Below are 94018 nucleotides of genomic sequence, written 5' to 3' on the forward strand. Positions count from 1 at the left end.
CACCCTCCCCTGACAAATGGAATGTTCAGTCATTATGGGATACAGGTCACTAGCAATCGGTGCCTTCGCATTGCTTGCGTTTCAGGTTTGCTTAGCAAAGCAGCCCTCGCTGAACCTTGTTACGTTTGAGGCGCCGCCCTATCAGATAGCTACCGTGGCTGGCAACGGGAGCACGGGCATACGTGGAGAGACTGTACACACTGTAACCTGCGCTGCAAAAGCCGCAGGCTGGACCACAAATATAACGATGGTGCCCCAAAAGCGCGCCATCTATTCACTGAAACGGAGTATGGCAGACGGCTATTTTGCAGCAGACCCATCGGCAGAGCTGGAGGCCATGGCCAGCCGAAGCTACCCAGTTGCGCTGGAGAAGTGGTACTTCTTCACTTTGGATGCCTCACCCAAACCTCGCAAAGACCGGATAGGTGTTGTTGATGGTAGTAACGAAGAAGCCTGGCTGAAAGCAAACGGTTACAACGTTTATGTGAGCGTCACCTCACCCAAGCAGTTGCTAGCACTACTCGAACGAGGAAGAATCAACGCGGCACTCATGGATGAGCGGTTAATGCAGGACCTGAACACCGACTCCGGAACACCCGCCATAGACAACCTACACTCCCATTTTCTTCGCTATGCGCCATTGCACCTGTACCTTGGTGACGTATTTCAGGTGACCTACCCGAACTTTCTATCCGCGTTCAATGAGGCACTTCCAACCTGCATGGGGAAAAACCTGCAGCTGTCCGAGCGAGAGTTAACGCATATTGAGGTGTTAACAAGGCGACTGCTAGCTGAACTGCGTGGGCTACTAAACCTACAGCAAGCTCTAAAAGCGGGCCCGCAATCCAGCACTCTAGCGGAAGTGCTGTCAATCGATAGCAAATGGCAAGCGTTGGCCCCAAAGGCCCAACTGCCTCTGGCATCGCATATTCAGAACCTACCCGCTTCGCAAACACTCGAAAACTGGCAACGATCTTATCAAGGCCTGATTACAGAGGTGATGCTAGTCAACAGCATGGGCACCATTGCTGCAATGAGCCAGCTCACTTCTGATTATTGGCAAGGTGACGAATCTAAGTTTCTGGAGGTCACTGGCAGCGAATTAACGACCGAGCCGCGAGATCTAAATTTTCTCTTTGTCTCTCCTATTCGATACGATCAATCTACAGCCCGATTCCAGATTTCTGTTAGTGCCCCCCTCTATTCTGGCGATAGCAAAACGCCTAACGGGGTCATCGTATTGGGTCTTGATATTGAAGAAGCTATGGGCATTTAAGGCGGCCCGATTTCGCACGCCAGCACCAGCGCCCAAAATTCGGAAAAATCATTGACCACCACATCGGGTTTATCCGGGTGCTTGTGCGTGCCGGGAAAGATTTGGTTTAGCCAAGGTAAATCCCACTGGGCGCCGTTGAAGAAAACAGAGGTCATGCCCGCACGTTTAGCTGCAATCACATCGGTGGTGCTGTCACCCACATACCAAACACTGGGATCGGGCGGATAGTCGAGTTTCTGCACTGCTAGCAAGAGTTGATCTGGGTGCGGTTTGCGCAATGGCGTGTCATCACCACAAACATCTACATCAAAAAGCTCCACCCAACCGGTATCTTCAACAGCAGCCAGTTCGTGCTCGAAAAACTCACGATCACGGTTAGTGATGACACCCACCTGAATATTCAGGCGCCGCAGCCCTTCCAGCACAGCACGAACCTTGGCCTCAAAGGCTTTTACCGTGCCGTAGTGATTTCGGTAATGATGGTTGAATGCTTTGTGGGCTATTTGTTTTGCGTCTTGATCATCGCCGAAAAGCACTTCAAAGATATCCGTACGTGAGATTTTTCGATCGGCCTTTACCTTCGGATGAAGCTTGGCAAACTCACGAACATAGGCCACCAGTTTTGCGTCTTCCGGCGTTTTGCTGTCTTCTGGTGCGACCATCCGCTGCATTAACCCGAGCTTATGAAAATCCGGGAACATGTCATCCACTGCGTGATACATGGCATCTAGCGTATCCACAAGCGTTGCGTGCCAATCAAACAATATGACCTCGGGCCGAATCAGCTTTACTACGGCCGGGTGCCAATCCGGCTCTATGCGAGGTTCCGGGCGAGCGGGCGGAGGAAAAGCAGTAGGGCGAACATCTGCCGGAGAGTTGAGGAAGTTCTTGGGATCTGCGCGTTCTATCAGCGCAAGTAAATCCATCAACTCTTCAAAGCTATCCACCACGGCCATTGGTTCGTCCCGACGGGTAAACCAACTGCGTATCCGATCGGCTTCCCATTGGGCAGCGTTATAGAAAACACCAGACACCCCCGCACGGTTGGCGGTCATCATATCGATATAGCTATCGCCGATGTACCAAGCCCTTGCGTCGGCCGAGAGGCTGAACTCGTCCAGAACCCGGTGGATTACCTGCGGGTCCGGCTTGTATTCCGTCACATCATCAGCGCACACAGTTGCCTCGAACAAATGTTGCCAACGCCCCTCATCGACGGTTTCCAATTCCGTATCGAAAAACTCCCGATTTCTATTAGTGGCCACAGCCAAACGAATGCCCATGGCTTTTAACGCTGACAAATACTCATAAGCGCCGGGCTGAAACGGTCGCACCTGCCCGAAATATCGGCGATACGCTTGGTTGTAAGCCTCATGGGCTGTCAACTTAGCCGCGGTATTATCACCAAATATCGCATTGAATATGTCGGTTCTTGATACCCTCCGCTCCGCCAGAATGCGCGGGTGCAAACGCCGGAAAATACGGATGTAGCGAACCAGCCTCGCATCGTCTTCCGTGCGGCATTCTTCTTCCGGAAGCAGTTGGTCGACCAATCCCAACTCTTCCAGTTGCGGCAGCATGTCTTCCATGGCGCTGAACATGGCGTCGTGGGTATCCACCAAGGTTCCATGCCAGTCGAATATCATCACAGACGGCGTAGCCAGAGACTCACTCAAGCAATCCATAAACAATCCTTTGGCGTTTCAGGGGCGTATAGGCAAATGTTATCCATCAGTTAAAACCATCTTGGACCAATGCACAAAAAACCGTACCTACCAGAGAAAACCTGCCCCATTTGCCAGCGCCCTTTCCTTTGGCGTAAAAAATGGGCAAAAGACTGGGACAGTGTTCGCTACTGCAGCGAGCGTTGTCGGCGCCAACGGAGTGTTGCACGTTGAGCACTTTGGTTTGGTTCAAGCGCGATCTTCGGGTTCGAGATCACGGCCCGCTACACCATGCAGTGGCGCTGGGTGAGCCCATCATTCCCCTGTACGTTATAGAGCCCGAATACTGGCAACTGCCCGATACATCGGAGCGACAGTGGTTGTTCATAGAAGAATCGCTGGCAGAGCTTGGCCGTGAGCTATCAAAACGGGGCAGCCGCCTACTAATCTGGCACGGCAAGGTTACCGATGCTCTATCAGTCCTGAGCAGGCGCTTTGGAGTGAAGCGGGTCGTATGCCATGAGGAAACGGGTGGTGAGTGGACATACAAGCGGGATTTGACCACGATCGATTGGTGCCAAAAACACGATATTGAATTCTGTGAATGGCAGCAGTTTGGTGTTGTCAGGCGATTGAAAGACCGGGACCTCTGGGACCACGCCTGGAATCAGATTATCAAAACGGGTCCGCTACCAGCTCCGGAGTTTGTGTCCCCTCCAGAGGGTTTTTCAGACTATCAACCTGCGCAGGCAAATTATGGTGTTGCAAGCTTCAGAGACAACCGGCCCTGCCCGGACCGACAAGCTGGTGGCAGCCAACGGGGTGAAAAACTTCTAGCGTCGTTTCTGGAGCGGCGATGCATTGGTTACCAATACAATATCTCAAGCCCGAATACAGCTCCCAGAGGCTGCTCCCGGCTGAGCCCCCACATTGCTTACGGCACCCTGAGCTTGCGAGAAATCTATCATCAGGCGAAGGCCGCAGGACAGCACGGCAGTAGCCTGCCCCGAAAACAGAAAAGCCTGACCAGCTTCCGCTCTCGCCTGCACTGGCATTGTCATTTTATCCAGAAACTCGAGGACGAGCCGGAACTGGAGTTCCGAGCCATGCACCGGGAAATGGAAGGGCTGAAATCTGGCCCCAACAACACCGAAAGATTGCAACGCTGGCAGGAAGGCCAGACCGGCTGGCCCTTGGTGGACGCGAGCATGCGCGCCTTGCACCACACTGGCTGGATCAACTTTCGTATGCGCGCCATGCTCATGGCGGTTGCCAGCTATCAGCTATGGCTGCACTGGCGCGATCCGGCTCTGCATCTTGCGAGGCTGTTTACCGATTTTGAGCCGGGCATTCATTACCCTCAAGTTCAGATGCAGTCTGGACTCACCGGCATAAACGCCTTACGGATTTACAACCCGGAACTCCAGAGCCGCAAGCTGGATCCCGAAGGCGAGTTTATCCGCCACTGGATTCCGGAACTGGCGGGCCTCCCCGCAGAATGGGTTCACACACCCTGGCTAATGACTCAGACCCAGCAGGACCGATTTGGCGGGAGCACTTATATAACGCCGGTTTGCGACCATGAGCAGGCCGCCAGATTGGCACGAAAGGCTGTGGGTGACTTCCGAAAATCCCACGTAAGCCGGGCGGAAACCAGCCGGGTTCTAGACAAGCATGGCAGCCGCAAAGGCCCGGTTCAGCGCCGACCGGGTTCCGGTATAGGCAAAAATGCACCGAATGAAAACCAGTTATCACTTTTTGACGACTAGTACGAAGTGTGACTAGTCAGTGGGAACACGCAAGGGCAGTCTAAGTCTCGCCTTCAGGTTCTTCCGGCGCTTTGACCAAGGAAGGCAAGATAAGCACTGCGCAACAGGCGTTAACTGCCACATACTCAACCGTAGCCCGGCGCATTGGCCAGCGGCTACTGGCGCCCTTTGATACCAGCACAAGCAAGTCTGCCTCAATATTTGCGGCCAATGCCAACAGCTTTTCACCCGGTGTGCCTGCCACTACGTGTAGGCTAGCACTGTGCTTCATGGGTAGGTACTTGCGGGCCAACAGGCTGAGGCTTTCCCTCACTTCATTTTCGCGGTCTTCCGGGGCGTCTGTAGTTACGTGGGGAAAGAAACCAGCCCCAACCGGATTGAATACAGTGGCCAGATGCAGCTCGCTGTCCTCGCCCATCAACCTAACGCCTTCTTCCAGCGCCCTTTTGCCCTCACCATCATCTTCGTAATCTATGGCTAACAGTATTTTACGGTACATTCTGACCCTCCTCTTTCCGCACAGTAGCGCCTTCCACTTCCGGGAAAACACGTCCCTGCACAAGTTCGCTCACGGAATACCCTCGATGGTCGGCCTTCAAAGCCCGGAACAGCGACACCGCCATAAAAACGAGCAGCACACAGAACGGCAACCCCAGAGAGGTGATTACGTTCTGCAATGCATCTAACCCGCCAGCCAGCAGCAGGGTTGCGGCAATTATTCCCTGAGCGGCTGCCCAAAAAATTCGTTGGCGCACCAACGATGACTGATCCTCTCGGCGCGTGAGCATATCAATCACCAGAGACGCAGAGTCCGATGAGGTTGTGAAGAAGATAACGATGATGATAATGCTCAATAACGATGCGATTTCCGCCAGCGGGAAGGCTTCGAGAAAGGCGAAGATAGCCACCGAAGGGTCCTGCTGAACTTGTTCATACAAGGCCATCTGCCCATTCATTTCAACATTAATGGCAGAGAGCCCAAACACGCCAAACCACACCAGAGTGAACACCGTTGGCGCAAACAACACGCCAGCAACAAACTCACGAATAGTGCGCCCCCTAGAGATTCGAGCTATAAAAATACCCACATAAGGCGCCCAGGTAATCGTCCAGGCCCAATAGAACAAAGTCCACTGCCGCTGCCAGCCCGATTCAGCATAGGTTTGAGTCCAGAACGCCAGCCAGGGCAAAGCGTCGAAATAGTCACCAATACTCTGAACCATTCCCTCAGCTATGAACACCGTAGGCCCTACCACCAGCACAAACAGGATAAGTAGCAGCGCCAACACAATGTTGATTTGAGATAAACGGCGCACGCCTTTGTCCAACCCCAGCGCCACCGAGGTGGCTGCAATACTGGTAATCACCGTTATCAGCAGCACTTGAACCCATCCCGTAGAAGGGATTCCAAACAGATAAGTGAGGCCACTGTTCAACTGCAAGGTGCCCAACCCCAAAGAGGTCGCCACGCCAAACAAGGTTCCTAACACCGCAATGACATCCACCGTCCAGCCTAATGGCCCGTATATGCGATCACCAAGCAACGGATAAAACAAACTGCTGATGCGCATGGGCAGGTTGTGCCGGTAGGCGAAGTACGCAATCGCCAAGCCGGGCATGGCGAATATGGTCCAAGTGTGTAGGCCAAAGTGATATAGGGCGACGGTCATGGCATCGCTGGCTGCGCGCTCGCTACCGGCAATAACGCCCTCAAACGGTGGTTTGGCAAAATGGGAAACCGGCTCGGCGACGCCCCAGAACATCAAAATAGTACCAATACCCGCCGCAAACAGCATGGTGAACCAGGTGAGATTGGAATAGTCCGGCCGAGAATCATCCGCCCCCAAGCGGATGCTGCCATAGCGGCTAAGAGCCAGCCCTAATAGAAACAGCAATAACGAGGTAACGGAGAGGATGTAAAACCAGCCAAGATTTTGCGCAACCCAGCCGGTGAGCACTCCGAAGATAGTCGCAACAGCCTGATCAAAAGGTATGGCAAGCGCGACAAACAGCGCTGCCACCCCTGCGGATGTAAAAAACACTCCCGGTATTGTCTGCAGTCCAAGCAAGCGTTGCAGGCGCTCCAGCAAGGTAAGCCTCCCTGTGAAAGTTCACAACTGATAGGGTTATCCCCTACCATAACCAATACAACTCAACCGCGACACCGGCCAGATCAATAATAAACAGGATGCGCAGATACAATGAAAATCGGTGAAATCTCGAAGCATTCGTCCGTGGCCGTGGAAACCATCCGCTACTACGAAAAGATCGGCTTGCTACCAAAGCCAGATCGTGACGCCAGCGGCTACCGCGCCTACCGTAACGCCCATCTGGAGCGCCTTTTGTTCATCAAACGTTGCCGAAACCTTGATATGGCTCAGGACGAGATACGCGAGCTCATTCGGCTTTCCGAAAACCCAGAAGCAGACTGTCATCAAGTGGATACCCTTCTCGACAACCACCTGAACCATGTCCGGAACCGCTTAAAGGAGCTATTAAACCTCGAAAAAACGCTGCAACAACTGCAAAAAGCCTGCTCAGATGCGGGCAGAGTTCAAGACTGCGGTATTTTAGGAGGGCTTAGCTCCGAGCTACGCGTTCCGCACCCGGAACACAGCGACCATCGGGATGATCACGAAAACCACGTGCCGGGAACCCACGGGCCGGGCAAACACTAAAACAGCATAAAACACGGAAGTAAGGGTTGACCCTGTAGCAACTACAGGGCTTTTACTACACGCTTAACTATTAAGGAGGTGTGTATGGCATGCAGTTGCTCTGGCCCAGAACCCCAATCCCCTGCTCCGGGCTTTCGTCGCGCACTCTGGATTGCTCTGTGGGTGAATCTGGCTATGTTTTTCGTGGAAGGCGTTGCCAGCTTACAGTCTGGCTCCGTTTCTTTAATGGCAGATGCGATCGACTTCTTTGGTGACAGTGCCAACTACATTCTGTCGCTTTCGGTTCTCTCTATGGGCATGCTTTGGCGCGGCCGCGCAGCTTTGGTCAAAGGCATTACCATGACAATTTTTGGCATGATTGTGTGGGTACGTGCGCTCTGGGTAATGCAGCAAGGCACAACCCCAGAACCCTTAACCATGGGAACCATAGGCCTGCTGGCGTTGGTTGCCAACGTATGCGTGGCTCTTATCCTTTTCCGGTATCGAGACGGAGATTCGGATATGCGCTCGGTGTGGCTGTGCAGCCGCAATGACGCTATCAGCAATCTGGCGGTTATGGCCGCTGCGTTAGGTGTGTTTGGTACCGCAAGCGCTTGGCCGGATCTTGTAGTCGCGGCCATTATGGGTACTCTGGCAATAACCGCAGGCGTCAGTATAGTGCGTCACGCTCGAACGGATATCGCGCAGGCCAACGAACGCGCTAAAACGCCAGCGAAATCATTACCGGGATAAACACCAGCGCAAACAGTGTCGATAACATCACGGTACCGGCCGTCTGCCGCGGAGACGTATCCAGCAAGGTTGCGATAACCACGGTATTGGCGGCTATTGGGGTAATAGAGATCAGGAATATGGCCTTGTGTACGGCTGGCTCATAAACGCCCAACACCTGAGAATCCAGCCACCAGAATGCCGTTGCCAACAGGGGCCAAGCCACAAACTTGCCGAAAAATGCCAAGGCGGTAAACCGCATATTGCCCGCCAAACCCCGAAAACTGCTGATGCTCATACCTATGATCATCATGCCCAAAATGCTGTAGGCGCCGCGCAGGTTATCAAACAGCGGCACAAACACCTCAGGAATACCGATACCTGAAAGATTGAACGTTACGGCCGCCAGAAAGGCGTATACAGAGGGCAGTTTTGCAACGCGCAAAAGCGAGTCTTTCAGGTCATGTCGCCCTCGCGCTGCAAGGTAGTAACCCACCGAACTTTCGTAGAGGGTGACACCCAACATACACACGATATAAATCGCCAGCCCCGCTTCCCCGAACAACAATAGAGCGACCGGCACACCGAAATAACCCGTATTCCCCGACCCCACACACAGGGGAATCATGCTGGCACTGCCATCGGTTAACACCCGCCGTGCCAGTTTGAGATGGGCAATCGCAAGCAATGTGGCAAATCCAAACACTAAAAATGGAAGGAAGATGACCTCTGGCGACAGTGGCGCGGCCATAACACCGGAGAACACCACTGAAGGTGTAACGATGTAGAGCATGATGCCTGCAATGTGCTTACCACTGGCCTCCAGATAGCGACCAGCCACCCAGCCCAGCGCTACCGTGACATAAAGCGGGATCAGCTTGATAAACAACGCCAAGGCTGCAGCCATTATTACTCCAGGCATTCGGGTTCATAGAAAAGGCTGCAAAGTCTACCACCTACCCCTGCAGAGGTAACTCCCCGGCGCAATAGTGAGATCTTCAACTATGCTTGATAATCGTCAACAGCATTGCGAATACATCTTTATATCCTAGTAGGGCAGTCAGGTATTTCACAACGACCAAGGAGAGAGACCAATGGCCGAACGCTTTACCAAAAGCATGGCCAGAAACATATATTTGGGAGGGAGTACATTCTTCATCCTGCTGTTTCTGGTCCTGACTTTTGATACTCAATCGCGGGCTATGCCCGAAAGAGATAACAGAGACCAACTTACCGAGGAGGTAGTCCGAGGCAAACACGTCTGGGAAAACAACAACTGCGTTGGCTGCCACTCCTTAATGGGTGAAGGTGCATACTTTGCACCAGAACTTGCCAACGTATTCGACCGCCGTGGCGGGGCTGACAGCGAAGTATTCAAGGCGTACATGAACGCCTGGATGAATGCCATGCCCACCAACGTGCCCGGGCGCCGGCAAATGCCGCAATTCAACCTGACCGACCAGGAAATCGACGATCTGTCCTCGTTCCTTGAGTGGACATCCAAGATCGACGATAACGGCTGGCCACCCAATATCGAAGGCTAAGGGAGAAAACATGAAATACGAGTCTCAACGGGTCGCCATGCCCTACTTCATCTTTGCCTTGGTGCTCTTCGCTGGCCAAATCGTATTCGGCCTCGTGCTGGGTATGCAGTATGTAGTGGGTGATTTTCTATTCCCGGAAATACCCTTCAACGTTGCGCGGATGGTTCACACCAACCTTCTGATTGTATGGCTGCTGTTCGGCTTTATGGGCGCAACCTACTATCTGGTACCTGAAGAAGCACAAACCGAGCTATACAGCCCGCTGCTTGCCTGGATTCTGTTCTGGGTTTTTGCCGTTGCTGGCACACTAACCATTCTTGGCTATTTGTTTGTGGATTACGCCACTTTGGCGGATGTCACCATGAACAAACTCTTGCCCACCATGGGCCGAGAGTTTCTTGAGCAGCCCACGATTACCAAAATAGGCATAGCCTTAGTGGTGGTTGGCTTCCTGTTCAACATCATGATGACTGCTCTCAAGGGCCGCAAAACCGTCGTCAACATTGTGCTGATCACCGGCCTAATCGGCTTGGCGGTGCTCTGGCTGTTCTCCTTCTACAACCCGAGCAACCTCACCACAGACAAGTACTTCTGGTGGTTTGTGGTGCACCTATGGGTTGAAGGTGTGTGGGAATTGATCATGGCCGCCATTCTGGCCTATGTACTGATCAAACTTACCGGGGTGGACCGGGAAGTTATCGAGAAGTGGCTGTACGTGATCATTGCCATGGCGCTGATTACCGGCATCATCGGCACAGGTCACCACTTCTTCTGGATTGGGCCACCTGAGTACTGGTTGTGGCTGGGCTCCGTGTTCTCCGCTCTGGAACCGTTGCCGTTCTTCATGATGGTGCTGTTTGCCTTCACCATGATTAACCGGCGCAAGCGTAATCACCCAAATAAAGCTGCCATTCTCTGGGCCATGGGTACTGCGGTAATGGCGTTCCTCGGCGCAGGCGTGTGGGGCTTTCTGCACACACTGGCACCGATCAACTATTACACCCACGGCACTCAGCTCACAGCGGCCCACGGCCATATGGCCTTCTACGGCGCCTATGTGATGATTGTGCTTACCATCATTTCCTACGCTGTGCCTATCATGCGCGGCAGGCCATACGGCAACAGCAATACTGCTCAGGTTGTGGAAATGTGGGGCTTCTGGCTGATGACCATCTCCATGGTGTTCATCACGCTGTTCCTGACCGGCGCAGGCATCCTGCAAATCTGGCTGCAGCGTATTCCGGACAGCGGTGAAGCACTATCGTTCATGGCAACCCAAGATAACATCGCGTTGTTCTACTGGGCACGTATGATTGCTGGCTGCTTCTTTATGGCCGGACTTGTAGTGTACTTCGGCAGTTTCTTTATCAAGGGACAAGCATCTTTTGACGAGGAAGCTCGAGGCGCTGCTGTTCAGGACGCGTAAATCAGCGTCCTTCTAACCCTCAGGGCCGGAGCTTGTTTCCGGCCCTGTCTACTCTGGAACTAAACTGTGACCGTGCAGCAAGCAAACCCCAAAGACACACTACAGAACAAGCGCCTGATTACTCGCGCTGCGTTTTTTGGGTTGTTCCTGCTAGCACCGGTTCTAAACATTTTTCGTTATGATTTAACAGAAGCCCGATTTGTGCTGTTCGGCTTTCCGCTTTCGTTTAATCTGAATCTTGACTGGGTGGTGCAAAGTTCCCCTGCGGACGTCGCCAGTCAGGTTCTGCTGTGGTTCATCCTTCCCATTCTTGTACTGGTTCCCCTTGTGCTTTGGGTTGCCTGGAAATGGGGCCGCATTTACTGCGGTTGGCTGTGCCCGCATTTTTCAGTTGTGGAAACCATCAACGACTTGATGACACGCATTACCGGCCGCCCGACACTCTGGGAAGCCCTAAAAAAAGGCCGTCGTGGCAAAGTTATACATTGGGCTGGCCTAACGCTGGTGTGTAGCCTGATTGGCTTCTCTTGGGCTTTGGCAATGCTTTCTTACCTGCTGCCACCCATTCCACTCTATACAGACTTGATCACTGGCAACCTAAGCTTCTACCCAGCAATTTTTCTGGTGATAGCAACCTTGGTGTTCACACTGGATTTTCTGTTTGCGCGCCATCTCTTTTGCAAATACGGTTGCGCCTTTGGTGTGGTGCAGAGCATTGCTTGGATGACCCACGGCCGCGGTCAGTTGGTAACATTTGACACCACACGCGCTGCGGCCTGTCGCGACTGTACCAAGGCCTGCGACGAAGCTTGCCCCATGCGGCTGCCCACCCGCAGCCACAAGCGCGCAAAATTCTCCTGCACGCAATGCCTGCAATGCGTGAGCGCTTGCCGCGAGGTGCAAAAAAACAACCCGGAAGGCAGCCTGCTGCAATGGCAGCCAGGCGAACCCAGCCGGCAAACAATTCTGATTCCTGTTCGCCAATTAACCACCGGTCCCCAGCATGACAGCAAGCCTGTCAACTCGCGGGCCTAAAAGGAACTCGAAATGGAAGAATGGGTCGGCTACAAATGGCATGAGTACATCACTCGCCAGGCTCTGGGCGAATTCCCCGAGCACGCCGTTTACTTGAAAGACGAAGCCCGCAGTTTGGGCATTGTTTTCCGCGCCTTTGGAGGCGACCCTGCGTTAAGTTTGGTGACCGCAGAGCCCCGGCACTTTCGCCTGCGCCGTAAATTTTTGCACAAGCTTGCAGGAACACACCGTAAATTTGAACTGGCATGGCGGGACGACCAAAACCTCCGCCTGCCTGAAAAAGTTGCCCGTTTCCCATCGAAGCAGTTGAACCGTGATCTATACATCTGGCTGGCTGCACTTGCGGCCACCCCGGCGCCGGTAGACAGTGATTGGTTTACCGGGAACCAGACTCTGGTACAGGATGTTCTCTCACGCTGGCCAGGGCTGGAGAATGTATATCAGCGTCTGGTCAAGCATGTTCTGTACTGGCGCCCTGACCCTGACAGCCTGACCGACCCGGAGGCGGTCCGCGAACAGGCCATCTGCCAAGCTCTGATTCATCCCGGCAGCGTTCCTGCCCTGCCATCTGCCGACACAGACCCATGGCCCGTTATCCTGTGGCTGTACCCGGCTCTGGAGCAAGGGAAAGCCAGCGGACAGGTAACCGGCGATGAAGACACCCAATCAAGCCCGGGCGGCCTTACCAAAAAGAACAAGCGCAAGCAGGCAGAGCGGGTAGAAGCTTTTGACCGCGACCAGGGTCTGATGATTTTCCGGCTGGAAAGCTTGTTCTCTTGGACTGAGTTTATTCCGGTTGACCGGGCGGGCGACGATACCGACGAAGAGGATGCCGAAGCCGTTGCCAATGATATGGACATGATTTCCGTATCCAACGACCGTAAAGAAGCGTCATCGGCGATCAAGTTTGATCTGGACTTACCCTCAGAAGAACATGACGATTTACACCTTGGCCCTGGCATTCACCTACCGGAGTGGGATTGGCGTAGCCAAAGTTATCGTGAAGCCTTCTGTTGCCTCCAACCCCTACTAGCCAAGGAAGCCGTACCTGCGGAACTTCCCGAAGCTTTGCGCCGACCTGCAAAGCGCCTACAGCGCCAGTTCAGCGCACTGAAGCCCCTCAAGCAATGGCAAAAACGGCAACTGGACGGCGATGAACTGGATCTTGACGCTTGCCTCGAGCGGGAAGTGCAACACCGTCGCGGCCAGGGCATTATCGATCAGAAGCTGTTCCGCCGCTGCCAACAAAGCCAGCGTGACCTTGCCTGTCTGGTACTGGCGGATATATCACTATCAACCGAAACCTACATTAACAACCATCAGCGCGTTATCGACGTTGCCCGTGACGGCCTACAACTGCTCAGTGAAGCACTGCAGGCCAGTCGTGATCCCTTTGCCCTGTTCGCATTTTCATCACGGCGCCGAGACCACGTTCGATTTCACCACCTGAAAAGCTTCGATGAACCCTACACCAGTACCATTCGGGGCCGAATACAGGCGCTGGAACCGGGCTTCTATACCCGAATGGGTGCTGCCATTCGTCAGGCAACCAAACTGCTGGAAACCCGCCATGAACATCAGAAAATTCTTCTATTGCTAACTGATGGCAAACCGAATGACTTGGACATCTACGAGGGTCGATATGGCGTGGAAGACACCCGCATGGCTGTACTGGAAGCCCAAAAAGCCGGTTTAACACCGTTTTGTGTCACCATCGATGACGAGGCCAGCGAATACCTGCCCTATGTATTCGGCAGCAGCAACTTCGTGGTCATCCGCGACCCGGCACAGTTGCCATTGCAGCTTCCTAAACTCTATCTGAATCTGACACAGTGATATGGGTGATATGAGCAACATGACGAATCAGAACCTTTCTCCAGACCCCAATACTCGCCAGCTGCCCGGCGATATAGCGGTATGGATATTCATTTTCGCCGAACTGGCAGTATTCGGCATCATGTTCATAGGCTTTGCCGTCGCCCGCAGCATGGACCCGGCCACTTTTCATGCGGGCCGCGAAGCTCTGCACCCGCTAATCGGCCTGCTTAATACCGCTGCACTGATCACTGCCAGCTATTTCGTTGCAACGGCTGTTCACCAGCTCCGCCACAGGCACTCAGGTGTACAATGGCGGCTGTGGCTGGCTGTTGCGGTTTCCTGCATTTACACCGTTGGCAAAATGTACGAGTACGTGAACCTTTACAGCCAAGGCTACAATCTGGGTACAGATACTTTCTTCATGTTTTACTTTTTTCTGACGTTTTTTCACTTCATGCACGTGATTCTTGGGCAGGTCATTTTGATCGTTCTGGCGGTAAAAGTTGGCAATGGTGACTACGACGGCTCGGATATGAATGGCATGGAATCCGGTGCTTCATACTGGCACATGGTGGACCTGGTGTGGCTGGTGTTGTTTCCGATGATTTACGTGCTGGCCTAGGGAGGGTTTGAGATGCTGACTGTCTATTTTGCACTGATGATTTGCACGGCCTTGCCGGTGGTCGCTCTAAAGGCTGGGATAGGCCCGGAGTTTCTGGCGTGGTTGGTGTTCGGAATGGTGATTGTAAAAGCTATGTTACTGGTAGACCACTTCATGGAGATGAAACACGCCCCGCGAGGGTGGAGGCTGATAGCACAGTCCTGGGCACCGGTGGTTATTGTTGCTGTTGCGGGGTTTCATACGATTACGTGATGGGAGTCAGTCTTCCTGACTGTACTCAAACATTGTGCAAGGCGTCAGGGAGGATAGCTTTCCAAAACACGCTGTGAATACGTCCTTGTACGCTTGGCTCCGCCATCCATGGCTCCGCACAGTTTTGGAAAGCTATCCTCCCTGACGCAGTCTAACACTGAGTTAGAGCCACTTAGCCGGAAATACTGGCGGCTTATCAGACATTGCTTGGGCGAGCGAAATCATTCCCCACAACACAAACCCTGTGTGCAATGCGATTGCCCAAACCAAAGCAAAGGTGCCGAAGTGGCCAACATCGCCGAAAAACATCCAGCTGATGAGAACACCTGAACTGATTAAGACAAATCCAATCAATGACATGAACAGAGCCGCACGGGTATGGGCTCGGCGCAGCTCGTTGGTTTCAGCGCTTTTAATAAACAGCCAAAGCAAAATCACAAAACCTATAACCGGCGTTGCCAACAAGTTCAGCAAGTACCAAACAACTGGCACAATCGCTCCGCTAGCGGGTTTCTTCCGGGCGCCCGAATACTGCATATACCACCTCCATCAATGAAATAACTGTTGCTTCGTCATCTGACAATGGCTCGATCATGCCTGCGCGGCAGGCTATTTCTGCAGGCAAGCCAGCGCGGATCAATAGAGCCGTGTGTATTAGCAGCCGGGTTGACGCGGCCTCTTCAAGGTCGTGATCTTTAAGATTGCGCAGCGCTGTCGCGAGGTTCACGAGCTGTTTGGCAAGATCGCGGTCGCATCCGGACTCTTCCGCTACGATGGTTTGCTCTGCCTCTTCTGCAGGGTAATCAAACCGCAAGGATACAAATCTCTGGCGCGTGCTAGGTTTCATGCCTTTGAGTAGGCTCTGGTAACCCGGGTTGTAAGAGACCACTAACATGAAGCCGGGTGCAGCCGTGAGCAGCTCTCCTGTGCGCTCTATGGGCAATTCCCGGCGGTCGTCCGCCAGCGGGTGTAGCACTACCGTTGTGTCTTTACGGGCTTCAACCACTTCATCCAAGTAGCAAATGCCACCTTCGCGAACCGCTCGGGTCAATGGGCCATCCTGCCAATAGGTGCCTTCCGGGCCGATGAGGTGGCGCCCAACCAGATCAGCGGCAGTCAGGTCGTCGTGGCAGGCTACGGTATAAACCGGCCGGTTCAGCTTCTCAGCCATGTAGCGAACAAACCGTGTTTTACCGCAACCTGTAGGTCCTTTGATCAAAACCGGTAGGCCGTTATCGGCTGCGGCTTGGAACAGTTCTATTTCATTACCAACTGGCTGGTAAAACGTCATGTGTCACAATCCTCTGTTACTGACTGTCGGTTCTGGCAAAGCCGTGAACCCATTCAGGAAAAACTGCAAACGCCTGCTTGTCATCCGTTCTGCTCAAGTGGCTGAGAGCTTCTTCGCAGGCCAGTGCCTGTTCGCTCCACCCGTCGCCTCTGTACCAACCGATTGTGTTTACCTTCGACCCAGCCCAGGTGATCACCAAATCCCGGCTTGCAAGAAATTGACCGGCAAACCCCGCCTCTGAAACCGCAGCATGGGTGTTGTTGTGCAACAACAGAGCAAGCGCCGAGCTGTAATCTCCAGATTCGTAGATTCTCCCAGTTGCAGGATGTATTCCGGCAGCCCCTAGCGCAGCGATAGGCAGTGCTGAAGCCAGAGGATCTCTACCCGCAACGGTGGCCAGATCTCGATCGTTTAGCTCGGAGATAGAGCGGACTCCTGCGGTTCTACGGGTTACCCATACAGCGCGAGGCAAGTCACCATCACGGTTTATTGCACTCAGCACCGCAACTTTTTGCTCTTTTTGCGCGGAAAAACTGAACATCAATGCCACCGACCGTGGTTCGCTGGTGAAACCTACATCCGCCAAACACCCTTGCCTTGCAAGCTGCTGGGTTAGGCGGTAGCGCGCAACGTTTGTTACTTGAGTTACCGAATCAATAGTCAATACAACCGGGCTTAGTTCTTCGGCTGCTATCGCCGCAGGCATCAAGAACGGGACTGCTGAAAAAAGTGCCGCCGGGGCCTGCTGTATCCAGCTCTGCAATCGGTTCAAAGTACAAATAAGATCTTTTCTCTCTTGGCTCTGCAGCGGGTATTAAACATAGTGATGCCGCCCTTTAAACGCATCTTTGATATTGGTTAAAAACGCGTCCTTTCACAACAACTCTTTGGTTATACCCATGGGTGGGTACCCACTGGTCAAATGACATAGATCTGACTTAAATCAATGTTCATCAGAGCAAAGAAGAGAAACCTAACGATACTCTTAATTCAAAGGAGAAAGCCTGATGAGAGCAACCAACCCTTTTCTGAAACCACTGGCGCTCGCCGTGGCTGTCGCGTCTTTCGGCGTGATGGGCGCAAGCGCTGAATCAAAACACGCCGACCCGACGTCCGCAGCTTATGAAGGGACCGCCAGCCCCATTGATGCAAGCACTGCGAAGATCGTCCGCTCACCCGGCGCTCCGGATCTTTCCGACGCAGAATTTGAACAAGCCAAGCAGATTTACTTCGAGCGCTGCGCAGGCTGCCACGGCGTTCTGCGTAAAGGCGCAACCGGCAAACCGCTGACTCCGGACATTACTCAGGAGCGCGGCATTGATTACCTGAAAGCCTTTATCAGCTATGGCTCCCCTGCCGGTATGCCAAACTGGCTGACCTCAGGTGACTTCGACGAAGAAACCGTGGAACTGATGGCCAAATACATCATGCACGAACCACCCATGCCACCAGAATTCAGTTTGGCTGACATGAAGAATACCTGGGAGGTGATCGTTGCACCGGAAGATCGCCCCAAGAAGCAGATGAACGATCTGGATCTGGAGAACATCTTCAGCGTTACTTTGCGCGATGCGGGTAAAATTGCCCTGATCGACGGCGACTCCAAAGAAGTCGTGAAAATCATCAATACCGGTTACGCGGTACACATCTCCCGGATGTCTGCATCTGGCCGCTACGTGATGGTTATTGGTCGTGACGCTCTGATCAACATGGTCGATCTGTGGATGGAAGAGCCACAAACCGTCGCTAAGATTAAAGTGGGTATGGAAGCGCGCTCGGTTGAAACATCCAAGTACAAAGGCTGGGAAGACAAGTATGCCATTGCTGGCACCTACTGGCCGCCCCAGTTTGTAATCATGGATGGCGACACTCTAGAGCCCAAGAAGATTGTAAGCACTCGTGGCATGACCGTTAGCAATCAGGAATACCATCCTGAGCCTCGTGTTGCCGCGATTGTTTCTTCCCATGAGCACCCTGAGTTCATCATCAACGTGAAAGAGACTGGCAAAATTCTGCTGGCTAATTACGAAGATCTGAGCAACATGAATATTGCTTCCATCGATGCGGCCGAATTCCTGCATGATGGCGGCTGGGATGGCAGCATGCGCTACTTCATGTCTGCAGCCAACAACTCCAATAAAATTGCAGTTGTTGATGCCAAAGACCGTAACCTTGAGGCGCTGATTGATGTGGGCAAGATCCCTCACCCGGGTCGTGGTGCCAACTTTGTAGATCCCGAGCATGGCCCTGTCTGGGCTACTTCTCACCTAGGCGACCCGACCATTCAGATGATCGGTACCGACCCAGAAGGCCACCCAGACAAAGCATGGAAAGTGGTTCGCACGGTTAACGGTCAAGGCGGTGGTTCGTTGTTCGTAAAAACCCACCCCAAGTCTACCAACCTCTGGGTGGACACGGCTCTGAACCCAGCTGAATCCGTAAGCCAAAGCGTAGCAGTATTCGACATCAACAACTTTGATGCGGGCTATAAAGTGCTGCCGATTGCGGAGTGGGCTGAGCTAGGTGAAGGCCCCAAGCGTGTGGTTCAGCCTGAGTACAACAAGGCGGGCGACGAAGTCTGGTTCTCTGTTTGGAACACTCAGGACAAGAACTCGGCGATTGTTGTAGTTGATGACAAAACACGAGAGCTGAAGAAGGTTATCAAGGGCGACTATATGGTCACCCCAACCGGTAAGTTTAACACTTACAACACTCAGCACGACGTGTACTAAAAAGCGTTAAGCAGGCGCAAGCCTGCTAGTTGCCGTGGCGGCTCCAGAATAGCAAAGAAATCTGGCAGCCGCCCGCAACAACCATGCTCCGGCCGTAAGTACCGATAATGTCGAGCGCGTTTTGAACCTGGCATCAGGAATAGCAAGTTGAGCTTTATGACCACTTCTTTCGTTCCGAGTAAGTCTGTGAACCCAGTAACCAAAAATCGTCTGAAATTCTTGTGCATTGCTGCGACTCTGCTGCCAGCCTCCGTTTTGTGGGCACAAGAGACCACCAAACCTCTACCGGCAGATACCGTTAAATTAGATACCATCTCAGTAACGGCCACGCTGTCACCCGTTGACACGCGGCTGGCGCCTGCTTCCGGCTCGGTTGTTTCGCGTGAAGAATTGGAAACGCGCAATGCGGATTCGCTGCGGTCAGCCGTCGCCGGTGAGCCCGGGGTCGCCTTTTCGCAGGGTGGTGGTATCGGGCGCAAGACAATTACTTTACGCGGCATGGACAGCAAACACGTGCTAACACTAACAGACGGGCGACGCATTCCGGCCAGTGACGACGTATTCGGCCACGCTGACTACCAATACGGTTGGGTCCCCATGTCTGCAGTAGAGCGCATCGAGATCATCCGCGGCCCTATGTCCACACTCTATGGCTCCGATGCACTGGGTGGCGTTATCAATACGATTACACGCAAGCCTGGCGAAGAATGGGAAACCAACCTGTTGCTGCGTGGTTCAACGTTGGCAAACAGTGAAGGCAACAAAGACAGTGTGAACGGCGGACAGGCCTCAATATACACCTCCGGCTTAGTTACAGAGCGTCTAGGACTGCGCTTTACAGGCGAAACGTCACGTCAAGATAGAACACAGAACCCGGCTGACAACCGCCAGAGTGAACTCGAAGGCAGCGAAGCCAATCGCGGCAGCGTTGCAGCTTTTATCGAGCTTACGCCCGAGCAGTCACTGGAACTGCAATTTTCGAGAAGTAACGAAGAACGCGAGTTTGATGCAAAAACAACAAGGGGCTCGACTTATTATGAGAGCCGCTATGATCTGGATCGAACCGGGTTCGGTTTAACTTGGAATAGTGAGTTTACCAACTGGGTCAATCAGGTACGGGCTTACCGCAGCAAAGTTGAGGTCAGCAATGAGCGCAGTGCTGGCTCTACAGCTACAGACCCACAAGCGCTTACCGACGAGATTATCGATGCCCATACTAGCCGCGCCTTCGGAAACCACTGGCTGACGGTGGGTGGTGAAATACGGCGTGAAACCCTTGAAAATACCGGGCTTGAAGGTGGCGAACGCGACGCTGACCATGCAGCTGTTTTCTTACAGGATGAAGTCGCTCTGACTGAGCAACTGCTGCTAACGGCAGGGCTGCGTTATGACCATCAAGACGACTATGGCAGCGAGGCTAGCCCGCGAGTTTATCTAGTGTGGGAAGCTGCACCACGGCTTATCGTGAAGGGTGGCTATGGTCGCGGATTCCGGTCGCCGACGCTGAAACAAAGCTCACCCACGTATGTGGGGGTGCCCGTGGCCCCCTTCCAGTTTTTCGGAAATGGCGATCTTGAGCCGGAAAAAATCGATTCGTACGAATTATCCGTTAATTGGCAGGGTGAAGCAGTGGGCCTGAACGCCACTGTGTTTCATAGCGAAGCGAGCGACCTAATTACCAATCGGCCAATAGACCCCACTAACCAGTTTGTTCAGCAATTCGTTAACGTTGACGAAGCTCGTCTGACTGGTATTGAAACCGGGTTTTCCTGGAAACTCCACCCTGCTGTTACCTGGCAGAACAATTTTGGATGGCTGAAAACCAAAGACCGGGGTACCGGAGATGAACTGGAATACCGGCCACGCAGAACCTTTAACTCGTTTTTGGATTGGCAGGCAACCGCCGGCCTATCGGCCCGCTTGAACGCAGAGTACACAGGCAGCCAATACCGTGCCGACACCGACGACCTGCCCGCCTACACACTATGGAATGCCAGTGTGGCCAAGGATTTCGGCGAGAATGTCACCATGCGCGCTGGTGTTGATAACATTGGGGATGAGCACCTAGCAGACGAGTCGCCAAACTTTCGCCATGTTGAAAGGGGCCGGACAGTGTACTTGAGTACTCAACTAAACTTCTGATTACCGTAGTTTGAATTCAACTGGAATGGTCATACGAACCTCCTGCCCCGGTAAATCCCCGGGAAACCGGGGCAGAGGTTCGGCTCGTTCAAGCATCTCCTCGACAGCACGGTTCAGTGCACGGTGCTCTGATGGCCCGACTATTTCAGACGCCTTGATACTGCCGTCACGAGTAACAACAAAACTCAGAGTGACCACAGCTTCTTGACGCATGCGCCGGGCGCGCATGGGATAGTATTTATGGCGTGCAAGGTGCGCTGCCACTTCTGAGTACCATAATTTGCGCGCATTAGCGGCTGCGACCCCAGCCTTCGCAGCATTACCTCCTGCGCCGCCACCTCCAAACCTCGTACTCTCGTGTCCCGAGATCCCGCCTGCTTCAGCACCGGAGTTTGCGGGGCTGGCCTCGGTATCTATCGTCTTGTCTGAAACCTCAGTTGAGGTTTGCACAGGCTTTGGCTTTGGCTTTGGCTTTGGCTCACGCAGGGGCTTTGGCTCTGATTTAACCTGTACTTCAGCTTTCTGCACTACGACTGGCTCTGGCTCTGGTTCTGGTTCTGGTTCTGGTTCTGGTTCTGGTTCTGGTTCTGGTTCTGGTACGGATTCTGGCTCGACTTCGGAGACCTCCTCAGCCGGTGGTGCCACAACCGTTTGCGGCTCGCTAACTTCTCCACTGGCCTGAGTTCCACCACCCAACTCCCCCAATAGGCCAAGCTCTACCTCAACGCCGTGCTGGCCAGACAACTCCGCGCCTTCGCCGAGCTCCTGAGCTAACATCGAAAACACCAATGCGTGCAACGCCACAGCGGTCACTGAGGCCGCAGCCCAATGTCTGCGACGAATCATGGCTCTAAACTTTCTTGGGTCAATAGCGATACCTTGAGCACTCCCGCACTGCGGACACGGCTCAAAACTGTCTTTAACTCTTCAACCGGCAGAAGAGCATCCACCTTGATTTGAATCCGAAATCGATTCGGATCATTAGCCTGCACCAGCCGCTCCTGCAGTAACGTGACAAGTGCATCATGATCAATCTGTTCCGAGCCCACGTAGACATCCCCTACTACACTGACCAGTAGGACCACATCAGCTTCTGTTTGAGGAGTTTGAGCTGCAGATCGCAGTGCTTCCAAGGGCACCACATCACTCACGGCAATACGCCCTGCGATCATAAAAAATATAAGCAGAAGAAAGATAATATTGATCAGCGGCACCAGATTGTCATTAACACTGAAGCCACGCCGTGCTGTCGGCGGAGAAATTCTCATATCTTATTTCCAGTGTGCTCAGTTCAACGCGCAATGCCCGCCAGGGATACCCGCTCGGCGCCCGCTTGTTTCAACCGGTCGGCAAGAGTAATCATTGCTTGCGCGGTTAGGCCGTCACGAGCGTCGATAGCAAATACTGTGTTTGGATTTTCCGCAACCAACTGTTGCAGGTTCAAAGCATCAGCAGCATAAAGCTGGCCTGCAACACGAATGTCGCCTAGGGAGCTGACAAGTTGAATTTCAAGTAAATCCTGTTGTTCAACATCGTCGGCTTGCCCTGACACTGTCACATTCAACTCCCGCCATTGCGCAAACGTAGATGACAGCAAAAAAAACAACAACAGTATGAAAACAACATCGATCAGCGGCGTAAGATTTACCTGACCCGACTTGCGGCGCTTACCAGCGTCAAGCTGCATTGCGGTCTCCCGCATCGGCCGCGGTTTTAGACCAACTTCCGCTTGCCGGCATCGGACTGGTAAAAACTCGCGTTACCGAATCACTCATCAGGGCGGCAACCCGCTCTGTTTTACGCTCCAGCCAGGCATGCGCCGCAACCACAGGGATAGCAACCGCCATACCAACCGCAGTAGTCAGCAGCGCCTGCCAAATACCGCCAGACAACACACTGGGATCAACCTGACTGCCTGCCGCTTCCATTTGCTGGAACGCAACGATCATGCCCATTACCGTACCCAACAGACCTAGCAGTGGGCTCAACGCGCCAATCAACTCCAGAGGGCGGAAAAAGCTGCGCAGATCATTCAGTCGCGCACTGGCAATGCGCTCTACTTCCTCACGTAAAAGTAGATCATTCACTTTATCCATCCGCCCTAACATCGCGCACTTAACGACAGCGGCTACCGGATGAGCATCGTCCAACTGATCCACAGCATCGCGACCCTTGCCAGCGCGCCATTGTTCCAGCGCACCACTTACCACCTTGGAGGACTCCGCACGAAGCGCCACCAATTGCCATACTTTTACCAGCACGATGGTCAAGGCGATCAGAGAAAACAAACACAGAATCCAGACCACCGGACCACCCGTTATCAACAGACCCTGAATGTCGGCCATTACGCCAGCTTCCTCAGCAACGATGTCGGGATTCATTGTAAATTCTTCCCTACCGGTTAAATTTCAATAAATTATGATTGTTCAAATTACGTATAACAACTGCGGGCACTTCAAGAGTGCTGATCGAAACCGCCTAGTTAGAGCTCGCCATTCGTAACTTCTATATCGAGTGAATGAAAAAGCCTTAATGATTTAAGTCATTTCCTGTAGTCTCTCTCTGTTAGGATAATTGACACATATTCCAATGGCGACTACGCAATGACCCGCACCTTCAAAACCGACGTGGCTTCATCTCCCTGCATGCTCGGAGAGAACAACCCGGACATCATCCCCCATGAGTCGGCACCACAATCGGTAGCCCTTCTCAATGGCCTCAGCCGTGTATTCGGAATAAGACTCACCGAAAAACAGGACACGCCTGACACCCGGTTTTTAAGCGACCTAACACGGCTGTTTCACCAGCGCCGGGTCGACGCAGAAGCACAGATGGAAAAACATGACACCCCTTGGGCCAACGTATACCTGATTCAATACGGTATTATGCGCCTGTTCCGGGAAGCGCCCAGCGGCAAAGTAGCTGTGCACCATTTCTTTACCGAAGGCGATATGGTGTGGCCGGTATTTGGTCGTAGTCGTACAGTTCGCAACACACTCTGCCTGACAACCGTAACCCCCGCCACAGTCTGGGTTGCAGACTTTGCCGCTTTCCGGGCCGCTATTCACGCTCATGGCGAAGGTCTCTGGCCACAGTTTGCCATGGCCCTGACGGAGGAACTGGCAGAACTGACCAGCATGCGGGAGTTTCGTAAGCACACCATGTCGGCTAAAGAGCGCTATCAGTTGCTGTTGGAAGAATACCCGGAGCTAGTAAAGCGCGTGCCGGACAACCAGCTTGCCTCATGGCTCGGCGTTGTGCCTGCAACATTCTCCAGGCTCAAAACAGGTGCGATAAAGTACTGACGATTAGATCACGAAATCGTCGCTCTAATTTATTGCGTACACCTGTACGCTGAAGTACCGTGTTGCCATCGCAAATACGGACTCTTTACCAATGATCACATCGCAATCTCTTTCAACCCCAACTCACCAGCGCATAGAAGAATGGCTGAATAGCGCCACCCATGGCATTGGCGCATTACTCAGCGTAATCGGCACCATCATATTGATTGCTGGCGCCACCCAGCTGCACGATACTTGGAAAATCATCAGTTTCAGCATATTCGGCGCCTCCCTGATTTTGCTATACATGGCCTCTGCCCTGTATCACGGCGCTCGCCGCCCCGAGCTGAAAAAATCCTTTAAAACTCTGGACCACTGCGCGATTTTTCTGCTAATTGCAGGCACCTATACGCCATTTCTTCTGGTAAACATGCGTGGAGCTGTAGGCTGGACGCTGTTCGCCATAATCTGGTCGTTAGCCATTACCGGGGTAGTGCTGAAAATCACCTTCGCCAACCGATTCAAGCTTGCACGTGTAGGCATCTATGTAGCCATGGGCTGGCTTATTACCTTTGCATCCACAGATCTGGTGGCAAGCCTGAACGAAACTGCGCTAACCCTCACGATTGCTGGCGGCATTGTTTACACCGCGGGTGTTGCCTTTTATCTGGCCGATCGCATTCCCTATATGCATGCGGTTTGGCACCTGTTCGTGATCGGCGGCAGCGCCTGTCATTTCAGTGCTATTTATTTTGGTGTACTTCCTTACGCGACATGATGGCAGCGATTAATAAGCGTGCTACTCTTCTGATACATTGAATCCACTTTCATTTTTAGGGAGGCACTAGCATGGACACTCCTGCCGTACGCATTGAAGAACAAGGTCATATTTGCACCATTATTCTGGACCGCCCTGACAAGAGAAATGCCGTAGACGGCCCCACCGCAGATGCTCTTTTAGCAGCTTTCAAGCACTTCGAGGCTGCTCAAAATCTGCGTGTTGCCGTACTTTGGGGTGCGAACGGTACCTTCTGTTCCGGCGCCGACCTGACAGCGATACACGACCCCAAAACCCGCAATAAAATTGACTCCGAAGGCGAGAGTGATGGGCCTATGGGCCCGACCCGCATGGCATTAAGCAAACCTGTGATCGCGGCTGTGTCTGGCTATGCCGTGGCTGGGGGCCTAGAGCTTTCGCTATTTTGTGACTTGCGGGTAGTGGAGGAGTCGGCTGTGTTCGGCGTGTTCTGCCGGCGCTGGGGCGTGCCACTAATTGATGGCGGAACAGTGCGCCTGCCCCGCGTAGTCGGCCAGTCTCGCGCTCTGGATTTGATCCTGACGGGCCGTCCGGTGAAAGCAGATGAAGCCTTGCAGATGGGGCTTGCGAATCGCGTTGTTCCCCATGGAGAGAGCCGCGATGCAGCCGAAGCGCTGGCTCGGCAAATCGCAGAATTCCCTCAGCAGTGCATGCTGGCAGACCGCGCTTCTGCGTATCGCCAGTGGGAATTACCTCTGGCAGACGCTCTGCGCAACGAAGGCAAGAAGGGTTACCCCGTGGTGTTCGAAGAGGCCATTGCAGGCGCCGAACGGTTTGTCAAAGGCGCAGGCCGACACGGCGAATTCAATAATTAAAATAGAAAATAAAAGAGGGTAATACTATGACAACAACCTACCTCGATCTGATTAACCGCGGTGCAAAAGCTTACCCAAACCGCACAGCTATTATCTACCGGGATCAATCCTTTACGTTCCGTGAAGTAGACGAACTGAGCAGCCGTCTGGCAAATGCCATGAGCGCGTCTGGGATACAACAGGGGAACTGCATCGCCTTGCTGCTCAACAATGGCCCCTACAGCGTTCCAGTGGACTTTGCCTGCGTAAAAAAAGGCATTAACCGCGTTCCTTTGAATAGCCGACTCTCTGTTCGCGAACATGCAAAAATGTTGCAAGAAACCGGCGCCCAAATGCTGATATTCGGAGCGGATCTGGCCGATCATGCCGCGGCCCTGAAAGCCGAGCTGCCGGAGCTGGAATGCCTGGGGCTGGACAGCAAGCTGGAAGGTGGCGTTGACCTTGCCGAGGCAGCTAGCGCCCAATCGGCAAAAGCGCCAGAGATTACCGTGCAAGGCGACGATGTAGTGGCCACCCTGTTTACTTCGGGTACCACCGGCACGCTCAAAGCGGCGCAACACACTCAGGCCTCCTATGCCGCAATCTGCAAAAACGTTTTAATGAACGTGATCAGCCCAAAGCACGATGATGCCATGCTGCATGCCGCATCATTGATCCATGCAAGCGGCGTGTTCGTGCTGCCATTCTGGTTGCGCGGCGCCAGAACCGTGATTATGGATTCCTTTGATCCCACTCTTTACCTGGAACTGATCGCCAAAGAAAAGATTACCGCCATCAATCTGGTTCCTACCATGCTGCAGATGCTGCTGGGCCACCCACAGGTGGAATCAACCGATGCGTCCAGCCTCAAGCACATCATCTATGGTGCCTCCCCCATGCCGCGGCCAGTCATCGAAAAAGCCATGGAAATCTGGGGGCAGGAGCGCTTCTGGCAATACTACGGTCAAACCGAGTGCCCGCTGGGCATGACTGTGTTGCGCCCTGAAGATCATCACGGCGACCTGCTCGGCTCCTGCGGCCGCCCCTGCGTGGATGTGGAACTTCGGCTGGTAGATGAAGCCGGAAACGATGTACCTGAAGGCCAGCCCGGCGAAATTCTGGTGCGGACACCCATCACAATGAAAGGCTATTACAACGCCCCGGAACTGAATGCTGCAACCTTTACCGAAGACGGTTGGTTGAGAACCCGTGACGTCGCCGTTTTTGATGAGCGCGGCTTTCTGCACATGAAAGACCGCACATCCGACATGATTATCACCGGTGGATACAACGTCTACCCACGGGAAGTTGAAGACGTTCTCATGGGACACCCTGCAGTTGCAGAGTGCTCGGTGGTAGGCACCAAAGACGAAAAATGGGTTGAAGCAGTCACCGCAGCCATCGCGGTAAAGCCTGATGCCCAGGTAACTGAGGCGGAGCTGCTTGAATTCATCGGGGACCAGCTCGCATCCTACAAAAAGCCGCGAAAGTTCATCTTTATCGACACCATACCGAAAACGGCCGTAGGTAAACTGAACCGCAAGGCCTTGCGGGATATGCTAGCAAAATAATTCTGAATCGCTGATTCTACAAGTAAAACCGGCAGTTAAAACAGGTAGTTAAAACAAAAAGGTACGTGAGTGAAATTCAATAAGCTACTAATCGCCAACCGCGGTGAAATCGCTATTCGGATTGCCAGAGCAGCCGGAGACATGGGGCTGAAATCTGTTGCAGTCTACTCTGAAGACGATAGTGCATCCCTGCATATCCAGCACACGAATCAGGCCATCAAACTGCCTGGCAAAGGTGCCCGAGCCTATCTGGATATTGATGCAATTATAGCGGCGGCAATTGAGACAGGTGCCGGTGCCCTACACCCCGGATACGGCTTCCTGAGCGAGAACCCGGAACTGGCTCGCCGCTGTGCGCAACAAGGCATCACGTTTATCGGCCCCGATGCCAGCACTCTGGAACAGCTAGGGGATAAGGCTGCAGCGCGACTGCTTGCGCAGAAATGTGGCGTGCCCATTACGCCCGGCACCCAAGGCCGCACCTCTCTCGACGAGGTGAAAGCATTTATTGCCAACCAGAGCGGCGATGCCTCAGCCGTGATCAAAGCCATATCCGGCGGCGGTGGCCGGGGCATGCGCATTGTTCAGCCTGGCGATGACATTGAAGCCAATTTCCACGCCTGCGCCCGTGAAGCCAAAGCCGCTTTCGGCGACGACGATCTATACGTTGAACAACTTATCGAGCGCGCCCGCCATATCGAAGTACAGGTGTTGGGCGATGGCCTTGGAAACGCCGTACACCTGTGGGAGCGCGAGTGCAGCCTGCAGCGGCGCAACCAGAAACTGATTGAAATTGCCCCCAGCCCCACGCTTTCCGAAGCCACCCGGAACCTACTGCTGGAAGCGGCTTTACGCCTGGCACAAGAAGTAAACTACGCAGGTCTGGGCACCTTTGAGTTTCTGGTGGACGCAAACGGCTCTGACTTTTACTTTATGGAGGCCAACCCTCGGCTTCAGGTAGAACACACAATAACCGAAGAAGTCACCGGGATTGATCTGGTTCAGGCGCAGATTGCTGTGCTTGGTGGTGCCAGTCTTCAAAGCCTTCAGCTACAACAAGCTGATATCCCTGCACCAAGCGGCTATGCCATTCAATGCCGTATCAATATGGAGTCTCTCGACGCCAGCGGAGCTACCCACCCAAGTGGCGGCACCCTGTGCGTATTCGAGCCTCCCGGTGGCCCGGGTGTGCGGGTCGACACCTACGGCTACAACGGGTACACCACCAACCCTAATTTCGACTCCTTGCTAGCCAAGGTTATCGTGCATAGCCGTTCACAGGATTACGCCCAATCGGTAAGAAAAGCCTACCGGGCTCTTTGCCAATTCCGGGTTGAAGGGGTTAGAACCAATATCAGCTTTTTGCAGGCTTTGTTGTCGCAATCCGACGTTGCGGATAACAGTGTGTATACCCGTTATGTGGACGACCAGATGGCGGCACTAGTTGCAGAGTGCGAGCAGGAACACCCTCGCCTGTATTCCACCACAGAGCCAGCCCAAAAATCCGACAACACCAAGCCCTCGGCAGAGGCTCCGGAAGGCACAGAGGCTGCCTTGGCTCCCATGCAGGGGCAATTGATCAAGGCTCTGGTGGCGGTAGGGGAAAGCGTCCACAAGGGCCAGACCCTCGCCATTATTGAAGCCATGAAAATGGAGCATGAGATACAAGCCTCCGTTGCAGGCAGCGTTCACAGCCTTCCACTTGAACATGGCGACTACGTGAGCGAAGGCCAGGCAATTGCCTTTATCGAGCCTGGCGAGGGAACCCAAAACATAGAGACAACCGAGAAGACGGTCGACCTGAACCATATCCGCCCGGATCTGGCAGAGTCCTTCGAGCGTCACCGATTAACTCAAGATGAAGCTCGCCCTGAAGTTATGGCTAAGCGCCACAAGCGGGGCATGCTGTCGGCACGGGAAAATGTTGCCAACATCTGCGACCCGGGCAGCTTCATGGAATACGGCGCCCTCACCTTCGCAGCCCAGCGTAAGCGCCGATCCGCAGAAGAGTTGATGCAATCCACACCGGCCGATGGTTTAGTAACAGGGGTGGGCGCTGTAAATGGTGACAGCTTCGGTGAAGAACAGGCTCGTTGCGCCGTGCTGGCCTACGATTACACCGTACTGGCCGGCACCCAAGGCACAATGAACCACCGCAAGACCGACCGGATTCTGCATGTGGCGGAAGAGCAACACTTGCCGGTGATCTTCTTCACCGAAGGTGGCGGTGGCCGACCCGGCGATACCGATGATGCAACTCTGATCGCGGGCCTGCACACGCCCAGCTTTTTGCAATACGCCAGGTTAAGCGCACTTGCACCACGCATTGCCATAGTGTCTGGGCGCTGTTTTGCCGGCAACGCAGTGTTCGCCGGCTCCAGTGACTTACTTATCGCCACACGCAACTCCAGCTTGGGTATGGCAGGCCCGGCAATGATTGAGGGTGGCGGCTTGGGCATATTCGCGCCAGAAGATGTTGGCCCTATGTCTGTTCAGGTAGCTAACGGCGTAGTGGATTGCTTGGTAGAAAACGAACAAGAGGCCGCTCAAGTAGCCCGCAAGCTCATGTCCTATTTTCAGGGGCCCACCGCTGACTGGCAGTGCGACGACCAACGCCTGTTACGTTCAAGCATTCCGGAAAACCGTCTGCGCTCCTATGACATTCGTGCATTGATTCAAACGTTGGCCGACAGTGAAAGCTATACCGAGCTTCGGCCAAACTTCGCACCCGGCATGGTCACTGCTTTCGCCCGCATAGAAGGCCGCCCCGTTGGAATCATTGCCAACGATCCGAGACACCTTGGCGGTGCCATTGATGCTAATGGTTCAGACAAAGCCGCACGGTTCATGCAGTTGTGCGACGCGTTTGATGTGCCACTGGTAAGCCTGTGCGACACCCCGGGCTTCATGGTTGGGCCAGAGGCCGAGAAATCCGGATTGGTCCGACACACCAGCCGCCTGTTTGTGACGGCAGCCAGCCTGCAGATTCCCGTGTTCACCGTTGTGCTGCGCAAAGGTTATGGGCTGGGTGCCATGGGCATGGCCGCTGGCTCCTTCCACAACCCTTTCTTCACCGTAGCATGGCCTACTGGCGAGTTTGGTGGCATGGGGCTGGAAGGCGCTGTTCGCTTGGGATACAAGAATGAACTGGCGAAGGCAGGTGACGAAGCCGCACAAAAAGCGCTGTTTGAAAAACTAGTTGCCAAGCACTACGAACAAGGCAAAGCCTTGAACATGGCAGTATCACTGGAGATTGATGCAGTTATCGACCCATTCGAAACCAGAAGCTGGATTATTAGGGGCCTCAAGTCCGTTAAAAAAGCAGGGCCAACGCAAGCCCGCCGCCGACCAATGATCGATACTTGGTAGACAGGTCCTTTTGACGAATAAGGAAAGCAGACATGACACAGACACCTGAAATGCCAAAACAAGAGCCAGCTGCTGCCAAGCCATTTCGGTATTTTATGAAGGTTCGATATAGCGAATGCGATGCGCAACTCGTCGTTTTTAACGCCCGTTACGGGGACTATATCGAGTTGGCAGCGACAGAGTTTCTTTACCTATTGGGTGCCGGGTTACCAAACCTTGAGGCTACTTTTGACTATCAGGTAGTGAAGCTGACCATTGAGTGGAAGGCGCCGGCTCGTTATCGCGACATACTGGAAATTGGCGTTCGGGCTACCCATTTGGGCAATACATCTTTCGAGTTGACGACCGAGTTTCGAAATGCAGAAACCGGTCAGTTTCTGGCCACCGGCGAGCTGATTGGAGTAGCTGTACATCCGGAAACCGTCGAAAAGATTACTATTCCTGAAGCCATGAAGCACGCCATGAAGAGCGGCGCGCAAGGCAAATTTATTGACCATGCGGGGCTATATACAGCCCCACAAGACCACTGAAAGGAAGCATCAAGATCAATACGCCCAAACCAACGCCATTAACACACCCCACGCCAGCAGTGAGGCCGCCATCACCGTGTAGGTAACAGACATAGTAAGCACATCGTCTGGGCTGCGGTGGCATAGCGATCTCAAGCCTTGATACACGAGGGTGCAGGAAAGCGCCATCGCCGCGAAAACCGCCAACACGTTGAGAGCCAATACCGGCACAAGCAATGTCAGCGAAGATAACCAAAGCGGAATGGGCGCTATTGCGGCAAGTAAATAGGCATCGTTGTAGCTGACCTTTAACTTATGGCTTTCTACAACGCCGTGTATTAGCCAGCCCATTACAAAGAAGGTCAACAATTCTGCGAGAAAGAGAATGGTCGTTATAAAGCGCCACTCTTTTCCGCCGAAGCCGGTAATAAAGTCATCACCATAATGGGTGCCCGCGTAATAGAGCATCACAGGTGGCAAGAGCGACAGGGGCACTACAACAAACCATGCAAGCATAGGAATAGAGAACTGCCTACGCTGGAGTTCGGCCCAGCCCCCATTGCTGGAAAACGGAAGCTTAAGCATGCTTGAAACGTTCATTGTGAACCTCCTTGCTCTCGGGTGAGTGCATTTGCCTCACGGGACAGCTTTTGCAATATTATGATGGCTTTTACTTATTCTTTTTAGGCGCCTTTCGCCAAACCGTCAATAAACCGGAATGACCTTGAACAACTCAAGCAACAAGCGTACGCAAAAACCCCAAGCCTTTTGGCTGTTTTTTCCCGCCGCAAGCCTGCTGGCTGCGCTGGCTGTACCACTCTCTGTTTGGGCAGTCTGGTCGGGCACGGGATGGCCAGCGGGATTGCTTGGTGCCGGGCATGGCCATGAACTGATTTTCGGATTTGCGCTGGCCCTGATCGCTGGCTATACGCTTGGCCCGCAACCCCATACTGTGCTCTACCCTCTTTTTGGCCTATGGCTAGCAGCACGGCTAAGTTGGACTCTGTTCCCACACAGCCTTCTAGCCCAGCTTCTAGGCCCTTCTTTTGCACTGCTACTAGCTTGGCACGTAGTGCCTCGCTTCAATGCCGCAAAGAAGTGGCGCAATAAAATGGTGGGGCCGCTCATTCTATTGATTTGTTTACTCGCGGTCGTTTTCTGGCTTTCAACAACACTGGCAGTAGCGCGTACATTTTGGCTGCCAGGCCCTTTCGCCCTGATGCATTCCGCCATCGTTGGGTTGTTGCTATTAATGACCTTCATGGGCGGGCGGCTCATTGCCCCGGCGGTAGCGGGCACTCTGGAGAAAAAAGGCATTCCTCTGGAAGCTCGGGTTCAGCCTCGAATCGAGGGCCTGTTAATCCTTGCGCTAGGAAGTTCCATTTTTTTCATGGTATTTCCAGCGGCGAATCCTCTAACCGGAACTTTATTGATATGTGCTTCAGGGTTAATTGCCTTACGCACACTGCGCTGGAAGCTATGGCTCTGCCCGGAGCGCCCTGATTTACTGGTCTTGGCGCTGGGGTATATTTGGCTTGCCGTTGGTGCTTTTGCTACAGGCTTGATGCTGCTGCACGGGCAATCGATGGCCCCTGCCCTCCATTTGATTACCATCGGAGCGCTGGGAACCTTATCTTCCAGCGTAATGCTTCGCCTGGCTTGGCAAAGAAGCCATCGCAGGCCACCGCCTGCGGGAGAAGTTCTACCCATTGCAACCCTTTTAGCTATCGCTGCGATTAGCCGGTTTATCGCGGGTGCCTCGCCCTTTAGCTCGCCCATATTGTTATGGCTCTCTGCAAGTGCCTGGGCGCTGGCTTACCTATGGGTAACTGTTAGGCTGCTTATTCTCGCTAAACATGCAAAAAGCCGCCGGAAATGAGTGGCTACCTCTCCTGAGCCAAGCGCACTAATGATTACCCACTTGGTAATATCACCAAGGCATCCTATTGAATTATATATAGTTATAGCCCCTAATTCCGGCACGAACAAAACCCACTTAAACCACTCGCCTTTCAACTAAACTTTCCTTGATAAATATCATGAATGGACAAGCGCTTCGCTTTGCACAATGGTATCAAGAAGCCCGAAAACCGCGCCCAATGCGGTACAGGGCAGGTTAACCAAGGGAGTATTGTTATGGCTAAAACCAACGCCGACATCGAGCACTGGGATGTCGAAAACGAAGAATTCTGGGAGAAAGAAGGCAAGCGAATTGCCTCCCGCAACCTTTGGATATCCATCCCTAGCCTGCTCTTGGGGTTTGCGGTATGGCTAATGTGGGGAATGATCACTACCCAGATGAAAAACTTGGGTTTTGATTTCAGCATCGAGCAGCTTTTCACTCTCTCGGCGATTGCTGGTTTGTCTGGTGCCACCTTGCGGATACCGGCGTCATTCATGATCAAAATTGCCGGCGGCCGGAACACGATTTTCCTGACCACAGCCTTGCTGATGATCCCTGCGGCAGGCACCGGCTTTGCTTTGATGAACCCGGATACACCCTTCATCGTATTCCAGGCACTGGCGTTGTTGTCCGGTATTGGTGGCGGTAACTTCGCCTGCTCCATGAGCAACATCAGTTCCTTCTACCCCAAGAGCAAACAAGGTTATGGCCTTGGTATGAATGCCGGTCTAGGCAACTTCGGCGTTACTACTATGCAGATCCTAATTCCGCTGGTAATGACTGTTGGTATGTTCGGGTTTCTAGCGGGCGGCCCCATGGAACTGCAAAGCCCAAGCGGCACGCTGATCGGCCGGATTGAAGCCGGCACAGATACCTGGATCCAGAACGCCGGGTTCATTTGGTTGGTTTTCCTAATCCCTCTGGCCTTTGCCGGTTGGTTCGGCATGAATAACCTAAAAGTTGTTACCCCCAACCCTGGCAACCCTGCCTCGGCTTTCGGCAAGATCCTCGGTCTTTACGGCGTGGGTATTCTGACCTCTATTGCAGGTGTGTGGGCGCTTAGCATCATGAATATGTGGTTGGCACTGCCACTGACCATTATTCTAACTGTGGTTCTGCTGCGCCTGATTCCCGGTGACATCAAGCCCAACATCAAAAACCAGTTTGCCATTTTTAGCAATAAACACACTTGGTCTATGACCGTACTGTACATCCTGACCTTCGGCTCGTTCATTGGCTTCTCAGCAGCACTACCACTGTCTATCGGCGTTATCTTTGGCAATATGATGGAAGTAGCGGCAGACGGCACCGTTACCCGCGTGGTTAACCCGGATGCACCCAGCGCACTGACCTGGGCGTGGATGGGGCCATTCGTAGGTGCGCTGATTCGCCCAGTAGGCGGCTGGATCTCCGATAAGATGGGCGGCTCTATTGTTACTCAGATCATTTCTGTGGTGATGGTTGCGGCCTCTGTGGCAACCGGCTATGTGATGATGCTGGCCTACAACTCCACCGATCCCAACAGCTACTTTGCGCTGTTCCTGATCCTGTTCATTGTAATGTTTGCTGCTAGCGGCATCGGCAACGGCTCTACTTTCCGCAGCATCGGCTTTATTTTCAACCAGCAGCAGAAGGGCCCGGTACTTGGCTGGACCAGTGCCATCGCGGCCTACGGAGCCTTCATAGCGCCCAAACTACTGGGCCAGCAGATTCAGGCAGGCACTCCGGAAGTCGCCATGTACGGTTTTGCGGTGTTCTACGCCCTCTGCCTCGTGGTGAACTGGTGGTTCTACCTGCGCAAAGGGGCTTACATCAAGAACCCTTAAGCCCTAAATGTAAAACACACAAGTAAATAGAAAGCCCGCCGGAGGATAAAACTCCGGCGGGCTTTTTGCTGTTGCCTGAAAAGTTTTCCGCAAACACTGATTCACATCAAACTATTCATTTGGCGCAGACCATCAATGCACCGCCAATGCCTTACACTGAAGCATATACCTTTAATCTTGCCCAAGGAGAGGATGGAGCCATGTTGAAACACGTTTCCGCTCCGGATCATGGCACGCCGCCAAACACATCAATCCGCTTCATACAAACCAACAAAGACAATGTGCTCGCCTTTGAAATAGACGGTGTGATGTCGTCAGAAGAAATGCCTGGCGTGATCAGAAAAATGGAAGACTTTCTTGCGGGCCAAAATAAGGTGCGACTGCTTAATCGGATAAAACATTTCGGCGGCTTCGATCCGGCGATTTTCAACCCACTGTTTCCTGATATCGACATGCGCACTTTCACTGTGGCCATGGAAGAGGATGCATGGGCATGGCTTGAAGCCGAACCGGCCGAGGTGTACACCTTGATCAACAACAAAGCCCCGCCGGGATTGCTCCAGGCGGGGCTTAGGTACTAGCTTTATTACGTCAGCACATCAAGCCTTGCCAAGTGCGGCTTTACGCTGGCGCTCCTCTTCCTCAATCTGCAGGTCGACAGAAGACACTTCATACTCTTCCGCAAAGCCGGACTCAGGCTCTTTCAGCCACATCAGGCAAAGTACCCAGCTTATGAAGGCTCCGCCAGCAATGATGAAGAAGAACTGACTAGGGGTAACGAAGGTGAAGATAGTCAGGTAGACCACTGCTCCCACGTTGCCATAAGCACCCGCCATACCTGATATTTGCCCGGTTAGGCGGCGCTTGATCGACGGGATAATACCGAAGGTTGCACCTTCTGCCCCCTGTACAAAGAAGGAAGTGAATACTGTAATGCCCACGGCGATGATCAGCGGCCAACTGGAGTTAAGCAAACCCATCAGCGCAAAGCCCACACAAATACCGAACATGTAGCTGAGCATCACGAAGCGGCGGTTACCCATACGGTCGGAAACCATACCACCCATGGGGCGGGCCACTAGGTTAACGAAAGCAAAGGAAGCTGCAACCATACCAGCAGCTGCCGCACTCAGGCTCCAGGTTTCCTCGAAGAACATCGGCAACATAGATACCACCGCCAGTTCTGCGCCAAAGTTTGCAAAGTAGGTGCTGTTCAGAGCGGCAACGCTGTTGAACGGGTACTTGTCGTCCTCGGGAACACCTTTCTTCAGGATTGGCAGGTTCACTCGCAAAATCTGTACAACCTGATATAGCACAATGGCCACAATCACACCGTAAGCGATGATCGCACCAGTAACACTCAGGTAGCCCATGTTCTGGATGCGCCAAACAAGGATTGCCAGAACACCAATCAAAGGTATGGTCCAAAGAATCAATTTAACCATGTCACCCCAGGTGCTGACTTCCAGCGCACTGGCTTTGCGAGGCTTACGGTGTACGGTTCCCGCAGGGCCGTCGGTAACAGCAAACCAGTAATACACGCCATAAAGCGCCATCACGATAGCACTCTGGGCAATAGCCCAGCGCCAGCCGTCGTCGCCGCCGTACATTTGCAGCGCAATAGTAGGCAAAGTAATTGCGGCAGCAGCAGAACCAAAATTTCCCCAACCTGCGTAAAAACCCTCGGCGAAGCCAATATCGCGGGGTTTGAACCACATGGCTGTCATATGTATACCTACCACAAAGCTCGCGCCAATGGAGCTGAGTACCAAACGGCTAACCAATAACTGGGTCATGGTGTCGCCAAAGGCGAAGGTGAGTGCCGGAATCGACATCAGAATCATCAGAATTGAGAACACCCGGCGAGGGCCGAAGCGGTCAAGAGCCATGCCCACGATAATGCGGGCCGGAATCGTCAAAGCCACGTTACAAATGGCGAAGAGGCGAAGGTCATCCGGGGTCAGCCAGTCAACGCTCTTAAGCATACTCGACGCCAACGGCGCCATGTTGAACCACACATAGAATGTGATAAAAAACGCAATCCAGGTCAGGTGCAGTGCCTTGATCTCTGGATTTTTAAAACGGAATACGTCTGCAACTCTCATTTCAGCCTCCGGGGGCTTTCAGCTCTATCTGTATTCTTCAGCTTTTCTAATTAGTGACTTGGCAGAATCAGGAGTGGGCACTGCACCCGCCGAGCCAAAAATGAACTCACTTTGCCGAATGTCATGTAATCCAGTTCGTCCACAAAATAAGTGAGTGAGCGAGCAATTAAGCCACCATCAACTTCGTCACTGTGACGGGCAATAACCAACATGCCGGGCTTCACCTTTTCATCCGCTGCATAGAGCAACATCTTTCGGGCATCACCCTCCAGAAGTAGTGTTTCCGATGCAATTCCCTCTTTCTCGCATACCTCTCTGGCTTCAAGAAGGTGTCGCTTGAGCTCGTTCAGCTCTTCCTGAAACAGGTCTTCATTGCTGGATGTGATGTCCCGGGGGTTTTCTGCCACAGCCACCAGAGTGATCTGCGGTTTCAGCTCGCGAAACATCGTAATCGTCTGAACCAGCGCCAGCTTTGCGTTTCTGGAGCCATCGTAGGCAATCATGATTTTCATAGCAGTCTCCGAAGGTGGCCACACCTAACTTGCGCGCGCCGCCAATTGATATTGGTCAGCATTAGCCCACACTCCATAGCGGCCTATAATTGACTTAAATCAAAAACATCGCCAGCTACCCCACCAGAGCAATTAGATCACTACCTCCTTCCGGGTAAACCTGCCATAGGGCTACCACCAGTCCGCCCTGCAGGAGGTACCCCTAATGCCCCGACACCAAAAACACAGTTTTTGATACCTTTAACGAAGCAATAAACCAAGGCCTAAAAACGCAGAAAGGATGGCCATAGCGATGAACATGCCAACCCGCACCCAACAACATCGAGCACTCGGCCTTTCTACGCTGGCCTTCACCCTTTGCTTTGCGGTATGGACCATTTTTTCCATTATCGGTATCCGTATTGCGGAAGATCTGGGTCTATCTGACACCCAGCTTGGCCTGCTTATGGCCACTCCCATTTTGACGGGCTCCATCAGTCGACTATTTCTTGGCATCTGGACGGATCGCTACGGCGGGCGCTGGGTGCTTGGCATACTCATGCTAACCACGGCTGCCTGCGTTTACTTGCTCACCTATGCCAATACTTACCTTCTGCTCCTGGTTGGCGCTCTTGGAGTGGGCCTTGCCGGTGGTGCATTCATTGTGGGCGTGGCTTACACGGCCGCCTGGTTTGAGCCCGCTCGGCAAGGAACTGCGTTGGGCATTTTTGGTGCAGGCAATGTGGGCTCTGCAGTCACCAACTTCGGCGCGCCTTTTTTGTTGGTGGCTTTTGGTTGGGAAACGACCGCCCAGATATACGCTTCTGTGCTCGCCGTTATGGGTATCGTCTTCATGCTTCTGGCGAAAGAGGATCCCATTTCAGCTGACCGTAAAAAAGGCGAGCAACAGCGTTCGTTTATGGAGCAGATGGAGCCCCTGCGGGATCTGCGCGTCTGGCGTTTTGCGCTTTACTACTTCTTCGTGTTCGGGGCCTTTGTGGCACTGGCACTTTGGTTACCGCATTACTTAATCGGCGTTTACGGCCTAGACATAACCACTGCAGGCATGATTGCAGCTCTGTACACGATTCCGGCATCCTTATTCCGCATTCTGGGCGGCTGGATGTCTGACCGCTTCGGCGCACGGCGTGTAATGTACTGGACGTTTATCGCATCGGTGATCTGCACTTTCCTACTGAGCTACCCACCCACGGATTACGTTGTGCACGGCATTGATGACGACATTCGCTTCACTCTCGAGATGAGCCTGCCCGTATTTATTGTTCTCATTTTCACGTTGGGCTTTTTCATGTCGCTCGGCAAAGCAGCCGTTTACAAGCACATCCCTGTGTACTACCCCCTGCATGTGGGTGCTGTTGGGGGTGTTGTAGGCATGATTGGCGGGCTAGGAGGGTTTATTCTACCGCTGACCTTCGGTGTTCTGAATGATGTTACGGGCATTTGGCAGAGCTGCTTTATGCTGATGTTTATTATTGCTGCTGCCGCATTGATTTGGATGCACTACGCCATCCGCTCAGCCGAGCGCGTGGAGTGGGCTGCGAACAAGGAGCAAACCGACCTGCCAGAACTGGCGTCACCGCAGCTGTTCTACCCATTGAACCGTCAAAGCGATCCGTTAAAAGACACAAAATCGCCCTTACGCTAAGGCGAAAAATGGGCGTTTTTTGAATTCTCTGTAAGAAGACTGTTCCAGCACTGAACGGGCGATTAGAATCCGCACACCCGATGTCATCTGGAGCAGTAAAACCCATGTCCCCGGAAATGTCCCCTGTCGCTGGCTTTAACCAGTTACGCCGAATCGAGTCCAGCACGCTCTTTCAGGGCGTGGTTATCGCCATCATCATTCTTTCGGCTCTTACCATAGGCGCAAAAACCTACGACTTGCCGCCTTTGGTGGAGCAATCCCTCAGTGTGATGGATACAGCTATTACGCTGTTTTTTCTAATCGAAATACTCTTTCGCTTTGCCGCCAGCCCGGTAAAACGGCGCTTCTTTATGGACGGCTGGAACGTGTTCGACACGCTAGTGGTGATTGGCAGCCTAATCCCTCTGGATAACTCGGAGGCTGTCTTGCTTGGCAGGTTGTTGCGGGTCTTCCGGGTACTGCGTCTGGTATCCGTGGTGCCTGAGCTGCGCTTTTTGATCAACTCCCTACTCAAAGCTATTCCCCGCATGGGTTACATAGCGCTGCTGATGTTTATAATTTTCTACATCTATGCGGCCATGGGCTCAATGTTCTTTGCCAACGTAGATGAGGAGCTCTGGGGTGATGTCGCGATATCCATGCTCACGCTGTTTCGCGTGGCCACGTTCGAAGATTGGACCGACGTGATGTACGCCACCATGGAGCAGTACCCACTTAGCTGGATCTTCTATCTAACCTTTATTTTCCTCACGGCCTTCGTATTCCTGAACATGATGATCGGGGCGATTCTGGAAGTAATGAGCGAGGAACAGAATGCGGAAGAAAATCAACGAGCGCATGACGAGCGGGATGAGATTGTAAGGCAGCTCCGCATAGTGCAGAGCAAGCTGGACAAGCTGACAGAAAAGCTAGAGCCGTGATACGGGCACGAACGTGCCCGACTTATGCCTTTCTGGCCACAAACTGCACAACCGCACCTTCACCATCGTGCAGCGGACCCTCGCGAATATCACGGACGAGTTCGCGGGAAAGAAGAACCTCTTCGGGCTCAAAAAACTGTTCCAGCTCCTGCTTGCTGAACATCATGCTTTTACTGCCCGGCCCGCCGGTGCCTCGCCCTATTTGATCTTCTGTGTAACCTTCTATGATCAAATAGCCGCCGCTTCGTAGCGCGTCTTTTGCAATTTGCAGCGACCGCTTGCGAATATCTGTTGGGGTGTGAGCAAAAATCATGACAACCGCCGAGTAGAGGTTTGGCTCCGGGGTATAGGTCGCCAAATCGGCATGCACCGTTTCCAAATCCACGCTACGGGCTGCTGCAAGTCGGGCCGACTTTTGTAGCCCGACCTCTGACAAATCTACCGTGGTTACGGCATGCCCCCGCTCTGCCAGATATACGGCATTGCGCCCTTCCCCCTCGGCAAGGCATAAGACCTTGCCTGAGCTGTTATCCAGCTTGTAGTGATCCCACTGTTCCACCAGAAAAGAGTTGGGCTCTTCTCCGTATACATAGTGCTCACTACTGAATCGCTCGTCCCACATTACCTTCTCCGCAAACATCAGTGGATCAAAAAATAATAGGTTTAGCCATCGCAAGGTGGAAGATAGCGGATACTTGAACTAAAGCCAAAACAGCTGCAACAACACGCACCGGGCGTGATACGGTAACTTTTAAAGCGAAAAGTCCGGCAGCGATATAGCCTAACAGCAAGGCAATTTTGGCCAGAATCCAAGTTTGCTCCAGTGGGTTCCAAGCACCCACAAACAGCAGGCTGATGGCCGCAACAAGTAACACCGTGTCGTTTGCGTGGGGAATCCAGCGCAGGGGTGTCTGGCGCCAACCCGGCCGCCCCACAGCGTCCATCAGAAGTCTCAATGTGAACAGGACCACTGTCAGGTACGCTGTGGTCATGTGGAGGTGTTTCAGGATCATGTACATACGTGTGTCCATTTCATTGTGAATCAAAACGATAGCGGCATTGTACGCAAAGATACCACCAACCGGGTATGTTATTTCAGGTCACAGACGTTTAACATATAACTCACATATATGTATTAGCAGGAACCAACATGCAGGCTATTCCTACTTCCGCAGAAACTGGCTCCGCCAGCGTCAGCCAGCTATTCGGCTACCCCTTCCGGATTTTCTTCCTGTCGATGACAGTACTGGCGCTTTTGGTTATACCTCTCTGGGTGTTGCAGGTAACCGGCGTTATCAATATGCCTCTGGCCATGCCCGGGCTGTTCTGGCACCAGCATGAGATGCTGTTTGGCTTCTTGACTGCGGCCATTGCCGGCTTTTTGCTAACGGCTGTCTGTGTATGGACACAAACCGAACGGACCCATGGCTTTCGGCTAGTTTTACTATGGGGCGTGTGGCTGGCTGGCCGCTTGCTTCTGGCGTTTGGGGCAGATTTGCCAGATTGGCTGGTACAGGGAGTTAACCTGGCCTTCCTGCCATTGGTAATGCTGGATGCCGGATGGCGTGTCTGGAAGGCGAAGCAAAAGCGGCAGCTCATGCTTTTGGTGGTTCTAGGCTTGCTGTGGCTGATGCAGATAGGATTTGTGACGCGACTGGATATGACCTACAGCCACGGGGCGCTGATTGCAGCCATGGCACTTATTAGCATTGTAGGTGGCCGTATAACCCCAGCATTCACAACCGGTTGGCTGCGCCAGCGCGGCCTGAATGCTGACGCCGTAAAAAATATCTCTGCGCTGGATATGGCATCGCTGTTCTCTATGATTTTGCTTCTGGCATCGCTGGTAACCGGCTGGCAAGCCATCACAGGCGGTTTGGCACTAATCGCAGGTACCCTTGTACTCGTGCGACTGGCAAACTGGAAAGGTTGGCTTGCTCGTAAGGAGCCTCTCCTGTGGGTTCTTCATTTGTCCATTCTCTGGGTTCCAGTCTCTCTGTACCTTCTTGCAGGCACGATTTTCGCGGGCTGGCCATCCAACGCATGGAGCCATGCAGCAGGCACCGGCGCGATCAGTTGCTTGATTTTGGGGGTCATTGCCCGGGTAACGCTGGGCCATACGGGGCGCGCTCTGGTTTTGCCCAAAGGCATGGTTATAGCATTTATTGCTATTCAACTGGCAGCAGTCATTCGCGTGCTTACAGCATTCGACATTATCCCCTGGCACCCGGGTATTGGTAGCAGCAGCCTGCTCTGGATGTTCGCTTTCGGCATGTACCTCGTGCGCTACACAAAAATCCTTGCAAGCCCGAGGCCCGACGGCCGACCCGGCTGAGCCGCTGCGAAGGAACTATTGGCACACCTAAACAAAGAGCAGGCTCTCAGGAACCTGCTCTTTTCTTTGTCATTCTATACCTCGCTCTTTTTGTATCGCAGGCCTCGCAAACAGGGCCCGTGCCACTTGAAACCACCCCCCTTTAGCGCTAATCATCCACTAATGGTCAATAGCGACTCGCGAAATAACAGCTAAAGTAACAATAAATCATTCTGTAACAGAGACGATGGCACTATGAACCCTGATCATTTTGATAAAGAAGACCTGATCAAGTGCGGTCATGGCAAACTTTTCCCGGGCGCCACGCGGCTACCCATTGATGAGATGCTAATGGTTGACCGCGTTACCCACGTTGGCGCGGACGACGGCCTATACGGCAAGGGAAGTTTGGTGGCAGAGCTGGATATCAATCCGGACCTCTGGTTTTTTAAAGTGCATTTCGTGGATGATCCGGTGATGCCGGGTTGCCTAGGCCTTGATGCCATGTGGCAGCTGGTTGGTTTTTATCTGGCTTGGGGCGGCAGTGAAGGCAAGGGCCGCGCGCTTGGCGCCGGAGAAGTGAAGTTTACCGGTCAGGTTCTGCCTACCGCCAAAAAAGTAACCTACTACCTCGACCTCAAACGTGTAATCCGTCGCAAGCTTACGATGGCCATTGCCGACGGGCGTATGGAAGTGGATGGCAAAGAAATATACACCGCCAAAGACCTGCGGGTTGGCGTGTTCTCTTCCACGGATGATTTTTAGGAGTTAACAAGATGCGGCGCGTTGTTATAACCGGCATGGGGATTGTCTCCAGCCTTGGCACCAATCAAAAAGAAGTCACGCACTCCCTGAAGGAGTCCATTCCCGGGATCGGTCTCAGTGAAGAAGCCCGTGACAACGGTTTGCGCAGCCACATTTGTGGCCAGATAGACCTGAATCTGCCCGAGCTGATTGATCGCAAACTGTTGCGCTTCATGTGTCCGGCTGCAGCCTACACCTATCTTGCCGCCTGCGAAGCCATCGAACAGGCTGGGCTGACCAATGAACACCTTACAGCCAACAGCACCGGCGCTGTGTTTGGTACTGGCGGCGCGTCAACGGTTGAGCTTCTTGATGCAATCGACACCCACCGCGCCAAAGGTATTCGCCGCGTTGGACCTTATCGCGTGCCCCGCACTATGGGCAGTTCAATCAACGCGACTATCGCAACCGCATTTGGCATTACCGGCATCAACTACGGCATTACTTCAGCCTGTGCCACCAGCGCACACGCCATCGGCCACGCGGCAGACCAAATTGCCCTTGGGCGCCAGGATGTCATGCTTGCTGGCGGCGGTGAAGATATCCACTGGACCCTAAGCCTAATGTTTGATGCCATGGGCGCGCTTTCGACCAAATACAACGATACGCCGGAAAAAGCATCGCGCACTTACGATAAAGACCGGGATGGCTTTGTTATTTCTGGCGGCGGCGGCACATTGGTGCTCGAAGCACTGGAACACGCAGAAGCCCGCGGCGCGACCATTCTTGCGGAACTGGTCGGCTTTGGAGCCACATCTGACGGAGCAGACATGGTTGCCCCAAGCGGTGAAGGCGCAATACGTTGCATGCAGCAAGCCATGAAAACAGTAGATGGCGAAATCAGCTACATCAACACCCACGGCACAAGCACGCCCGCCGGGGACGTAACAGAACTGACAGCCCTCAAAGCAACGTTTGGCGATAAGATCCCGCCGCTGAGCTCTACCAAGCCCCTTTGCGGCCACGCTCTGGGCGCAGCCGGTGTTCATGAGGCTATTTACAGCATCATCATGCAGCGGGAAGGCTTTATCGCACCGTCAGCCAACATCGAGAATTTGGATGAGGGTGCACAAGGTTACCCGATTGTGCGCGAACGGCTAGACAACCAAAATCTGGATCTCGTTATGAGCAACAGCTTTGGCTTCGGCGGCACCAACGCCACGCTGGTCTTCAAGAAGGCCTGACTACATTAAGAAAGCCTAATAGAGCGGTATTCAGCCGGGGATGTACCCATCCAGCGCTTAAACGCCCGGCTGAATGCGCTCAGTTCTGAAAACCCAAGCTGCTCGGCAATCTCAACCAAAGGTTTGGTTTTATCCTGCATGTAAGTTAGCGCCTGCTTACGGCGTACATCTTCTAGCAATCGGGCAAAGGTTAATCCTTCGCGCTTCAACTTCTTATGAAGCGTATACCGGCTCATGTGCAACTGCGACGCCACCACTTCAACACCCACCTTGCCACGGGTAAGCTGAATACTGATCAGCGAACTCACTTTGTTACTCAACGAAACCCGTACCACCTCTGGGCTCAGAGGCTCTAATGCCATTCTTTGATCCTCCTGATTCATAAATACCGATTCTATCATTCGGGGTTGCAGCGTACACATGTTAGCTGAAAATAATCAATAGTACGTTTGAGCAGGGTCAAGGGAATGAACAACAGGCTACGGCAAAATAGCCCACCACTGATTTACTCGGAGCCCCCATGAACATCCCGGAACTGTTGGCACCTGCTGGCACCCCTGAACACCTGGAGACCGCCTTCGCCTATGGCGCTGATGCAGTCTATGCTGGCCAACCTCGCTACTCCCTGCGGGTACGCAACAACAGCTTCAAAGACACGGCTGCGCTCGGTTCCGGCATTCAGCGCGCCCATGAACTGGGCAAGCAGTTCTACTTGGTCTCGAACATAGCTCCCCACAACGACAAAGTGCGCTCATACCTGCGGGACCTGGAACCCGTACTGGAATACAAGCCAGACGCTTTAATTATGTCGGACCCTGGCCTGATAATGCTTGTGCGGGAAAAGTGGCCGGACCAGCCTATACACCTATCGGTGCAGGCCAATGCCGTGAACTGGGCTACCGTAGAGTTTTGGCGCCGCCAAGGGATCAGCAGGGTAATCCTGTCGCGGGAACTTGCCCTGGGTGAAATCCGCGATATTCGCGAACGGGTTCCACAAATGGAACTGGAAGTATTCGTTCACGGCGCCCTATGCATGGCCTACTCCGGGCGCTGTTTGCTTTCCGGCTACATGAACCACAGAGACGCCAACCAAGGCGCTTGTACCAATGCCTGCCGCTGGAACTACAAAGAAGTTGCCCACACTCAAGACCAAACCGGCGACCTAATTGCCACATCTGCGGCAAGTGATGTTCAAAGTTTCGAACCGAAAGAAATTCTTCTGGAAGAGCCAAACCGCCCCGGCAGTTTTATTCCTGCCTATGAGGATGAACACGGCACTTACATCATGAACTCCCGGGATCTGCGCGCCGTGCAACACGTGGCAGAGCTGGCGGCCATGGGCGTACATTCCCTGAAAATCGAGGGGCGCACCAAAAGCACCTACTACGTTGCCAGAACGACTCAGGTGTACCGTAACGCCATTGACCAAGCGGCACAGGGCATGCCTTTCGACATGAACCTAATGAATGAGCTGGAAGCGCTCTCCAATCGTGGCTACACCGAAGGCTTCCTGCGCCGACATGTGCCGCAGGAATACCAGACTTACGAGCAGGGCTCCTCCTTCCTTGGAACTCAACAAGTCGTAGGCACCATCATCGATGATAACGGCCAGTGGCTGACCATAGATGTGAAAAACAAGTTTGCACCGGGCGATCAGCTGGAACTGATCACACCGTCTGGCAACCTGCAGTTTTCAGTACCGGTTATGGAAAACCGCAATGGTGTTGCTATGGATTGTGCGCCGGGTAGTGGGCACATCGTTCGCATCCCTCGCCCACCCCAAACGCCTCAAGCTCTGGACTTCAGCTACCTCACCCGCATTCTGCCTGCAGAAAGCTAAAGCACCATCAAGCTACCAGCTCCGTATAAGTTCGTAGTAAAACCGTTCTACACCCGCCAGACTTAGCCTCTGGCGGGTGTAGTACGCTATAATTTGTGTTCCCGCAATTTAATACCTGACTAATTTAGTATGGTATTGTACAATTACGAACCAGAAGCAGACAGATCAGGCCCCGCAACCCACTTCGGTTGCCGGCAAACCAAAGGGTCTTAGAGCCCGCGAGAGAGAATACGGAGCGACGATCATGACGACCGCCAACAAAGAGGTGAACGAACTGATCAAACGGGAATACGAACACGGTTTCGTAACAGACATCGAAGTCGATACCTTCGAGCCCGGTTTGAATGAAGACGTTATCACCCGCCTTTCTGAGATCAAGAAAGAGCCGCAGTTCATGCTGGAATGGCGCCTCAAGGCCTATCGTCGCTGGCTTGAAATGGAAGAACCCGATTGGGCTCATCTGGGCTATGACAGAATCGACTACAACTCGGTTTCCTACTACTCGGCCCCGAAGCGCAAGGAAGACATGCCCCAGAGCCTTGATGAAGTAGATCCCGAGCTGCTGAAAACCTATGAAAGACTGGGCATCCCTCTGCACGAACACGCGAAACTTGCTGGCGTAGCCGTAGATGCCGTTTTCGACTCAGTATCGGTTGCCACCACATTCAAAGAGCCGCTGGCAAAAGCAGGCGTTATCTTTTGCTCTATCTCGGAAGCGGTGCGCGATTACCCCGAACTGGTGCAAAAATATCTCGGCACTGTTGTCCCCCACACAGACAACTTTTTTGCTGGTCTTAACGCTGCGGTCTTCTCAGACGGAACCTTTGTATATGTTCCCAAAGGCGTTCGCTGCCCCATGGAACTGTCCACTTATTTCCGGATCAACGCTGCAAACACCGGCCAGTTCGAGCGTACTCTGATAATCGCCGATGAAGGCAGTTACGTGAGCTATCTGGAGGGCTGCACCGCCCCCATGCGCGATGAAAACCAATTACACGCAGCTGTAGTTGAGTTGGTCGCTCTGGACAATGCCGAGATTAAATATTCCACGGTGCAGAATTGGTATCCGGGCGACGAGAACGGCAAAGGCGGCATCTACAATTTTGTAACCAAACGCGCCGCCTGCATCGGTAAGAACTCCAAGGTCTCTTGGACTCAGGTGGAAACCGGGTCGGCCATCACTTGGAAGTATCCCAGCTGTATCCTGCGCGGCGAAGGCAGCGTTGGTGAGTTCTATTCCGTAGCGCTTACCCACAACCACCAGCAGGCCGACACTGGCACCAAGATGATTCATCTGGGTAAGAACACCACCAGCACCATCATTTCCAAGGGTATTTCAGCCGGCAAAAGCTCCAACGTTTATCGCGGCTTGGTCAAGTTTGGCCCTCGGGCAGAAGGCGCACGCAACTTTACCGAATGTGACTCGCTGTTGATCGGCGACCAGTGTGGCGCGCACACCTTCCCGTACATTGAGAGCCTAAACAAATCAGCCATCGTTGAGCACGAGGCTACTACATCAAAAGTTAGTGACGAGCAGATGTTCCTTTGCCGCCAGCGCGGTATTGATATGGAACGGGCCGTTTCGATGATCGTGAACGGTTTCTGTAAAGACGTTTTCAAGGAACTTCCCATGGAGTTTGCGGTTGAAGCCGGCAAGCTTCTGGAAGTGAGCCTAGAAGGTTCTGTTGGTTAACAGGGCAGCAAACACAAACGTATCGCGGAAGCCGTCGGGTAGGCCCTTCCGGGATCGTCAAAATCAGGGATGATTTTGCCGAGCGTACATGGACGTGTTCACAGCGTATCCCGGAAGGGCCTACCCGATGGCTGACTCTCCCCAAATCTGGGGCGGGCACAAAATTTCGTCGGTTAATAGAGAGAAGCAAACAAATGCTGAGCATTAAAAACCTGCACGCATCCGTTGAGGGCAAAGAAATCCTCAAAGGCATTAACCTGGAGATCAAGGCCGGGGAAGTACACGCCATTATGGGCCCGAACGGTTCGGGCAAGAGTACGCTGGCTCAGGTACTTGCAGGCAACGACGCATTTGAAGTTACCTCAGGCAGCGTCACCATGAATGATGAAGACCTACTTGAGAAAGAAACCGAAGAGCGGGCTCGGGATGGTGTGTTTTTGGCCTTTCAGTACCCGGTAGAAATTCCGGGCGTAAGCAACCTGCAGTTCATGCGCACTTCGGTAAACGCCATGCGTCACCACAGGGGCGAGCCAGAAATGAACGCCGCTGAGTTCATGAAACTGGCCCGGGAAATCTCCAAACAGGTAGATCTCGACCCTGCGTTCCTCAAGCGCGGTGTAAACGAAGGCTTCTCCGGTGGCGAGAAAAAGCGTAACGAAATCATGCAAGCTCTCATGCTACAGCCTAAGCTGGCCATTCTGGATGAAACCGACTCAGGCCTGGACATCGACGCCCTCAAGGTTGTTTCTGACGGCGTTAACGCCCTGCGGGCTGAAGATCGTGCCATCCTGATGGTAACTCACTACCAGCGCCTGCTTGATCATATTGTTCCAGACTTTGTTCACGTTCTAGCCGACGGCAAGATTGTGAAATCCGGTGGCCGTGAGTTGGCTCTGGAACTGGAAGATCGCGGTTACGCTTGGCTTGGCATCAAGGACGATGAAACTGCAGCCAGCTCAGCTCTCTCCAATTCAGCCAATTAAGGAGACCGCGGAATGAAACCAGCACCAACTCTTCTTTCCACCGCGTTCCTGCACCCGGCTGGCCAGGCACTACCAGAGCCTTTGCTTGCACTGCGCAAACAGCGTGGTGCTGCCTTGGTAGACATGCCCATGCCAACGCGGAAAACAGAAAACTGGAAATACTCCAGTAAGTATCTGAAGTTGACCGACGAGATGGCGACCTCATTGCCCGCCACTGGCAAGACGGGCAGCGCTTTAGCGGTTCCTGGTTACAAGGTGGTTTTCATCAATGGCGTTGTGATGCCTGAAGCCAGTGAGTATCCCGATCTCGACAATATCCGCATCCAACGTTTTGGCGATCTTTCAGATGCAGAAGCCAGCGAGCTGGTTGAGCGCTTAGATAGCACACTTGACGCAAAAGCCGTGCAATTCGCAGGGCTCAACACGGCACGTTTTGAAGATGGGCTGGTGATTCGCCTAAAGCCGGACGCCGTGCTCGACCAACCATTATTCATCATCCATGAAGTGACAGCAGACTCCAGTGGCTCAGCCTTCCCTCGCATTTTTGTGGATGCCGGCCGCAACAGCCAACTCACTCTGGTTGAAGAGTATATTTCCAGCGGTCAGGAAGCGGTTTTCGTAAACTCAGTCACTGAATTCACCCTTGCAGAAGGTGCGAATGTAACCAACATCCGCCTAAGCATGGGCGGTGAAAACGTGCAACACATCGGTGCTACGGGTGTAACCCAGCAGCGCAGCTCCCGCTTCGAGAGCCACTGCGTAGGCTTTGGCGGCCCACTGCGGCGTCATGATTTGCGGGTGCGACTGGAAGGCAAAGGCGCGGAGTGCAAGCTCAACGGCGTTGTTGTAACCCAGAGCACACAGCACTACGACAACCACACGACTATTGAGCACGTAGCACCCAATTGCGACAGTGAAGAAACCTATCGCAACATCGCTGCGGATAAATCCCACGCCGTATTCAACGGTCGGATTCATATTCACCCGGACGCCCAGAAATCCAACGCGAACATGAGCAACAAAAATCTTTTGCTCTCCACTGGCGCTGAGATTGATACCAAGCCCGAACTGGAAATCTACGCCGATGACGTAAAGTGTGCACACGGCGCAACCATCGGGCAGCTTGATGAAGAGTCGTTGTTTTATCTGGTTTCCCGGGGCATCGGTCGTAGGGAAGCCAACGTACTGCTAACCATGGCATTCATCAACGAACTGGTTGCTCAAATTCCGGTGGAGGCTGTGAGGGACACGGTGCAAGCTCGCCTGAACCAGTTCTTCGACCAAACGTTCCAAGAGGCCTAAGTGGTATGAACGACCTGTCCATGGCTAACACAGCTACCCAAAAGGCGTTTGACGTACAAGCCATCCGCCGGGACTTCCCTATCCTGTCGCAACAGGTCAATGGAAAGCCGCTGGTGTATCTTGATAACGGTGCGTCGGCGCAGAAGCCGCTTGCTGTTCTAGATGCCATGGACCGCTACTACCGGGAAATGCACTCCAATGTACACCGGGGTGCACACACCCTAGGTGACCGTGCAACAGCCGCCTTTGAGGGCGCGCGCGAGACCGTTCGCGCCTTCTTGAATGCAGGCAGCACACGGGAAATTATCTGGACAAAAGGCACCACTGAGGCCATCAATCTTGTAGCCAATGGTTTGGCCCCGAAGCTCAAAGCGGGCGACGAAATTCTGGTGAGCCACATGGAACACCACGCCAACATTGTACCTTGGCAGATGGTCGCCGAGCGCACCGGCGCAAAGGTGGTGCCAATTCAAGTCTCGCCAGAAGGCGAACTGGATATGGATGCGTTCAACAGCCTGCTGAACGATCGCACGCGCATTCTGGCCGTCACCCACGTTTCCAACGTTTTGGGCACGATCAATCCGGTAAAGGAACTGGTGAGCCAAGCCAAAGCTCGCAGTGTAATTACCCTGCTTGATGGCGCTCAGGCAGTCCCCCACTTCCAGCCGGATGTGCAGGCACTGGATTGTGACTTTTATGTGTTTTCATCTCATAAGCTGTTCGGCCCAACCGGCATTGGTGTGCTTTATGGCAAAGCCTCACTGCTGGAAGACATGCCTCCCTATCAGGGCGGCGGCGAGATGATTGAGCGGGTATCGTTTGAACGCACCACATGGAACGTTCTGCCCTACAAGTTTGAAGCAGGTACACCGGCAATCGCCGAAGCTGTGGGTTTAGGGGCTGCTATTGAGTATCTTAACGGCCTCGATCGGCCAGCAATGGAAGACGCGGAGAATGCTTTGATGGCACGCGCCAACCAGCTGGTTGAAACCGTTCCCGGCATGAGCATTATCGGCACCGCAAAGCAAAAAGTTCCCGTAATGTCCTTTAAAATCAACGGTTTGCACCCAAGTGATATAGGAACCTTACTGGATCAGCAAGGCATCGCAATTCGCACTGGCCACCACTGCGCCATGCCACTGATGGATTTCTACGGAGTTCCCGGTACAGCCCGGGCCTCCTTTGCGTTCTACAATACTCTGGACGAGGTGGAACAACTGTTTGCCGCCTTACAGAAAGTCCAGCGCCTGTTTGCCTGATGGAGGAGACACCATGACAGCTGAAGTCTTCACGCCGACCGTAGGCGTCACAATGACGCCAAGTGCCGTCAAGCACGTGCGCAAGCAACTCGACAAAGCCTCGAGCGCCAAGGGTATCCGATTAGCAATCAAAAAAAGCGGATGTTCCGGCTTCAAATACGAAACCCAGTGGGTGGACGAAGCTGCCGCTGACGACAAGATATTCCACATTGATGGCATTGATGTGTTTGTGAAAGAGGAGCATCTTGCCATGGTGAATGGCATCGAGATCGACTTCGTTACCGAAGGCGTAAACTCCATGTTCCAGTTCCGCAATCCCAATGCCACCGCCGAGTGTGGGTGTGGTGAGAGCTTTACTGTAAGCTGACCCCCCCTCTCCTGCGCCATAAGAGGTCTAACCAGGCATGCAAGAAAGAGAAGTCGTCCTGACCAAACGCGAGGTGGAAGCCCGCCTTGTTCCTGTTGGAACAGAAATCATGATTCCGGCAGACACCTTTGTGACCATCACCCAGTCACTGGGCGGTACCTTTACCGTTGCGGTCAACGGCAATCTTGCCCGCATTGAAGGTCACAACGCTGATGCTTTGGGTAAAAAGCCCTTGGAAAGCAGCTTTGATACCCCGGACGATGGCACGGTTAACGAGAACCAAGTATGGGAAGCCATCCGCAACTGCTACGACCCGGAAATTCCGGTAAATGTGGTGGATCTCGGCCTTATTTACGAGTGCCGGATTGAAAACGGTACGCCAGAAGGCAATCACATTTACATTTTGATGACCCTCACCGCGGCCGGTTGTGGCATGGGGCCGGTCATCACCGACGATGTAAAAACCAAAGTAGAGCACGTTCCCAACGTAGACAAGGTAACCGTAGATCTAACCTTTGACCCGCCCTGGAACAACGACATGCTCACCGATGAAGCCAAGCTAGAACTGGGAATGCTGTAAATGCCAGCTACGGAAAAAGATTTTCTCGACAACCCGCTAGGAAAAAACCCAACTCTTGAAGACGTTCTCGACGGCTTTGAGTTTCTCGATGACTGGGAAGAACGTTACGCGTTTATCATTGACCTAGGTAAACAGCTACCTGCCTTTCCGGACGACGCGCGGATTGAAGAGAACTACGTGCACGGCTGCCAAAGCCAGGTTTGGTTGATTGCTCACTACCACCAAGCCGACGGCAAGCTCTACTTGCTGATTGATTCAGACGCAATGATAGTACGGGGCCTCGCTGCCATGATTCTGGTCGCGCTGAACGGCAAAACCCCAAGGGACTTGCTGGCCACCGATATAGATGAGATTTTCGAACAGTTGGACTTGTTCCGCCACATCTCTCCAACCCGTGGCAACGGCTTGCGCTCCATGATTGGAAAGATTCGTGATATTGCGGCGGCTGCAGCGGCAGAGTGACTCTGCTCACACAGCCTAAACCACATTAGTAGATAACGGCGTAGTCGCCTCTTTGGATATTAATCTGGGAGCCAAGTTTGGGCATCCAGGCTCTTGCTGAATCCAGAGACAGACTGTGGATGTGCAACTCAACATCCGTATCCCAAAGCTGCGCTGGTTCATCTGGGCGAGCCAGAGAACTCTCAGCTCGCACCAGACGCATTTTGGCACCTGGCAACAATCCTGATGGCGTGCCAACATCAAGCAGCAAATCCTTGCCAGCAACCTCAGTAATAGGCACTAGCATAGGTTGGCAGTCCAACTGCGCAAGAACGTCGGATGCCATATCAGCCAGCACTTTTTCCACAGCCTGTCCGTAGGCAGTATTAAAGAAACGATCAGATCCAAAGGCAACTTGCTTATTACGGGGCACATCCCATTCGCCAGAACCGGAATATCGCTTCTCCATAATCACTCTTCCGGTGTAACCATCGTGTACAAACATATCCAACTCAAAGTTTCGACGAGTGTCAGAACCAAACACAGCTCGCTTCATCTTGGAGCCATAATCAGTACTCCAAGCTTCGGGATCGCTGATGCTGACATCGCGAATAATGCCAGACATCACAAACTGGGCACCCATCTCCCGACTAACAGCTGAATACTTACCCAGCCGGTTACTCGAACCGAAGATCATTGTAGGCGCCATCGAACTACTAGCAAACATCTGCCACTGCGGCGCTGAGTATGCTTGCACCCTTTGCGACTGCTCCAAGCGCTGATATAAAGACGAAGAAACAGCCTTCCCCACGTTATTCAAACCACCAAATACCGACTGCTCTGGGTGCTCAAGCGGGAAACCAGCTACAGCCAACTTCTTTCGGTACTTAGGAGCATCCGCACCTGAACATAGCGGATTTGGCTCAAAGGCTTCAATATCCTGCTCTTCGCGTATTACCTTCGCATAATCATCCAGTACATCCTGAGTGCGGCCAACTTCTTTGGTTACCACTAAGTGTACCGGTTCAGGCTCAATCTTCTTGGTTTCAAGCTCGCCCACTTTCTCAGGCTTGTCATTGCCGGTGGGTCCAGCTGAGGTGGCCACTGCACCACCAGCCTCATTTTCATCATCTCGCATGTCTGGAGCTTGGTTATCCGGTAGTTTTTCAACATCAGCTGCCCTCGCATTGGGAGCATCTGTCTCTTCACCAGCAAGCAGCTCACTTTCTGTTGAAGGCCCACTTTCTTTAGAGAGTGCCAACGCGGAAACACTACTTCCATCAGGATCGCTCAAAGCTAGCTGCGTTCCCTCGAAAGCCTCTGAACTAGCAGGCACAAAGCCTCTACGCTGAACACCAGCCGCCGCTTCATCCTGTGAGTAATCTGTACTCTTACCTATAAAAAAACCGATAATTGTGCCACCAAGCGGCGCGAGGGGAGTTGCAAACGAAGCACCTGCAAGAATCCCGCCCACCAAAGCTCCGACGCTGCTACGGTTTCCCAGAAAGCTCTCAGTCTGCTCTGTTATAACCGGTGCTTCCGCATAGGCATAGGCTGGCAATGCAAGCGTAGCAATGCACACACTTGAAACGAGAGCCAAGCTCCAGCGCATAGGAATAAGCGCACACCTGCTGTTTAACATGCGTTTTTCTCCACTTACAAGAACTCCTAAACATTCCGGAGCTGTACTGTTAAACTAAAAAACAAGAAAATTTCATGCCAGCTTTGATCATTTCCTATTAAAGCCTGCCCTGCCCCTCTGTTGAATCATCAGCTCAGCTTTAACGGCGCCGGTAAACGGCAACCTCCTGCCGGTTTATGGCTTGGCGATTTTCCGAACCAAACAATCAGTATCTTTCACTTTAATTTGGTCACAGAGGCCCCGAGCTTCAGCTTCAGTCTGACCTGGAGCCGTCAGTAATCGAAATAATCTGCCAGTTTGTTCGAGTCGAGGTTCATACACTTCTGGCATAACATCGTTTTCCAACAGCTGAGCCCAATACTCCAGAGCGTTTTTGCGATTGCTGAACGCTCCTAGCTGTATATGCCAGTTGCCAGTCTTTGCGAGCACTACTGGTTGCTCAAGCGAGGGCAAATCCACTTTGGGCTTCTGATCTGGCACACTGGGCCTCGGAGCAAATATGGGCTCTGGCTTGTCGTGAACCTGAGCATCAAGCTCACGTTTTTCAATTATCTGCCGGCCTTTGCCTGCACTCAGAACAAAGTCAAGATTTCTTATCACCCCTCCCTGAGAACTCACTCCAACCTTCGCAGGGCGCTCATCAATTCTTGGCCGCCAAGAATCACCCAAATCTAAGTGATAAACACCCGGAGGCACTTCAGCAAACAGATAAAAACCATCAAATGCAGTACGCTGAGACGAAACTACCTCACCAGCTTTATTCAGTAGTTGCACCAACACTCTCCCTGATGGTGTCCGAATGGCGCTCTGGCCCTCATCTATAGAATAAACGTGTCCTTCAAGCTCCGAAGTACGTATTACCGGGAAGTTAACTTGGCTCCAACTGCCCGGCCTAGGCTCTACCGACACTCCTTCACTTTCAGACCACATATCGATACCCGGCAAAGACTCTGGATCAATAGCGATATCAGTCACCCTATCTTGACGCAGACGCATGAGGTAACTCTGACCATCCTCCTGTGTTGAAGCTGATTGCCAGTTCTGAACGGCATCAACACGAACATTATTCAAGCCCGGCTCGCCCTCGTCCCGAATGCCATTGCCATTCTCATCCATGTATGCGAGCGCATAGGCTGCGCCATAATTCGCTTGGGATAAGCGGTCTATGTGGGGCCAGGTGCGATCTGGTCTCGGAACCAAACTAGTCGATAGGCTCACCAGCCCCACCCAACGTTCGTTACTGTCATAGATCACCTGCGGGCTAATCTGCACGTAATCCAATAGCCAGTTAAAGCCTGCGCGGTAATTCGTATAATCTGTGCGTGCACTGTGATTGATATCAAAATTCATAGTCATTTTTGAATCCACTCTCACACTGGCCGAACCACTCAAACTGTTGAGCTCTGTGTCAGGCGAAATGCCGTACCCAATACCTGCCCGGAATCGCCAAGGCTTTACGGTGGCAGACATATTCAACACACCACCTGAACGCTCATTCACAACCCCAAATTGGCTATTACGAGTGTAAAAGAAGGATTTTGATAGCCTTGTGCCGCCTTTGCTTGTAACAGTAGTACCCACGCTGGTGTCTGTTGCTCTGGAGGTCTCACGCTCTGTATGCCGCCCATCAAAATTCAGTGGCAGCCAACCTAAGCGAGTCGACAGTCCCAAATCCCCCGACCACAAAGGGCGGTTAGTCGGAATCAGCACCTCGTCTAATCCCCCTTTGAGATAATGCGTGTAACGCACAGTGGTAGTGGTTGTGTCCCCAAGACTGGCTCGAATCAACCCGGTAGCTTCATCCAAAGTCATGGCTCGGTTCTGATACCCCGCGCTCGTTTGCACCCGGGCGTAATTAACACTGACACCGGCTCTGAAATCTTGCTCACGTTGACCATCAGCAACAAAGCTATCGACACCAACCGAAGCCACCGCATTGGATGCAAGGCCAATATTGAAATCTGCAAGGAAACGCGCGGTGTTTACCTCGCCTTTTGCAGCAGGCGTTTTTACGTCAAAAACAGTTCTACCATCCTGAAGAGCTGCCAGTTCGTAACTTACTTCCCCCAGTTCAAGATCACTTCGCCCGGCAAAATAGACTCTTTCCTCCCTGCGTTCTTCCCCAAAAGGCCCGTACAGAACAAGCTCAAAACGGTTTTCGCCAAACTCTAACGGGACGTCAAGGAACTCATACTGGGCCTTGCTATCGACCACCTGAAAATCGACCAGAATGCCATTTCGGTATAGCTCTACCTCCCAGTCCGGTGGCACATTGCCTCGCAAATCTATTTGTTCATCTGCGAACAATCCGGTACGCCCTTCCTCGGCACCACCACCTCGAATCAGCACTCCACGCGCACCCGCGTCTACGTCACCCACTTCTATATAATCCAGTTTCAAAGGCGCATTGAGGTTGGAGCGCTCCAGTTTGAACCGCCCATCACTAACCTCGTCATTCTTACTCCCGCTGAACGCTAACGTAGAGGTCATCCAAGCAAAATCTCCACGGGATAAAACGGAATAATTTCCACCATAACTGGTGCTGGAGTCATCTTCATCATCCAGAACGCTGTTCAGGTTTAAGCGGATATCAGTGGCATGAGCACCCAAGACACGATAAGGAGTTTCCTGAAACGGAAGAACGGCTTCACGTTGAGTCAAAGCCCCGACTTTGGGGCGTGATCGTGATCGTGAAAGCCGATTTTGAAGAGGGATAAGTTCTGTGGTTTCAACCAGCAGTTCAAGTTGCCGAATATTGGGAACGAGTAGAACCGGGAACCAGGATTCAAGCGCTTCGATGGTTACAAATATATCATTCTGAAAAGCCTGCGCTTGGCCATCAACAATAAAGTCGCGCTCGCCGGAGATCACCTCATCTTGGCTCAAGTCCAGTGAAAACGAACGCTCCTCCCGAATAAACCAGCCACCTGCAAGGCCTGCGTCTGCATCCGTGTTAATTGGAAACTGCAAGACATCCGCTAGCTCAGAAAGGGAGAGCCAAACCCGATCTTCACCCTGAAAACCAAGGATTGCAGTGCCAAGGGATGCACCATCTAGCTTTACGTCCAGAAGGAGTTCGTTCTCCACGCTCAGAGGGGCTGCGTCGACCCGGCATACTGCTAGCGCAAGAAAAATAGCAATCGACCACCCAGCAACCCCTAGGCAGAACTGGCAACCTAACTTTCGGTATCGGAGCATGAACTAATCTCATCAACAGCATTGTGTCAGAAAAACGACGCCTCGTTGATGATTAGCAATAAACAGGCCACCTACAGCTCTAGCGCGGCAACCAAAGCTCACTTGCTCTGAAAGACTCGCTCATCCCATAAGCGCCCTTTGTACTCTCCAGAGCCCTCGTAAGCCACGCGAATCCACGCCCCTGCCGGGACGGCACTGTCTCGCAATGAAACCTTAACAATCTTTCGTGATGTTTCATGAAACACAGACACTTCCTTAGAACTGCCAATTCGTTCAACCGGGCTGTTTGCATTCCTTTGCATTTCAACGATCAGGTCCCCGCTACTGCTTGCCTCCCCTGTGCGCTCAAGCGTAATCGCCAGAGCCATGTTGGTCTGATTTGTGGCAGGCACAACCGCGACGTCGGCAATTTTGACCTCCGGAGCGGATACCTTATACCGGGCGATAACAGGTATGGAGAATGACATTTGCATGAACAGCCTGAAGCTGACCCCCTCGCGATCCGGATCATCCATCTCGAATACACCGGCGGGTTCTGATTCCTCTCCAATCACCTGCAACTTCAAGTGAGACCGATATTCACCAGGCTTCAAGTCGGCAGGCGGGCGGAAGTTCAGGCGTACCGTCTGGTTTTCCCCCGGCCCTACTGTAATCTGCCGCGGGGAGAAACGAATCATGCCAGATGCGCTGGGCCAGTTCTGATCGGGCTCCACCATAACGTAGTTACCGGCCTCGTTAACTCGTTTATCCTCCCACATCAGGCGGTATGTCCGCGCTCCCTGACTGGTATTTCGGAGCACCAACGTAGCCGATCGGTTGTCTGCGTCCATGAGCGCCCTGGTAGGGCTGATTAACATATCCGCAGATGCCAATAACGGAACCTGTGCAAACAACACAAGAGTACACACTAGAAATAAAAATCTGGTTGCAGAAGTCATCGTAAAACTGCCTTGTTTCAATAAGAGACTGTCAAACTGTAAGTCGCCTCATAGGCGCCAGCCGGGTATACCTGTTTTTGTGTTTTCTGGGTACTCAGGGTTCCACCGACTGCAATTTCCAACTGCCCAGAGCGATCGGTATGGCCAGCGGAATCTGGTGATGTTTCAAGGGCCGTCAGTGTAAAGTAGGGGGCGGTTGGATTACCGGGGAGCTTCAACTTGATCTCGCTGGCATCAACAGCAATTGATAACAAACGATTGGGTGCCGCGCCTGTAACCAATAGTCTTGCAGGTGCAGGCACACCCAAAGAAACTAATTTTGCATCGCCATTATTGATTATAGTGATACGTCCGTCGGGAAGTAGCCGCAAACTGGCTTGATGGTCTGGATCCGTCTTCGCGAACAAGGTGCCAAACTGAAGTGGTGTAATCTGATCCAAGCCAAAGCTGCTTCTTACTTCCCCACCCATGGTTACGAGCTTACTGACCGTAACAAAATCGCCAGCGCTCGGCTCCCAGAAGTGCAAGCGTATTTGTACCGTGCCTTCATAGAGAGCGTCTTCGTATGCTACCCCTGAACCCGTCGTTGAAAAACGCCCACCCAGCTGGAATTCTGCCCCGCCCTGATCATTCGTTCGGACGTCACTCACTTCAAACCCACTAGCGAGAATCGGCTCGGCAACACCAAAGCCCCCGGCGGTCAACGAGGCATCATCAGCATCAACCTCTATCGCCGAGCGAGCAGGGAATCCGGACAAACGCAAAAGCCCTGACCGACCCTTTTCAAGAACGGCAAACTGACCAACCACAACCTGCTCTCGACCGGTGGCCGACAGATCAAGGGTTGATGCCCCCGCATTGCCAATAACTGCGACTACGCCAAAGTTCAGAGCAGCCAGAACATCAACTTGTGGCTGTGCACAAACCGGTTGGGCAAACACGAAAAAAAGGCATCCACAAATGAATGCCTTTCTGATGCCTGCATTAGTGCTCACGGCGAGCTGTATTCATAATGACTATTGCCGTTAATAAGACGCTGTTACGTCAAATGTACCACTGTAGGTTGCTGCTTGATAAGACGTGCGCGGAGTACCAGCACCATCAGTATATATCGAAGCACCAATGCCAAACTCCACCTCAGTCGCGCCAAAGTCCTTTGTTACCGTCCAAGCGCCACTACCGGCATCTGTTTCGGTACCGCCGACAACATCCCCAACAGTAAAATCTACAAGGTAAAAAGCTGCCTCGGATGGATCTGAATTAACTGTCAATGCAATTCCTTCACCAGGGACGAATGCAGAGCCCGTAGCCAACGCAGCTGAAGTTTTATCAGGCAACTGCAGGGTGAACCCTTGGCCCACTGAAACCGAACCTCTGGCTGCTGCGGAGCCACCTAGAGATAGTAGTTTGGGTGCATCTGAAATAGCCGATGCACCATCAACCACAAGGGCTGTCGCACTTGTAACGTTGCCATCCGGCGCTAAAACAAGCCCGGCAACCGCCTGATCATTAGCAGACGCAGCAAACATCGTCCCAAAATCCAGATCCTGCACTTTAGTTATGGCTAGAGTGTTTTCAACCAATGCAGTTGCATTGAACGTCTCAGCCGAAGCAACACCTGCACCCAGAGCCAAACCGCCAATAGCAACACACAAACCAATCTTACGAACCATTCCAGCATTTTTAATCATCTTGTATTCCTTTTTCTCTGATTTTGGCTGGCGGCCGCTTTAAGTTTAGCTTGTGCCAGCAGGTTATTCGGCCTAACTAAGAACAGCAGCGCAGAAAGAAAAATTTAAGCTTTCAAACGTTAGCTATAGTGCCTAACGGCCTGCTTTGTTAAAACTTTATAATAAACTTCATAAATTTCATGTAGCTTTATGCAACACAATGTAATCGCCAGCAAGACACTTAAAGCCAGCCCGCTATTGAATAAGAGCTTTATCAGCACCAACCCACCACAGCCCCCCCTAACGACGATGTGTAAACCAACGGCAAAACGTCTATTACACCACTAAAACAAACTGTTACTCGCTAGCCAGATAATGTGCGAACACAGGTATTGATCCACCCTTTCCAATAATTAATAATTCAGTAATACACTCATTTTAAGGGAATCTCATGCCCTATCTTAAAGCTTCCAATTCTAAGCTGTGCCTCGTTCTGGGCATGTCTATGGTTTCCTCCTCAGCCCTCGCCAGCCCGCAAGCGTTCATGTCTTCCCGCTCCTTTGCCATGGGCGGCACAGGCGTAGCCATTGCTCATCCATCTGCCGCCTCTGCCAATCCAGCGATGATGGCTGCTGACCAGCATGATTGGGCAGATGATTTTGGCTTCACGCTGCCGTCTATTAATGCAAGGGTTGCAGATGAAGAGGAAGTTGTGGATCAGATTGATGATATTCAGGATTCTATTGATGGGTTTGACCGGCTTGTCTCGGATATAAAAAACACACCCACCCAAGGGAATGTGGGCGAGTTGGGCCAGTCAGCTGGTGATATTCGGGACCGCTTGATTGATTTCAACAAAGACACAATACGCGCCAACATCGGGCTGGGCCTATCTTTCGCTGTGCCAAGCAAAACGCTGTCTGTCGGTGTTTTCACAAACGCCAACTTAACAGCAACGGTACGGGGCGAGCTTTCAAACAATGACCGGAATTTTCTCAATACCCTTGTTGATGCTGCCAATACACAAACTCCAGATGCAGTTAAAAGCCTTGTAGAGAACGCAGCCACAGATCAAGACGGTAATATTTCGTTTGATTCGCGGGGGCGTGTTTTGGCCTCCGCTGTTGGCGAGTTTGGCGTGTCGTTTGCGCGCCAATTAGAGTTAAGCAATGGCCAACCGTTGCAGTTAGGCCTTACGCCAAAGTATGTTGAACTGAGAACCTTCCAGTACACGGAATCCGTTTCAGGCTTTGAAGACGACGAGTTTGACGGTGACCAGTACCAAACAGAGAAAAGTGGTTTTAACGTTGACCTAGGGGCTGCCTATGCCTTTGGAGACGAGCAGCAGTGGAACGCTGGCATTGCTATTAAAAACCTAATTCCAATGGAACTGAAGTCGGCCGCAAGTCGCCCTGATCTCAACGAAGAGATAAGAACTCTCGAGCTCAACCCTATGGCAACTATTGGTATTGCCCATAGGAGCGACTTCCACGTAGTAACGGCGGAAGTAGATCTCACAAAAAAAGAAGCCTTCGGATTCGAAGATGATACTCAGTGGCTTGCTTTGGGTGCTGAATTTGACGTTTTCCGCTTCGCCCAACTTCGTGGCGGTGTTCGCTATAATCTGGCCAGCAATGATGACAACCAAGGCATTTCGGAAGAGGCCCAGCTCACAGCCGGTATTGGCCTCAATCTTTTCGGTGCACGCCTTGATCTTGGTGCCTTGTTCAGCGACGCCGATACGGGTGCTGCACTGGAATTTGGCGCTGCATTCTAACTCGCCTTATCAGACACTAGTGCGTCAAAAAACACACCATCGTGAAAACGGGGTTTGCCTGCTCAACCTAGGAAACGGATAATTCCCGGATATTTTCAAATATGGGACCCCATCCTTCATGCAAATCTATCTGGTTGGCGGCGCTGTTCGCGATGAGCTGCTGGGCCTGAAAGTCAAAGATCGGGACTGGGTAGTCGTTGGCGCAACCCCGGAGCAAATGCTTGCCCGGGGCTTTACTCAGGTGGGATCGGACTTCCCGGTGTTTTTACACCCGAAAACCAGAGAGGAATACGCCCTCGCCCGCACCGAGCGCAAGCAAGGACACGGCTATCACGGGTTTTCTGTGTATAGCGCGCCAGATGTAACTCTGGAAGAAGATCTACTGCGCCGAGATCTCACTATCAATGCCATGGCGCGTTCGGAAGGCGGCGAACTCACGGACCCATTTAATGGCAAGAAAGATCTGGAGGCGCGACAACTCCGGCACGTATCTGAAGCCTTTAAAGAAGACCCTCTTCGTATCCTGAGAACCGCACGTTTCGCAGCTCGTTTCCAGCCCCTAGGCTTTAGCGTATGCCCCAAAACTATGACCTTGATGAGCGATATGGTTGCCGCTGGCGAAGTGGAGCACCTTGTACCAGAGCGTGTGTGGCAAGAGATTCAACGGGCTCTGCACGAACAATCCCCAACTACGTTTTTCCAAGTGTTACGAGATTGTGGGGCACTTGATGTACTGGTGCCGGAACTCTCACCAGAGCCCTGCTTTCGCGCCGCCCTTGCCAGCCTGCAGCGAGTCCACATACAAAAGGCCACAACGGCAGAGCGTTTTGCGGCACTGTTCAGCGCATTGGATGAGCCGTGTGGCACCAAAAGGGCCAAGGCACTTAAAGCACCGAACGACTGCCAGAATCTCGCTCGGCTAGCTATGGCGTTTAAGCCAATCATCCAACAACTCGACCCGACGCAGCCAGATGCCAAAACCTTGCTCGAGTTACTGGAAAAAGCCGATTTGTGGCGGCGGCCCGAACGTTTTGCGCAACTGATTAACGTGCTGGGGTGCGCACTTAAAGATACAGACCTGCAACGGCTAAAACCTCTTGAAAAAGCGGCGGATACGGCATCAGGCATTGATCCTCAGGTGCTTATAAAACAAGGGTTTGCAGGCAGAGAACTCGGTGAAGCAATCCGAGCCGAGCGACTGGCGCGTATAAAGCAGGCACTCTGCCGCTCATATTCCTGAGGAACTACTATGCCTGAGAATACACCCGTCGCTCTGGTTACTGGCTCGGCCCACCGCCTTGGGGCGCACACTGTACAGCTATTGCACGAGCGTGGCTGGAATGTGGTTGTGCATTTTCGCAGCCGCGAGGAACAGGCTCACGATTTAATAAAAGCCATGAACCATCAGCGCCCGAACTCCGCAGTTGCGCTGCAAGCCAACCTAAGCAAGATGGACGATATTAATTACTTGGGTACTAAGGCGGTGGAACATTGGGGGCGACTGGATGCTCTGGTTAACAACGCATCCGTGTTTTATCCAAATCCGACACCGGAAGCGACCGAAGATGATTGGGATAGCATCATGCACACCAATCTCAAGGCGCCTTTTTTTCTACTACAGACCTGTTTGCCAGCCTTGCGAGAAAGCTCCGGCAGTGTTGTGAACCTTATTGATATTTATAGCGAAAAACCGCTACCAGAGCATCCGTTATACTGTGCAAGCAAGGCTGGCCTCGCCGCTCTAACCCGCTCCTGGGCGAACGATCTAGCCCCAGCGGTACGGGTGAATGGCGTGTCTCCAGGGGCAATTCTTTGGCCTGAAGGCAATTCAGCGGTAGACGCAAGTTATCAGCGCAAAATTCTCGCGAAAACACCTCTGAACCGCACAGGCACAGCTGACGACATCGCCCGCACTGTTGTGTTTCTACTAACAGAGGCCCCATTTATCACCGGCCAAATCATTTCCGTAGACGGCGGGCGCAGCCTGAATATGTAGACCGCGCTTTTGCCGGTTCGGGCTTTCCGGCTACAATGCGCGCAGTTTTTTTATTCTGAGCATTCTGCAAGGGCTGCTGCCCTGAAACAGAACATTCATTAATAACCGGAGTAACCCCATGCGTGATGTCGTAATTGTTGCCGCACGGCGTACAGCCATTGGTGCATTTGGTGGAGGCCTTTCCAGCCTTCGCGCGGACCAGCTAGGTAGCGCCGTTATCAAAGCGCTGTTAGAAGACACCGGCGTTACCGGCGACCAGATCAATGAGGTGTTGCTGGGCCAAGTGCTAACTGCAGGCAGTGGCCAGAACCCCGCGCGCCAGTCGGCTATCAATGCCGGCATACCAGCTTCGGTACCTGCAATGACCATCAACAAAGTATGTGGTTCCGGCCTAAAAGCCGTTCATATGGCGGTTCAGGCTATCCGCTGCGGCGACGCAGACATGATCATTGCAGGTGGACAGGAGAGCATGAGCCTTGCTCCTCACGTTTTACCTAACAGCCGCAACGGCCAGCGCATGGGTAACTGGAACATGGTCGACACCATGGTTAAGGATGGCCTCTGGGATGCCTTCAACGACTACCACATGGGCATCACGGCCGAGAATATTGTTGAGAAATACGGCATCAGCCGCGAAGAACAGGACGAGTTCGCGGCGGCATCACAACAAAAGGCTATCGCCGCACGCGAGGCTGGTCACTTCGAAAATGAAATCGCTCCGGTTTCCATTCCCCAGCGCAAAGGCGACCCAATTGTTGTCAGCAAAGACGAAGGGCCCCGCGACGGCGTAACCGGCGAGAGCCTCGGCAGACTGCGCCCAGCTTTCAAGAAAGACGGTACGGTCACCGCAGGAAACGCTTCAACGCTCAATGATGGCGCGGCAGCGGTTATGGTATGCAGTGCCGAGAAAGCCAAAGAGTTAGGGCTGACCCCACTGGCGACAATCAAGGCCCACGCCAATGCTGGCGTTGATCCAACCATCATGGGTACCGGCCCGATTCCCGCCAGCCAGCGCTGCTTGAAACTGGCAGGATGGAGTGTCGACGACCTAGACCTGATTGAAGCCAACGAGGCGTTTGCGGCACAAGCGATCTCTGTAAACCGTGACATGGGCTGGGATACCAATAAGGTCAACGTGAACGGCGGTGCTATTGCTTTGGGCCACCCCATTGGCGCTTCCGGTTGCCGTATTTTGGTTTCCCTGCTGCACGAAATGGTGCGTCGCGATGCCCATAAAGGTCTTGCGACTCTATGCATTGGTGGCGGCATGGGCGTTGCCTTGGCTGTTGAGCGCTAAGGCCCAATGCTTAATGTAGTGCTGTACGAGCCGGAGATACCGCCCAACACGGGCAATATCATCCGGCTGTGTGCAAATACTGGCTGCAGACTGCATTTGATTGAGCCTCTGGGTTTTAATCTGGAGGACAAGCAAATGCGGCGGGCCGGTCTGGATTACAGTGAATATGCCACGGTAAAAGTACACAAAAACTATCAGGCCTTTCTCGACAGCGAGCAACCTGAACGGTTATTCGGCTTAACCACCAAGGGCCATCGTTATTACCATCAGGTTGCCTATCAGGATGGTGATTACTTAATGTTTGGACCGGAAACCCGTGGCCTGCCTGTCGACGTACGCGAAGGCTTACCCTCAGAGCACTGTTTGAAGGTCCCTATGTGCCCGCAAAGCCGCAGCTTAAATCTCTCCAACACCGCAGCCTTAGTGGTTTACGAAGCTTGGAGACAGCTTGGATTTACCGGTGCCGTACTAGAAGGAGAGGGCGAGGCGTAAGCTGGCACCTGCCCATCATCTCGGGGAACCACCAACGGATACCCCTCCTCCAGCTTGATGATTCTTGCAGACAACCCGTAAACCGCAGCCAATACGGTTTCGTTTAGAACCTCAAACGGCTGACCTGAGGTATAGCATTGCCCGTGATGGAGCAGCAGCAAACGGTCTGCAAACCTGGCTGCCAAGTTCAAATCGTGAGCAACCGCGAGTACGGCAAAGCCCCGTTGCTTTGCCAATCGTCTAAGCAACGAAAACACCTGCTGCTGATGCGCTGGGTCGAGCGCTGATGTGCATTCGTCCAGTAACAGCAATACTGGGCCCTGCGCATCCCAAACTTGCGCCAGCACCCTCGCTAGCTGAACCCTTTGCTGTTCACCACCCGATAACCCGGGTGCAAGGCGGTATCGCAGGTGGGCGACGTCCAACATATCCATGAGTTCTAAAACCACAGGCATGCTTTGCGATAGCGGCTCGGCCGGTCGCCCAAGGCGCACTATTTCTTCTACTGTTAGAGGGAAATTGACCTCAACCCGTTGGGGCATAACCGCTCTGCGCTTCGCTATTTCCCGCTTCGGCCAGTTTTGCAGAGTACACCCCGCAAAACTAACCTGCCCATTGGCAATTTTATGCTCACCGGCCAGCCCTTTGAGGAGGGTAGATTTACCCGCGCCGTTAGGACCCAGCACCACCAGCAGCTCACCCGCATTCAACTGGAAACCAAGATCACGAACGATTGGCTTCCCAGCCAGATGAATACCCAAACCGTCGACATGCAAAAGCATCAGGTTATCCTTGTTCGTAACAGCAACAACAGAAAAAACGGCCCGCCGATCAGCGCCATCATCAGCCCAATAGGCAGTTCCGCCGGGGCTACCACAACCCGCGCTAAACAATCAGCTCCAACTAGCAATGTGCCTCCTGCAAGCGCACTGGCAGGTATTACGACCCGGTGCCCTGCACCCAAGGTATGGCGTACTAGGTGGGGAACAACCAGTCCCACAAAGCCAATCAAACCACTAACTGCTACAGCCGCACCAACGCCAAGCCCGGCGATCAGGATGGCCGCACGCTTGGTCCAATCGGTGTTGTACCCTAGATGACCAACCACCTGCTCTCCCAACAAAAACGCATCCAACGGCCTCGCTAAAAAAGGGGCGGCACACAGTGACAACAAAAGCCAAGGTGCGGCCATAGCCACATCATCCCATGCGGCATGGCCCAAGCTGCCCATGGTCCAGAAAGTCAGTGAGCGAAGTTCTTCATCTGATGAATAGAAGGTTAAAAGCCCTGTGCCCGCACCAGCAATGGCGTTAATAGCTATGCCCGCAAGCAGCAAGGTGGCTACCGATGTGTGCCCTGCTCTGCTCGCAATACGCCAGGCTAAAAAAACGGTTCCACTACCGCCTATAAAAGCCGCAATAGGCAACGCCCATGCACCCGCAAGGTCCAACCAACCGCCCAACCAGGTACCGCCAAGCACAATCACCGCAATAGCCGCCAAAGATGCGCCCGCCGAAACGCCGATAAGCCCCGGGTCCGCCAGCGGATTGCGGAACAAACCTTGCAAAATAGCCCCGCAAACCGCCAGTACTGCGCCTACCAAAAACCCTAAAATCAAGCGCGGTAAGCGCACATCGAAGAGCACCATTCTGGCGACCTCATCGTTCAGGTCCCCGATTAGCACACCAAGAATGTCCCCAGCGGTTAATGGGTAGGCCCCATTGGTGATGGAGACCACCGAGACCATCAAAGCAGCCCCCACAATCAGCAACAGCGCAGGCCCTTTTGCAAGCCGGCCAGCACCGTCAATGATCATTTCTGGCCACCTGCCCCACTTGCGCCAGCATACTCGCGACCTCTTCCATAGCCTGAGGGAGCCTTGGACCGAACCCCAGCAGTAACATGCTATCGCCTACGTAGTGCCTGCCCTGTCTCCAAGCATTCAGCGCCGCCAACTGGGGCCATTGGGTTATGTCGAATTGCCCGGGACGGGATTCCGCGACAACAATCGCATCTGGCTGAGACGCGAGCAGCGCTTCGCGGTTCGCGGGTTTGTATCCGGTGACCTCCGCCATGGCATTACTTGCGCCAAGGGCTTTAAGCAGCGCATTGGCAGCCGTGCCCTTCCCGGCAATCATAACGCCATGGTTACCGGCAGCCATGAGAAACAACACGCGCACGGATTTACCTTCAGAAGCTAGGGGTATGCGCTCAACCCGTGTGCGGATGTCATCGATTATGGCGTTTGCCTGCGCTTGCTTGCCGAGAATCCGGCCAACTTCACGGATACGGGCCATAGTGTCTGCCGGCGACCGAGCCACCGGTAACTTTATAACGTCCACACCCGCCTGAGACAGTCGTTCAAGAGTTTTATCCGGGGCTGCTTCTACCGTAGTAAGCAACACATCCGGGCGCAGTGAAAGCACGCCCTCGAAAGGAAGAGCGCGCAAGTAGCCCACCTTGGGCAACGACTGCACTTGCGCAGGGTAGTTGCTGGTTGTATCAACGCCCACTAGGCTACCTTGAGCCTCCAAGGCGTAAACCGTTTCGGTGATACTGCCATCGGCGCTAACAATGCGCGGCTGTGCAGCCTCGGTCAGGGTCGCAAATGACAAAAAAACTGCGCTCAGTGCCATTAAAACCATCAAGCGCATAAGCTGCTCTCCAACACCTCAACCTCACGCTGCCAATCGGCAGACTCAGGGTTGCCCGGCTTACGGTTGCCAAACAGCGTAATCACAATCTCGCCTTCTGCGTTGTAGCCCTCTAGCGACGTGATGGTGCCATCGGTCGATGGCCTGCGAACCACAAACCAGTCTTTGATGCCGTCGGTATTCGCGTGTAGGTTGAAGCCTTTATCCAACACATTCATCCAAGGTCCGGTGCGCATCAGTTTGTTTACCTTTCCGGCAAAAATCTGAACAATGCCCGGGTTACCCACAAACACCATAATCGGGCATTGACTAGCCTTGGCCTGCGCCAAAATCGCATCAAGAGGCGACAGAGCATCCGGCGTGCTTGGTTTTAGGCGAGTAACCCACTCTGAGCCAATCAACTCTACTGCGGTTAGGCGGTCTACTTTGTTGCGCTTTAGCATCGCGTGAAAATGGTGCACATCCTTCAACTTGGCCCAGTCGTCGCGTAAAGCATCAACATCAATAGTTTTGGCATCAACGCGAGACTCTTTCGCAGGTACGGACCCCACCTGTGGCGCAGTCAACGAGTTATCGAGATAGTTACCTAGCAGTGCATCCCAGGCAGCAGAATCAGTTGCCTCTGTTTTATATATCTTGTGCAACGCCAAGCCGTAAGCACTGAAGAATTGTAGGCTTTCCCGGCTAACCTGACCGGTGTTTTCAGTAACTAGGTAGCCATGGGCCCAATGGTTGAGGAATACACGAACATCTATATCTCCAACGGCTAATCCCATAGCACCCTTACCAGCTACTTTGAACTGGTTGAAGGTAGCTGTTACTTCATGCACAACCTGATCGTTTCGGGTCAGGATCATCACGTCGCCCACATCATCCATGTCGCACAACAGGGCACCAAACTCATGCCTTAAGGGGCGGACACCCTGACTGCGAGTGAGCAAAAGTTCCAGCTCGCTCACGCCGAGCTGTTGTGCTGCATTGCGAATGCGCAGCTTGGGTTGTTCTTGCAGAAGAGCTCTCCAGCGCTGCGCCAGACTGGTTTCCGGCTTGGTTGCTAAAGCTTCCATATCAATTTTCCTCGCTTTCAAGAGTCACTTCTTTCCAACGAATTTCGGGTTGACCACTCACACCGTCGGCACCGTAATAGTTGATAACCTGCATTGCGTACACAGGCGCGGAAGGATCACTGGAATTGCTATCAATTAGGTAAACGCGGAAATTTGGCCAGAGTTTATGAGCACCCTGCAAGTTATATTCGTACCAGCTGTTTTCGCTAAAGAGTCCACCGGTTGCATCCGCCGAATAGGCACGAGCAAGGGATTCGCCGTTGCTGTCAATGGTCGCACTGGGATAGGCCGAGAGTTCGGACCAGGGGATAGGCCCAAGTGCACCACCATTGCCGGAGCCTGAAGGCCCGCTGTTGGTTTTCACATACCATTCGCGCCCCGAATACCCTATTTGGACATCCCAGGCATCGGAGGTGGCGCAATCAACAATAGAGTTGCTGTCAAAATCGAAGCAACTGTCACCACCGTCATAGTTTTCGGGCCTGCTTCGACTGAAGGTAAGCGTGGTATCGGAGAGCTGAGTGGTGCCTGCAGCCTGCACCTGAAACTCGATGGTGAAACCCTTTATGCCCTCGGGCTGATTATTCTCATCTACCTCGCGCGTGGGGAAATTGAAGTCCAGGATACGCATACGGGCGTAACTATCACCCGTGTTTGAGCGCACCAAATAGCCAACACCCGGGGCTTCTGCTATCACGCCTCCCGCGCCATACTCGGACCAGCCATCACCCAAAGCATAAACAACACCGTCTGGCGCCCAGGTTTCCGGGGCCATAAATGTATCCTTTAGGTGGTCCAGCTCACCATCTGGGGTGGCATTTAGAAATTGATTGGCGTCGGCTTCACCGGAGTCCGTATAAAACGATGCCTGTGCATCACCCAGTGCACCTACCACATTGCCGTCACCGGAAGCGCCGGAATTCAGCTGGATGTTGGTTCGGTTGAGCGCAAGATGCCAGTCTCCATCGCTGGCTACCGTCTCGCCCGTAGTGAGGTTCAGATAGCTGGTTCCCGCTTTGGCATCAATAACTTTCTGGCTCAATTCACTGTCGGCCTGCCCGCCATCGTCGTCGCTTCCCGCAATGTTGTTGTCACTACCACCGCCACAGGCGGTCATCATCAGGCCGAGCGCCGGCACCAAAACCTTTAGGTATTGCTTCTGCATAGTTTCATTCCTTTTTTGCAGTTAAAAAGGTGATCACTGACCACCGAGAGTCAAAGAAAAGCCGGTGTAGAGAAAACGCCCGGCCACGGGCCGAAAATCGTCGGGATCGGAAAAGTCACGCTGGCTGTCGGCAAGGTTGTCGGCACCGGCAAACAGCTGTAGTTCGGGAAGCATCTGGTAATTGAGCTTCAGGTCCAGAGCTGTGTATCCTGGGGACTTGCTGCCGGTGGCGGCATCAACGTATTCGGAGCTCTGGTTTCGGGCTCGCAGGGACCAGGACAAACCCTCAATACCGGTCAGCCCGTCAATAGATGCCTGCAACTGATGCTGTGGGCGGCGGTTAAGTTCGTTTCCGCTTGCCACATCTTCCGTTTCAGTCCAGGTGTATCCGGCAGAGAGGCGCCAACCATCGGAAATTTGCCAGCCAGCAGTGGATTCGACTCCCCAGGTGCGAGCCTGCTCGATGTTGCTGTAACGGTAGATAACAACGTTGTCGGTGCGGGCATCAGTGGCAGTTTGGTCAATTTCTGTTTGGACAAGATCGTCGATATCATTGAAGAAGCCATTTACCTCGAACCACAGTGCTTTTTCGAAGTGGCCACCGAAGCCAAGCTGGTAACTGATGGAAGATTCCGGCTCGAGTTGCGGGTTACCGTTTACGATATAACCCAGTTGGCTGTGATCGAAACGGTAATGACGCTCTTTGAGGTTGGCTGCCCTGTATCCGGTTCCCACACCGGCACGAATAAAGCTGTCAAACCCTTGTCCGTCCTCAAAGCCCAAACGGGCATTGATCTTTGGCGCTAGGTGGTAATCAAAGTCTGAGTCTTTTTGGCCACGCAGGCCTGTTACGACCTCCAAATTGTCCAATGCGAACCAAGTGTCCTGAACCCAAAGTTCATAGCCTTCCCGGGAGAACTTCTCATCGCTGGCAAGTTCTGACATGCCATCTTTGAATTGCTCAAGGGTTTCGCGCCTTATATCAACGCCAAGCTGTATGCTATGAGCCTCGCCCACTGCCGACTCAATGTGCCCGGATGCTTGCGATATGGAGATATCCGCCTGACGGTTATCGAACCGGCCAGTGGCAGAATACTTTGAGGTGTCATCATCAAGCTGCTCGTGCAAAAATGCCCAATGCCCGCGCATACCCTCGCCATTGCCGTGATCACCAGCCAGTGTCGCACGCAGCCTGCGCACGTCTTCTTCTTTGCCCTGATTGATGGTGCCACCCGGAAGGGTGCTAAAGCGGGAACTCGAACTCTCATCAAACACCGAGCCGGTCCAAGACAGCGCGTTATTTTCAGATGGCCGCCAATCCACCCGCACCGCGGCGTCGTTACGGTCGTATTCGTCACCCGGCCGAGCCCAAGTCTCCGGCTCTGGGTCAATGCCATCCGAATGCTGTGTTGAGCCCGAAGCTCGCACGCCCCACTGTTTATTACCGGCTGAAACCGCTGCGCGACCGGTGTAGCGGGCGGAATCCCACTTCTCGCCGGAGGGGTTCTGGTCGCCATAACTACCAACATCTGCCGAGAAGTTGCCTTTAATTCCGGATGCCACTTTTCGGGTAATCACGTTAACAACACCGCCCATGGCGGCACTGCCGTACTGTGCCGATACAGCACCCTTCACAACTTCAATGCGCTCAATATCAAGCACCGAGAGTTGGCTCACATCGACAGAAGAGCCTGTGGTGGCAGTGACTGGCGATCCATCCACAAGCACCAGCACACGGTCTGCATCAATACCCTGCAACCAGACTTCGTACCCTGGCTTGCCGTGTATTTCCCGCAACTGCAGGCCCGGCACATTAATCAACGCTTCTTTGAGGTTACGAGCATGGGTTTTCTCAATCTCCCGAGCGGTGACTACTTCGGTTCTCACCGGAGTATCCAAAACCGTTCTTTCGCTGCGGGTGCCCGTGACAACCAACTCATCAAGATATCCGGCGGCATACAGCGGAGCAGGAGCTGCCAAGCACACAACAACCGTGAGTGAAAGCGAGAGCACATTCGACAAAACGGAAACAGAAGATTTCAAAGCATACCCCGCAAGCAATAATACGAATACGAGGGATTCTCATTCACCAACAGTTTTAAATCAAGACTTTTCGTTAATGAGACTCAATTTTATTTGGACCACACTTGAAAGGTGAAGCTTTGGATGAAGTGAGGGGCTTAAAACTAAGGAAGGCCTTACGGAATTCGTGATCGCAGAGGCGGAGCGCGACTTCCCATTAAACTACAAACAGCCCGGCACAGGTCCGGGCTGTTTTGTTACCAACAACTCATATCTTTAATGAGTCTGCTGCTCTGCACCGGCTTCACCGGCTGCCTCTTCCTGCTTGCGCTGAAGGGCTTGCGCGTAGATAGCGTCGAAGTTAACCGGTGCCAACATCAGCGCCGGGAAGCTGCCTTTATTGACGACCCCATCGATTGCTTCACGTGCATAGGGGAACAAGATTGTGGGGCAATAGGCGCCCAGCATCTGGCCAAGCTGAGGGCCTTCAATGCCCGCCACAAGAAACACGCCTGCTTGTTGAATCTCAACAATATAAGCGACTTTCTCATCAATTTTCGCGGTAACAGTAAGGGATAGAACAACCTCATATTGGTTGTCGCTCACCTTCGAATGCGAGGTGTTCAAGTCCAGATTCACCTGCGGCTTCCACTGCTCCTGGAATACAACTGGCGAGTTGGGGGATTCAAAAGAAAGGTCCTTCACGTAAATACGCTGCAGGGCAAATTGAGCTTGGTTCTGGTTGTCACTGCCTGCGGCGGCTTGCGGATTCTCAGCCATGTTCAGTCCTTTTGCTTTTATAAGGAGTTATTAGAATGGGCTTAAGGCCCGTTTTTATGATTGCATCTCTCGCCACAGTCTACTGCCTGATGGCGATCAGTTATGTGAAACAGTGCGGCAGATCAGTGCTCAGATCAAGCACTGCTATCGCTTTTACTTCTTTACCAGCGGCAAGTTGCTGGTTTTCCAGTCACTGACGCCACCATTAAGCCGAACCACATTAGCAAAACCCTCTGCGTTCAACTGTTTGACGGCCATGGCCGAGTGTTGGCCCATCTTATCAGCCACGATGATCTGTTTGTCTTTGTGTTTATTCAGCTCGGCAGCTCTGCTTTTCAGACTGCTCAGCGGAATATTCACAGAACCCGTAATACGACCTTCGCCAAACTCTTTGCGATCACGGATATCAACCACAATTGCCTCATCGCGGTTTATCAGGCTCACGGCGCCTTGGGCGGAAATTTTAGCGCCACCCCGTCTGGATTCCAGCACCAGAATAGCGACCAAAAAGGCCACAAACAGCGAGGCAAGTACGTAGTGGTTAACGACAAATTCAAACAACCGATCCATGAGGTTACCCTGACAATAAGTTTGGGCGGATTATACACAGCCTGCTCGCCGGACAGAAGGCGACCATACAGGTGACGACTGTGGCCTCAAAGCCCAAAAATGGATAAGCTTAATATCTACTTCTGTAAACTTACCGCTATTCTACTTCCGGACTGAATGATGACAGCATTGCGCAAGCCGACAGCACTAATAATTCTGGACGGCTGGGGCCATCGTGATCCCGCCGAAGACAACGCCATTAGCAACGCCAACACACCCTTTTGGGACAAGCTCTGGGAATCCAACCCCCGAACACTCATCAACACCTCGGGCATGTTTGTAGGGCTGCCGAAGGGCCAGATGGGTAACTCCGAAGTCGGGCACATGAACCTTGGCGCAGGTCGTGTGGTTTATCAGAGCCTAACGCGTATTGATAAGGATGTAGAAGAAGGCACCTTCAACGACAACAAGGCACTTTGCAGCGCAATCGACAAAGCCATCAAAAATGACGGCGCCGTTCACCTAATGGGGCTACTTTCACCCGGCGGCGTTCACTGCCATGAAGACCACATACTCGCAGCCGCCGAGCTTGCAGCCGCAAGGGGTGCCAAAGAAGTGTACGTTCACGCATTCCTTGATGGCCGCGATATGCCGCCCCGCAGTGCAAAGCCGTCACTAGAGAAAGCTGCCGCAAAGTTGAAGAGTCTAGGCGTGGGCCGAATTGCGTCTATTGTTGGCCGCTATTTTGCCATGGATAGAGACAACCGCTGGGACAGAGTAGAGCCTGCTTATAATTTGATGACGCAGGGAGAAGCGGAGTTCACCGCTGCTGACCCTGTTTCAGCTCTGGAACAAGCCTACGAGCGCGGTGAGAACGATGAGTTCGTGAAACCAACACGCATCCAAAACGCTGGCGAGTCCGCTGGCACTATTAATGATGGCGATGCGGTTTTGTTTATGAACTTTCGGGCTGATCGGGCCCGGGAAATGACCCGCACGTTTGTTGACGAGAGCTTTGATGGATTCGAACGCCGCAAACACCCAAATTTGGCAGACTTTGTAATGCTCACCGAGTACGCGGCGGATATAAAAACATCTTGTGCCTACCCGCCTGAAAAGCTGGTGAATGGTTTAGGCGAATACCTAGCAGGGCTTGGCAAAACCCAACTACGCATTTCTGAAACTGAAAAGTACGCCCACGTCACCTTCTTTTTTAACGGCGGACAAGAAACACCTTTTACAGGCGAAGACAGGATTCTGGTGCCCTCTCCCAAAGTGGCCACCTACGACCTACAACCCGAAATGAGCGCTCCCGAAGTCACAGATAAACTGGTTGAAGCCATCAAGAGCGGCAAATACGATCTAGTGGTGTGCAACTACGCCAACGGAGACATGGTTGGCCACACCGGCAAACTGGACGCAGCCATAAAGGCAGTAGAGTGTTTGGATAAGTGCGTACAACGGGTGGTTGAAGCACTCGAAGAAGTCGATGGGCAGGCACTTATAACCGCTGATCACGGCAACTGCGAGCAAATGACTGATCCGGATTCTGGTCAGGTTCACACGGCACACACCATCGGCCCTGTGCCTCTGGTGTACGCAGGCAATCGCGCTGTCACTCTTAGTGATGACGGCAGCCTGAGTGATGTAGCCCCCACCCTCCTCGCATTAATGGAGCTGGAACTGCCTAAGGAAATGACCGGCCATAGTCTGGTTAAACTCGGTTGATCTGGAAACAGGCCTTAGCATTGCGATTAACTGCAGTATTGGCGCTGGCACTCACTTTCACGCTGGGTGCAGCGTCAATCGCGCTCGCGAAAGAGGTTACACCAGCCCAGATTGCAGCTCTCAAGGAACGCATTGAGGATATCGACGACTGGCTGGCTGACGCCGAAGAAGATCGCTCCGCACTGGAGCGACAGTTAGCTGCGGCTGAACGTACCATCAGCCGACTGACTCGCGAACGCAGATCTCTTGTCGAACAGGCAAAGAAACAGCAGCAACGACTGGCCAAATTGCAGAAAGAAGAGCAAGAACTGGCGCGCACCTTGGAGCGCCAGAGAGAAAGTCTGAAAAAACAAATACGTACCGCTTGGATGGAAGGCGACGCTCCGGCTGTAAAAGTTCTGCTCAACGAAGTGAACCCGGACAACATTGCCCGGACCATGACCTATTACGAATACCTCAGCCGCGATACGGTTAAGCGTCTAGAAGCTTTCCATAAAAATCTGGAGGAACTCAAGGTAACCCAAGCAGCGGTTCAGAATACCCGCGCGGAGTTGGCTGGCGCAGAGGAAGGCATCGTTAAGCGCCAACAGGCATTGAAAGCTTCCAGACTGGAGCGAGAGAAGACGTTGGCAGCGCTTGATCAGGATATTCGCAGCCGCCGCAGCGAAAAAAGCGAGCTTGAATCTGACCGCAAACGGTTGGAAAAACTGCTCTCCGAAGTACAACAAGCCATCGCAAACATTCCCTCCCCCAATGAGTCCCAGCCGTTTCCGTCGCTGCGCAACAAGTTGCCATGGCCAGCACAGGGCAAGGTAACCAGCCGCTTTGGTGATCAGTATGCCGAAGGTAAACTACGCAGAAACGGGCTGATCATCCAGACCGACAAGGAAGCCGACGTAAAAGCCATTCATTACGGCCGCGTTGTGTTTGCCAACTGGCTAAGGGGTTTTGGGTTGATAACAATTATTGATCACGGCGACGGCTACATGACACTCTATGGCCACAGCAGCAGCTTGTTCACTAGCCCCGGCGACTGGGTTGCAGCCGGAGAGCCTATTGCACAGACAGGTCACACCGGCGGAACAGACGCCCCAGCACTGTATTTTGAGGTTCGCCATAACGGTAAACCGGATAACCCGGGGCGCTGGCTGGCCAACTGAACACTGGCGGCGGGGCTGACAAACGCGCCCGCTGACGCCATACTGTCGGGAACATAAAGCTCAGCCCAACCCTCTGCTCAACTATCGGAATAACCACGGGATATGTGAATGAAACGGGTCCGAAGTACACTCCAAGCCTTACCTTTGCGCTCAGCCATCCTCGCAGCCTGTTTCATGTCTCTTCCCGGGCTTGCGCTCGCGCAGGAAGATCCCTCCGACGATACCCAGCTGTTGGAAGGCATTCAGAATGGTGAGCGGGTTGAAATCACCCTGCCCGACCCGGAAAAACAACTGCCGCTGGACGATCTGCGCAAGTTCACCGAGGTTTTTAGCCGCATCAAGGCCGCCTACGTTGAAGAGGTAGACGATCGTCAGCTACTGGAAAGCGCCATCAAAGGCATGCTCTCCGATCTGGATCCCCACTCTACTTACCTCGCACCTAAAGATTACGAAGAGCTGGAAGAAAGCACTTCAGGGGAATTTGGCGGCTTAGGCATTGAAGTCGGCATGGAGAACGGCTTCATAAAGGTTATCGCACCTATTGATGACACGCCTGCGCAGAAAGCTGGCGTTCAGTCCGGCGACCTGATCATTAAGCTTGATGAGAAACCGGTAAAAGGCATGAGCCTTGAAGAGTCTGTGCAGCTTATGCGCGGCAAACCCGGCACAGTTCTTACGCTGACCATCATGCGCGAGGGTGAAAATGCCCCGGTAGAGATCGACGTAGAGCGGGCTGTTATCAAGGTTACCAGCGTGAAGACGCGCATGATTGAAGACGGTTACGGCTATGTGCGCCTGACCCAGTTCCAAGCGGAAACAGGCGGTCAATTTACAAAAGCCCTCAAAAAGCTAAAGGAAGACCATGGCGGTGATCTGGACGGACTAGTCATCGACTTGCGCAACAATCCGGGCGGCGTTCTACAAGCAGCTGTTGCCACGGCGGACGCACTGCTCGACGAAGGGCTGATTGTATACACTGAAGGCCGAATCCAGAGCTCCCGCCTACGCTTTAGCGCCAAAAATGGCGATGTGATGGCTGGCACACCCATTGTTGTGCTTATTAACGGCGGCTCTGCCTCCGCATCAGAGATTCTTGCTGGTGCGCTTCAGGATCATAAGCGGGCTGTCATTATGGGCACCCAATCTTTTGGCAAAGGCAGCGTTCAAACCGTTATTCCACTGGACGAAACCCACGCCATCAAGATGACAACCGCTCGCTATTACACTCCCGACGGTCGCTCTATACAGGCCACAGGCATTAAACCAGACATTGAAGTAAAGCCAGCTGAGCTGAAGGAGTTGGATAGCCGCCCATTCTTTACCGAAGCAGATCTCAGCGGCCACTTGATTGGCCAAGATGAGAAAACCGAAGGCAAAGACAAGCAATCCAAGACTGACAGTCAAAATGCCTCTATGGCAGAAAGGGACTACCAACTGCGCTCGGCACTCAACCTGCTTAAAGGGCTGCACATCCTAAATCGCAAGGGAGCAGACGCAACACAGTGAAGGCCCTTTTTGCTTATAAACAGGCCATCTCAGCCCTGATTAGGCTGGCGCTGGCGGCACTGGCAAGCTTGGCGGCTGGCTTAGTAGCGGCAGAGCCTTCTACCGGGGGCATTCCGCCAACCATTGCCATCATCATTGATGACATGGGACATAACCTGCACGAGGGTGAGCGCCTAGCCAATCTGGACCAGCCACTGACACTGGCGTTTTTACCCTACCGCAGGCACACAGACTCTCTTGCGCGCCTGGCGCACAATCGCAATAAAGAGATTATGCTGCACGCCCCCATGGCAAACACCCGCAATTTCAGCCTTGGGCCAGGCGGGCTAACACCAGACATGGACGAGCAGAGCTTCACATCGACCCTGCGCCGAGCCCTGCAATCTATCCCTTATGTGCAAGGGGTGAACAATCACATGGGCAGCCTGCTAACTCAGCAACTGAGACCCATGGACTGGGTAATGAAGGAGCTGAATCGCTATCCGGTTTATTTTGTCGATAGCCGAACCATTGCCTCGTCTGTTGCGGGCGACGTTGCCGCCGCCTATCAAATCCCCACAATGACACGGGATGTGTTCTTGGATCATGAGCAAACAGAAGAGTTTGTCGACCAACAGTTCAGAGAACTGGTTCGGCGGGCAAAGTTAAAAGGAAGCGCGATCGGCATAGGCCACCCACACACGGTGACCGTCGACTATCTGGAAAAGCACCTTCCGTTATTGGACGAGCAAGGTATTGCCATAGCTACGGTAAGCGGGCTTTGGGCAATTCGCAACAATAACCAAAGGATGTTCGCGGAAGGGGAAAAGCAGACCATCCGGCCTGCTTTTGCTAAAAAACACTAATCCCTGACTTCAATACCTTGTGCCTTCATAAAGGCCTTGGCTTCAGGAATTGTGTGCTCACCAAAGTGGAATATAGACGCCGCAAGCACCGCATCGGCGCCGCCCTTGGTAACGCCATCTGCCAAGTGCTGAAGCTCGCCCACGCCACCTGAAGCAATCACTGGTACCGTCACCGCATCGCTAACAGCTCGCGTCAGGCCAAGATCAAAACCAATCTTGGTGCCATCTCTATCCATGCTTGTTAGCAAGAGCTCCCCAGCACCCATTTCCACCATTTTACGCGCCCAGTCTACAGCGTCTAGCCCGGTTGGCTTGCGGCCACCGTGGGTAAAGATTTCCCAACGAAGTTCCTCACCCTCAGCACTCACCTGCTTGGCATCAATAGCCACAACAATACACTGGCTACCGAAGCGGTCTGCAGCTTCGCGCACAAACTCCGGGTTGAATACCGCAGCGGTATTAATGGCAACCTTATCTGCACCTGCGTTCAGCAGCTTGCGAATATCTTCCACCGCACGAACACCGCCACCCACTGTCAAAGGGATGAAAACCTCTGCAGCCATGCGCTCTACGGTCTCGTAGGTTGTATCTCGGCTTTCATGGCTTGCCGTAATATCCAGAAAGGTGATCTCGTCAGCGCCTTGCTCGTTATAACGGCGGGCTACTTCAACAGGGTCGCCGGCATCCCGGATATCCACAAAGTTAACGCCTTTCACAACACGCCCTTTGTCCACATCCAGACAGGGGATAATGCGCTTTGCCAGTGTCATAAATTTACCTTGTTCAGCCTTTCAAGGAATCACAGAACGCCTGAGCTTCCGCAACGTCCAGCGTGCCTTCGTATATCGCGCGGCCAGTGATAGCGCCAACGATACCCTTGTGGGCCACTGGCGCCAAACGCTTGAGGTCATCCATGTTGGTTACGCCACCGGAAGCGATCACAGGAATACCGCCCTCTTCTGCCAGAGCAGCCGTGGCTTCCACGTTTACGCCCTGCATCATGCCGTCGCGGTTGATATCAGTATAAACAATCGCTTCAACGCCATCGCTAGCAAAACGTTTTGCTAGATCGACTGCCATCACTTCAGAAACCTCAGCCCAGCCATCGGTAGCTACGCGGCCATCTTTGGCATCAAGCCCCACAATGATGTGGCCCGGGAAGCGCTTGCACATTTCCGTCACAAATTCGGGTTCTTTAACAGCTTTGGTGCCGATAATGACCCATTGCACGCCGGCGTTGAGATAGGCTTCAATGGTTTCCGCTGAACGAATACCGCCGCCAATCTGTATTGGCAAATCCGGATATTTGCGTGCAATGGCTTTAACAATTTCTCCGTTAACCGGCTCGCCTGCAAAAGCACCGTTCAGATCAACAAGGTGCAAGCGGCGGGCACCAGCTTCTACCCAGCGGGTGGCCATATCAACTGGGTCGCCACCAAAAACGGTGGAGTCTTCCATACGGCCCTGGCGCAACCGCACGCATCGGCCGTCTTTCAGATCAATGGCGGGAATAATCAGCATGTTCCATTCCAATCAGTAAAGTTCTTGAGAAGTTGCAGACCTGCCCCGGCACTTTTCTCGGGGTGAAACTGCACAGCAAAAATATTATTTCTGGCCACCGCAGCGGCTAAATCAACGCCGTAATGACTGCGCCCGGCAATGTCTGCATTACCTTCCGCTTCAGCGTAATAGCTATGTACAAAATAGAAGCGGTCACCATCAGGAATGCCCTGCCACAGCGGGTGTTCCATAGCATGGCAAACCTGATTCCACCCCATGTGGGGCACCTTTAGGCGCTCGCCATTTTCTATCAGGTTTTCGCCAAAGAAGCGCACCTCGGAAGGAAACAGGTTAATACCTTCAACCCCGCCGTTTTCTTCGCTACGGGACATTAGCGCCTGCATGCCAACACAGATTCCGAGGAACGGACGGTCACGGGACACTTCCCGAACCAAGTTGTCCACGCCCAACCGGCGGATCTCCGCCATGCAATCACGAATGGCGCCAACACCGGGTAAAATCACCCGGTCGGCTTCACGAATGTGGTCTGCGTTATCGGTTACTAGAACTCTGGTATCCGGGGCTACATGCTCTACCGCTTTGCGGGCAGAGTGAAGGTTACCCATGCCGTAGTCGATGATGGCAACGGTTTTCATGGTAAGTGCGGTGTCCTTGCGTGGCGAATTAAAGAGAGCCTTTGGTAGACGGGGTAACGCCCGCCATGCGCTCATCAAGTTCAACCGCCATACGCAGGGCACGGCCGAATGCCTTGAATACGGTTTCAATCTGGTGGTGGGTATTCTTGCCGCGCAGGTTATCAATGTGCGCGGTCACCATCGCATGGTTGATAAAACCACGGAAAAACTCTTCAAACAGATCCACATCAAAGCCACCCACAACAGCGCGGGTGAAAGGCACTTCCATAATCAGGCCAGGGCGACCAGACAGGTCAATTGCAACACGTGAGAGTGCTTCATCCATGGGCACATAAGCATGGCCATAGCGGCAAATGCCCTTTTTATCTCCCACCGCTTGCTTGAACGCCTGACCAAGAGTAATGCCAACGTCTTCCACAGTGTGGTGGTCATCTATGTGCAAATCGCCTTTGGAAACGATATCCAGATCCATCATCCCGTGACGGGCGATCTGTTCCATCATGTGCTCCAAGAATGGCACACCTGTATCGAAACTGGATTTACCGGTACCGTCGAGGTTAATTTCAACAGTGATCTGAGTTTCAAGGGTATTTCGTTCTACCCGAGCCTTACGTTCGGCCATGGAGACTCCGTAGCAAATTAAGTGGCACAACGCCGGAAAATTCAATCTTCGGATTATACCTTTTATGCTCTCAGGAGTCCCATAACCTGTTTAATCGTTACGATAGCCTGCCTTATTGGAGGAAAATCAAAAGGCTTTCTTCAGGTTGTTCATGTAGGTATCCACCAAACCGTTAAACTCGTGCTTGATAACGGGGCTGATAGCCAACTTCAACAGGCCTGGAAGTGGCAGCGTTAGCTCAGCACTGGTCTGAAACTTTGCTGTCGTCGCATTATCGCCTTTCGCTTTCAGTACCCAAGAACCGCGAACCAAACCATTCCCCTCGCCTTTCACTGGCTCCCAAGTGATTTTCCCGGCGCCCTTATCCGAAGAATACTTGCATGCGTACACAGACTGGATGGCGTGTTTGTCGACTCCAACTTTTTCCATTTCCCAGCGGTAGGTGTTGTCGCCAAGATCCGTCAGCTTGTTTACCTTCGGAAAGTGAGCAGCAGAGCGCGGCACATCCGCCAGCAAATCAAAAACCTCATCATAACTGCCCGGAATCTCAAGCTCTCGGTTCAATTCAATCGAAACAGTGATAGCCACAGCGAACTCCTTTTTATGTTTATTCAATACTTATCAGGTCAAAAACAATAGGTGCATTTTGGCCTAACACTACGGCATTGTCATACTCCTGCCCTGTTAATTTGTTAACCCTGCGTTATCCTTTAGCTAATTCGCACCCGGATTCGCCTTGAATCCTGAAAGCTCCCGGAACAAAAAAGGAAGCCGGAACTATGAAAGCCATACGTTATGTGCTGATCGCCATCGTTGCATTGGTTGTTCTCGCTGTCGCCGCGATTGCTATTGCCATGGCCGTTATCGACCCTAATGCCTATAAGCCAAAGATTGAAAGTATTGTTGAGGATAAAACCAATCTTGATCTCGATCTTGCAGGCGATATTGGCTGGTCTTTTATCCCCCTCGGGCTTGAGCTAAATGATGTGGAAGCCAGCTTAGACGGCGATCGCTTTATTGCATTAAAGCGACTGGTAGCACAAGTGGACTTCTGGTCTCTGGTTGCTCTGGAGCCGCAAGTGAGCACCTTCGTACTCGACGGCCTAGATGCAAATCTAAGCATTAACGAGCAGGGAGAGGGCAATTGGACCCGTATAATGCCTGAAGCCACAAACGGTGATACGAGCCAAGACAAGCAGGAAGTAGCCAGCGAATCCGAGCCAGCACCGGGCGCCGAAGCTAGCAGCGAAGCCCTGAACTTCAACGTCGATAATATCCAGATCAGCAATGCACAAGTGCATTACAGCGATTTGCGTACTGGCCAGAAAGTGACACTTGAAGACTTCACGGTAGGTGCCAGCGACATCACTTTGGGCTCCGAATTTCCACTGGAAATAAGTTTTCGTATAGAAACAGCCCAACCACAATTCGCCGTGGACGGAAGCATAGAAGCCCGCCTTGCAGCCAACCAAGCGCTGAACGATTTTTCGGTTTCCGGCCTGCAAGCTGAGTTTAAAATGAATGGCGAGCCATTTGGCGACAAATCAGTAACAGCCAAGATGAGCGGCTCGGCCAAAGCCAATCTGGAAAACGAAACCGCAACACTGAGTGACTTCACTGCCAGCCTTGCAAACCTGACATTGAACACAAACCTCAATGTGAAAGGCTTTGGCAGTAAACCAACCCTGAAGGGCAAGTTAGCCATCACCGAGTTTTCCCTCAAAGAACTGCTGGAAAACATGGGCCAACCCACCATCCAGACCGCCGATGAAGCGGTTCTTCAGGCCATCTCCTTTTCTACTGATATCGCTGGCCCTGCAGGCAAGCCTGCGCTGTCTGATTTGGTTATCAAACTTGATGACACCACCTTCAACGGCTCTGGTAGTTATAACCTCGAAAACGGCGGTATCGTTTTTGACCTTCAAGGCGACAAACTTGATGCAGACCGTTACTTGCCACCCAAAGTTGAAGGTGCAGAAACCGCAGACGAGGCCCCATCACAAACGGCCGGTAGTGGGCCGGAAGGCGACCTGCTTCCATTAGAAACCTTGCGCGGCTTGCTTCTTGATATCGATTTCGGGCTAAGTGAGCTGGTTGTAAGCAACTTAACCATCAACGAAATCAAAGCTAGCACAACGGCTAGCAAAGGCCTGCTCAAAGTAGATGAATTCAGCGGCAAGCTTTATGAAGGTAGTTTTGGCGCAAATGCCACCATTGATGCCAGCTCCGATACGCCAAAGTGGTCCATCAACTCTGATGTAAGCAACGTACAAACCCTACCGCTGCTTGCGGATGTGGCTGAAATAACCATGCTCTCCGGCGGGGCTAACCTGAAAGTAAATGTGACAACCTCGGGCAACCGCATTTCTGTTCTAAGAGATAAAGCAGACGGCCAGATCAGCTTCAACCTTGCCGAGGGCGAATTCCGGAACATGAACCTTACCCGCATGGCCTGTCAGGGTATTGCGCTGGCAAATCAAGACGAGCTAACAACCGATGACTGGGGTGACACCACCCCCTTCAACGACATGCATGGCACTCTGGAGATCAACGGCAACACCTTCAACAACACAGACCTTGTTGCCGCACTTGCAGGCATGAGACTGGAAGGCCAAGGCTCGGTTGATATGAAGAAGACTCTCGTTGATTACGAGTTGGGCCTGCGGATTGTTGGCGAGATTCACCGCGACAATGCCTGCCGCGTGACGGAATACGTTGAAGACGTTGTTATTCCGGTGGAGTGCCGCGGTGACTTTTCAGCGGGTGCCGCAAGCCTATGCTCATTCGACGGCTCACGCTTCCGCGACACTCTGAAGACTATTGCGAAGAACGCTGCGAAAATAAAAGCCAAAGAAGAAGTAGACCGGGCCAAAGCTAAAGTGGAAGAAAAAGTAGACAAGGAAAAAGAAAGAGCCAAAGAAAAGGTCCGCGAAAAACTGGAAGAGAAGCTTGACGGGGAGAATGGCGAAAAGCTAAAGGATAAGCTCAAAGGCTTGTTCAAGTGACAGCCGATAGCTTCGCTGAAAATCTTCTAAAATGGTACGACAACCACGGCAGGCATGACCTGCCGTGGCATCACAACCGAACTGCCTATCGGGTTTGGGTTTCTGAAATCATGCTTCAGCAAACTCAGGTTGCCACGGTCACCCCCTATTATCTTGCGTTCATGGAACGCTTCCCAAACGTTCAGTCTCTGGCGGAAGCACCGGTTGACGATGTACTTAGCCACTGGTCTGGGCTTGGCTATTATGCACGGGCCCGTAACCTCCAAAACGCCGCTCAAACCGTTATGGACGATTTCGGAGGCACATTTCCCGACACGCAGGAAGCGCTTGAAAGCCTTAAAGGTATAGGCCGCTCTACCGCGGCAGCAATCATTGCCCAAGCCTTCGGTAAGCGCGCAGCCATTCTTGACGGCAACGTAAAACGTGTACTGGCTCGTTATCACGCAGTTCCCGGCTGGCCGGGGCAAACCTCCGTACTAAAGCAACTCTGGGAGCATGCTGAGGCACACACACCGAGCGAGCGCATTCGAGACTACACTCAGGGCATCATGGACCTTGGCGCGATGGTGTGCACCCGCAGCCGCCCCAAATGTAACGACTGCCCTCTGCAAAAAGGCTGCGCAGCCTACGCCAGAGAAGAGACCAACCTCTACCCCGGCTCCAAGCCTAAAAAAGCAAAACCTGAAAAAACCATTTGGATGGTTATTCTGGAAGACCAAGAAGGCCGAATTCTGCTGGAGCGCCGCCCGCCCAGCGGCATCTGGGGCGGCTTGTGGAGCCTGCCGGAACTGGACCCAGCATACGGAGCCGATGAGCTACAAGAAGCTTGCGAACGCAACCTTGGGCTTGACTGCGAAGAACCCGAGTTGATCAGTGGGTTTCGCCATACCTTCTCCCATTACCACCTGCACATTCAGCCTGCCCGACTGGGCGTTACCGGGCAGCAAGGCGTTAGAGATAATGGCCAGCACAAATGGCTGCATAGGCACGAAGCACTGGCACTGGGTTTGCCTGCGCCTATCCGCACACTACTCACAAACCCGGAACAGGCCACCCTGCTCTGATAACAGGGCGGCCACACGCTCAGCCCGCACTATCTGATATCATCCCAGCCACTTACCTTTGACAACAGGAGTGATCATGAGCCGCACCGTTTTCTGCCGCAAACACCAGAAAGAACTCCAAGGCCTAGACTTCCCGCCCATGCCCGGCGCAAAAGGCCAAGATATCTACGAGAATATTTCCAAGCAGGCTTGGGAAGAGTGGCAGCACGAACAAACCATGCTGATCAACGAAAAGCACCTAAGCCTGATGGACCCCAACACTCGAAAATACCTGCAGGCCCAGATGGAGCACTTCTTCAATAATGAGCCTTTTGACAAGGCTGAAGGCTACGTACCACCAGAGAAATAATCCGATTTTGGTTAAAGCCTGATCAACCCTGAAAAGATTCGGATATTTTTCAGGGCTGGCCTTGACTCACCACACCGAAACCGGTTTAATAGCGCCCCGTTGCAAAGCAGTATAGCAACTTGCCCGGATAGCTCAGTTGGTAGAGCAGAGGATTGAAAATCCTCGTGTCGGTGGTTCGATTCCGCCTCCGGGCACCAATATTTTCAACGACTTAGCCCGCCCACCCGCGGGCTTTTTCGTTTCTGTCCCTTGAGATGGGACACTAGCGGGACACTAAACCGCAAAACAGCCCAACACTTCAGCCCTTATCCTGCCCAAATCCAAATGCTATCTACTGTCCCGTTGGGACACCTAATAAGAGCAAAATTCAGCCCTTACTGTCCCGCCAGCGTCCCATTAGAGCCTCAACCAAAAGGCTAACCCAATAATTTCAGATAGATAGAAGATAATTCCAGAGGATTAACTATCCCCTAGTTGCTTTTGTGTCGTGTTGCGATTTACAGTGAAGGGGAGCCGGGCCAGTGCGCTAACACCAGCCCGGCAACCACCGGCAAAACCTAATAGGGAGGTTCAGCCAATGGCAACGCCACTATATCAGCTTGCGTCCTTCACACCACTGGAGGGCAGCGCATGGCCACGATAGAAAAACGCACAACTCAGACCGGGACAACCTACCGGGTAAAAATCCGCCTCAAAGGTCGCCAAGCTGAAACCGCTACGTTTGAACGGCTGACCGATGCCAAGCGATGGGCCACCCAGACCGAGGCCGCAATCAGAGAAGGCCGATATTTTCATTCAATTGCTGGCAAGGGTAAAACGCTGGCGGATGCTATCGACCGGTACAGCCGCGACATTCTGCCCGACCTGAAAGACCAGAACCCCCGCCGCATTCACTTGAAGTGGTGGCGTAGCAAGATTGGCGCAACCTCAATCAGCGACATTACGCCAGCCCTTCTCACCGAATGCCGCGATACCTTGAAGGCCACGCCCTACAAATCAGGCAAGACCGAAAAGCCGCGCACCGATGCGACCGTTAACCGCTACCTAGCTTCACTCAGCCCCGTAATGAAAGCCGCCTCTGACGATTGGGGATGGATTACCGACAACCCTTGCCGGAAGGTTCGCCGGGGCAAAGAATCAAAAGGCCGCACCCGGTTTTTAAGCACAGACGAGCGCAACCGATTGTTGAATGCTTGCGACCAGGCCACCGACACGCCAGAACTGAAAACCCTTGTCTTGCTGGCACTCACCACCGGGGGCCGCCGTGGCGAAATATCCGGCCTACGCTGGCGGGATGTTGACCTGAAGCGTAAACGAATCATTTTTGCGGATACCAAGAACGGCGAGACAAGGGCCGCACCCTTGGTAGGGCCAGCATTGGAAGCCATGAAGGAATGGGCCAAGGTTCGCCCGCTGGACTCCAGCGCCCACGTATTTCAGGGCCGCACTGACAAGACACAAGATAAGCCCCTCGATTTCCAACGTGCATGGATAACTGCACTGAAACGAGCAGAGCTTACCGACTTCAGATTCCACGACTTGCGCCACACCGCAGCCAGCTACCTAGCCATGAACGGGGCTGGCTTGCGGGAAATCGCGGACATTCTCGGACATAAGACCCTGGCCATGGTTCAACGCTATAGCCACCTGACGCAAGACCACAAAGCCGCCGTTGTTGAGCGGATGGCAACCGCCATTTTTCAAGACGACACGACAGCGAGCAAGTAACCGTTTTGACCATGCCTAGCTCGACGAAGCGAAAAGCAGGAACCCTACCCGCCTGGCATGGCCACTTAATTTAGGGGCGCTAATGGGGGCGCTATGAATCGTTTTATTCAAAAATCCTGGTACACGCTCACGGAGGCCGCTGACTACCTTACTCATAACAGCCAGGGTGATACGACAGTCACGACCTCTGACATTCTCCAGTTAGCAATGGATCGAGAAATAACGCTATCTATTCGCATTACACAAGCGGGTGATACCCCCCTGCCTTTCGCTGAACTTACACTTGGCGATTTATCCATACCCGAGACAGAACAATCCAAAAAACTTAGAGAGAGCAATCCCTCGCACCCGCTATCAGATGTTCTACTTTTTGAGGGCGAACAGTTTAATCCGATTTTCCTAGGAAACGGCGATATTTACACCGGTATTTGGGATATCGCATCTATAGTATCGGGTGAACGCTTTTTGGGGATACTTTGGGATATATCTAAATTACCTGATGCGCCTAGTCTTGACAGGCTCGACGCAACCATTCCGACACCGCCCTATCCATTAACGCTTGTAGCCTCTAACCGTGACTTTGCGCTCAGCGCCCCCATCGAAGCAATGCCCGATGGGAGCTATCTGGGAGTGCGTATCACCGAGCTTTCCGAGTTACTTTCTGAGCCTGAGAACGTTAACGCCTCCGACCAACTGAAAGCCCTACCTGATGATTTTCGCGCTCTATATGAAGCGCTGGGGGCTGACGAACTACCCGAAATGGATTTACTGATTACCGCATGGCGCAAGTATTGGAAGGGCCGCACCCCGAACGATGGCAAGAAATACCCTATAAATTCAGAGGTAGCAGACTGGGTAAAAAACCGTATGGATAGACCAGAACAGGGCAACAATAAGGCAAAGGCGATTGCCTCAATAATCCGCCCAACTTGGGCACCAACAGGGCGCCAGCCCAACCGCAACCAGTAAACGGCTCACCCCTTCCGGGCCAGTATTGGCGGGCTTTCTCGGAAGGGCTCACCCCTTCCACCTAAACCCTTCTATCTATTCTGCACACAACTCGACTGTTTTCATGCACTCAGCCAACCACAGCAACTCTCGAAACTTGAGGACATGAAACATGACCGTTGCAGCACAAAACCACACCAACACCGAAGCCGCCAACCAAGGCCCGACACTGCTGACACTCAGCCAGCTATGCCAGGCTGAACCCGCAATCACACCGGGAGGCGTTCGCCACCTATTGTTCACCAAGGGCCACGACCTGCCCGGCGTTTATCGCTTTGGACGCAAACTGCTGTTTGACCGCTTGGAATTTATGGGGGGGATAAAACAGGGACACGCCGCACAAATCGGCGGGAGAGCAGCACAATGAAAAAAGCGCCCGCCCCCGAAAGAGCAAAGCGCCATACCCAAGGCCATTATACCACCGCCAGCACCTACGGCGAACGGTTAGACGCTATACGTGACGCCCTGCTGAATACCGGTATTGAGCCTGCAAACATGGATGCCCTGCTATCACGGCTGACTGATGGCCAGATAACCCGCACCGGCACCGCCAGCAAGCCCAACAGCAAAAACCTATGGCTGATTGCCTACCACGACAGGGGCTTACCCTTTGTCGTTATCGCTGGCGACTGGGCAACTGGTACTGAACTAAAGTGGATTGCTCAAACTGGCGACACACTGACTGAAGCCGAGCGCCGAGAACTCAAACGCCGTATTGCCGATGCAAAGCTGGCTAGAGAAACAGAACAAGCCCGTCAGTGGGAGCAAGCCGCCGCCAGAGCAGCCCAACGCTGGCATAAATGCACACCGGCTAACCCGACGCATGGCTATCTGCAAAGCAAAGGCATACAGCCCCACAGCGCCCGCCAGCAAGGCCATGAACTTGTGTTGTTGCTAACAGACTTCAGCGGCAAAGCATGGAGTCTGCAAACCATAGACGAGGCCGGTAATAAGCGCCTAATGGCTGGCGGCAAGAAGGCCAGACACTTTATCGTCGTGAACGCTCCGGACTACCCCGCCCGCATCCTGATATGCGAAGGCTACGCCACCGGCTGCACCTTGGCAGAGATAGACCCCGCCGCCCTGGTGCTGGCCGCCATTGATTGCGGCAACCTCCGAGCCGTGGCAACCGGAGCACGTAACCGTTGGCCTGATGCTGACCTTATCGTTTGTGGTGACGACGACCGCCAGACCGAAGGCAACCCCGGAGTAACCGCAGCCCGCGCCGCAGCGATTGCAGCCGGGGCACGTTACGCCCTGCCAGAATGGCCAGACGAGGCACCGCTGACCCTTTCTGACTTCAACGACCTGCACCAGTGGCAAAGGGGGCAGCTATGACCGCAAAGCCCATCATGAAAGCCACAGACCCTAACACCGGCATTATCGCGCCCTTGGCTGCCATTGATGCTAAGCCGTTACCACTGGCACGTAAGGCACCCTTACCAGCCTACCCAATGAGCGCACTGGGAGAGCTGCTAGGAGATGCGGCAAAGGCGCTGGCCTATTACGTTCAAGTACCCGTTGGCATGGCTGCACAATCGCTGCTGGCGGTTGCCTCACTGGCGACACAAGGGCACGTCAACATTCAAAAGGGCAACATTGGCACCAGCCCCACCACGCTGTACTGCATAACCATTGCTGGCAGTGGCGAACGTAAAAGTTCAATGGATGGTTTGGCCATGAGGCCAGTATACGAATACCAGGCAGAGCGCCGGGCAGAGCATGAAAGCCTGATGGCAGAACACAAGGCCGCAGAAGAAGCCCACGAATTGCGCTACCAAAGCATTGTGAAAAGCTACAAAGGCAGCGGCCAGAAACAAAAGCCACTGAGTTACGAGCAGCAACAAGCCCTTACCGAAGACCTAGCAGAGCTTGAGAAAAGCAGACCTAAGCCACCGCCTCGCCCGCATATCCTGATGGAAGAACCCACAGCGGAAGGTATCTATAAACACCTAGCTGAAGCCTTGCCAACCGCTGGCCTGTTTTCGGATGAAGGCGGGGCGTTCTTCAGCGGGCACGGTATGGCAGACGAAGCCAAAGGCCGCACCATAACAATGCTTTCACAACTATGGGACGGAAAGGCAATCACACGCACACGGGCTGGCGCTGGTGAATCTGGCGTACTGGCAGGCCGCCGTCTTGCCGCCCATCTGATGATGCAGCCCATCATTGCCAACAAGGTATTGGCTGACCCGCTGATGAAGGGCCAAGGCTTTCTAGCCCGCTTTCTGGTGTGCGCCGATGAATCGCTGGTGGGAACCCGCTTTCTGGCAGACCGTCCACACGATGAAAGCGTCAGCCGTGACCCTGCTGTAATTCAGTTCTGGGAGGCACTATCTGAGCTTATACGCCAACCCTTGCCAACCAACGAAGCCGGAGAGCTTGAACCAGCAACCCTAACCATCACCGGAGCAGCCTTTGAAACTTGGACACATACCCATGACGCGATTGAACGGCAGTTATCGCAGCAAGGAGAGCTATCTGAAATAAGAGAGTTCGCCGCCAAGGCTGCTGACAACACCGCCCGAATTGCTGGCGTACTGGCCTACCTTGAAACCCGCACAGACCCAACGCCGGAGCATATCGAAAGAGCGTCAACGCTGATGGAGTACTACCTGAACACCATGATTCAGCGCACCCAAGAAGCAGGCCAAAACGCCGCTGAACACGATGCAGCCCAAGTACTGGATTGGATGCAGCGCAACGGCGAAGAACTGAGCGCCGATAACTTCAAACAACTGCCAGCCGCCTACCGAACGGCCAAGAAAGCCCGCACCCTGCTAACGCTGCTGGTGGAGTATGGGCACGTTGTTGTTGCTGGCAACGGCCCAAATGGCAAAGCCCGAAAATGGAAGGTGAGAGAAGGCCAGACCCATGTTTGACCTAATGGCAGCCATAAAGCGCGAATACAAAACGCCACACCCTGCGGATTCTGCGGATTCTGCGGAAACCGCACAACCACGCGGGTTTGAGCCTGCGGAAAATTTGCGGAAAGTTGCGGATTTTTCGGCAGGCAGTGAGAAATCCGCAAACGTCCGCAAAAATCCGCAAACGGCAAAATCCTGTAACCCACTGAATAAAAACGAATTAACGAGAAAATCCGCAAATCCGCAAAATCCGCAGCCCCCTGTTGAGAGAATTGCACAGAACCCTGATGCAATGCTGGCGGAAATCGCGGTAATGCTTCAGGCAGACACAAGCCAGTTACGCGCCCTGCTGAGTGACGACGACCTGAACGACATAGCGCAAGGCTTCAACAGCCGGAGCTATATGCTGGATTACTTCAGGCTGATGCGGGCTGGTGGAAAGTTGCCTGCATGCAGGGAGCCGCCAGCCGAGTTCAGCAAGCCACCGCCAAGCCACACGTAAAGGGGTAAGCTTACGCCTTACATACCATGATGCTCACGGCAGAACCGTTAACGACACCAACCACCCTTAACACTTCACCCAGCGAGAACTAAACCACAACGACTAGCTCTTCAAATAAGACAGGATTCCCTAAGCCACTCAATGCATCATTAAAATGGCGCACTTAGGAGAATCTAAAATCCACGGTCAGCTTTAGGCCACCAAGAATGAGAAAATATAGGGCAAGGCGGGAGCAATTAGAAAAACGCAAAAACCTATCTGCCCCCATCTTTTCGGCCCATCCTTTGATAAAAATTTGCCAGTAAGCCAAGCCCAAACGCTAAAAATAACAAGCGTAACGAGCTTCAAATATGACGAAAAGAACAACACCGCTTCCAATGAACCTTGGTTCGTGAAGTATTGAACGAGTGCCGACAAGCTAAAGAGTAGAATGCCATAAACCAAAAATGCGGCAATTCCTGCAAACAAAAACAACATAGCGCTCTTGAAATAACTAATGGCAAGCCGTCCCGAACTGTTCGATGCCGAATCAACACTATTTCGAGCCAAATGGCCAGCCAAATACCAAAGTGCACCAGCAACAATAAGCGCCACTATCACGGCGATTTTCAACCCAGTTGTCCAAATAGCTGCACCTAAGCAGCTAATCTATTAAGCTCAACCTCCTGCAATTTGCCAGGATTGAGCGATACCGGACCGGTGACTTCCCAGTTCCGGGTATTGCCAGACCAGCGCTGTGGATTCCTGCGCTTTGCTCTTTCATAAACCATTTTCCGATGCGCCAGGCGCTGGTGATCAACGCCACGATGCCGATCTGCCGGTGTTACGAAGTTGATACCACTGTGCAGATGTCTTTCGTTGTAGGCGCACTCGAACGCCAGCATCCATTCACGCACAGCCGTGAGCGATTTAAAGCCTTTTGAGGGCCACTCCGGGCAGTATTTGACCGTGCGGAACAACGATTCCGAGTATGGATTATCGTTGCTCACTCTCGGACGACTGTGCGACATCAGCATGCCCAGATCGGCCAGCCGGGCCTTGAGCGTATAAGACGTCATTGGCGCTCCATTATCGGCATGCAACACCGGCGGGTTGTGCCAGCAGCTCTCGCGCAGCAATGCACGCTCGACCAGTTTCCTGGCTAGTTCACCGGATTCCATTTCATGGATTTCCCAAGCAACGATCTTGCGACTGTATATGTCCATAATCAGGTACAGGTACCAATGCTGGCCACGCACAGCGGACGGAC

Annotated in this window: 90 protein-coding genes and 1 tRNA gene; 54 read left to right on the top strand and 37 right to left on the bottom strand. The window is 53.1% G+C overall.

Annotated features, from left to right (window positions below; all coding sequences use genetic code 11):
* Positions 1 to 34 precede the first annotated feature (34 nt).
* A complete protein-coding gene (locus MWU62_RS04275) occupies positions 35 to 1276 on the top strand; it encodes a transporter substrate-binding domain-containing protein (protein WP_247113684.1) in 1242 nt (413 codons plus the stop codon).
* Here the strand turns inward: MWU62_RS04275 and MWU62_RS04280 are convergent.
* Positions 1273 to 2961: an HAD-IA family hydrolase gene (locus tag MWU62_RS04280; protein WP_247113685.1), complete on the bottom strand. Its 1689-nt coding sequence runs from the start codon at positions 2959 to 2961 to the stop codon at positions 1273 to 1275. The two genes, MWU62_RS04275 and MWU62_RS04280, sit on opposite strands and share 4 nt — an antisense overlap.
* Positions 2962 to 3030: 69 nt before the next feature.
* Between MWU62_RS04280 and MWU62_RS04285 the strand changes: the two genes are divergently transcribed.
* Together MWU62_RS04285 and MWU62_RS04290 are read left to right on the top strand one after the other, a co-directional pair.
* On the top strand, positions 3031 to 3174 hold the full coding sequence (locus MWU62_RS04285; RefSeq protein ID WP_247113686.1) for a DUF2256 domain-containing protein: 144 nt from the start codon (positions 3031 to 3033) through the stop codon (positions 3172 to 3174).
* Positions 3171 to 4709: an FAD-binding domain-containing protein gene (locus MWU62_RS04290; RefSeq protein ID WP_247113687.1), complete on the top strand. Its 1539-nt coding sequence runs from the start codon at positions 3171 to 3173 to the stop codon at positions 4707 to 4709. The genes MWU62_RS04285 and MWU62_RS04290 overlap by 4 nt, the downstream gene beginning before the upstream one ends.
* 40 nt (positions 4710 to 4749) lie before the next feature.
* Here the strand turns inward: MWU62_RS04290 and MWU62_RS04295 are convergent, their stop codons facing one another.
* Positions 4750 to 5208, bottom strand: a complete 459-nt coding sequence (locus MWU62_RS04295) for a universal stress protein (RefSeq protein ID WP_247113688.1) — start codon at positions 5206 to 5208, stop codon at positions 4750 to 4752.
* On the bottom strand, positions 5198 to 6799 hold the full coding sequence (locus MWU62_RS04300; protein WP_247113689.1) for a BCCT family transporter: 1602 nt from the start codon (positions 6797 to 6799) through the stop codon (positions 5198 to 5200). Before MWU62_RS04300 ends, MWU62_RS04295 begins: the two co-directional genes overlap by 11 nt.
* Positions 6800 to 6910: 111 nt before the next feature.
* On the opposite strand from MWU62_RS04300, the gene cadR reads away from it, so the two are divergent.
* Both cadR and MWU62_RS04310 read left to right on the top strand, forming a co-directional pair.
* The gene (cadR, locus tag MWU62_RS04305) at positions 6911 to 7387 is read left to right on the top strand and encodes a Cd(II)/Pb(II)-responsive transcriptional regulator (RefSeq protein ID WP_247113690.1); all 477 of its coding nucleotides are present in this window, start codon (positions 6911 to 6913) and stop codon (positions 7385 to 7387) included.
* A gap of 84 nt (positions 7388 to 7471) precedes the next feature.
* The gene (locus tag MWU62_RS04310; RefSeq protein ID WP_247113691.1) at positions 7472 to 8119 is read left to right on the top strand and encodes a cation transporter; all 648 of its coding nucleotides are present in this window, start codon (positions 7472 to 7474) and stop codon (positions 8117 to 8119) included.
* On the opposite strand, the gene MWU62_RS04315 is transcribed toward MWU62_RS04310, so the two are convergent.
* Positions 8088 to 9005 (bottom strand): AEC family transporter, encoded by a 918-nt coding sequence (locus tag MWU62_RS04315; RefSeq protein WP_247113692.1) that lies wholly within the window; start codon positions 9003 to 9005, stop codon positions 8088 to 8090. The two genes, MWU62_RS04310 and MWU62_RS04315, sit on opposite strands and share 32 nt — an antisense overlap.
* A 187-nt stretch (positions 9006 to 9192) precedes the next feature.
* On the opposite strand from MWU62_RS04315, the gene MWU62_RS04320 reads away from it, so the two are divergent.
* From MWU62_RS04320 to MWU62_RS04345, 6 genes are all read left to right on the top strand, one after another.
* Complete coding sequence (locus tag MWU62_RS04320; RefSeq protein ID WP_247113693.1) at positions 9193 to 9642, top strand: cytochrome c; 450 nt, start codon at positions 9193 to 9195, stop codon at positions 9640 to 9642.
* Positions 9643 to 9652: 10 nt separating this feature from the next.
* Positions 9653 to 11068 (top strand): cbb3-type cytochrome c oxidase subunit I, encoded by a 1416-nt coding sequence (locus MWU62_RS04325; protein WP_247113694.1) that lies wholly within the window; start codon positions 9653 to 9655, stop codon positions 11066 to 11068.
* 66 nt (positions 11069 to 11134) lie between these two features.
* On the top strand, positions 11135 to 12103 hold the full coding sequence (locus MWU62_RS04330; protein ID WP_247113695.1) for a 4Fe-4S binding protein: 969 nt from the start codon (positions 11135 to 11137) through the stop codon (positions 12101 to 12103).
* 12 nt (positions 12104 to 12115) lie between these two features.
* Positions 12116 to 13939 carry a VWA domain-containing protein gene (locus MWU62_RS04335; protein WP_247113696.1) on the top strand — a complete coding sequence of 608 codons (1824 nt, stop codon included), beginning with the start codon at positions 12116 to 12118 and terminating at the stop codon, positions 13937 to 13939.
* Positions 13940 to 13958: 19 nt separating this feature from the next.
* Positions 13959 to 14543, top strand: a complete 585-nt coding sequence (locus MWU62_RS04340) for a cytochrome c oxidase subunit 3 (protein ID WP_247113697.1) — start codon at positions 13959 to 13961, stop codon at positions 14541 to 14543.
* 12 nt (positions 14544 to 14555) lie between these two features.
* Positions 14556 to 14795 carry a cytochrome C oxidase subunit IV family protein gene (locus MWU62_RS04345; RefSeq protein ID WP_247113698.1) on the top strand — a complete coding sequence of 80 codons (240 nt, stop codon included), beginning with the start codon at positions 14556 to 14558 and terminating at the stop codon, positions 14793 to 14795.
* Between the two features lie 162 nt (positions 14796 to 14957).
* Here the strand turns inward: MWU62_RS04345 and MWU62_RS04350 are convergent, their stop codons facing one another.
* From MWU62_RS04350 to MWU62_RS04360, 3 genes are read right to left on the bottom strand one after another with little or no spacing between them, the layout of a single operon-like run.
* A complete protein-coding gene (locus tag MWU62_RS04350) occupies positions 14958 to 15287 on the bottom strand; it encodes a hypothetical protein (protein ID WP_247113699.1) in 330 nt (109 codons plus the stop codon).
* A gap of 10 nt (positions 15288 to 15297) precedes the next feature.
* Positions 15298 to 16086, bottom strand: a complete 789-nt coding sequence (locus MWU62_RS04355) for a CbbQ/NirQ/NorQ/GpvN family protein (protein ID WP_200361944.1) — start codon at positions 16084 to 16086, stop codon at positions 15298 to 15300.
* A 16-nt stretch (positions 16087 to 16102) separates the two neighbouring features.
* A complete protein-coding gene (locus tag MWU62_RS04360; RefSeq protein WP_247113700.1) occupies positions 16103 to 16792 on the bottom strand; it encodes a PhnD/SsuA/transferrin family substrate-binding protein in 690 nt (229 codons plus the stop codon).
* 301 nt (positions 16793 to 17093) lie between these two features.
* Here MWU62_RS04360 and MWU62_RS04365 point away from each other — a divergent pair, with 301 nt between their 5' ends.
* Together MWU62_RS04365 and MWU62_RS04370 are read left to right on the top strand one after the other, a co-directional pair.
* Positions 17094 to 18818: a nitrite reductase gene (locus MWU62_RS04365; RefSeq protein ID WP_247113701.1), complete on the top strand. Its 1725-nt coding sequence runs from the start codon at positions 17094 to 17096 to the stop codon at positions 18816 to 18818.
* A 156-nt stretch (positions 18819 to 18974) separates the two neighbouring features.
* A complete protein-coding gene (locus MWU62_RS04370; RefSeq protein WP_247113702.1) occupies positions 18975 to 20960 on the top strand; it encodes a TonB-dependent receptor in 1986 nt (661 codons plus the stop codon).
* On the opposite strand, the gene MWU62_RS04375 is transcribed toward MWU62_RS04370, so the two are convergent.
* Genes MWU62_RS04375 through MWU62_RS04390 form a run of 4 tightly spaced genes read right to left on the bottom strand, consistent with a single transcriptional unit; the run spans position 20961 to position 23341 of the window.
* Positions 20961 to 21806: an energy transducer TonB gene (locus tag MWU62_RS04375; protein WP_247113703.1), complete on the bottom strand. Its 846-nt coding sequence runs from the start codon at positions 21804 to 21806 to the stop codon at positions 20961 to 20963.
* Positions 21803 to 22228, bottom strand: coding sequence for a biopolymer transporter ExbD (locus tag MWU62_RS04380; protein ID WP_247113704.1), 426 nt, complete (start codon positions 22226 to 22228; stop codon positions 21803 to 21805). The genes MWU62_RS04375 and MWU62_RS04380 overlap by 4 nt, the downstream gene beginning before the upstream one ends.
* Positions 22229 to 22251: 23 nt before the next feature.
* On the bottom strand, positions 22252 to 22647 hold the full coding sequence (locus MWU62_RS04385) for a biopolymer transporter ExbD (protein ID WP_247113705.1): 396 nt from the start codon (positions 22645 to 22647) through the stop codon (positions 22252 to 22254).
* Positions 22637 to 23341 carry a MotA/TolQ/ExbB proton channel family protein gene (locus MWU62_RS04390; RefSeq protein WP_247113706.1) on the bottom strand — a complete coding sequence of 235 codons (705 nt, stop codon included), beginning with the start codon at positions 23339 to 23341 and terminating at the stop codon, positions 22637 to 22639. Before MWU62_RS04390 ends, MWU62_RS04385 begins: the two co-directional genes overlap by 11 nt.
* 222 nt (positions 23342 to 23563) lie before the next feature.
* On the opposite strand from MWU62_RS04390, the gene MWU62_RS04395 reads away from it, so the two are divergent.
* The 6 genes from MWU62_RS04395 (at position 23564) to MWU62_RS04420 (ending at position 31325) form a co-directional block, all read left to right on the top strand.
* On the top strand, positions 23564 to 24265 hold the full coding sequence (locus MWU62_RS04395) for a Crp/Fnr family transcriptional regulator (RefSeq protein ID WP_247113707.1): 702 nt from the start codon (positions 23564 to 23566) through the stop codon (positions 24263 to 24265).
* A 91-nt stretch (positions 24266 to 24356) separates the two neighbouring features.
* Positions 24357 to 25022 carry a hemolysin III family protein gene (locus MWU62_RS04400; RefSeq protein ID WP_247113708.1) on the top strand — a complete coding sequence of 222 codons (666 nt, stop codon included), beginning with the start codon at positions 24357 to 24359 and terminating at the stop codon, positions 25020 to 25022.
* A gap of 71 nt (positions 25023 to 25093) precedes the next feature.
* A complete protein-coding gene (locus MWU62_RS04405) occupies positions 25094 to 25876 on the top strand; it encodes a crotonase/enoyl-CoA hydratase family protein (protein WP_247113709.1) in 783 nt (260 codons plus the stop codon).
* Between the two features lie 26 nt (positions 25877 to 25902).
* On the top strand, positions 25903 to 27426 hold the full coding sequence (locus MWU62_RS04410; RefSeq protein ID WP_247113710.1) for an AMP-binding protein: 1524 nt from the start codon (positions 25903 to 25905) through the stop codon (positions 27424 to 27426).
* A 69-nt stretch (positions 27427 to 27495) separates the two neighbouring features.
* On the top strand, positions 27496 to 30795 hold the full coding sequence (locus MWU62_RS04415; RefSeq protein WP_247113711.1) for a carboxyl transferase domain-containing protein: 3300 nt from the start codon (positions 27496 to 27498) through the stop codon (positions 30793 to 30795).
* Positions 30796 to 30827: 32 nt separating this feature from the next.
* Positions 30828 to 31325, top strand: a complete 498-nt coding sequence (locus MWU62_RS04420) for an acyl-CoA thioesterase (RefSeq protein ID WP_247113712.1) — start codon at positions 30828 to 30830, stop codon at positions 31323 to 31325.
* A gap of 15 nt (positions 31326 to 31340) precedes the next feature.
* Here MWU62_RS04420 and MWU62_RS04425 read toward each other — a convergent pair whose 3' ends face one another.
* Positions 31341 to 31904: a Yip1 family protein gene (locus MWU62_RS04425; RefSeq protein ID WP_247113713.1), complete on the bottom strand. Its 564-nt coding sequence runs from the start codon at positions 31902 to 31904 to the stop codon at positions 31341 to 31343.
* Between the two features lie 124 nt (positions 31905 to 32028).
* On the opposite strand from MWU62_RS04425, the gene MWU62_RS04430 reads away from it, so the two are divergent.
* From MWU62_RS04430 to MWU62_RS04440, 3 genes are all read left to right on the top strand, one after another.
* Positions 32029 to 33183 carry an NnrS family protein gene (locus tag MWU62_RS04430; protein WP_247113714.1) on the top strand — a complete coding sequence of 385 codons (1155 nt, stop codon included), beginning with the start codon at positions 32029 to 32031 and terminating at the stop codon, positions 33181 to 33183.
* 257 nt (positions 33184 to 33440) lie between these two features.
* Entirely contained in the window at positions 33441 to 35033 is a 1593-nt protein-coding gene (locus MWU62_RS04435) for an MFS transporter (protein WP_247113715.1), read from the top strand.
* A 65-nt stretch (positions 35034 to 35098) separates the two neighbouring features.
* Complete coding sequence (locus tag MWU62_RS04440; RefSeq protein WP_247113716.1) at positions 35099 to 35614, top strand: STAS/SEC14 domain-containing protein; 516 nt, start codon at positions 35099 to 35101, stop codon at positions 35612 to 35614.
* Positions 35615 to 35632: 18 nt separating this feature from the next.
* On the opposite strand, the gene MWU62_RS04445 is transcribed toward MWU62_RS04440, so the two are convergent.
* Together MWU62_RS04445 and MWU62_RS04450 are read right to left on the bottom strand one after the other, a co-directional pair.
* Positions 35633 to 37138 (bottom strand): MFS transporter, encoded by a 1506-nt coding sequence (locus MWU62_RS04445; RefSeq protein WP_247113717.1) that lies wholly within the window; start codon positions 37136 to 37138, stop codon positions 35633 to 35635.
* 50 nt (positions 37139 to 37188) lie between these two features.
* Entirely contained in the window at positions 37189 to 37650 is a 462-nt protein-coding gene (locus MWU62_RS04450) for a universal stress protein (protein WP_247113718.1), read from the bottom strand.
* Positions 37651 to 37942: 292 nt separating this feature from the next.
* Between MWU62_RS04450 and MWU62_RS04455 the strand changes: the two genes are divergently transcribed.
* Positions 37943 to 39295: a nitrate/nitrite transporter gene (locus MWU62_RS04455; RefSeq protein WP_247113719.1), complete on the top strand. Its 1353-nt coding sequence runs from the start codon at positions 37943 to 37945 to the stop codon at positions 39293 to 39295.
* Positions 39296 to 39399: 104 nt separating this feature from the next.
* Positions 39400 to 40215: an ion transporter gene (locus MWU62_RS04460; protein WP_247113720.1), complete on the top strand. Its 816-nt coding sequence runs from the start codon at positions 39400 to 39402 to the stop codon at positions 40213 to 40215.
* A gap of 22 nt (positions 40216 to 40237) precedes the next feature.
* Here the strand turns inward: MWU62_RS04460 and MWU62_RS04465 are convergent, their stop codons facing one another.
* Complete coding sequence (locus tag MWU62_RS04465; protein ID WP_247113721.1) at positions 40238 to 40837, bottom strand: class I SAM-dependent methyltransferase; 600 nt, start codon at positions 40835 to 40837, stop codon at positions 40238 to 40240.
* Positions 40838 to 40862: 25 nt separating this feature from the next.
* Entirely contained in the window at positions 40863 to 41234 is a 372-nt protein-coding gene (locus MWU62_RS04470) for a SirB2 family protein (RefSeq protein ID WP_247113722.1), read from the bottom strand.
* 131 nt (positions 41235 to 41365) lie between these two features.
* Between MWU62_RS04470 and MWU62_RS04475 the strand changes: the two genes are divergently transcribed.
* From MWU62_RS04475 to fabB, 3 genes are all read left to right on the top strand, one after another.
* Positions 41366 to 42550: an NnrS family protein gene (locus MWU62_RS04475; protein ID WP_247113723.1), complete on the top strand. Its 1185-nt coding sequence runs from the start codon at positions 41366 to 41368 to the stop codon at positions 42548 to 42550.
* A gap of 234 nt (positions 42551 to 42784) precedes the next feature.
* Complete coding sequence (gene fabA / locus MWU62_RS04480; RefSeq protein WP_200361972.1) at positions 42785 to 43294, top strand: bifunctional 3-hydroxydecanoyl-ACP dehydratase/trans-2-decenoyl-ACP isomerase; 510 nt, start codon at positions 42785 to 42787, stop codon at positions 43292 to 43294.
* 11 nt (positions 43295 to 43305) lie between these two features.
* Positions 43306 to 44517 (top strand): beta-ketoacyl-ACP synthase I, encoded by a 1212-nt coding sequence (fabB, locus tag MWU62_RS04485; RefSeq protein ID WP_247113724.1) that lies wholly within the window; start codon positions 43306 to 43308, stop codon positions 44515 to 44517.
* A gap of 5 nt (positions 44518 to 44522) precedes the next feature.
* Here the strand turns inward: fabB and MWU62_RS04490 are convergent, their stop codons facing one another.
* Complete coding sequence (locus MWU62_RS04490; RefSeq protein WP_247113725.1) at positions 44523 to 44879, bottom strand: helix-turn-helix transcriptional regulator; 357 nt, start codon at positions 44877 to 44879, stop codon at positions 44523 to 44525.
* Positions 44880 to 45037: 158 nt separating this feature from the next.
* Between MWU62_RS04490 and yegQ the strand changes: the two genes are divergently transcribed.
* From yegQ to MWU62_RS04530, 8 genes are all read left to right on the top strand, one after another.
* Positions 45038 to 46357 carry a tRNA 5-hydroxyuridine modification protein YegQ gene (gene yegQ / locus MWU62_RS04495; RefSeq protein ID WP_247113726.1) on the top strand — a complete coding sequence of 440 codons (1320 nt, stop codon included), beginning with the start codon at positions 45038 to 45040 and terminating at the stop codon, positions 46355 to 46357.
* A 244-nt stretch (positions 46358 to 46601) separates the two neighbouring features.
* The gene (gene sufB, locus MWU62_RS04500; RefSeq protein ID WP_200361983.1) at positions 46602 to 48050 is read left to right on the top strand and encodes a Fe-S cluster assembly protein SufB; all 1449 of its coding nucleotides are present in this window, start codon (positions 46602 to 46604) and stop codon (positions 48048 to 48050) included.
* 194 nt (positions 48051 to 48244) lie between these two features.
* A complete protein-coding gene (gene sufC, locus MWU62_RS04505; protein ID WP_247113727.1) occupies positions 48245 to 49033 on the top strand; it encodes a Fe-S cluster assembly ATPase SufC in 789 nt (262 codons plus the stop codon).
* A gap of 12 nt (positions 49034 to 49045) precedes the next feature.
* Entirely contained in the window at positions 49046 to 50335 is a 1290-nt protein-coding gene (gene sufD / locus MWU62_RS04510) for a Fe-S cluster assembly protein SufD (protein WP_247113728.1), read from the top strand.
* Positions 50336 to 50340: 5 nt separating this feature from the next.
* Positions 50341 to 51594 (top strand): cysteine desulfurase, encoded by a 1254-nt coding sequence (locus MWU62_RS04515; RefSeq protein WP_247113729.1) that lies wholly within the window; start codon positions 50341 to 50343, stop codon positions 51592 to 51594.
* Positions 51595 to 51607: 13 nt separating this feature from the next.
* Positions 51608 to 51961, top strand: a complete 354-nt coding sequence (locus MWU62_RS04520) for an iron-sulfur cluster assembly accessory protein (protein ID WP_247113730.1) — start codon at positions 51608 to 51610, stop codon at positions 51959 to 51961.
* Between the two features lie 37 nt (positions 51962 to 51998).
* Complete coding sequence (gene sufT, locus MWU62_RS04525; protein ID WP_247113731.1) at positions 51999 to 52541, top strand: putative Fe-S cluster assembly protein SufT; 543 nt, start codon at positions 51999 to 52001, stop codon at positions 52539 to 52541.
* Positions 52542 to 53003: a SufE family protein gene (locus tag MWU62_RS04530; RefSeq protein WP_247113732.1), complete on the top strand. Its 462-nt coding sequence runs from the start codon at positions 52542 to 52544 to the stop codon at positions 53001 to 53003. It begins immediately after the preceding gene.
* A 25-nt stretch (positions 53004 to 53028) separates the two neighbouring features.
* Here MWU62_RS04530 and MWU62_RS04535 read toward each other — a convergent pair whose 3' ends face one another.
* The 5 genes from MWU62_RS04535 to MWU62_RS04555 form a co-directional block, all read right to left on the bottom strand.
* On the bottom strand, positions 53029 to 54624 hold the full coding sequence (locus MWU62_RS04535; protein WP_247113733.1) for a flagella assembly protein FlgT middle domain-containing protein: 1596 nt from the start codon (positions 54622 to 54624) through the stop codon (positions 53029 to 53031).
* Positions 54625 to 54798: 174 nt separating this feature from the next.
* Positions 54799 to 57822, bottom strand: a complete 3024-nt coding sequence (locus tag MWU62_RS04540; RefSeq protein WP_247113734.1) for an SPOR domain-containing protein — start codon at positions 57820 to 57822, stop codon at positions 54799 to 54801.
* A 98-nt stretch (positions 57823 to 57920) separates the two neighbouring features.
* Positions 57921 to 58652 (bottom strand): hypothetical protein, encoded by a 732-nt coding sequence (locus tag MWU62_RS04545; protein ID WP_247113735.1) that lies wholly within the window; start codon positions 58650 to 58652, stop codon positions 57921 to 57923.
* Between the two features lie 125 nt (positions 58653 to 58777).
* Positions 58778 to 59701 (bottom strand): DUF4402 domain-containing protein, encoded by a 924-nt coding sequence (locus tag MWU62_RS18990; RefSeq protein ID WP_247113736.1) that lies wholly within the window; start codon positions 59699 to 59701, stop codon positions 58778 to 58780.
* An 84-nt stretch (positions 59702 to 59785) separates the two neighbouring features.
* Positions 59786 to 60451: a hypothetical protein gene (locus MWU62_RS04555; RefSeq protein WP_247113737.1), complete on the bottom strand. Its 666-nt coding sequence runs from the start codon at positions 60449 to 60451 to the stop codon at positions 59786 to 59788.
* A 430-nt stretch (positions 60452 to 60881) separates the two neighbouring features.
* Here MWU62_RS04555 and traF point away from each other — a divergent pair, with 430 nt between their 5' ends.
* From traF to trmL, 5 genes are all read left to right on the top strand, one after another.
* Positions 60882 to 62207, top strand: a complete 1326-nt coding sequence (traF, locus tag MWU62_RS04560) for a conjugal transfer protein TraF (protein WP_247113738.1) — start codon at positions 60882 to 60884, stop codon at positions 62205 to 62207.
* Between the two features lie 118 nt (positions 62208 to 62325).
* Positions 62326 to 63447 (top strand): multifunctional CCA tRNA nucleotidyl transferase/2'3'-cyclic phosphodiesterase/2'nucleotidase/phosphatase, encoded by a 1122-nt coding sequence (locus tag MWU62_RS04565; RefSeq protein ID WP_247113739.1) that lies wholly within the window; start codon positions 62326 to 62328, stop codon positions 63445 to 63447.
* 9 nt (positions 63448 to 63456) lie between these two features.
* Positions 63457 to 64203 carry a pteridine reductase gene (locus MWU62_RS04570; RefSeq protein ID WP_247113740.1) on the top strand — a complete coding sequence of 249 codons (747 nt, stop codon included), beginning with the start codon at positions 63457 to 63459 and terminating at the stop codon, positions 64201 to 64203.
* A 118-nt stretch (positions 64204 to 64321) separates the two neighbouring features.
* Positions 64322 to 65500 carry an acetyl-CoA C-acetyltransferase gene (locus MWU62_RS04575; protein WP_247113741.1) on the top strand — a complete coding sequence of 393 codons (1179 nt, stop codon included), beginning with the start codon at positions 64322 to 64324 and terminating at the stop codon, positions 65498 to 65500.
* A 6-nt stretch (positions 65501 to 65506) separates the two neighbouring features.
* Positions 65507 to 65992, top strand: a complete 486-nt coding sequence (trmL, locus tag MWU62_RS04580) for a tRNA (uridine(34)/cytosine(34)/5-carboxymethylaminomethyluridine(34)-2'-O)-methyltransferase TrmL (protein ID WP_247113742.1) — start codon at positions 65507 to 65509, stop codon at positions 65990 to 65992.
* Here trmL and MWU62_RS04585 read toward each other — a convergent pair.
* The 8 genes from MWU62_RS04585 to MWU62_RS04620 all read right to left on the bottom strand — a co-directional run bounded on the left by MWU62_RS04585 (position 65929) and on the right by MWU62_RS04620 (position 74250).
* Positions 65929 to 66774 (bottom strand): heme ABC transporter ATP-binding protein, encoded by an 846-nt coding sequence (locus MWU62_RS04585; protein WP_247113743.1) that lies wholly within the window; start codon positions 66772 to 66774, stop codon positions 65929 to 65931. The two genes, trmL and MWU62_RS04585, sit on opposite strands and share 64 nt — an antisense overlap.
* Positions 66774 to 67808: an iron ABC transporter permease gene (locus tag MWU62_RS04590; protein ID WP_247113744.1), complete on the bottom strand. Its 1035-nt coding sequence runs from the start codon at positions 67806 to 67808 to the stop codon at positions 66774 to 66776. Before MWU62_RS04590 ends, MWU62_RS04585 begins: the two co-directional genes overlap by 1 nt.
* Positions 67798 to 68646 carry an ABC transporter substrate-binding protein gene (locus MWU62_RS04595; protein WP_247113745.1) on the bottom strand — a complete coding sequence of 283 codons (849 nt, stop codon included), beginning with the start codon at positions 68644 to 68646 and terminating at the stop codon, positions 67798 to 67800. The genes MWU62_RS04590 and MWU62_RS04595 overlap by 11 nt, the downstream gene beginning before the upstream one ends.
* Entirely contained in the window at positions 68637 to 69713 is a 1077-nt protein-coding gene (locus MWU62_RS04600) for a ChuX/HutX family heme-like substrate-binding protein (protein ID WP_247113746.1), read from the bottom strand. The genes MWU62_RS04595 and MWU62_RS04600 overlap by 10 nt, the downstream gene beginning before the upstream one ends.
* Position 69714: 1 nt before the next feature.
* Positions 69715 to 70878, bottom strand: a complete 1164-nt coding sequence (locus MWU62_RS04605) for an HmuY family protein (RefSeq protein WP_247113747.1) — start codon at positions 70876 to 70878, stop codon at positions 69715 to 69717.
* Between the two features lie 33 nt (positions 70879 to 70911).
* Positions 70912 to 72921 carry a TonB-dependent receptor gene (locus MWU62_RS04610; RefSeq protein ID WP_247113748.1) on the bottom strand — a complete coding sequence of 670 codons (2010 nt, stop codon included), beginning with the start codon at positions 72919 to 72921 and terminating at the stop codon, positions 70912 to 70914.
* A gap of 255 nt (positions 72922 to 73176) precedes the next feature.
* Complete coding sequence (gene secB, locus MWU62_RS04615) at positions 73177 to 73680, bottom strand: protein-export chaperone SecB (RefSeq protein ID WP_247113749.1); 504 nt, start codon at positions 73678 to 73680, stop codon at positions 73177 to 73179.
* Between the two features lie 153 nt (positions 73681 to 73833).
* The gene (locus tag MWU62_RS04620) at positions 73834 to 74250 is read right to left on the bottom strand and encodes a rhodanese-like domain-containing protein (protein WP_247113750.1); all 417 of its coding nucleotides are present in this window, start codon (positions 74248 to 74250) and stop codon (positions 73834 to 73836) included.
* 159 nt (positions 74251 to 74409) lie between these two features.
* Here MWU62_RS04620 and gpmM point away from each other — a divergent pair, with 159 nt between their 5' ends.
* From gpmM to MWU62_RS04640, 4 genes are all read left to right on the top strand, one after another.
* Positions 74410 to 75957, top strand: a complete 1548-nt coding sequence (gene gpmM / locus MWU62_RS04625) for a 2,3-bisphosphoglycerate-independent phosphoglycerate mutase (protein WP_247113780.1) — start codon at positions 74410 to 74412, stop codon at positions 75955 to 75957.
* Between the two features lie 20 nt (positions 75958 to 75977).
* On the top strand, positions 75978 to 77117 hold the full coding sequence (locus MWU62_RS04630) for a peptidoglycan DD-metalloendopeptidase family protein (protein ID WP_247113781.1): 1140 nt from the start codon (positions 75978 to 75980) through the stop codon (positions 77115 to 77117).
* Between the two features lie 108 nt (positions 77118 to 77225).
* Positions 77226 to 78623, top strand: coding sequence for a S41 family peptidase (locus tag MWU62_RS04635; protein ID WP_247113751.1), 1398 nt, complete (start codon positions 77226 to 77228; stop codon positions 78621 to 78623).
* Between the two features lie 59 nt (positions 78624 to 78682).
* Complete coding sequence (locus tag MWU62_RS04640; protein ID WP_247113782.1) at positions 78683 to 79468, top strand: divergent polysaccharide deacetylase family protein; 786 nt, start codon at positions 78683 to 78685, stop codon at positions 79466 to 79468.
* On the opposite strand, the gene hisF is transcribed toward MWU62_RS04640, so the two are convergent.
* From hisF to MWU62_RS04665, 5 genes are all read right to left on the bottom strand, one after another.
* Entirely contained in the window at positions 79465 to 80238 is a 774-nt protein-coding gene (gene hisF, locus MWU62_RS04645) for an imidazole glycerol phosphate synthase subunit HisF (protein ID WP_247113752.1), read from the bottom strand. The two genes, MWU62_RS04640 and hisF, sit on opposite strands and share 4 nt — an antisense overlap.
* 13 nt (positions 80239 to 80251) lie before the next feature.
* The gene (hisA, locus tag MWU62_RS04650) at positions 80252 to 80989 is read right to left on the bottom strand and encodes a 1-(5-phosphoribosyl)-5-[(5-phosphoribosylamino)methylideneamino]imidazole-4-carboxamide isomerase (protein ID WP_247113753.1); all 738 of its coding nucleotides are present in this window, start codon (positions 80987 to 80989) and stop codon (positions 80252 to 80254) included.
* Positions 80983 to 81624: an imidazole glycerol phosphate synthase subunit HisH gene (gene hisH, locus MWU62_RS04655; RefSeq protein WP_247113754.1), complete on the bottom strand. Its 642-nt coding sequence runs from the start codon at positions 81622 to 81624 to the stop codon at positions 80983 to 80985. Before hisH ends, hisA begins: the two co-directional genes overlap by 7 nt.
* Positions 81625 to 81652: 28 nt before the next feature.
* Positions 81653 to 82246: an imidazoleglycerol-phosphate dehydratase HisB gene (gene hisB, locus MWU62_RS04660; protein WP_200362005.1), complete on the bottom strand. Its 594-nt coding sequence runs from the start codon at positions 82244 to 82246 to the stop codon at positions 81653 to 81655.
* Between the two features lie 126 nt (positions 82247 to 82372).
* Positions 82373 to 82834, bottom strand: a complete 462-nt coding sequence (locus tag MWU62_RS04665; RefSeq protein ID WP_247113755.1) for an SRPBCC family protein — start codon at positions 82832 to 82834, stop codon at positions 82373 to 82375.
* A 191-nt stretch (positions 82835 to 83025) separates the two neighbouring features.
* Here MWU62_RS04665 and MWU62_RS04670 point away from each other — a divergent pair, with 191 nt between their 5' ends.
* The 10 genes from MWU62_RS04670 to MWU62_RS04715 all read left to right on the top strand — a co-directional run bounded on the left by MWU62_RS04670 (position 83026) and on the right by MWU62_RS04715 (position 92769).
* Complete coding sequence (locus tag MWU62_RS04670; RefSeq protein WP_247113756.1) at positions 83026 to 85251, top strand: AsmA family protein; 2226 nt, start codon at positions 83026 to 83028, stop codon at positions 85249 to 85251.
* Positions 85248 to 86315, top strand: coding sequence for an A/G-specific adenine glycosylase (mutY, locus tag MWU62_RS04675; RefSeq protein WP_247113757.1), 1068 nt, complete (start codon positions 85248 to 85250; stop codon positions 86313 to 86315). Before MWU62_RS04670 ends, mutY begins: the two co-directional genes overlap by 4 nt.
* Positions 86316 to 86391: 76 nt before the next feature.
* Complete coding sequence (locus tag MWU62_RS04680) at positions 86392 to 86664, top strand: oxidative damage protection protein (RefSeq protein ID WP_216007652.1); 273 nt, start codon at positions 86392 to 86394, stop codon at positions 86662 to 86664.
* A gap of 121 nt (positions 86665 to 86785) precedes the next feature.
* A tRNA-Phe gene (locus MWU62_RS04685) sits at positions 86786 to 86861 on the top strand.
* Positions 86862 to 87294: 433 nt separating this feature from the next.
* Positions 87295 to 88392 carry a site-specific integrase gene (locus MWU62_RS04690; protein ID WP_247113758.1) on the top strand — a complete coding sequence of 366 codons (1098 nt, stop codon included), beginning with the start codon at positions 87295 to 87297 and terminating at the stop codon, positions 88390 to 88392.
* 93 nt (positions 88393 to 88485) lie between these two features.
* The gene (locus tag MWU62_RS04695) at positions 88486 to 89361 is read left to right on the top strand and encodes a hypothetical protein (protein ID WP_247113759.1); all 876 of its coding nucleotides are present in this window, start codon (positions 88486 to 88488) and stop codon (positions 89359 to 89361) included.
* Between the two features lie 151 nt (positions 89362 to 89512).
* Positions 89513 to 89767, top strand: a complete 255-nt coding sequence (locus MWU62_RS04700; RefSeq protein ID WP_247113760.1) for a hypothetical protein — start codon at positions 89513 to 89515, stop codon at positions 89765 to 89767.
* Entirely contained in the window at positions 89764 to 90738 is a 975-nt protein-coding gene (locus MWU62_RS04705; RefSeq protein WP_247113761.1) for a toprim domain-containing protein, read from the top strand. Before MWU62_RS04700 ends, MWU62_RS04705 begins: the two co-directional genes overlap by 4 nt.
* Positions 90735 to 92282 (top strand): YfjI family protein, encoded by a 1548-nt coding sequence (locus tag MWU62_RS04710; protein ID WP_247113762.1) that lies wholly within the window; start codon positions 90735 to 90737, stop codon positions 92280 to 92282. Before MWU62_RS04705 ends, MWU62_RS04710 begins: the two co-directional genes overlap by 4 nt.
* Positions 92275 to 92769 carry a hypothetical protein gene (locus MWU62_RS04715; RefSeq protein WP_247113763.1) on the top strand — a complete coding sequence of 165 codons (495 nt, stop codon included), beginning with the start codon at positions 92275 to 92277 and terminating at the stop codon, positions 92767 to 92769. The genes MWU62_RS04710 and MWU62_RS04715 overlap by 8 nt, the downstream gene beginning before the upstream one ends.
* Positions 92770 to 92961: 192 nt before the next feature.
* Here the strand turns inward: MWU62_RS04715 and MWU62_RS04720 are convergent, their stop codons facing one another.
* Together MWU62_RS04720 and MWU62_RS04725 are read right to left on the bottom strand one after the other, a co-directional pair.
* Positions 92962 to 93381: a hypothetical protein gene (locus MWU62_RS04720; RefSeq protein WP_247113764.1), complete on the bottom strand. Its 420-nt coding sequence runs from the start codon at positions 93379 to 93381 to the stop codon at positions 92962 to 92964.
* A 23-nt stretch (positions 93382 to 93404) separates the two neighbouring features.
* Positions 93405 to 94018 (bottom strand): DDE-type integrase/transposase/recombinase (locus MWU62_RS04725; RefSeq protein ID WP_247113765.1); only part of this gene is annotated, 614 nt, incomplete at its 5' end.

The organism is Marinobacter sp. S6332 (assembly GCF_023016045.1).
Lineage (GTDB): Bacteria > Pseudomonadota > Gammaproteobacteria > Pseudomonadales > Oleiphilaceae > Marinobacter.

Coding starts and splice junctions, on each gene's coding strand:
- MWU62_RS04275 (WP_247113684.1), top strand. CDS start 35: ATGGGATACAGGTCACTAGCAATCGGTGCCTTCGCATTGCTTGCGTTT.
- MWU62_RS04280 (WP_247113685.1), bottom strand. CDS start 2,961: ATGGATTGCTTGAGTGAGTCTCTGGCTACGCCGTCTGTGATGATATTC.
- MWU62_RS04285 (WP_247113686.1), top strand. CDS start 3,031: ATGCACAAAAAACCGTACCTACCAGAGAAAACCTGCCCCATTTGCCAG.
- MWU62_RS04295 (WP_247113688.1), bottom strand. CDS start 5,208: ATGTACCGTAAAATACTGTTAGCCATAGATTACGAAGATGATGGTGAG.
- cadR (WP_247113690.1), top strand. CDS start 6,911: ATGAAAATCGGTGAAATCTCGAAGCATTCGTCCGTGGCCGTGGAAACC.
- MWU62_RS04310 (WP_247113691.1), top strand. CDS start 7,472: ATGGCATGCAGTTGCTCTGGCCCAGAACCCCAATCCCCTGCTCCGGGC.
- MWU62_RS04315 (WP_247113692.1), bottom strand. CDS start 9,005: ATGGCTGCAGCCTTGGCGTTGTTTATCAAGCTGATCCCGCTTTATGTC.
- MWU62_RS04320 (WP_247113693.1), top strand. CDS start 9,193: ATGGCCGAACGCTTTACCAAAAGCATGGCCAGAAACATATATTTGGGA.
- MWU62_RS04325 (WP_247113694.1), top strand. CDS start 9,653: ATGAAATACGAGTCTCAACGGGTCGCCATGCCCTACTTCATCTTTGCC.
- MWU62_RS04335 (WP_247113696.1), top strand. CDS start 12,116: ATGGAAGAATGGGTCGGCTACAAATGGCATGAGTACATCACTCGCCAG.
- MWU62_RS04340 (WP_247113697.1), top strand. CDS start 13,959: ATGACGAATCAGAACCTTTCTCCAGACCCCAATACTCGCCAGCTGCCC.
- MWU62_RS04345 (WP_247113698.1), top strand. CDS start 14,556: ATGCTGACTGTCTATTTTGCACTGATGATTTGCACGGCCTTGCCGGTG.
- MWU62_RS04355 (WP_200361944.1), bottom strand. CDS start 16,086: ATGACGTTTTACCAGCCAGTTGGTAATGAAATAGAACTGTTCCAAGCC.
- MWU62_RS04360 (WP_247113700.1), bottom strand. CDS start 16,792: ATGCCTGCGGCGATAGCAGCCGAAGAACTAAGCCCGGTTGTATTGACT.
- MWU62_RS04365 (WP_247113701.1), top strand. CDS start 17,094: ATGAGAGCAACCAACCCTTTTCTGAAACCACTGGCGCTCGCCGTGGCT.
- MWU62_RS04370 (WP_247113702.1), top strand. CDS start 18,975: ATGACCACTTCTTTCGTTCCGAGTAAGTCTGTGAACCCAGTAACCAAA.
- MWU62_RS04375 (WP_247113703.1), bottom strand. CDS start 21,806: ATGATTCGTCGCAGACATTGGGCTGCGGCCTCAGTGACCGCTGTGGCG.
- MWU62_RS04380 (WP_247113704.1), bottom strand. CDS start 22,228: ATGAGAATTTCTCCGCCGACAGCACGGCGTGGCTTCAGTGTTAATGAC.
- MWU62_RS04385 (WP_247113705.1), bottom strand. CDS start 22,647: ATGCAGCTTGACGCTGGTAAGCGCCGCAAGTCGGGTCAGGTAAATCTT.
- MWU62_RS04390 (WP_247113706.1), bottom strand. CDS start 23,341: ATGAATCCCGACATCGTTGCTGAGGAAGCTGGCGTAATGGCCGACATT.
- MWU62_RS04395 (WP_247113707.1), top strand. CDS start 23,564: ATGACCCGCACCTTCAAAACCGACGTGGCTTCATCTCCCTGCATGCTC.
- MWU62_RS04400 (WP_247113708.1), top strand. CDS start 24,357: ATGATCACATCGCAATCTCTTTCAACCCCAACTCACCAGCGCATAGAA.
- MWU62_RS04405 (WP_247113709.1), top strand. CDS start 25,094: ATGGACACTCCTGCCGTACGCATTGAAGAACAAGGTCATATTTGCACC.
- MWU62_RS04410 (WP_247113710.1), top strand. CDS start 25,903: ATGACAACAACCTACCTCGATCTGATTAACCGCGGTGCAAAAGCTTAC.
- MWU62_RS04420 (WP_247113712.1), top strand. CDS start 30,828: ATGACACAGACACCTGAAATGCCAAAACAAGAGCCAGCTGCTGCCAAG.
- MWU62_RS04425 (WP_247113713.1), bottom strand. CDS start 31,904: ATGAACGTTTCAAGCATGCTTAAGCTTCCGTTTTCCAGCAATGGGGGC.
- MWU62_RS04435 (WP_247113715.1), top strand. CDS start 33,441: ATGGCTAAAACCAACGCCGACATCGAGCACTGGGATGTCGAAAACGAA.
- MWU62_RS04445 (WP_247113717.1), bottom strand. CDS start 37,138: ATGAGAGTTGCAGACGTATTCCGTTTTAAAAATCCAGAGATCAAGGCA.
- MWU62_RS04450 (WP_247113718.1), bottom strand. CDS start 37,650: ATGAAAATCATGATTGCCTACGATGGCTCCAGAAACGCAAAGCTGGCG.
- MWU62_RS04455 (WP_247113719.1), top strand. CDS start 37,943: ATGAACATGCCAACCCGCACCCAACAACATCGAGCACTCGGCCTTTCT.
- MWU62_RS04460 (WP_247113720.1), top strand. CDS start 39,400: ATGTCCCCGGAAATGTCCCCTGTCGCTGGCTTTAACCAGTTACGCCGA.
- MWU62_RS04465 (WP_247113721.1), bottom strand. CDS start 40,837: ATGTGGGACGAGCGATTCAGTAGTGAGCACTATGTATACGGAGAAGAG.
- MWU62_RS04470 (WP_247113722.1), bottom strand. CDS start 41,234: ATGTACATGATCCTGAAACACCTCCACATGACCACAGCGTACCTGACA.
- MWU62_RS04475 (WP_247113723.1), top strand. CDS start 41,366: ATGCAGGCTATTCCTACTTCCGCAGAAACTGGCTCCGCCAGCGTCAGC.
- fabA (WP_200361972.1), top strand. CDS start 42,785: ATGAACCCTGATCATTTTGATAAAGAAGACCTGATCAAGTGCGGTCAT.
- fabB (WP_247113724.1), top strand. CDS start 43,306: ATGCGGCGCGTTGTTATAACCGGCATGGGGATTGTCTCCAGCCTTGGC.
- MWU62_RS04490 (WP_247113725.1), bottom strand. CDS start 44,879: ATGGCATTAGAGCCTCTGAGCCCAGAGGTGGTACGGGTTTCGTTGAGT.
- yegQ (WP_247113726.1), top strand. CDS start 45,038: ATGAACATCCCGGAACTGTTGGCACCTGCTGGCACCCCTGAACACCTG.
- sufB (WP_200361983.1), top strand. CDS start 46,602: ATGACGACCGCCAACAAAGAGGTGAACGAACTGATCAAACGGGAATAC.
- sufC (WP_247113727.1), top strand. CDS start 48,245: ATGCTGAGCATTAAAAACCTGCACGCATCCGTTGAGGGCAAAGAAATC.
- sufD (WP_247113728.1), top strand. CDS start 49,046: ATGAAACCAGCACCAACTCTTCTTTCCACCGCGTTCCTGCACCCGGCT.
- MWU62_RS04515 (WP_247113729.1), top strand. CDS start 50,341: ATGAACGACCTGTCCATGGCTAACACAGCTACCCAAAAGGCGTTTGAC.
- MWU62_RS04520 (WP_247113730.1), top strand. CDS start 51,608: ATGACAGCTGAAGTCTTCACGCCGACCGTAGGCGTCACAATGACGCCA.
- sufT (WP_247113731.1), top strand. CDS start 51,999: ATGCAAGAAAGAGAAGTCGTCCTGACCAAACGCGAGGTGGAAGCCCGC.
- MWU62_RS04530 (WP_247113732.1), top strand. CDS start 52,542: ATGCCAGCTACGGAAAAAGATTTTCTCGACAACCCGCTAGGAAAAAAC.
- MWU62_RS04535 (WP_247113733.1), bottom strand. CDS start 54,624: ATGTTAAACAGCAGGTGTGCGCTTATTCCTATGCGCTGGAGCTTGGCT.
- MWU62_RS04540 (WP_247113734.1), bottom strand. CDS start 57,822: ATGCTCCGATACCGAAAGTTAGGTTGCCAGTTCTGCCTAGGGGTTGCT.
- MWU62_RS04545 (WP_247113735.1), bottom strand. CDS start 58,652: ATGGACGCAGACAACCGATCGGCTACGTTGGTGCTCCGAAATACCAGT.
- MWU62_RS04555 (WP_247113737.1), bottom strand. CDS start 60,451: ATGATTAAAAATGCTGGAATGGTTCGTAAGATTGGTTTGTGTGTTGCT.
- traF (WP_247113738.1), top strand. CDS start 60,882: ATGCCCTATCTTAAAGCTTCCAATTCTAAGCTGTGCCTCGTTCTGGGC.
- MWU62_RS04565 (WP_247113739.1), top strand. CDS start 62,326: ATGCAAATCTATCTGGTTGGCGGCGCTGTTCGCGATGAGCTGCTGGGC.
- MWU62_RS04570 (WP_247113740.1), top strand. CDS start 63,457: ATGCCTGAGAATACACCCGTCGCTCTGGTTACTGGCTCGGCCCACCGC.
- MWU62_RS04575 (WP_247113741.1), top strand. CDS start 64,322: ATGCGTGATGTCGTAATTGTTGCCGCACGGCGTACAGCCATTGGTGCA.
- trmL (WP_247113742.1), top strand. CDS start 65,507: ATGCTTAATGTAGTGCTGTACGAGCCGGAGATACCGCCCAACACGGGC.
- MWU62_RS04585 (WP_247113743.1), bottom strand. CDS start 66,774: ATGCTTTTGCATGTCGACGGTTTGGGTATTCATCTGGCTGGGAAGCCA.
- MWU62_RS04590 (WP_247113744.1), bottom strand. CDS start 67,808: ATGATCATTGACGGTGCTGGCCGGCTTGCAAAAGGGCCTGCGCTGTTG.
- MWU62_RS04595 (WP_247113745.1), bottom strand. CDS start 68,646: ATGCGCTTGATGGTTTTAATGGCACTGAGCGCAGTTTTTTTGTCATTT.
- MWU62_RS04600 (WP_247113746.1), bottom strand. CDS start 69,713: ATGGAAGCTTTAGCAACCAAGCCGGAAACCAGTCTGGCGCAGCGCTGG.
- MWU62_RS04605 (WP_247113747.1), bottom strand. CDS start 70,878: ATGCAGAAGCAATACCTAAAGGTTTTGGTGCCGGCGCTCGGCCTGATG.
- secB (WP_247113749.1), bottom strand. CDS start 73,680: ATGGCTGAGAATCCGCAAGCCGCCGCAGGCAGTGACAACCAGAACCAA.
- MWU62_RS04620 (WP_247113750.1), bottom strand. CDS start 74,250: ATGGATCGGTTGTTTGAATTTGTCGTTAACCACTACGTACTTGCCTCG.
- gpmM (WP_247113780.1), top strand. CDS start 74,410: ATGACAGCATTGCGCAAGCCGACAGCACTAATAATTCTGGACGGCTGG.
- MWU62_RS04635 (WP_247113751.1), top strand. CDS start 77,226: ATGAAACGGGTCCGAAGTACACTCCAAGCCTTACCTTTGCGCTCAGCC.
- hisF (WP_247113752.1), bottom strand. CDS start 80,238: ATGACACTGGCAAAGCGCATTATCCCCTGTCTGGATGTGGACAAAGGG.
- hisA (WP_247113753.1), bottom strand. CDS start 80,989: ATGCTGATTATTCCCGCCATTGATCTGAAAGACGGCCGATGCGTGCGG.
- hisH (WP_247113754.1), bottom strand. CDS start 81,624: ATGAAAACCGTTGCCATCATCGACTACGGCATGGGTAACCTTCACTCT.
- hisB (WP_200362005.1), bottom strand. CDS start 82,246: ATGGCCGAACGTAAGGCTCGGGTAGAACGAAATACCCTTGAAACTCAG.
- MWU62_RS04670 (WP_247113756.1), top strand. CDS start 83,026: ATGAAAGCCATACGTTATGTGCTGATCGCCATCGTTGCATTGGTTGTT.
- MWU62_RS04680 (WP_216007652.1), top strand. CDS start 86,392: ATGAGCCGCACCGTTTTCTGCCGCAAACACCAGAAAGAACTCCAAGGC.
- MWU62_RS04690 (WP_247113758.1), top strand. CDS start 87,295: ATGGCCACGATAGAAAAACGCACAACTCAGACCGGGACAACCTACCGG.
- MWU62_RS04695 (WP_247113759.1), top strand. CDS start 88,486: ATGAATCGTTTTATTCAAAAATCCTGGTACACGCTCACGGAGGCCGCT.
- MWU62_RS04700 (WP_247113760.1), top strand. CDS start 89,513: ATGACCGTTGCAGCACAAAACCACACCAACACCGAAGCCGCCAACCAA.
- MWU62_RS04705 (WP_247113761.1), top strand. CDS start 89,764: ATGAAAAAAGCGCCCGCCCCCGAAAGAGCAAAGCGCCATACCCAAGGC.
- MWU62_RS04710 (WP_247113762.1), top strand. CDS start 90,735: ATGACCGCAAAGCCCATCATGAAAGCCACAGACCCTAACACCGGCATT.
- MWU62_RS04715 (WP_247113763.1), top strand. CDS start 92,275: ATGTTTGACCTAATGGCAGCCATAAAGCGCGAATACAAAACGCCACAC.